This is a genomic window from Microcoleus sp. N3A4 (assembly GCF_036701805.1).
Lineage (GTDB): Bacteria > Cyanobacteriota > Cyanobacteriia > Cyanobacteriales > Microcoleaceae > Microcoleus.
In genome coordinates, this window is sequence record NZ_JAUBRJ010000006.1 from 46,352 (window position 1) to 148,580 (window position 102,229).

The 102,229-nt window shown below is 46.9% G+C and carries 94 protein-coding genes and 1 pseudogene; 46 read left to right on the forward strand and 49 right to left on the reverse strand.

Going from position 1 to position 102,229, the window contains the following annotated elements; translation table 11 throughout:
• Positions 1 to 34 precede the first annotated feature (34 nt).
• The 3 genes from rimO to QUA56_RS05295 all read right to left on the reverse strand — a co-directional run bounded on the left by rimO (position 35) and on the right by QUA56_RS05295 (position 2,989).
• Complete coding sequence (rimO, locus tag QUA56_RS05285; RefSeq protein WP_333354191.1) at positions 35 to 1,357, reverse strand: 30S ribosomal protein S12 methylthiotransferase RimO; 1,323 nt, start codon at positions 1,355 to 1,357, stop codon at positions 35 to 37.
• 141 nt (positions 1,358 to 1,498) lie between these two features.
• Positions 1,499 to 2,134 carry a Uma2 family endonuclease gene (locus tag QUA56_RS05290; RefSeq protein WP_333354194.1) on the reverse strand — a complete coding sequence of 212 codons (636 nt, stop codon included), beginning with the start codon at positions 2,132 to 2,134 and terminating at the stop codon, positions 1,499 to 1,501.
• Positions 2,135 to 2,353: 219 nt separating this feature from the next.
• Positions 2,354 to 2,989, reverse strand: a complete 636-nt coding sequence (locus QUA56_RS05295) for a Uma2 family endonuclease (RefSeq protein ID WP_333354197.1) — start codon at positions 2,987 to 2,989, stop codon at positions 2,354 to 2,356.
• Between the two features lie 95 nt (positions 2,990 to 3,084).
• Here QUA56_RS05295 and QUA56_RS05300 point away from each other — a divergent pair, with 95 nt between their 5' ends.
• Complete coding sequence (locus QUA56_RS05300) at positions 3,085 to 3,216, forward strand: hypothetical protein (protein ID WP_333354200.1); 132 nt, start codon at positions 3,085 to 3,087, stop codon at positions 3,214 to 3,216.
• 239 nt (positions 3,217 to 3,455) lie between these two features.
• On the opposite strand, the gene ribH is transcribed toward QUA56_RS05300, so the two are convergent.
• Together ribH and psbZ are read right to left on the reverse strand one after the other, a co-directional pair.
• Positions 3,456 to 4,004 (reverse strand): 6,7-dimethyl-8-ribityllumazine synthase, encoded by a 549-nt coding sequence (gene ribH / locus QUA56_RS05305; RefSeq protein WP_333354202.1) that lies wholly within the window; start codon positions 4,002 to 4,004, stop codon positions 3,456 to 3,458.
• A gap of 220 nt (positions 4,005 to 4,224) precedes the next feature.
• The gene (psbZ, locus tag QUA56_RS05310; RefSeq protein WP_015177377.1) at positions 4,225 to 4,416 is read right to left on the reverse strand and encodes a photosystem II reaction center protein PsbZ; all 192 of its coding nucleotides are present in this window, start codon (positions 4,414 to 4,416) and stop codon (positions 4,225 to 4,227) included.
• 316 nt (positions 4,417 to 4,732) lie between these two features.
• Here psbZ and QUA56_RS05315 point away from each other — a divergent pair, with 316 nt between their 5' ends.
• The 4 genes from QUA56_RS05315 (at position 4,733) to QUA56_RS05330 (ending at position 10,758) form a co-directional block, all read left to right on the forward strand.
• On the forward strand, positions 4,733 to 7,648 hold the full coding sequence (locus QUA56_RS05315; RefSeq protein ID WP_333354205.1) for a CBS domain-containing protein: 2,916 nt from the start codon (positions 4,733 to 4,735) through the stop codon (positions 7,646 to 7,648).
• Positions 7,649 to 7,783: 135 nt separating this feature from the next.
• A complete protein-coding gene (locus tag QUA56_RS05320) occupies positions 7,784 to 8,239 on the forward strand; it encodes a DUF2127 domain-containing protein (RefSeq protein ID WP_333354208.1) in 456 nt (151 codons plus the stop codon).
• 734 nt (positions 8,240 to 8,973) lie between these two features.
• On the forward strand, positions 8,974 to 10,554 hold the full coding sequence (locus tag QUA56_RS05325) for a protein kinase domain-containing protein (RefSeq protein ID WP_333354210.1): 1,581 nt from the start codon (positions 8,974 to 8,976) through the stop codon (positions 10,552 to 10,554).
• Positions 10,555 to 10,635: 81 nt separating this feature from the next.
• Complete coding sequence (locus QUA56_RS05330) at positions 10,636 to 10,758, forward strand: hypothetical protein (RefSeq protein WP_333354213.1); 123 nt, start codon at positions 10,636 to 10,638, stop codon at positions 10,756 to 10,758.
• A 33-nt stretch (positions 10,759 to 10,791) separates the two neighbouring features.
• Here QUA56_RS05330 and QUA56_RS05335 read toward each other — a convergent pair whose 3' ends face one another.
• A complete protein-coding gene (locus QUA56_RS05335) occupies positions 10,792 to 11,157 on the reverse strand; it encodes a hypothetical protein (protein WP_333354215.1) in 366 nt (121 codons plus the stop codon).
• A gap of 50 nt (positions 11,158 to 11,207) precedes the next feature.
• Here QUA56_RS05335 and QUA56_RS05340 point away from each other — a divergent pair, with 50 nt between their 5' ends.
• The 5 genes from QUA56_RS05340 (at position 11,208) to QUA56_RS05360 (ending at position 16,393) form a co-directional block, all read left to right on the forward strand.
• Complete coding sequence (locus tag QUA56_RS05340) at positions 11,208 to 11,537, forward strand: DUF6825 family protein (protein WP_333354218.1); 330 nt, start codon at positions 11,208 to 11,210, stop codon at positions 11,535 to 11,537.
• Between the two features lie 114 nt (positions 11,538 to 11,651).
• Positions 11,652 to 13,418 (forward strand): AarF/ABC1/UbiB kinase family protein, encoded by a 1,767-nt coding sequence (locus QUA56_RS05345; RefSeq protein ID WP_333354220.1) that lies wholly within the window; start codon positions 11,652 to 11,654, stop codon positions 13,416 to 13,418.
• 416 nt (positions 13,419 to 13,834) lie between these two features.
• Positions 13,835 to 14,566 carry a protein phosphatase 2C domain-containing protein gene (locus QUA56_RS05350; protein WP_333354222.1) on the forward strand — a complete coding sequence of 244 codons (732 nt, stop codon included), beginning with the start codon at positions 13,835 to 13,837 and terminating at the stop codon, positions 14,564 to 14,566.
• Between the two features lie 91 nt (positions 14,567 to 14,657).
• On the forward strand, positions 14,658 to 15,863 hold the full coding sequence (locus QUA56_RS05355) for an anhydro-N-acetylmuramic acid kinase (protein ID WP_333354225.1): 1,206 nt from the start codon (positions 14,658 to 14,660) through the stop codon (positions 15,861 to 15,863).
• 80 nt (positions 15,864 to 15,943) lie between these two features.
• Positions 15,944 to 16,393, forward strand: coding sequence for a hypothetical protein (locus QUA56_RS05360; protein WP_015176194.1), 450 nt, complete (start codon positions 15,944 to 15,946; stop codon positions 16,391 to 16,393).
• A gap of 446 nt (positions 16,394 to 16,839) precedes the next feature.
• Here QUA56_RS05360 and QUA56_RS05365 read toward each other — a convergent pair whose 3' ends face one another.
• The 9 genes from QUA56_RS05365 to QUA56_RS05405 all read right to left on the reverse strand — a co-directional run bounded on the left by QUA56_RS05365 (position 16,840) and on the right by QUA56_RS05405 (position 26,751).
• Positions 16,840 to 17,037, reverse strand: a complete 198-nt coding sequence (locus QUA56_RS05365; RefSeq protein ID WP_006635253.1) for an NblA/ycf18 family protein — start codon at positions 17,035 to 17,037, stop codon at positions 16,840 to 16,842.
• Between the two features lie 589 nt (positions 17,038 to 17,626).
• Positions 17,627 to 18,355 carry a biopolymer transporter ExbD gene (locus QUA56_RS05370; RefSeq protein WP_333354228.1) on the reverse strand — a complete coding sequence of 243 codons (729 nt, stop codon included), beginning with the start codon at positions 18,353 to 18,355 and terminating at the stop codon, positions 17,627 to 17,629.
• Between the two features lie 15 nt (positions 18,356 to 18,370).
• Positions 18,371 to 19,156, reverse strand: a complete 786-nt coding sequence (locus tag QUA56_RS05375; protein ID WP_333354231.1) for a MotA/TolQ/ExbB proton channel family protein — start codon at positions 19,154 to 19,156, stop codon at positions 18,371 to 18,373.
• Positions 19,157 to 19,397: 241 nt separating this feature from the next.
• Positions 19,398 to 20,639 carry a ribosome small subunit-dependent GTPase A gene (gene rsgA, locus QUA56_RS05380; protein ID WP_333354234.1) on the reverse strand — a complete coding sequence of 414 codons (1,242 nt, stop codon included), beginning with the start codon at positions 20,637 to 20,639 and terminating at the stop codon, positions 19,398 to 19,400.
• On the reverse strand, positions 20,636 to 20,926 hold the full coding sequence (locus tag QUA56_RS05385) for a sulfurtransferase TusA family protein (RefSeq protein WP_332981528.1): 291 nt from the start codon (positions 20,924 to 20,926) through the stop codon (positions 20,636 to 20,638). The genes rsgA and QUA56_RS05385 overlap by 4 nt, the downstream gene beginning before the upstream one ends.
• A 291-nt stretch (positions 20,927 to 21,217) precedes the next feature.
• Positions 21,218 to 22,345 (reverse strand): molecular chaperone DnaJ, encoded by a 1,128-nt coding sequence (gene dnaJ / locus QUA56_RS05390; protein ID WP_333354237.1) that lies wholly within the window; start codon positions 22,343 to 22,345, stop codon positions 21,218 to 21,220.
• A gap of 131 nt (positions 22,346 to 22,476) precedes the next feature.
• Positions 22,477 to 24,603 carry a molecular chaperone DnaK gene (gene dnaK, locus QUA56_RS05395; RefSeq protein WP_333354240.1) on the reverse strand — a complete coding sequence of 709 codons (2,127 nt, stop codon included), beginning with the start codon at positions 24,601 to 24,603 and terminating at the stop codon, positions 22,477 to 22,479.
• A 290-nt stretch (positions 24,604 to 24,893) separates the two neighbouring features.
• Positions 24,894 to 25,679 carry a nucleotide exchange factor GrpE gene (gene grpE / locus QUA56_RS05400; RefSeq protein WP_333354243.1) on the reverse strand — a complete coding sequence of 262 codons (786 nt, stop codon included), beginning with the start codon at positions 25,677 to 25,679 and terminating at the stop codon, positions 24,894 to 24,896.
• 874 nt (positions 25,680 to 26,553) lie between these two features.
• Positions 26,554 to 26,751, reverse strand: a complete 198-nt coding sequence (locus tag QUA56_RS05405) for a hypothetical protein (protein ID WP_333354246.1) — start codon at positions 26,749 to 26,751, stop codon at positions 26,554 to 26,556.
• A 224-nt stretch (positions 26,752 to 26,975) separates the two neighbouring features.
• Between QUA56_RS05405 and QUA56_RS05410 the strand changes: the two genes are divergently transcribed.
• The 4 genes from QUA56_RS05410 to QUA56_RS05425 all read left to right on the forward strand — a co-directional run bounded on the left by QUA56_RS05410 (position 26,976) and on the right by QUA56_RS05425 (position 32,214).
• Complete coding sequence (locus QUA56_RS05410) at positions 26,976 to 28,985, forward strand: GspE/PulE family protein (protein WP_333354250.1); 2,010 nt, start codon at positions 26,976 to 26,978, stop codon at positions 28,983 to 28,985.
• 89 nt (positions 28,986 to 29,074) lie between these two features.
• Positions 29,075 to 30,172 carry a type IV pilus twitching motility protein PilT gene (locus QUA56_RS05415; protein WP_333354253.1) on the forward strand — a complete coding sequence of 366 codons (1,098 nt, stop codon included), beginning with the start codon at positions 29,075 to 29,077 and terminating at the stop codon, positions 30,170 to 30,172.
• Positions 30,173 to 30,382: 210 nt separating this feature from the next.
• The gene (locus QUA56_RS05420; protein ID WP_333354256.1) at positions 30,383 to 31,510 is read left to right on the forward strand and encodes a type II secretion system F family protein; all 1,128 of its coding nucleotides are present in this window, start codon (positions 30,383 to 30,385) and stop codon (positions 31,508 to 31,510) included.
• Positions 31,511 to 31,599: 89 nt separating this feature from the next.
• Complete coding sequence (locus tag QUA56_RS05425; protein WP_333354259.1) at positions 31,600 to 32,214, forward strand: hypothetical protein; 615 nt, start codon at positions 31,600 to 31,602, stop codon at positions 32,212 to 32,214.
• A gap of 80 nt (positions 32,215 to 32,294) precedes the next feature.
• On the opposite strand, the gene QUA56_RS05430 is transcribed toward QUA56_RS05425, so the two are convergent.
• The 3 genes from QUA56_RS05430 to QUA56_RS05440 form a co-directional block, all read right to left on the reverse strand.
• Entirely contained in the window at positions 32,295 to 32,825 is a 531-nt protein-coding gene (locus QUA56_RS05430) for a S1 RNA-binding domain-containing protein (protein ID WP_333354262.1), read from the reverse strand.
• An 86-nt stretch (positions 32,826 to 32,911) separates the two neighbouring features.
• Entirely contained in the window at positions 32,912 to 34,510 is a 1,599-nt protein-coding gene (locus QUA56_RS05435) for an IS1182 family transposase (protein ID WP_333354265.1), read from the reverse strand.
• Between the two features lie 75 nt (positions 34,511 to 34,585).
• Entirely contained in the window at positions 34,586 to 35,173 is a 588-nt protein-coding gene (locus QUA56_RS05440) for a hypothetical protein (RefSeq protein ID WP_333354268.1), read from the reverse strand.
• 70 nt (positions 35,174 to 35,243) lie between these two features.
• Here QUA56_RS05440 and QUA56_RS05445 point away from each other — a divergent pair, with 70 nt between their 5' ends.
• The 4 genes from QUA56_RS05445 (at position 35,244) to QUA56_RS05460 (ending at position 39,892) form a co-directional block, all read left to right on the forward strand.
• On the forward strand, positions 35,244 to 36,074 hold the full coding sequence (locus QUA56_RS05445) for a Uma2 family endonuclease (RefSeq protein ID WP_333354495.1): 831 nt from the start codon (positions 35,244 to 35,246) through the stop codon (positions 36,072 to 36,074).
• 292 nt (positions 36,075 to 36,366) lie between these two features.
• Positions 36,367 to 38,022 carry an ABC transporter substrate-binding protein gene (locus QUA56_RS05450; RefSeq protein ID WP_333354271.1) on the forward strand — a complete coding sequence of 552 codons (1,656 nt, stop codon included), beginning with the start codon at positions 36,367 to 36,369 and terminating at the stop codon, positions 38,020 to 38,022.
• Between the two features lie 121 nt (positions 38,023 to 38,143).
• Positions 38,144 to 38,755 (forward strand): Uma2 family endonuclease, encoded by a 612-nt coding sequence (locus QUA56_RS05455; protein WP_333354274.1) that lies wholly within the window; start codon positions 38,144 to 38,146, stop codon positions 38,753 to 38,755.
• Positions 38,756 to 38,881: 126 nt separating this feature from the next.
• Positions 38,882 to 39,892 (forward strand): ABC transporter permease, encoded by a 1,011-nt coding sequence (locus QUA56_RS05460; RefSeq protein ID WP_333354278.1) that lies wholly within the window; start codon positions 38,882 to 38,884, stop codon positions 39,890 to 39,892.
• On the opposite strand, the gene QUA56_RS05465 is transcribed toward QUA56_RS05460, so the two are convergent.
• Entirely contained in the window at positions 39,893 to 40,315 is a 423-nt protein-coding gene (locus QUA56_RS05465) for a hypothetical protein (protein ID WP_333354280.1), read from the reverse strand. It lies immediately after the preceding gene.
• A 249-nt stretch (positions 40,316 to 40,564) separates the two neighbouring features.
• A complete protein-coding gene (locus tag QUA56_RS05470) occupies positions 40,565 to 40,699 on the reverse strand; it encodes a hypothetical protein (RefSeq protein ID WP_333354283.1) in 135 nt (44 codons plus the stop codon).
• Between the two features lie 252 nt (positions 40,700 to 40,951).
• Here QUA56_RS05470 and QUA56_RS05475 point away from each other — a divergent pair, with 252 nt between their 5' ends.
• The 4 genes from QUA56_RS05475 to QUA56_RS05490 all read left to right on the forward strand — a co-directional run bounded on the left by QUA56_RS05475 (position 40,952) and on the right by QUA56_RS05490 (position 47,834).
• Entirely contained in the window at positions 40,952 to 42,820 is a 1,869-nt protein-coding gene (locus QUA56_RS05475; RefSeq protein WP_333354286.1) for an efflux RND transporter periplasmic adaptor subunit, read from the forward strand.
• Positions 42,821 to 43,156: 336 nt separating this feature from the next.
• A complete protein-coding gene (locus QUA56_RS05480) occupies positions 43,157 to 44,374 on the forward strand; it encodes an ABC transporter permease (RefSeq protein WP_333354289.1) in 1,218 nt (405 codons plus the stop codon).
• A gap of 188 nt (positions 44,375 to 44,562) precedes the next feature.
• Positions 44,563 to 45,783, forward strand: a complete 1,221-nt coding sequence (locus QUA56_RS05485) for an ABC transporter permease (RefSeq protein ID WP_333354292.1) — start codon at positions 44,563 to 44,565, stop codon at positions 45,781 to 45,783.
• 320 nt (positions 45,784 to 46,103) lie between these two features.
• Positions 46,104 to 47,834, forward strand: a complete 1,731-nt coding sequence (locus tag QUA56_RS05490) for a chemotaxis protein CheB (protein WP_333354294.1) — start codon at positions 46,104 to 46,106, stop codon at positions 47,832 to 47,834.
• A 229-nt stretch (positions 47,835 to 48,063) separates the two neighbouring features.
• Here the strand turns inward: QUA56_RS05490 and QUA56_RS05495 are convergent, their stop codons facing one another.
• Positions 48,064 to 51,099, reverse strand: coding sequence for a glycerol-3-phosphate acyltransferase (locus QUA56_RS05495; RefSeq protein ID WP_333354298.1), 3,036 nt, complete (start codon positions 51,097 to 51,099; stop codon positions 48,064 to 48,066).
• A 211-nt stretch (positions 51,100 to 51,310) separates the two neighbouring features.
• Here QUA56_RS05495 and psb35 point away from each other — a divergent pair, with 211 nt between their 5' ends.
• On the forward strand, positions 51,311 to 51,523 hold the full coding sequence (gene psb35, locus QUA56_RS05500) for a photosystem II assembly protein Psb35 (protein WP_333238084.1): 213 nt from the start codon (positions 51,311 to 51,313) through the stop codon (positions 51,521 to 51,523).
• Positions 51,524 to 51,669: 146 nt separating this feature from the next.
• Here psb35 and QUA56_RS05505 read toward each other — a convergent pair whose 3' ends face one another.
• The 3 genes from QUA56_RS05505 to QUA56_RS05515 form a co-directional block, all read right to left on the reverse strand.
• Entirely contained in the window at positions 51,670 to 51,849 is a 180-nt protein-coding gene (locus QUA56_RS05505; RefSeq protein WP_333354301.1) for a hypothetical protein, read from the reverse strand.
• A 71-nt stretch (positions 51,850 to 51,920) separates the two neighbouring features.
• Positions 51,921 to 52,055, reverse strand: a complete 135-nt coding sequence (locus QUA56_RS05510) for a hypothetical protein (RefSeq protein WP_333354302.1) — start codon at positions 52,053 to 52,055, stop codon at positions 51,921 to 51,923.
• Positions 52,056 to 52,139: 84 nt separating this feature from the next.
• Positions 52,140 to 53,435: a pentapeptide repeat-containing protein gene (locus tag QUA56_RS05515; RefSeq protein WP_333354306.1), complete on the reverse strand. Its 1,296-nt coding sequence runs from the start codon at positions 53,433 to 53,435 to the stop codon at positions 52,140 to 52,142.
• A 120-nt stretch (positions 53,436 to 53,555) separates the two neighbouring features.
• Between QUA56_RS05515 and QUA56_RS05520 the strand changes: the two genes are divergently transcribed.
• Both QUA56_RS05520 and QUA56_RS05525 read left to right on the forward strand, forming a co-directional pair.
• Complete coding sequence (locus QUA56_RS05520) at positions 53,556 to 54,011, forward strand: retroviral-like aspartic protease family protein (RefSeq protein WP_333354309.1); 456 nt, start codon at positions 53,556 to 53,558, stop codon at positions 54,009 to 54,011.
• A gap of 64 nt (positions 54,012 to 54,075) precedes the next feature.
• Positions 54,076 to 54,531 carry an aspartyl protease gene (locus tag QUA56_RS05525; protein ID WP_333354312.1) on the forward strand — a complete coding sequence of 152 codons (456 nt, stop codon included), beginning with the start codon at positions 54,076 to 54,078 and terminating at the stop codon, positions 54,529 to 54,531.
• A 240-nt stretch (positions 54,532 to 54,771) separates the two neighbouring features.
• Here the strand turns inward: QUA56_RS05525 and QUA56_RS05530 are convergent, their stop codons facing one another.
• Complete coding sequence (locus QUA56_RS05530) at positions 54,772 to 55,284, reverse strand: DUF1648 domain-containing protein (RefSeq protein ID WP_333354315.1); 513 nt, start codon at positions 55,282 to 55,284, stop codon at positions 54,772 to 54,774.
• Between the two features lie 101 nt (positions 55,285 to 55,385).
• Here QUA56_RS05530 and def point away from each other — a divergent pair, with 101 nt between their 5' ends.
• From def to QUA56_RS05550, 4 genes are all read left to right on the forward strand, one after another.
• Positions 55,386 to 55,946: a peptide deformylase gene (gene def, locus QUA56_RS05535; RefSeq protein ID WP_333354318.1), complete on the forward strand. Its 561-nt coding sequence runs from the start codon at positions 55,386 to 55,388 to the stop codon at positions 55,944 to 55,946.
• Positions 55,946 to 56,146 carry a hypothetical protein gene (locus tag QUA56_RS05540; protein WP_281363548.1) on the forward strand — a complete coding sequence of 67 codons (201 nt, stop codon included), beginning with the start codon at positions 55,946 to 55,948 and terminating at the stop codon, positions 56,144 to 56,146. The genes def and QUA56_RS05540 overlap by 1 nt, the downstream gene beginning before the upstream one ends.
• A 177-nt stretch (positions 56,147 to 56,323) precedes the next feature.
• Positions 56,324 to 57,667, forward strand: coding sequence for a PrsW family glutamic-type intramembrane protease (locus QUA56_RS05545; protein ID WP_333354321.1), 1,344 nt, complete (start codon positions 56,324 to 56,326; stop codon positions 57,665 to 57,667).
• A 298-nt stretch (positions 57,668 to 57,965) separates the two neighbouring features.
• On the forward strand, positions 57,966 to 59,018 hold the full coding sequence (locus QUA56_RS05550; RefSeq protein WP_333354499.1) for a Gfo/Idh/MocA family oxidoreductase: 1,053 nt from the start codon (positions 57,966 to 57,968) through the stop codon (positions 59,016 to 59,018).
• Between the two features lie 266 nt (positions 59,019 to 59,284).
• Here QUA56_RS05550 and QUA56_RS05555 read toward each other — a convergent pair whose 3' ends face one another.
• Positions 59,285 to 60,268, reverse strand: a complete 984-nt coding sequence (locus QUA56_RS05555) for a GDSL-type esterase/lipase family protein (protein WP_333354323.1) — start codon at positions 60,266 to 60,268, stop codon at positions 59,285 to 59,287.
• A 165-nt stretch (positions 60,269 to 60,433) separates the two neighbouring features.
• Between QUA56_RS05555 and btpA the strand changes: the two genes are divergently transcribed.
• On the forward strand, positions 60,434 to 61,318 hold the full coding sequence (gene btpA / locus QUA56_RS05560) for a photosystem I biogenesis protein BtpA (protein ID WP_333354326.1): 885 nt from the start codon (positions 60,434 to 60,436) through the stop codon (positions 61,316 to 61,318).
• Positions 61,319 to 61,432: 114 nt separating this feature from the next.
• On the forward strand, positions 61,433 to 62,356 hold the full coding sequence (locus tag QUA56_RS05565; RefSeq protein WP_333354501.1) for a vitamin K epoxide reductase family protein: 924 nt from the start codon (positions 61,433 to 61,435) through the stop codon (positions 62,354 to 62,356).
• A gap of 444 nt (positions 62,357 to 62,800) precedes the next feature.
• On the opposite strand, the gene QUA56_RS05570 is transcribed toward QUA56_RS05565, so the two are convergent.
• The gene (locus QUA56_RS05570; protein WP_333354329.1) at positions 62,801 to 63,106 is read right to left on the reverse strand and encodes a hypothetical protein; all 306 of its coding nucleotides are present in this window, start codon (positions 63,104 to 63,106) and stop codon (positions 62,801 to 62,803) included.
• Positions 63,107 to 63,220: 114 nt separating this feature from the next.
• On the opposite strand from QUA56_RS05570, the gene QUA56_RS05575 reads away from it, so the two are divergent.
• Entirely contained in the window at positions 63,221 to 65,356 is a 2,136-nt protein-coding gene (locus QUA56_RS05575) for a CHASE2 domain-containing protein (RefSeq protein ID WP_333354332.1), read from the forward strand.
• A 589-nt stretch (positions 65,357 to 65,945) separates the two neighbouring features.
• Positions 65,946 to 66,206, forward strand: a complete 261-nt coding sequence (locus tag QUA56_RS05580; RefSeq protein WP_333354335.1) for a hypothetical protein — start codon at positions 65,946 to 65,948, stop codon at positions 66,204 to 66,206.
• A gap of 10 nt (positions 66,207 to 66,216) precedes the next feature.
• Here QUA56_RS05580 and nadB read toward each other — a convergent pair whose 3' ends face one another.
• From nadB to QUA56_RS36735, 5 genes and pseudogenes are all read right to left on the reverse strand, one after another.
• A complete protein-coding gene (nadB, locus tag QUA56_RS05585) occupies positions 66,217 to 67,869 on the reverse strand; it encodes an L-aspartate oxidase (protein ID WP_333354337.1) in 1,653 nt (550 codons plus the stop codon).
• 342 nt (positions 67,870 to 68,211) lie between these two features.
• Positions 68,212 to 68,646 (reverse strand): photosystem II complex extrinsic protein PsbU, encoded by a 435-nt coding sequence (gene psbU / locus QUA56_RS05590; RefSeq protein WP_333354340.1) that lies wholly within the window; start codon positions 68,644 to 68,646, stop codon positions 68,212 to 68,214.
• 251 nt (positions 68,647 to 68,897) lie between these two features.
• Positions 68,898 to 69,887, reverse strand: coding sequence for an adenylate/guanylate cyclase domain-containing protein (locus QUA56_RS05595; RefSeq protein WP_333354343.1), 990 nt, complete (start codon positions 69,885 to 69,887; stop codon positions 68,898 to 68,900).
• A gap of 634 nt (positions 69,888 to 70,521) precedes the next feature.
• The gene (locus QUA56_RS05600) at positions 70,522 to 70,752 is read right to left on the reverse strand and encodes a hypothetical protein (protein WP_333354347.1); all 231 of its coding nucleotides are present in this window, start codon (positions 70,750 to 70,752) and stop codon (positions 70,522 to 70,524) included.
• A 303-nt stretch (positions 70,753 to 71,055) separates the two neighbouring features.
• Positions 71,056 to 71,148 (reverse strand): annotated as a pseudogene (locus QUA56_RS36735) (transposase); the annotation flags it as partial.
• A gap of 370 nt (positions 71,149 to 71,518) precedes the next feature.
• Between QUA56_RS36735 and QUA56_RS05610 the strand changes: the two are divergent.
• Genes QUA56_RS05610 through QUA56_RS05620 form a run of 3 tightly spaced genes read left to right on the forward strand, consistent with a single transcriptional unit; the run spans position 71,519 to position 73,301 of the window.
• Positions 71,519 to 72,502, forward strand: coding sequence for a dynamin family protein (locus QUA56_RS05610; RefSeq protein ID WP_333354352.1), 984 nt, complete (start codon positions 71,519 to 71,521; stop codon positions 72,500 to 72,502).
• Positions 72,495 to 72,893 (forward strand): hypothetical protein, encoded by a 399-nt coding sequence (locus QUA56_RS05615; RefSeq protein ID WP_333354355.1) that lies wholly within the window; start codon positions 72,495 to 72,497, stop codon positions 72,891 to 72,893. Before QUA56_RS05610 ends, QUA56_RS05615 begins: the two co-directional genes overlap by 8 nt.
• Before the next feature lie 24 nt (positions 72,894 to 72,917).
• Positions 72,918 to 73,301 carry a hypothetical protein gene (locus tag QUA56_RS05620; RefSeq protein WP_333354358.1) on the forward strand — a complete coding sequence of 128 codons (384 nt, stop codon included), beginning with the start codon at positions 72,918 to 72,920 and terminating at the stop codon, positions 73,299 to 73,301.
• A 232-nt stretch (positions 73,302 to 73,533) separates the two neighbouring features.
• Here the strand turns inward: QUA56_RS05620 and aroF are convergent, their stop codons facing one another.
• The 7 genes from aroF to QUA56_RS05655 all read right to left on the reverse strand — a co-directional run bounded on the left by aroF (position 73,534) and on the right by QUA56_RS05655 (position 80,054).
• Positions 73,534 to 74,595, reverse strand: a complete 1,062-nt coding sequence (gene aroF / locus QUA56_RS05625) for a 3-deoxy-7-phosphoheptulonate synthase (protein ID WP_333354361.1) — start codon at positions 74,593 to 74,595, stop codon at positions 73,534 to 73,536.
• A gap of 213 nt (positions 74,596 to 74,808) precedes the next feature.
• Positions 74,809 to 75,282: a PAM68 family protein gene (locus QUA56_RS05630; RefSeq protein ID WP_333354364.1), complete on the reverse strand. Its 474-nt coding sequence runs from the start codon at positions 75,280 to 75,282 to the stop codon at positions 74,809 to 74,811.
• 95 nt (positions 75,283 to 75,377) lie between these two features.
• The gene (gene rpsO / locus QUA56_RS05635) at positions 75,378 to 75,647 is read right to left on the reverse strand and encodes a 30S ribosomal protein S15 (RefSeq protein ID WP_333354367.1); all 270 of its coding nucleotides are present in this window, start codon (positions 75,645 to 75,647) and stop codon (positions 75,378 to 75,380) included.
• Positions 75,648 to 75,878: 231 nt separating this feature from the next.
• Positions 75,879 to 76,502 carry a Holliday junction branch migration protein RuvA gene (gene ruvA / locus QUA56_RS05640; protein ID WP_333048677.1) on the reverse strand — a complete coding sequence of 208 codons (624 nt, stop codon included), beginning with the start codon at positions 76,500 to 76,502 and terminating at the stop codon, positions 75,879 to 75,881.
• 21 nt (positions 76,503 to 76,523) lie between these two features.
• A complete protein-coding gene (locus tag QUA56_RS05645; RefSeq protein ID WP_333354370.1) occupies positions 76,524 to 76,886 on the reverse strand; it encodes a type II toxin-antitoxin system RelE/ParE family toxin in 363 nt (120 codons plus the stop codon).
• A complete protein-coding gene (locus tag QUA56_RS36740) occupies positions 76,876 to 77,343 on the reverse strand; it encodes a type II toxin-antitoxin system RelN family antitoxin (RefSeq protein WP_445242873.1) in 468 nt (155 codons plus the stop codon). Before QUA56_RS36740 ends, QUA56_RS05645 begins: the two co-directional genes overlap by 11 nt.
• A 65-nt stretch (positions 77,344 to 77,408) precedes the next feature.
• Entirely contained in the window at positions 77,409 to 80,054 is a 2,646-nt protein-coding gene (locus tag QUA56_RS05655) for an AAA-like domain-containing protein (RefSeq protein WP_333354373.1), read from the reverse strand.
• Between the two features lie 957 nt (positions 80,055 to 81,011).
• Between QUA56_RS05655 and QUA56_RS05660 the strand changes: the two genes are divergently transcribed.
• Positions 81,012 to 81,221: a hypothetical protein gene (locus tag QUA56_RS05660; protein ID WP_333354376.1), complete on the forward strand. Its 210-nt coding sequence runs from the start codon at positions 81,012 to 81,014 to the stop codon at positions 81,219 to 81,221.
• 268 nt (positions 81,222 to 81,489) lie between these two features.
• Positions 81,490 to 82,062, forward strand: coding sequence for a hypothetical protein (locus tag QUA56_RS05665; RefSeq protein WP_333354379.1), 573 nt, complete (start codon positions 81,490 to 81,492; stop codon positions 82,060 to 82,062).
• 60 nt (positions 82,063 to 82,122) lie between these two features.
• Here the strand turns inward: QUA56_RS05665 and QUA56_RS05670 are convergent, their stop codons facing one another.
• Complete coding sequence (locus tag QUA56_RS05670) at positions 82,123 to 82,296, reverse strand: hypothetical protein (protein ID WP_333354381.1); 174 nt, start codon at positions 82,294 to 82,296, stop codon at positions 82,123 to 82,125.
• On the opposite strand from QUA56_RS05670, the gene QUA56_RS05675 reads away from it, so the two are divergent.
• From QUA56_RS05675 to QUA56_RS05685, 3 genes are all read left to right on the forward strand, one after another.
• Entirely contained in the window at positions 82,295 to 83,011 is a 717-nt protein-coding gene (locus QUA56_RS05675) for a GUN4 N-terminal ARM-like repeat domain-containing protein (RefSeq protein ID WP_333354384.1), read from the forward strand. The two genes, QUA56_RS05670 and QUA56_RS05675, sit on opposite strands and share 2 nt — an antisense overlap.
• Complete coding sequence (locus QUA56_RS05680; RefSeq protein WP_333354387.1) at positions 83,008 to 83,136, forward strand: hypothetical protein; 129 nt, start codon at positions 83,008 to 83,010, stop codon at positions 83,134 to 83,136. Before QUA56_RS05675 ends, QUA56_RS05680 begins: the two co-directional genes overlap by 4 nt.
• A gap of 87 nt (positions 83,137 to 83,223) precedes the next feature.
• Complete coding sequence (locus tag QUA56_RS05685; RefSeq protein WP_333354388.1) at positions 83,224 to 83,784, forward strand: Uma2 family endonuclease; 561 nt, start codon at positions 83,224 to 83,226, stop codon at positions 83,782 to 83,784.
• Positions 83,785 to 83,973: 189 nt separating this feature from the next.
• On the opposite strand, the gene QUA56_RS05690 is transcribed toward QUA56_RS05685, so the two are convergent.
• Entirely contained in the window at positions 83,974 to 86,586 is a 2,613-nt protein-coding gene (locus QUA56_RS05690; protein ID WP_333354391.1) for a dynamin family protein, read from the reverse strand.
• Positions 86,587 to 86,669: 83 nt separating this feature from the next.
• On the opposite strand from QUA56_RS05690, the gene QUA56_RS05695 reads away from it, so the two are divergent.
• Complete coding sequence (locus QUA56_RS05695) at positions 86,670 to 87,941, forward strand: hypothetical protein (RefSeq protein WP_333354394.1); 1,272 nt, start codon at positions 86,670 to 86,672, stop codon at positions 87,939 to 87,941.
• A gap of 69 nt (positions 87,942 to 88,010) precedes the next feature.
• Here QUA56_RS05695 and QUA56_RS05700 read toward each other — a convergent pair whose 3' ends face one another.
• The 3 genes from QUA56_RS05700 to QUA56_RS05710 all read right to left on the reverse strand — a co-directional run bounded on the left by QUA56_RS05700 (position 88,011) and on the right by QUA56_RS05710 (position 91,765).
• Positions 88,011 to 88,730 carry a DUF2786 domain-containing protein gene (locus QUA56_RS05700; RefSeq protein WP_333354396.1) on the reverse strand — a complete coding sequence of 240 codons (720 nt, stop codon included), beginning with the start codon at positions 88,728 to 88,730 and terminating at the stop codon, positions 88,011 to 88,013.
• A gap of 182 nt (positions 88,731 to 88,912) precedes the next feature.
• Positions 88,913 to 90,127 carry a DUF790 family protein gene (locus QUA56_RS05705; protein WP_333354398.1) on the reverse strand — a complete coding sequence of 405 codons (1,215 nt, stop codon included), beginning with the start codon at positions 90,125 to 90,127 and terminating at the stop codon, positions 88,913 to 88,915.
• A 99-nt stretch (positions 90,128 to 90,226) separates the two neighbouring features.
• Positions 90,227 to 91,765: a DEAD/DEAH box helicase family protein gene (locus QUA56_RS05710; protein ID WP_333354401.1), complete on the reverse strand. Its 1,539-nt coding sequence runs from the start codon at positions 91,763 to 91,765 to the stop codon at positions 90,227 to 90,229.
• A 564-nt stretch (positions 91,766 to 92,329) separates the two neighbouring features.
• On the opposite strand from QUA56_RS05710, the gene QUA56_RS05715 reads away from it, so the two are divergent.
• On the forward strand, positions 92,330 to 92,572 hold the full coding sequence (locus QUA56_RS05715; protein ID WP_333354403.1) for a hypothetical protein: 243 nt from the start codon (positions 92,330 to 92,332) through the stop codon (positions 92,570 to 92,572).
• Positions 92,573 to 92,743: 171 nt separating this feature from the next.
• Positions 92,744 to 93,832 (forward strand): alanine dehydrogenase, encoded by a 1,089-nt coding sequence (gene ald / locus QUA56_RS05720; protein ID WP_333354407.1) that lies wholly within the window; start codon positions 92,744 to 92,746, stop codon positions 93,830 to 93,832.
• Between the two features lie 558 nt (positions 93,833 to 94,390).
• Here the strand turns inward: ald and QUA56_RS05725 are convergent.
• From QUA56_RS05725 to QUA56_RS05740, 3 genes are all read right to left on the reverse strand, one after another.
• Complete coding sequence (locus QUA56_RS05725; RefSeq protein WP_333354410.1) at positions 94,391 to 94,627, reverse strand: hypothetical protein; 237 nt, start codon at positions 94,625 to 94,627, stop codon at positions 94,391 to 94,393.
• Positions 94,628 to 95,327: 700 nt separating this feature from the next.
• The gene (locus QUA56_RS05735; protein WP_333354413.1) at positions 95,328 to 95,522 is read right to left on the reverse strand and encodes a hypothetical protein; all 195 of its coding nucleotides are present in this window, start codon (positions 95,520 to 95,522) and stop codon (positions 95,328 to 95,330) included.
• Between the two features lie 1,213 nt (positions 95,523 to 96,735).
• Positions 96,736 to 99,945: a glycoside hydrolase family 15 protein gene (locus QUA56_RS05740; RefSeq protein WP_333354415.1), complete on the reverse strand. Its 3,210-nt coding sequence runs from the start codon at positions 99,943 to 99,945 to the stop codon at positions 96,736 to 96,738.
• Positions 99,946 to 100,056: 111 nt separating this feature from the next.
• Here QUA56_RS05740 and QUA56_RS05745 point away from each other — a divergent pair, with 111 nt between their 5' ends.
• Positions 100,057 to 100,194 carry a hypothetical protein gene (locus tag QUA56_RS05745; protein ID WP_333242846.1) on the forward strand — a complete coding sequence of 46 codons (138 nt, stop codon included), beginning with the start codon at positions 100,057 to 100,059 and terminating at the stop codon, positions 100,192 to 100,194.
• Positions 100,195 to 100,396: 202 nt separating this feature from the next.
• Positions 100,397 to 101,128, forward strand: a complete 732-nt coding sequence (locus QUA56_RS05750; protein WP_333354417.1) for a WecB/TagA/CpsF family glycosyltransferase — start codon at positions 100,397 to 100,399, stop codon at positions 101,126 to 101,128.
• A 113-nt stretch (positions 101,129 to 101,241) separates the two neighbouring features.
• Here the strand turns inward: QUA56_RS05750 and QUA56_RS05755 are convergent, their stop codons facing one another.
• Both QUA56_RS05755 and QUA56_RS05760 read right to left on the reverse strand, forming a co-directional pair.
• Positions 101,242 to 101,718, reverse strand: a complete 477-nt coding sequence (locus QUA56_RS05755; RefSeq protein ID WP_332982260.1) for a GxxExxY protein — start codon at positions 101,716 to 101,718, stop codon at positions 101,242 to 101,244.
• A gap of 270 nt (positions 101,719 to 101,988) precedes the next feature.
• Positions 101,989 to 102,229: hypothetical protein (locus QUA56_RS05760; protein ID WP_333354420.1), on the reverse strand; the 241-nt coding region annotated here is incomplete at its 5' end.

Genomic DNA, 102,229 nt, shown 5'->3' on the forward strand with positions numbered 1-102,229 from the left:
GATCAGTCTGTGCAGTCAATCTAAAATCTAAAATCTAAAATCTAAAATCGACTTGACCGTAGAGGTCGTAGACATCTGCACCAGTAATTTTCACAGATACGATCGAACCCAGCCGCGCTTCTCCTGTCACATAGACGAGTCCATCTACTTCTGGGGAAAACCGAGCGGATCTACCAATCAACTCGCCTGTCTCTGGTTGTTCTTGTTCTATCAGGACATCAACTACCTGACCGACAGACTCTTGATTCTTCTTCAATGATATAGGTTGTTGTGCCGCCATTACCGAATTGCGCCGCATTTCCATTATTTCTGCAGGTATTTGCTGGGGCAAGCTGAAGGCTGGGGTTCCTTCTTCTGGCGAAAATACGAAAACTCCTACGTGATCGAATTCGTGGCGCTTGACAAATTCCAGCAAGTGTGCTGCGTGTTCGTCGGTTTCGCCGGGGAAGCCGACAATAAAAGTTGTCCGCATCACGGCGCCGGGAATTGCTGCTTTGAGCCGATCGACTATAGCATCATTAATCCCGGCTTGAAAAGGCCGATTCATCGCCCGCAGAATTTCCGGGTGCGAGTGTTGCAGGGGTAAATCCAAATACGGCAAAACATTGGGTGTTTCCCGGATGGCTGCGACAACTTGCGGAGTCAAACCTGTAGGATAGGCGTAGTGCATCCGAATCCAAGGCACATCTACTTCACCCAAAGCGCGAAGCAGTTCGGCGAGTTTCGGTTCGCCGTAAATATCTTTGCCGTAGTTGGTGGTAATTTGAGAAATTAAGATAATTTCCTTTACCCCTTCGGAGGCTAATTGCTTAGCTTCGGCGACAATAGATTCGATCGTCCGCGATCGTTGATTTCCGCGCAAGTGCGGGATAATGCAAAATGCACAGCGGTAGTCGCAGCCTTCTGCTATTCGCAGATAAGCGACACCTTCGGATGTCGTGCGGTAGCGAGGAGTAGTTTCGTCAGCGATGTAAGTAGGTTCACTAGAGACGAGGGAAACTCGATCGCCCTTTTCGACCTGCTGCATAACATCGACGATTTTATGATAGTCGCCAGTGCCGACAATTGCGACTGCTTCGGGCAATTCGTCCAGCAATTCTTGTTTAAAATGCTGTGCCATGCAGCCGGTGATGACTACTTTTTTATTAGCTTCTGCCAATTCTACCAAGGTGCGGACTGACTCTTCTCGCGCAGCTTGGATAAAACTGCAAGTATTGACTACGACATAATCGGCTAATTCTTCATTAGAATCGACTTGATAGCCCGCTTGAGCCAGCAAGCCAATCATGTGTTCGGTATCGATGCGATTTTTTTCGCAGCCGAGGTGAGTAAATGCGATCGTTGGCTTCGTTGCCATGCAGTAATAGTTAGTGTTGCGCTATTTTTGAGAACGTTTTATGATATCACACAATTTGACAACTTGCAATGTGTAGGTGGAAGCGATGAACAGCTTGTACTCCATTTGATATCCTTTTGATACCCGATCGCCCCAGTCGTTCTAGCTCGGCTCGGTTGCAGGCAAACCAGCAAGAAAAATCTGCTCGGCAGTCAACTTCAACTCTGGGAACGCCAGCGACTCAACAGTGTCATTTCCCCGAAACTGGCTGATTTGGTATTCCCCGTCAACCAACTGGTAAACCGAGATACTAGGTTGTTTCGGATTGCCAATGAAGCGTCTGCCGCCCAAAGCAGCATAATCCACAACCCAATATTCCGAGATACCCAATATTTCATAATCAGCCACCTTGACAAGGTAATCATCTTGCCAGTTCGTACTGACGACCTCTACAGCCAGTCGCACTGAAGAGTCCATCGTGATGACGGATTCTTTTTTCCAGCGCGACTCGTTTGCAAGTGCGGTTCTGTCTAGAACAATTACGTCTGGTTGGTAGCCTGATCCGTTACGGGAAAGTTTGAGCAAGCAGTCACCAGGGATTGAGTAAGGCAATTGCAGTCGCCTGATTTCAAAATTGATTTCACCGGAAAGAAAACCCGTAACTTCCGAATGGTCGCCCGTTCCTAAAGGCATTTCAACAATTACTCCATTGTGTAGTTCGTACTTGTGGACAGAGTTCTCTGGATACCAAGCAACGAACTCATCAAACGTGATTGTTTTCGATATGGTTTGGATCATGTTGCGGTTTCCTCTGTCTGGTGATTAGTATGCGAAAAGCTAGAATATGACACAAGGACTACTCCTAACAATGTCTGTAGTTCTTGACAAGTTTGACTGTAGCTGATATAATTTAGTCCTGAAAAAACAGCACTTAGTACAAAACGCAGATTTGTTAAAAAATTGGGGTTGTTTTATACCCCATTTAATATTCTGTTGATACTCGATCGCCCAGTCTTTCTAGCTCGGCTCGGTTGGAGGCAGACCGGCTCGAAAAATCACCTCGGCCGTCAACCTCAACTCTGGGAAAGCCAGCGACTCAACTGTGTCATCGCCCTTAAACTGTTTTACCTGATACTCGCCGTCAACCAACTGGCAAACCGATAGTGTGGGTTGTTTGGGAGTACCGATGAACTTGCGGCCGCCCAAACCGAGGTAGTCCGCAATCCAGTATTCGGGGATGCCCATTTCTTCGTAGTCGGCGAATTTGAGATGGTAATCGTCCCGCCAGTTGGTACTGACGACCTCTACAGCCAGTCGCACTGAAGAACCCATCGTGATGACGGATTCCCTATCCCAGCGCGGTTCTCTTGTGAGAGCTGCTTCGTCTAGGACAACTGCGTCTGGCAGGTAGCCCGCCTCGTTGCGGACGGGTTTGAGCAGGCAGTCGCCGGGGATGAAATAAGGTAAGGAGCGGCGGTCAATTTCGATTGATAGTTTTGAACGAATAAAACCTGTAACGCGGGAATGGCGGCCGATTCCTAAAGGCATTTCAACAATTACTCCATTGTGTAGTTCGTACTTATGAACAGAGTTCTCTGGATACCAAGCAACGAACTCATCAAACGTGATTGTTTTCGATATGGTTTGGATCATGTTGTGGTTTCCTCTGTCTGGTGATTAGTATGCGAAAAGCTCAAATATTACACAAGGACTGGCGGTAACGTTGCCTGTAATTCTTGACATAGGAAGTGAAGTTTGGTATAATCTCGCGTCCACAATATCAAAATACCGATCGCGCCGATCGACTGAATCAGAAATCAGTATCCAGGCGATCGACCGTTGTGAGCGATCGCCCTCAAGATATCAAATGGGTTCTATAATCTTGATTGTATCGTACTTTTAAATTAGGCTGGAAATACCAAAGATAAATCTAGAGACAATTCGGGAAAACCCGGAATTATCACAATGTCATTTGGTATAAATACTCGTAGCGATCGATAATTGAAATCACCTTTTCTTTTTTGATAAAATTCGCTGTGTATTTAACGAGGCAGAGCAAGAGCGATCTCGGTTCCCAAGCAGAGCCTGGGAACCAGTTAGAATGACATAATGAGATACATTAAGGTCGATCGCCCGACAGCACCTCAACAGCAGCAGACACAGGCAATTGATCGTAAGAATTTACGCCCAAAGCATTAACTTGACGCATCAAAGTGCTCATTTCCAAAGCATTCATCGCATAATTCCAGCCCAAATTGCTTTTAATTCCGGCCCTTTCCAAAGCTTGCTGCATCGTGTCAGTCGTCACCACCCCAAAAATCACCGGCACCCCACTTTGAAAAGCAGCCGCAGCAATTCCCTTAGAAACCTCACCAGCTACAAAATCGAAATGAGGAGTTTGACCCCGAATTACCGCACCCAGACAGATTACCGCATCGTAGCGGCGAGAAAGAGCAGCTTGACGAGCAATCAAAGGAATCTCAAAACATCCCGGAACCCAATAAAAATCAACTTGATTACCGTGAGGATTGATATCAACCCCGTGGCGTTTCAAACAATCTTGACATCCTTCCAAAAGTTTGTTGACAACCAAATCGTTAAAACGACCGATGACAATAGCAAACCGCAAGGATTCAGTTTGAGTAAAAGTTCCCTCGAAAACAGTCATAGTGTTCTATTTTAGATTTTAGATTTTAGATTTTTGTTTGTGAGAAGGCAAAAGTCAGAAAGTAGCAGCATCTCATCTGAATCTCAAGTGCAAAAACATACAGTGTCGCGCGGCCTAGAAAATTCCTAGCTTTTGCCGAATGCCGAATGCCTTTTAATCGCTGGTGAATGCTTTCATCCTTCTATCTTTTACCTTCTTTATTAGATAGGGTTGGGTGAAATTAAACTACTAAAAAGTTCAATACACCCACTGCAATAACCAGCAAAAACCAGAGACCAGATCCAGCATAAATCAGGGATTTAGACTGATTCCAGTTTTGGGGAGAGGCATAAGCAACTGGCACGCCAACGACCATCACAAAAGACAGCAGTACCAGACCCAGTAAAACCACTTGAAACAGAATTGATAACATCTTTTCTCCTTTCGATATAACCGTGTGTTGATCGGAAATAGTTTCCCAGAACCGAAAAAAATCTTCCAAATTCTAGTTTTTGACAGTTTCCCGATACTCGATCGAGAAATTGTCGGTTGATTGATACGAAAGAACCCGGGCAAATTCGGGCGTTGCGCGAACAGGCGTCAGCGGCTCTTAAGATTTTTATCAATTTTATCATTGTTCGCTACAGCACAGAAAACTGGAAAGGTTAACTTAAAGTCCGATCGACATATCCGATGTCAGAACCCGAGAAATTGCTACTCTGTGAGTTAGAGATGCGGGATGTTCGACTATGGACTTAGTTTTGTGCCACACAACAGCAGATTTTGACGCCTTGGGAGCGGCGGTGGGACTTTGCGTGCTGCGCCCCGGTAGCAGGATCGTACTGACTGGCGGGTCTCACCCGACGGTGCGGGATTTTTTGGCCCTACACCGCGACGAGTACCCGCTGATTGAACGCCGATCGGTCAATCCGCAACAAATTCGATCGATTACTATAGTTGATGCCTCCGGGCGCGATCGTTTGGGAAAAGCCGCCGAGTGGCTGGATTTGCCGCACCTCAAGGAAATAGCGGTTTTCGACCATCACCTACAGGCAGATTCAGACATCCCTGCAACTGTTACCCAAATCGAAGCAGTCGGGGCCACCACTACATTAATTGTCGAAAAGCTCAAAAAGCAAGCAGAAAACAGCGATACAGCATCCCGCCTTCTGCCTTCGGAAGCAACAGTCATGGCCCTCGGCATCCACGTCGATACAGGTTCCCTCACCTTTGAGGGCGCAACTGCGCGAGATGCAATAGCTTTGGCCTGGTTGATGGAACAAGGAGCGAGTTTGGGGGTAATCGCTGAATATGTAGAACCCGGTTTGTCTCCTCAATTGCAAGATTTGCTGAAAGAAGCGCTGAATAATTTGCGATCGGAAACTTTGCACGGTTACAGCGTAGCTTGGGTGCTGCTATCTACTGAATCCTACGTTCCCGGACTTTCTTCGCTGGCTTCTCGCTTGCTCGACTTAACTGAAACCGATGCTCTGCTTTTAGGTAATGTTTATAAATTTAGCGAAAACGAAAACAACCGCAACATCGCTCCAGAATCGCCAGTTTCCAATCGATTAACTATTATCGGTCGATCGCGCATCGAAGGCACAAACCTCAGCGAATTGTTCAAACCCTTCGGCGGCGGAGGCCACGCCCGCGCCGCTTCCCTCGCCACCCGCGATGTTGACCCCTTGCTGACTTTAAATCAGTTAGCTGACGAACTCAAAGCTCAAATTCCCCACCCTCCGACAGCGCGCGAATTAATGTCGTCTCCCGTGCGGAGTATTCGCCCGGAAACATCGGTGGGGGAAGCTCACCGTATCCTCCTACGTTACGGACATTCGGGGCTTTCTGTGGTCGATACGGGCGATCGGCTGGCTGGCATTATCTCGCGGCGCGACATTGACATTGCCCTGCACCACGGTTTCAGTCACGCCCCGGTGAAGGGTTACATGACTCCGCAGCTAAAAACGATCGCCCCAGATACCTTGCTGCCGGAAATTGAATCTTTAATGGTGACATACGATATCGGGCGCTTGCCAGTATTGGAAAACGGTCAACTGGTAGGAATTGTTACCCGGACTGATGTGTTGCGGGAATTGCACCAGCAAAAAGCGCGAGACAGGGGAAGCAATGCAAAATTTTCTGATTGTCCCGTGCCCGAATCGGTTGAGCAATTGTTGCGATCGCGCATCAGTCCCGAATTATGGCAATTATTGTCGATCGCAGCCAATCTTGCCCAAAATAGCGGCTGGCAACTTTATCTGGTGGGTGGAGCAGTCCGGGATTTACTCTTAGCGACCGATGATACACTGGCGCTAACTGATATTGATTTGGTTGTGGATGGAAAGTGCGGTTCCGACGATTCCGGTGCTGGTGTCGAGTTAGCTGCATCGCTGCAAAAACTATACCCGGGATCGCGTTTGGACGTTCACGGTCAATTTCAAACCGCCGCGCTTTTGTGGCACAAAGACTCTCCTTTCGGCTCCCTGTGGGTCGATATCGCGACTGCTCGTACTGAATTTTATCCTTATCCGGCTGCAAATCCTGAAGTTGAAGCGAGTTCGATTCGCCAAGATTTGTACCGCAGGGATTTTACAATTAATGCGCTGGCTGTGCGGTTGGGTGTTCCTCGCAGCGGCCAATTGTTAGATTTTTTTTGCGGTTTGCTGGACTTGGAAGCGAAGCAAATTCGAGTTTTGCACGCCAACAGTTTTATCGAAGATCCGACGCGAATTTATCGCGCTGTGCGGTTTGCGGTGCGGTTGGGATTTGAAATTGAGCCGCAGACGGAAGGATACATCCGCCACGCTTTGGCCAGCGGGATTTATTACCGAATTCAGGGGGAAAACGGCCGAGCTCCGGCTTTGGAAACTCGGCTCAAAAGCGAATTAAAATACATTTTGCAAGCTCCTTACTGGAAAGTTGCTTTGCAAATGCTGGGAGATTTGCAGGCTTTGCGCTGCATTCATCCTAGTTTGGAGTTGGATCGGGAGTTGTGGCGGCAATTGCGTTTGCTCGATCGGTGTTTGAATGGAAGGAAGAAGGAAGGCACGACACGGATTTTGACACGGATACACGGATTAATGATTGAGGGTGAGTCACGAGTCAGAGGGAAGAAGGAAGAGGGAATAGGGAAGAAGGAAGAAAAAGAAAAAGCAACTATTCTCAAGGCTCAATCCCCAATTCCCAATTCCCCATTCCCCATTATCAATATTCCCGATTGGCAGATGCGGCTGGAAGTTTTGATAGCTTATTTAGCACCGGAATATCGCGGCAAGGTGGCTGCAAATCTTCAGTTACCCGCTGACAGCATTAAGCGGCTGGAAGTTTTGGAAGCCGGAAAGAAGCAGTTAGCAGAGAATTTGCCTAAGTGCGAGTTGCCGAGTCAATTGGTGTTGCTGTTGAGGAATTATGAATTGCCGGTGTTAATTGCGATCGCCCTACAAAGTCCGCGAAGTGCGCGCCGCCAAATTTGGGAATATCTCACCAGGTGGGCGAATGTCGATCCGCCTTTAAATGGCAACGATTTGAAGGCTTTGGGTTATCAGCCGGGGCCTGGGTTTAAACGAATGTTGGATGATTTGTTGGCTGCGAAGTTGGATGGCGATTTGGGCGATCGGGCTGCTGCTATCTCTTTCTTAGCACAACGTTATCCTCAAACTTAGTAAGGTGCGTCAGCAGCGCGTTATTTTTTCTATAATTGATTAGCTAATTGCTGACACACTCTACTAAATTTTGATTTTTCAATCCCAAACAGGCTAACAAGCCGATCGCACTTTATTGATATTCCGAGAATTAAGGTGAAAAAACAGCGCCCTCCTGGTTTAATCGCAATTGTCCTTTACAAAGCTTTTGTCGCTTCCCTCTTGACAGTAACTTCAATCGCTTTGCTTTTTGCACTAAAAAATCATCAAGTCTTGGAGGATTTTTCGGATTCTTTATTCTTAGAAACCAAACTGAAGATTGTTGAATTTTTATTAGACAAAGTTCTAATGATCAAGCCTAAAACCTTACTATTTAGCGGAATGGCTGCCGGAGTTTATGCAGTTTTAACTGTTTTTGAAGCGGTGGGTTTATGGTATGAAAAAGGTTGGGCAACAATTTTAGTTTTAGTGCTAGTAGGCATCAGTATTCCGCCTGAAATCTATGAGTTAGTTGAGGGTTTTACGGTACTTAAGTTAGCGGTATTTATCGCAAATATAGCCGTATTATGGTATTTGCTGCACCATTTGCCGAAGCACGGTAAGGGAGCTTAAAGTTCCGATGATGCAGAAGAAACTCACTTGATTTAATAAAAGTGAGTATAGCCTTTCTCAAAAAGATGAGGTATGACTGACAGCTTACATAACCAACCAGACTAAGAGGGCTGAAGCCCAACAACGTACCTCATCTTTCTGAGAACCGCTATATATTCCATAATTATGCGCTTTACCATTTTATTTGTGATGCGTTTACCTGATAATTTTAAGTTTCAATAGGAAATATTCAACTTTTCGGCGCATTCTTGAGTGTATTCATCATGTTGTTCATTTTTAGCGATCGCACCCGCGCCAAAAATTGATTGTTTGACTTCTAACCGTACCGCAGTCACAATTATCTTTCTTCATTTCCCCAAGCTCACGATCGCCATGCGGCAATCTTGTTATTCATAAAATTGCTCGTAAGTCAACATCAAATCTAAATCTTTACAAAAATCGGTTAATTGTAAAGAGTTGCTAAAGCTAAGAGGGGTTATACCCCCCATGAGTTAGAGTCAGATCGTATAGATGCACCCTGATGGTTTTCCCGTTCCACAAGAGCGGGATTTTTATTGGAAAGCCGGAGCCTTAAGTTTCACAGTACCTACTACAGATAAAATGACGTGGGGATGCAAAGATTAAAGATATAGCAGAGCTAAAGCTCAAACTAGGGCGCAGATCGAACTTCACCCATAACTCTGCGAAATAACCCAAAGGCGGTAGCATAGTTTGGGAAACGGCATCAACTGAAGATGAACTTAGCGCCAGCAACAGTCCTGCAACAGGGCAAATACAAAATTAACGCGACTTTAGGCATAGGAGGGTTCGGGATCACTTACCGAGCTATCCACACCCATTTAAACCAAACCGTCGTACTAAAAACCCTCAACGAAAGTCTGCGCCAACACCCAGAATCAGCCCAATTTCAGCAGCAGTTTATTGCCGAAGCCCAACGCCTGTCGCGGTGTCAGCATTCCAACATCGTCAGAGTAATCGACTTTTTTGAAGAAGCCGGACAGTCTTTTATCGCAATGGACTACATTCCGGGCCAAACTCTCGCCCAAATAGTCGAAACCGATCGACCGCTGCCAGAAGCCCAGGCCCTGCACTACATTCGGCAAATAGCCTCAGCGGTAAGTACAGTTCACCACAGCGGATTGCTGCACGGAGACATCAAGCCAGAAAATATTATCCGGCGAACCGATTCTCATCTGGTAATGTTAATAGATTTCGGCATTGCCCGCGGCTTTACCGCCGGCACCAAACAAACCCACACTAACTTGCTCTCGCCCGGGTACGCGCCGATCGAACAATACCTCTATGACGGTAAATGTACACCGGCCACAGACATCTACGCGATCGCAGCCACCCTCTACTACTTACTCTCCGGCGTGGCGCCCGTAGCAGCACCCTTGCGCGATCGCATTCCCCTGGCCGAGTTGCGGCAATTTCAGCCCAACCTCAGCCCGGGAATCGAGCGAGCCATCCTTCAGGGACTCGAAATCGACCCCCACAACCGCCCTCAGACAGTGGAAAATTGGCTCACCATGCTGCAAGAAACAGAGCGAGTACCAGCAAATAGAAAAGGCAAGCAAAGTTTGCAATTGCCCGCACCTCCCCCGCCGCAGTTGACTTTGCTGGCGTTTGTCGTAACGGCTGCAATTGCAGGCTGGATGGGTTTTGACCTGGCATGGCGCTACAACAGTACCAGTCTCAGCAGCAATCGGCCGAAAATTGAATCCTTCCCATCTCTCGAAGATTTGCTTAAATCCCGCGATTTGTCAGGGCCGATGTTCCGGCAGCCGTCTGTCGAAAGCAGCCCTCTCTACCCGATCGAACTCAACAAGCGCCCCAAACCCACCCCAGACAGCAGCAACATTCCCGAACCGAGCGATCCCTCAGAAACTAGCGCCGAACCTTCAGAGTCCCCAAGCCCGGAAACTCCCGCCCCAGAGCCCGAAGCGCAGCCTGAGCCATCCCCGACGCCCGAGCCCCAAGAGCAGCCTTCAGAGTCCCCCATCCCGGAGCCTCAAACCCAAATCGAGCCAGCACCCCAACCAGAACCCGCACCGGTACCGGAAGTTGCGCCCCTGCCACCAGAACCGCCCAGCTACTCCCCCCCCGCACCCGCCCCGCCTGCGCCTAAGAATGCTGAAACCTTGCCGCCGTCGGAATCCGCGCCACCAGCATTAGCGTCGCCGACCGACGAGCGATCGCCTGAACCTGCGATACCGAGCCAAAGCGGCAGCAATTCAGATAGTTCGATCGCACCTTACTCACCGCCCCCTGTGGCAGATACCGCTGTGCCTTTTCCTGAACCTGCGACAAATTAGTATTGTTTTTGTTGGTTAAAAGTGCGGACAAATACTTGGTTTTATGACTCAGCAAATATCCGCTCTGTAGCGGAGACAATAATGCCATTCCTCGCCAACAACGATCTCGCAAAACCTGCGATCGACTCGAAAAATCCCAACAGCCGCGACCGGAGTTTATCTACTATTTCCTATTCCCTCTGCAATCCAAATACCCGCCGATAAAATTGGCATAAATGTTTGATATTTGGATTTAATTTATGTTATAATATGTGCGCGACACTGAAACTGTGTGATGTCGCGCGCTACTTCTGCAAAACCTACGGAGGTGGAGAAAGTGCGTAGTGCGTAGGTTGGGCCCGTGGAACGAACCCTCCGTTTCACTCCGCCCAACATTTTCGCTACAATTTTCCTTAACTGAACCGTATTGATGCAAAACCTACTGAGGTGGAGAAAGAAGTTAGCAACACCGGATCTGAGAATCCGGTCGATGGTCGAGGTCTGGCCCGGGATGCGATCGGGATCGTTCGATCGCGCCCCCTGAAAAAAGTTGTTTGTTTTTGTGCAAGCTCCCGGCCGCGCATCATTTCCCCCAAACTTCCTTTCTTTGGGAGCAAGCACCATCGGGGACAAGCAAGTTATAATTTGTTGCGGAAGCGCACAGAGATTTTCATATGAGTAAACCCCCAGTTCATGCATTTTTTGTAGGCAGAGCACTTGCCGAAGCACTGTACGAGCAATTAGAAAGCGCAGCAACCAACGCTTTCTCTGAACTCGGTAAATTTGACGCAGAACAAAGAGAACGCCTGCGACAGTTCACCGATCGAGTTGTGGAACGGGCAAACAGAGCTGCGGATGAGGCGATGCAGACCAGAACTGGCACTGCAACAAGCACTATTCAAGACATCCATCCGGCAGAGTTGCAAGCAACTATTGACGAACTGCGCGCCGAAGTGGCCCTGGTGCGATCGGAATTGCAGCGCTACCGCAGCAGTTTGCCCTAGCGATCGATTCGACCAAAACTATTATTTACGACTACGCGAGCGCAAAGCAATGCGCTCCTGCGCTCCTACCTGCAATCAAAGCAACAACATAAAATAAGCAATTTGGGAACCCAAGTGTCTGCTCTCCTTGATGACTCTGTTAATCGCCAGCGCTCCAGAAAGCGCACTGGCGAAGCCGATGAGCCAAAAACTGCGGGTTTATCGTACAAAAGTAAAGCTTATCGCTGGAATCGCGAAAAATACTCCCGGCAGCGGCGCTTCTTCGACATTTGGGCCTTTGTCTTGCTTTGGCTGGCTTCGCTCTGGCTCGACAGCAAAAATTGGAGCTATTGGGGAGGCGTGAGTGAAGAAAAGAAAGTTGCCAGACGGCGCTTTCAAGCTATCTGGGTGCGAGAAACACTGTTGGATTTAGGCCCGACTTTCATTAAGGTAGGGCAGTTATTTTCCACCCGCGCCGATTTGTTCCCAGCAGAGTTTGTCGAGGAACTTTCTAAGCTGCAAGATAAAGTGCCTGCTTTCAGCTACCAGCAGTTAGAGGTAATTGTCGAGCAAGATTTGGGCAAGACAGTTGAGGAACTCTACCACAGCTTTGACCCGGTGCCCCTGGCTGCTGCCAGTCTGGGTCAGGTACACAAAGCTCAACTGCATTCGGGGCAGGAAGTGGTGGTCAAGGTGCAGCGGCCGGGACTGCGGAAGCTGTTCGAGATCGATTTGCAAATTCTTAAAGGAATTGCCCGCTACTTTCAAAACCATCCTAAGTGGGGCCGCGGCCGAGATTGGATGGGGATTTATGAGGAATGCTGTCGCATTCTGTGGCTGGAAATTGACTATATCCATGAGGGGCGCAATGCTGATACTTTTCGCCGCAATTTTAGCAACTGCGATTGGGTGCAGGTGCCGAGGGTTTATTGGCGGTACGCGGCTCCGCGAGTGCTGACTTTGGAATACCTGCCGGGGATTAAAATCAGCCACTACGAGGCTTTGGAAGCGGCCGGGATCGATCGCAAGTTAATCGCTCAGTTGGGGGCGAAAGCTTATTTGCAGCAGTTGCTCAACGACGGCTTTTTCCACGCTGACCCACACCCGGGCAATATCGCTGTTAGTGCTCAGGGCTCTCTGATTTTCTACGATTTCGGCATGATGGGTCAAATCCAGTCGAACGTGCGGGAAGGACTGATGGAGACGCTCTACGGCATTGCTTCCAAAGATGGACAGCGGATTATGGATTCTCTGATCGATTTGGGAGCTTTGGTGCCTACGGGCGATATGAGTCCGGTGCGCCGCAGCATCCAGTATATGCTGGATAACTTCATGGACAAGCCTTTTGAAAATCAATCGGTGAGTGCCATCACTGACGACCTTTACGATATTGCCTACAACCAACCTTTTCGCTTCCCAGCTACCTTTACTTTTGTGATGCGGGCTTTTTCGACAATTGAAGGAGTCGGCCGCGGTTTAGACCCGCAGTTCAACTTTATGGAGGTGGCACAACCTTTTGCCATGCAGCTTATGAGTAATGGAAATGGACCTGATGCAACTAGCAGTATTTTTAACGAACTCGGCCGTCAGGCAGCTCAGGTGAGTTCGACTGCTTTGAGTTTGCCCCGCCGGATTGAAGAGACTATTGACAAACTAGAGCAGGGAGATTTGCGGATTCGCGTCCGTTCTGCCGAAACAGAGCGCTTGCTCCGCCGCATGAGCAGCGCTCAAATGGGCACGAGTTATGCTTTGCTGATGAGTGCTTTTACTTTGTCGGCGACAATTTTGTTTGTCAGCAATCAAGTCTGGCCGGCTGTCGCTGTGGCAGTGCTGGCGGCGGGTGCAGGGTTGGCTCTGCTGCGTTTGTTCAAGCGGATCGATCGTTTAGACAGGATGTCATAATTGTGCAATTTGCGATTTGAAATTTCAGGTTTGAGATTTCTCGCCAGCCAAAATTTGACCTCGAATGTTAAGTTTTGGCTGGCTGACAACAGATTGCTAAAACTTACAGCACTTACGCGCTTTGACGCTACAAACCCAGTTGCTTCCTAAATTTCTAGACAGCGAAACCTCGGATTTTTTGTAGAAATCCAGTTTTTTTTTGAAGGTGCTGCTTAATTTACTGGATTTACCGAAATTTTAAGACGGGATTACCATCATACGATCTACAATATGAGGTCAAGGAAGTGCAATTTTTCCAAAACTCAAGATCGCGGGCGACATAAATTTCAAGTCCCCTTCGGGATTTAAGTTTTGGAAGAAAACATTGCATCACTTAAATCAAGCTTTTAAGTTCGATGAGTCCAATCACCCAATCTATGAAACGCTCTTTCGCAGGTAAGACAGACACAGGGCTAGTTCGTTCCGTAAATCAGGATTCGTACTATATAGACTCTGACGGGCGATTTTTCATAGTGGCCGACGGAATGGGAGGACACGCCGGAGGTCAAGAAGCCAGCCGGATTGCGACTCAGGCGATTCAATCTTATTTGCTCGAACATTGGGAAGAGCCTGAAGATTCTCCGGTGTTGTTGGAAAAGGCTTTGTTGATTGCCAATCAAGCAATTTTGACGGATCAGCTAGACCACCCCGAGCGTTCTGATATGGGGACTACGGCTGTGGTTCTGATGTTTAGGGATGAGGGCAGACCTTGGTGCGCTAATATCGGGGACTCTCGCTTGTACCGGCTGCACGGCTCTCGCTTGGAGCAGATTACTGAAGACCAGACTTGGGTGGCTCAGGCTGTAAAAAGAAAGGCCCTGACTCCAGACCAGGCTCGCAGTCATCCTTGGCGTCACGTTTTGTCCCAGTGTTTGGGTCGCGATGATGTGCGGGAAATAGATATTTTGCCGGTGGACGTGCAGCCTGGGGATCGCTTGCTGCTTTGCAGCGACGGTTTGACTGAGGAACTTTCCGATCCTTTGATTGCTTCGCCTCTGAAGTCGATTCGCGCCTGCGAGGGCGCTGCAACTGCTTTGATTGAAGCAGCTAAGGATAAAGGGGGACGTGATAATATTACTGTGGTGATCGTGACGATCGACCTCAAATAATATCCGATCGCCCGATCGCACCCGACCATCTAAAATCGAAAAATCGAAAAATTGAACAATCTAAAATCTAAAATCTAAAATCTAAAATAGAATGACCCGCGTTATCGGTTTGATCAGCGGCACGTCGGTGGATGGCATTGATGCTGCTTTGGTGGATGTGGTCGGTTCCCAAACAGACTTGAAAGTGCAATTGGTGGCCGGCAAGACTTTTCCTTATCCTGCTAATTTGCGATCGCAAATTCTCTCGGTTTGCAGCGGCTCAGCTTTGTCAATGGCTGAACTAGCCGAATTAGATGATGCCATCGCCCAAGAATTTGCCACGGCGGCCTTGACAATTCAAGCAGAATACGATAATAGAGCAGAATTAATCGGCTCTCACGGTCAAACCGTCTACCACCGACCTGCTGGGAAAGCCCAGAAAGACAGCGCCGGTGGGTTAATGGGGTACAGCTTGCAACTCGGGCGGGGCGCGCTAATTGCCCAATTGACAGGCATTACTACTGTGAGTAACTTTCGATCGGCAGACATTGCAGCAGGGGGTCAAGGAGCACCCTTAGTGTCAATAGTTGATGCCTGCCTGCTGGCGGAACCCAACCGCAGCCTCTGCATCCAAAATCTGGGCGGAATTGGCAATGTTACCTATCTTCCAGCGCCGGGAAAAGGGGAAAACAAGGACGAGTCGGAGATTTTCAGTCTTGGAGATGGCATATCGGGCTGGGATACAGGCCCGGCGAATTCCTTGTTAGATTTGGCAGTGCAGCACTTCTCAGGCGGCACTAAGACGATCGACGAAGGTGGAGCTTGGGCGGCACAGGGAACTCCATGTCAACCTTTAGTTGAGGATTGGCTCGCCGAGGAGTTCTTCCGCCAAGCACCGCCGAAATCTACGGGGCGAGAGTTATTTGGTGTAGACTATTTTGACCGGTGTTTGGTGGAGGCCCAAGGTTACAACCTCAGTCCTGCTGACGTGCTGGCTACTCTGACAGAACTGACGGTTGCCTCGATCGTTCACAGTTACCAAACTTTCTTACCGGCTATGCCCGATCTAGTTTTACTATGCGGGGGCGGCAGCCACAATCTCTACTTAAAACGCCGATTGCAATCTCAATTGCATCCAGTGCAAGTGTTGACTACTTCAGAGGCAGGCTTGAATGTAGATTTTAAAGAGGCGATCGCTTTCGCGGTTTTAGCGGCATGGCGGGTTCGGGGCATTACCGGCAATCTGCCTCAAGTTACTGGTGCCCGAGCACCGGTACTTTTAGGGGAAATTAACTCTTGTTGGCACAGTTGGGCGTGATAGCATAGAGTCTGAGGGACAACGGCTGTGCGTTGTTGCACCAGCATTGTAGCCAGCAGGAAAAGCATAGGAACAGCACTGTGGCTCACACGTTTTTAATGGAATCTGGCCAATGGACGCTCGAAGGAAGTTGGATTGAGCGCAATGGCGTGCCAATTACGGTTAAAGGCAAAACTTTAGTGAGCTGGAACCGAACAGATTGGTTCAGTATGGTGACGAAGCTCGTGTTTCCTGGAGGCGATCGCGAAGAGATTATTTTGCAGTACCGAGGACACCTCAACAGCGATGAACGGCAGTATACTTTTGTGCTCCAACACAGCGAACTCGGTCGGGTCGAGGGCGAAGGTTGGATTGCTCCCCAGTCGATCGTCCAGCGTTACTGGGTATTGGGAGACGAACGCCAGCGGCGGACGGGTTTTGATACCCTTCACCGCGTTGATGACAATCGCTACTATCAATCTAGCGGCATCATGTCTGGTCATTACTTGACGAGTACGATGGAGGCGACTCTGGAACGTCAGCCGGAATAACTCTTTCTAGAGTCCACAGTTGCGAGTTAGAGGGTTTGAGGTGAAAATTGAAGGTTTTGCTAGTCGTTTGCTAGTCGGAGGTCGCGCTCAGATGTCCGACTAGCGCCGTTGTCAAACCTCATCCGCTGCAACTAAAAACAAATATTTTTAATTGGTTAAAATTTTTAATTGGTTAAAATTTTAACACTTATTATAATTAATAATTATCAAATTTTCGAGTCGAGGTCGGATAAATTATTTTGGCGATCTTATGTTGTGTCGATCGACAGATTGCTCGTATCGACTCCCCAAATTGAGTGGAATCAAGAAAGAAATTGTCAAATTTTCCTTAAGTTCTGTACAGATGCCTTTTACCTTCTGCCTTCGAGTGACGCCCCATCACCCCCAACTCCTTTCCGCATGAGGGAAGAGAGTAAGAGACGGAGGTCGCCGACTGCGACTCTCAGCTACTCAACGCCTGGGTTAGGTTCTAAACCCCAGTGGTGTTTGAGAAAATGACGGTACATGGTTTCCCGCAACATCATTTGCTCGTAGAGCTTTACCAAAAACTCTTGAGCTTGTTCGCGGCTCATGTCACTTACCTGTGTTTTGAAGGAACACAGGCTAAATTGCTGCTCCAAAGACAATTCTGCTGGTTGGCTCATGACTTTGACTCCTCTGTAAGTAAAGGTGACTTGAAAGTAAAAACCTGGATTAACCCGATTTGTAACTTGTTTCAGCGATCGACCCTTGGTTTCGGGATGCCCGATGGCCCATCTCGCTTTAGTCTATATTACAAAAGGTAACAATAATTTGACAAAATAGCCATATGTCCCAGGAAATAACTTACGGATCAAGATGGCGAGATGTCTGCAAAAGTTCCTTCCCCAGACATATACAACTGTATCTACTTGTCAAGAGACAAAAGGCTCAGTACGAACCAAAATAATTGAAGCGCTTTATACCAAATCGGGCGGAGCTTCTCTCCGCGAGGGGGAGATGAGGAGAGGGGGAGAGGGGGAGAGGGGGAGATGAGGAGATTGGGAAAATCTCTAAGTAACTACACAAAATTAATTACATAAAGACTCCTTGCTAGGTAAGGCTTTCACGCGAAATATTGTGTAATTAATTTTGCACGACTACTTATATTCTCTGTTCTCCCTTCTTCCTTCTCCCTTCTTCCGACGGACATCCGTTACACAATCCGTTACACAATCCGTTACACAATCCGTTGCCGAACCTTCTTCCTTCTAACTAATTCGAGGGCCTGACATCCTGCGGTGGAGTGGCAGATCCGGGTCTGACATTGGGAGCAGCGGGTGCAGGCGAAACAGGAGGAATGCCCTGATTGGCACCAGAGTTACTAGGCTGCTGTGGAGCTGGGAGAGGAGATTGAAACTGATTGGGATTGAACTGCTGCTGCCCCGGAGCCGGGAGAGGAGATTGAAACTGATTGGGATTGAGCTGCTGCTGCCCCGGAGCAACAGGAGACGGCAGGAGTTGACCGGAATTGCCGATCGCAGGTGCCGCAGGAATGCCAGAATTGGGCAGCGAGGTATTGGGCAATGGGGAAGGAGCCGAACTAGGAAGAGTTGCCAGGGCAACTCGATCGCCCCCTACCTCTCTCAATTTGTCTAAAACCTCGACAACTTTGGCATATCTAGCATTTTGAGGAGCGTACAGCACCATCAACCCCGCAGGATTTGTGCTTTGGAAACTCTTTAAAACTCGATCGAGCTGTTGGTAATTAACAGGCAATTGATCGATATAAGTTTGCCCAAAATCGTCAATGCTGACAATCAGCATCTCTCGCATCTGCGTTTGTCCAGTCTTCGCTTTAGGCAAATCGACATTAATTGCTTGCTGGCGAGTCAGTTGCAAAGCGGCCAGCAGAAAAAACGTCAGAATGCAAAATATCACGTCAATTAAAGGCACCAGTTCAATCCGAGCCTCTTCACCAGGAGTATCTAGATTAATCTTCATCAGCGCTCCTTTGTTTTAATTATTAGAAGGTGAATCTTCAGCCGGATCGGAACCTTTCAATTTCGGCTCCCGGTTCCGTTCTCCCGCTTCTTGAGAATTGAGAGAACGCCTGTTCAAACCATCTGCACCAAAAGAAGAATTGCTGTATTCTGCACCGGGCGATCGACCCTTAGCATTAGCCGTCGGCCAGTATTGCCTGTAAAGCAATTCCAGTTCATTTCCAGCTTTGCGAAATATTTTTGCCTGATTGAACAAAAAAGCTTGAAATATCCGATAAAATGCCAAGCTAAAAATTGCTACTACCATCCCTGAAGCAGTAGTAGTCAGCGCTTCGCTAATCCCCAAAGTTACGCCAGTTGTTGCCGCCGTGCCAATGTCGCCCAGACGGATAGAACTGAGCGAGTTAATCAAGCCCAAAACTGTTCCCAGCAAGCCCAGCAAAGGCGCGAGAGCGATCGTAGCTTCTAAGATTTTGTCACCGCGGCGCATCGAAGCCAACTCTTCATCGGCTGCAGCTTCGAGCGCGAGTCGAAATAAATCTGGTTCGGGATTGTAGAGCCGCAGGGGTGCAGAAAGAAATCGCCCGATCGGCTGTCGGTTAGCTTGTCTGGCAATCTCGCTAGCCACCCCCCAATCGCTGCGAGCAGCATCAAGAATGCGGTTAACTATCTGCTTTTCTTTGCTCAGGAGGCTCGCCCAGAACCACAAGCGCTCGATAATTGTACTCAAAGATAAAATCGATAACACCAACAGGGGCCACATGGCGGGGCCGCCTTTTTGAAACACTTCTTGAATATTCACAGTATTTTTGCTCCTGCAGTACCCGCTAACTTTTGCTTGAGTTCTACTTTTTTTAACAAATCTAAGGCCATTTAATTTTAGCGATTAATGTACTCAGGACTTACGCACTCGCGACTAAAGAAACCGGGTTTTATGAACGGGCCCTCGGGGTGCAACACGTATTTTCGTCGTTCAAACCCGGTTTCTGGGTAAGCCTTGGTACTCTTTTCTAGTGCCTCGCGGGCGATGGGTGGCGACTTCCTCACAATTCCTCTAAGTCTTGACACATATCTTGGAGCGACTGGTGTTGAAGGCGGCGGGAAGAGCGGCGATATTTTTTAGTTTGCAGCTTCGGTTCGTACTGCTGCGTACCATCCGACTTGGTTTGCTGCTTCAAACTCGATTCGGCGCTGCTAGAGTTTTGCAGAGCTTGTTGGCGGACGATCGCCTCTTCCAGAAAATTCAAGTAATACTCGTAGCGCTCCCAACCGCCCCGCACGACACAATTAGGCTCGTCTCGGTGCGAACAGTCGCTAAACTGACAGCTACCCAAAGCCATCCTCTGGCGGGCTTCTGGGAAATATTCCGCTAACTCTGAGGGATCGCATTCGAGAGCCGGCTGATTAAAGCCCGGAGTATCGGCCAAAAGTCCGCCGCCGGGGAGTTCAAATAATTCTACATGGCGAGTCGTGTGGCGCCCGCGGCCGAGTTTGCCGGAAACAGCGCTGACTCGCAGATTCAGGGCCGGGATCAGTTGGTTGATCAAGCTGGACTTGCCAACCCCAGAAGGGCCACAAATTACCGTTATTTTTCCTTGCAAGTGGTCGAGAAGCAAGTTCGGCAACGGGCCATGTACGGGATTTAACGGATAGAGCGAATTTGCAACCCGGGGGTTATCTTCAGAAGTCTGAATAGAGCGAGGCATTTTATCCGATAAATGCTGGCAAGCCTGTTCCGGGGCAAAAACTTCATTTTGATCGTTATCAGTGGCTTCCTGGACGCCTGCGCCGCTGCGGACGCTAATAAACATTGGTTCGTAGCCCCAGCCTGAAAGCCGATCGCGCCACTGTTCCAACTCCTGGGGCGCGACCAAATCGCATTTGTTCAAGCACAAACTCACCTCTAAACCTGTAGATTCGGCCTTCACTAAAAACCGAGTTAATGATGCGGGGTCTAAGTCTGGTTCAGCGAGGGCAAAAACGAGGAGAATACGATCGGCATTAGCTACAGGCGGGCGGTTGAGTTCTGTTTGGCGCGGGAAGACTTCAGAAATTGCACCCCGGCGGTCAGTCCAGTCCGGTTCGTCTACCACCACGCGATCGCCCACCATCACCTGTTGGCCAATTTTTTTCAGTCGAGTGCGGCGAGTACACAGCAGACTCGGAGAATCAGCAAGGGGAGCATTTTTCCCGTCAATGGAGGCATCGGGATCTAACCTCACTTGGTAGAAGTTAGCCTGAACAGCAATTACAGTACCCACGATCGGGGACGAATTCAGGCTCATCCTGCTTCCTGGTGTTCTGGGCGCTGCACTTTCATCGCAAAAAATCCAGAATCCGGCTCATCCGCGACAAATTGCGTTTCGAGAATCTGGTAGCCTTCCATTTTCAGACTGTCGGGCACTTGTTCGATCGGCTCCCCAGCATCCAGCCACACCTCCAAAACTGCTCCCGGTGCCATTTGCTCCAAGCGCAGTTTAGTGCGGACAAAATTCAGAGGACACGGAGTACCCCGCAGATCGATTTTGGCATCTGGGGATTTGGGATTTTCAATTTTCGATGTTGAATTCATAATGCTTTTTGCAATCTCAAATCCTGAAAGCCTTAGTTTTTTAAACAAGTTGCCTGGAAACTGGAGAATCTAAAATTTTCTTTCCAATTAGACACAGACTATTATTATTTCTGAAAAAAGTGAGCGCAATTGCGCTCACTTTTTTGAGCGCTGCTGAAACCGAATGCCCAGGAAGCGTCCCACCTGAGATTTTTGTGAGCAATTGCACACAATTTTTTGACAGATACTAAAACAAATTGCCGGGGAATCCTCAAACAGGAAAATTTGACACCAATTGGTGTCAAAAATTGCTTATTTCTGAAACAAATTGCCCAGAAATCCTTCCAAGCCGCCTTTACCGGTACGATCGCCCTTCAGTTTAGCAAGCTGCATCAGCAACTCCCGCTCCTCAGCCGTCACCTTAGTCGGAATGTCAATAGACACCGTAATCAAATGATCCCCGCGACTGACTGGATTTCCCAACCGAGGCACCCCTTTTTTCTCCAGAGTCAGAACAGTATTCGCCTGAGTTCCCGTAGGAATCAACAATTCCGTCGGCCCGTCTACCGTTTCAACTTCCAACCGGCATCCCAAAATTGCTTGCAGGTAACTAATCTTAACTTCCGAGTTAACGTTAATGCCGTCCCGCTTAAATAGCGAGTCTTCATTCACAGCCAAGAAGACGTAAAGATCCCCGGGCGGCCCGCCCAGTTTCCCCGCATCCCCTTCATTGGAAACGCGCAAGCGAGTACCGTTGTCAACCCCAGCCGGAATTGTGATTTTCAGCTTTTTCATCACTTCTTTCTGGCCCCGGCCGCCGCAAGTTTCGCACTTATCCTCAATCACTTGCCCGGTGCCGTTGCAAGTGGGGCAAACTGAAACTTGAGTAAAGCTGCCGAAAGGGGTGCGGGTAGCCCGGCGGACTTGACCGCTGCCGGTGCAAGTCGAGCAGGTTTGGGGTCTGGTTCCCGGTTTGGCGCCGCTCCCGCTGCAAGTTTCGCAGGTTTCTAGGTGCTTGATGCGGAGTTCTTTTTCTCCACCAAACACTGCTTCGCGAAACTCCAGCCGCAAATCTAGCCGCAAGTCGTCTCCGCGCACCGGCCCGCTGCGTCTGCGACCTTGTTGTTGACCGCCCGCCCCGCCCTGAAAACCCTGAAAGAAGCTTTCAAAGATGTCGGCAAAGCTGTCGCCGAAGTCTTGGAACCCCGGAGCCCCTGCACCGGTCACGCCTGCTTCGCCGAAACGGTCGAAACGGGCGCGGGTTTCCGGTTCTGAGAGTACCTCGTAGGCGCGGTTGATTTCTTTAAACCGCTCCTCGGCACCGGGTTCTTTGTTGACATCTGGATGGTACTTGCGAGCTAGGCGGCGGTAAGCACGCTTAATTTCTTCTTTGTCTGCGCTGCGAGAAACGCCTAATATTTCATAGTAATCACCGGCCATAGAGCTGCTTGCCTGGAGGTAAATAACAAAAAGTGTACGAAAAAGAAACTGGCGACCTTTCCTGAAATTACAATTAAAAATTAAAAATTCTCATTGTTAATTTTTAACTTTTAATTTTGAGTTTTTCAGTTCTAAATGAAAGGATTCATATCATCAACTTCAGGTTCGGGAACCTTCTGTTTTTGTTTTGACTGTGGATTTGACTGTGGATTTGACTGTGGATTTGGCTGTGGATTTGGCTGTCGTTTTGACTGTCGTTCCGGCTTTGGTTCCGGCTTTGGTTCCGGCTTTGGTGCCGGCTTTGGTGCCGGCTTTGGTTCCGGCTGCGCTTGGGGCGCCACCAGCAGCTCTTCTTTCAGCGAAATCCTGTCGTCGGTAGCTGCCACCTCTTCTACTTGTGACATCATCTCGCTTTCAACCGCTGCTCCTGACGGGGCTGCCCCGCTGCGGGCTTGCTCGTAGACTGCTGTCCCGAGGGAGTATAGCAGTTGTTTGAAAGATTCGATTTGGTCGGTGAGTTCCTCGCCTGTGATGTCGGGGTTAGCCATCGCCCCTCGCAAGGCTGCTGCTGCTGTTTCGGCTTCGGCTTTGAGGTCGTCGCCCAGCAATTTGGCGTTGGTTTTTAAAGTGACACCACAATTATAGACCAGGGTGTCGGCTTGATTTTTGAGTTCGACGAGTTGAGCGCGCTTGATGTCCTCATCAGCGTAAAGTTCTGCCTCTTGCCGCATCCGCTCGACTTCGGTTTCGCTCAATCCCCCTGTATTAGAAATTTGGATGCTTTGTTCTTTTCCGGTTCCCTTGTCTTCAGCGGCAACTTTAAGAATGCCGTTGGCATCGATTTCAAAGGTAACTTCGATTTGAGGTACGCCGCGGGGGGCTGCGGGAATGCCTTTGAGCAGAAACTTACCGAGACTTTTATTGTCTCTAACCAATGCCCGCTCGCCTTGGAGTACGTGAATTTCTACCGAGGTTTGCCCGTCTGCCGCCGTGCTGTACATTTGCGATCGGCTGGTGGGAATAGTTGTATTGCGATCGATTACTTTGGTAAACACCCCGCCCAAGGTTTCGAGTCCCAGCGAGAGCGGCGTCACGTCGAGCAGCAGCAAGTCTTTGACTTCACCGCCCAACACCCCGGCTTGAATTGCCGCGCCTACCGCTACAGCTTCGTCGGGATTGACCGATTTATCGGGAGCAACGCCGCCAAAATACTTGCTAATTGCCTGTTGAACTGCCGGAATCCGGGTTGAGCCTCCCACTAAAATAATTCTGTCTATCTCTTTGGGGGTCAAACTTGCGTCTTTGAGGGCTTGAGTCACCGGATCGATCGTCGCTTGCACCAAATGAGCCACCAGTTTTTCAAACTGAGCTTTAGAAAGGTCCATTTCCAAATGCTTCGGCCCTTTGTCGTCAGAGGAGATGAAGGGCAAATTGATTGAGGTGGATTCGCGATTGGATAGTTCAATTTTCGCCTTTTCCGCAGCTTCTCGGAGGCGCTGCAATGCCATTTTGTCTTGTGAGAGGTCACTGCCTTCTTGAGTCCGAAAAGCTTCTACCAGCCACTGGACTATGCAGTCGTCAAAGTCGTCTCCTCCGAGATGGTTGTTACCGGATGTAGCGTTGACTTCAAAAATTCCGTCTCCCAGTTGCAGGATCGAAACGTCGAAAGTACCGCCGCCCAGGTCAAAAACTAAGATTTTCTGTTCTATATTTTGTTTGTCCAACCCATAGGAAAGGGCGGCCGCCGTCGGTTCGTTGACTATCCGCAGGACTTCTAGGCCCGCGATCGTACCGGCGTCTTTAGTAGCTTGCCGCTGGGCATCTGTGAAGTAGGCTGGCACTGTAATGACGGCTTGCGTAACAGGTTGTCCCAAATAAGCTTCAGCATCTTGCTTGAGCTTTTGGAGTACCATTGCCGAGATTTCTTGGGGAGTGTGAACCTTGTTCCGAATTTGGACGTTAACTGTGTCGTCTTTGCCTTTTATGCAGGTATAGGGAGTCCGAACTCGTTCTTCTTCCGTGTCGTCCCACCTGCGCCCGATAAATCGTTTGATGCTGTAGACAGTATTTACAGCATTAGTTACAGCTTGGCGCTTGGCCAGTTGACCTACTAAGCGATCGCCCGCCTTGCCAAATCCTACTATGCTCGGAGTTGTGCGCCCGCCCTCGGAATTGGCGATCACTACGGGTTTACCGCCCTCTAACACAGCTACGCAACTGTTAGTCGTGCCTAAGTCAATTCCAATAATTTTTCCCATAGCGCCTCATAAAACTTTGTGGGATGTTTGGAAATCTCCAACTACAAGTTGGGGGATGAAAAACGAATCAGCTTGTTTTAACAAGCATCACCAGACCGGATTTGTAGGAAATAAACTTGATGTCCTAAAGCAATATCAAAGACCGGTAAAAACATTTTTCAGAATTTTTTGAGAAAGCGCCGACCTGCTTTTAGTCCTGAATTAAGAAGTTGGTGAGTCTGCCGCCTTCGGGCCCCCGAATTCTATTCGGGGGTCAGTGACTTTGAGGAATGCAGTAGCTTGTATCCCGATTAACTTTCCGAACTATCGGGATTTTCATCTGACGCTACCACAGATAGCCCAGCCGCTGCAACTTTCACTTTGGCGTGCCGCAAGACGCGATCGCCCAGAATGTAGCCGCGTTCTAGTTCTTGGATGATTGTTCCTTCCTCGTGTTCGTCAGTTGGCTCGCTCAGCAGAGCTTCGTGGAGGTTGGGGTCAAACTGTTCGCCTTCGGGGCGCATCGGAGAAACCCCGATTTGCTTGAGGCTGTCTACCATTTGCTTGTAAACGCTTTGGTAGCTTTTGTGAATGTTCATTTCGCCGTCGGTTTGCGGCTTAATGTGCGATCGAGCGCGCTCGAAATTGTCGATTACCGGCAGCAGGGGTTTGATCGTGAGACACCTTGCCTGTAAATCTAACTCTTCTTTTTCCTTTTGGGTGCGCCTGCGAAAGTTGTCAAAATCTGCTGCTAGGCGAAGATTTTGATTTTTCAGGTCTTCTAATTGAGCGGATGCGGCTTGTAACTGAGTTTTTAAAGCCTCTTTTTCATCGGTTGTCTGGGCCAGTTCCTTCTTCAATGACTCCGCCGCGTCTGCAGTCGGGCTGTTGGTGGAACTGCCGGTGACGGTATCCCCGGATGCGTTTATTGGCGTGCGATCGGCCTGAGCACTTTGATAAGCTCGAGCAAGTTCGATCTCCCAATCGGCTGCTTCGTTTGCTGGTGCCGGCGGATTTTCGCTTGCCATTGGCGAACCCTCTGGGCTTTCCCCAGTTGAGTTAGGATCTCGATCTTGCTGTTTTTCCTCGTCAATCATAAAAGCTGCGCGACAGAACCCTATCAATTCTAGCAGATACATTTAACGCGGTAAATCTAGATAACTATAATTTACTTTCTATGGCACCATCTGATTCATAGAAAATCTCGCCCGATCGGGAGGCATCTCTCAAAGCTTTCAATAAAATCTTGAAAGGGTCGTTTATCTCTCTACCGATACTGTGACCGCAGTGGCAAACAAAACGTTTGTTGCCTTCTAGTTTGCTCTAAATGCGATCGCATTTAGAGCAAATCTTAGAAATCTCTTCTGCTCTTAGTTATACTAAAAAACTTCCTAATTTCGAGGCTTGATGCTTCAAAATTTGCTTAAAACGAACCATCGCGACTTAAACTTATCATCAGTCTGGCTGTTGTAGTCGCACGCCGATGCTTGCCTTTTTTACCAGGGGCTGCGTTTCAAAAGTCTCCCGTAAAATGAATTTGTATGTAGTGAGGAAGTAGTTAGCTTTCTGCTCGTGTAACTCAAATACTAGGTTATTAATCTCGATCAGAATTGGGACTGTTGTTTTTCTAATTCGATACCGAAGTCGCTTGAAATATCAACTTTTTACCGCCAGTTAAATGAGATACACGAGCTGGTCTTGCGAACCTGCTAATCGCTAGATACAATTGATATCTAATTTGCTGATTTCCCAGATTTTTGAATTGTCAAGCTTAGGTCACAAAGGTTCGGACACCAGGGTTGAATCACAGTAATATTTGCTGACCAAAAACTAGAGCCGATCAAAATTTGCGCTGGGGGCTCATGCAGCCGATCGGGCAGTGCACATCGCAGATAATTATTCAAAATATATCTCAAAAGACCGATCGAGACTTTCGTAAAAGCTATCATCATCACAGAACATAGCTCATATTTAACCTAGTACAGCTAACCGCGCCGCCATCGGCGCTGTAATTTGACCAAACAATTTGGGAATATAGAATGAGCGTGGGAAGGTGACACACCCCGCCCCGCTTTTCTCTCCCGGTACGGGCAATCCCCAAGTGATGTGTCCTGACGCTATAACGAGAGTATCCCGGAAGTTAATCAGGTAAGCAAGCAACTTAAGCACTTAACGAACCAGATCAGAGCAAGCACCGGCAAATCCCTCCAACGTCTCGTCAATTTGTGGATGAAAGTTACAGGGGACTACGAGCTTACACTTGACAGATAGGGATTGAGCCATAGCATTATGTTAGCTCATCCATAAGCAAAGAATACAGGGGTTAAAACCCCGCGTTGGTTTTCCTCTCAGCACTCTTTGTGACTGAGTTTCCCACCTATTGAGTGTTTTTTATGACTAACACATCCCAGGGGCTTCGCTCCACATCGCTAGTTGCTGTGAGTACTTTTACTCCGGCTCTCAACAAGATGATTCAGTCGGGTTACGTTAACATCGACCAACTGAAGCAAGCTCAAATTGATAGCCGGAACTCGGGCAAGCGGTTGACGGAGGTATTAGAAGCACTTACCGGGCAGCCGTTGCCCCCAGAATTGCTGCGGCTTTACAAGAAGCAGCAGATGTTTGAACGGAAGATAATCTACGGCGTTGAAGCATTTGACCCGGAGATGAGCGAAATGTCTAACGAGCAACTCGGAGTTATGCTCGACGGGTTGAAGATTTCGATCGACATTTGTCACCAAGGTCGGTTTTTACCTGTAGCGAGGACTGAAACTCAGCCTCCGGCAGTTGTAGTCGCAATGGTAGATCCCGACAACCTCAACGCCATAGAAGATTTGCGGCGGATTTTACAGCCTCACGGCTTGGCTTTGCAGCGACGGGTGATTACGCCAGACGACTATCAGGACATAACTTCGGCCTATCAAGACGACGAAGTTAAGAGGGAAGCTAAAAAAGCTGAAGTCGAAAAGCAGAGAAAGATGGATTTAGGGGAGGGAGATTTTGGCGAGCTCTCGCTAGAAGAGGAGAGTGCCGACCAAGAAGACCTAGCTAACACCTTGGACGATGCTGAGGCGGCTCCGGTAATTAAGGCTGTCAATGTCATTTTGGCTAAAGCTTTGTCGGAAAAGGTGTCTGACATCCACGTAGAACCTCAAGAAGAGTTCATGCGGATTCGGATGCGGAAGGACGGGGTGCTGCAAGAGTATTTCCGGTTTCCCAAGCAGGTAGTGGCATCAATTACGGCTCGTTTCAAGATTATTGCCAACCTGGATATTGCCGAACGCCGACAAGCTCAAGACGGGCGCATCCGGCGGGTGTTTGAGGGACGCACGGTGGATTTCCGGGTGAACAGCTTGCCTTCCCGGTACGGAGAAAAAATCGTACTGCGGATTTTGGACAGTTCCAGCACTCAGTTGGGTTTGGGTTTGTTAATCTCCGACGAGGAAACTCTGGCTTTAGTGCGAGAGAGTGCTAGCCGTCCGTTCGGACTGATTTTGGTGACGGGGCCGACGGGTTCGGGCAAGTCAACTACTCTGTACTCGATTCTGGCGGAACGGAACGATCCGGGGGTTAATATCAGTACGGCGGAAGACCCGATCGAATATGCTTTGCCAGGAATTACCCAATGTCAAGTAATTCGGGAAAAAGACTTGACTTTTTCCAACATTCTGCGGGCGTTTTTGCGGCAAGACCCTGACGTGATGCTGGTGGGAGAAACGCGGGACAAGGAAACGGCAAAAACGGCTCTGGAAGCTGCTTTGACGGGACACTTGGTGCTGACGACGCTGCACACGAACGACGCGGCTGGGGCGGTCGCGCGTTTGGCAGAAATGGGCGTAGAACCGTTCATGGTTTCGGCCGCTCTGTTGGGCGTGTTGGCTCAGCGCCTGATGCGGCGCGTTTGCGACAAATGCTGCATTCCTTACCAGCCTACTGCAGCAGAACTCGGCAAGTACGGTCTGTCGGCTTCTCAAGAAATCGATCTAACTGTTTACAAAGCCAACACTGTACCGGTGGAGGAAAGGAAGGAACTGGCAGAACGCGAGCAACTTTGTCGGAAGTGCGGCGGCCTAGGCTACAAAGGACGGGTAGGGGTTTACGAGTTCCTGAAAAATACTGAGCGGCTTCAAACTCTGATCACTCAAGGCGCTCCCACAGAGCAAATTAAGGAAGCAGCAGTAGAAGAAGGGATGAAAACGTTGTTGGCTTACAGCTTGCAGTTGGTGCGGGAAGGCGCGACTACTTTTGAAGAAGTCGAGCGGGTGACGTTTACTGACTCGGGCCTGGAGGCGGAAATGAAAGCCAAACGCAAGCAGGGACTTACCTGCAAAACTTGTCGGGCGGAATTGAAGCCGGAGATGCTGGATTGCCCGTACTGCTTGACGCCACGCTTTTTGGATTGATTCAGCAGTTAACTGTTGACTATTAACTGTTGACTGTTAACTGGGTTAAATTGGTCAATAGCTATCAACTTGATTAGGGAGACATATCTATGGGTCTGATGATTGAAGACGTACTGGAGTCCCTGGTAGAACAAGGGGGTTCGGACATACACATCCAAGCAGGCGCGCCGATTTTCTTCCGCGTTAGCGGGAAACTCACTCCTCAGACGCAATACGGGGAAATCATGTCTGCTGAGGAAGTGCAGATCCTGATCTTCCAGATGCTGAACAATATGCAGCGCAAGCATTTGGAGATGGAATGGGAACTTGACTGCGCTTACGGGGTTAAGGGATTGGCTCGGTTCCGGGTCAATGTGTACCGGGAACGGGGTGCTTGGGCTGCTTGTTTGCGGGCTCTGGCTTCTAAGATTCCGAACGCAGATGCTTTAGGTGTGCCGCAGATTTTGCGGGATCTGACGGAAAGACCCAGGGGTATGCTGTTGGTGACGGGACAAACGGGTTCCGGGAAAACTACTACGATGGCGGCTTTGTTGGATCTGGTCAACCGGACGCGGGCGGAACACATTCTAACAGTTGAAGACCCGATCGAATATGTGTTTCCCAATGTCAAGAGTTTGTTTCACCAGCGTCAAAAAGGGGAAGATACTAAGAGCTTTTCTAATGCGCTGAAAGCTGCTCTGCGCGAAGATCCTGATGTAATTCTGGTGGGGGAAATGCGCGACTTGGAAACGATCGGTCTGGCAATTTCGGCGGCAGAAACCGGTCACATGGTGATGGGAACGCTGCACACTAATTCGGCGGCTGCAACGATCGATCGGATTTTGGACGTGTTCCCGCCCATTCAACAACCCCAGGTTCGCGCCCAAGTGTCTAACTCTTTGGTGGGAATTTGCAGCCAAAATTTGGTAATAAAAGTTGGGGGCGGCCGCTGCTGCGCTATGGAAATCATGGTGAATACTCCTGCTATGGCTAACTTGATCCGGGAGGGCAAAACTCCAATGATTTACTCCCAAATCCAAATGGGGGCGAAGTTGGGCATGAGGACGATGGAAATGGCTTTAGCTGAACTTTACAAGACTGGTAAAGTCACTTGGGAATCGGCAATGGCTAAGGCTTCTAAGGCTGATGAACTCGAACGCTTGATCGGCCCGGCACCTGCTGGCACCGGCAAGGGAGGAGCTCATTAATTCAGTCATTAGTCATGAGTCATCAGTCATTAGTCATTAGTCATTAGTCATTAGTCATGAGTCATCAGTTATTAGTCATTAGTCAGTTGTTATTAATTATGGGTAACAACTAACAACTAACAACTAACAACTAACAACTAACAACTAACAACTAACAACTAACAACTGACAACTGACAACTAATTTTTAATAAATTTTCAGAGGTGAGCTGTGGCTACCAACGTTATCCGCGAAAAACCGAAAGGTGGCTTTGATTTCAGTAAGATTCAGGAGCAAATCGAGTATAACCTTACCAGTCTTACTGTTAAGGATATGGCTATTTTTGCTCGTCAGTTTGCGGCTATGTTTAATGCAGGGGTGGCGATCGTTAGATGCCTTTCCGTGCTGCACGAGCAGTGTTCTAATGCTAAGCTGAAGCGAGCGCTCAGAAGCATGAATGCTGACGTGCAGGAGGGGATAAACTTGGCAGAAGCGATGGCTAAGTTTCCTGATGTTTTTGACCAACTGTTTATCAGTATGGTGGCGGCGGGAGAAGTCGGGGGGGTGCTAGATGAAACCCTAGACCGTCTGGCGGTGATGATGGAAAAAAATCACAAGACGGAAGCCGAAATTAATTCGGCTATGTCTTATCCGAAGACGGTGTTTTCTATCGCGATCGTGATTTTTTTCGCAATGACTATATTCTTGCTACCAACTTTCGCTAAAATCTTTAAGGATATTGGTGCAGATTTGCCTGCTTTTACGGTGATGATGTTGGGAATTAGTGCATTTTGTACGGCTTGGCCTCCCATCCAACAGGTGACAGTTATTGGGGTGATTATAGCCCTAAAAATGGCCTTAGATATGTACTACAAAACTCCAATAGGGCACCTACAAATTGATAGGATTGTGATGAAGTTGCCGATTTTTGGAGATTTGATCGAAAAATCTGCTGTGGCTCGGTTTTGCGTGATATTTGGGTCGCTGACGCGATCGGGCGTGCCGATTCTCAACTCTTTGGAAATTGTGCGAGATGTGGCGGGGAATCAGGCGATATCAAATGCGATCGAATATGCCAGACAGGAAATTCAAAGCGGTGGCATGATCAGTATTGCTTTGCAAGAACAAGCTGTTTTTCCCTCTTTGGCCATTCAAATGATGGCAATTGGCGAGGAGACAGGGGAACTTGACAAGATGCTGATGAAAGTTGGCGCTTTCTACGAAACAGAAGTGGAAGAAGCAGTAAAAGGACTTACCAGTATGCTAGAACCTCTGATGATTGTTGTCGTCGGTGGTATCGTAGGTTCGATTTTGCTGTCGATGTATCTGCCGATGTTCGCAGTGTTCCAGAAGCTGTAAAAAATAGTCAGCAGTCAGTTGGCAGTTAACAGTTAACAGTTAACAGTTAACTGTTGACTGTTGACTAATTACCTATTACTTAATTTAAAATGTCTGTTAAACAATCACATTACGAGGCCTTACTAGCAGAGTACAGCGAATCTTCTGCCGCGATCGCCCTGCTGAAAAAATATCGGCTTTACATGGAAATGATTCCGAGTATCCGCCGCGCCCATGATAGTTTAATCACAATTCCTTTGCCAATTGCGCGCTTGCGGGACGGGGTTTCTTATGCGGGAAGGGGTGGGACTAGCATATCGCCCGGACAGGCAGTTTGTTTGCCCTGCGATTTGGTGATTTTGATGTGCGATCCCGAATGGAAAGTTAAAATTGGAGTAGAAATTTTAATTTTCATTCATCGTCCGGGCGAAGAGTTTTCTGAGTTGCTCGGCCGCTGGCGGCAGTCTCAGGTTTGGCTGGATAAAGGTTACGAATGGCTGATGCCGTACCGCTACAGACATATTTACAGCGATGAAGCTGAGGCTGTTCATCCGCTATTTGTTTTGTTTGACGAAACGCCCGATCGAATTCAACGCGGTTTGATGGGTGCTGGTTTGCCGTTTGTAGTAGAACGTTTTGAGTCTGCGGTTGAGGAAGCACAAGAGCAAGAGTTTAGAGGAAACGGGGAACAGGGGAGTCTGGGTGAAGAGAGTTATGAGTTGTAGGCGTGGGTGCGATTAAGTTAACCGAACTATCACAATATTTGTAACTTTGTTTTGGTTTAGCGCTATGTTGGGCTGCGGACTTAATCAAGCCCCTGCTTTGACAAAACGTTCTGATAATATCTGCCTGCCATTTCTTCCGCTGTCTCATAGACTTTCCAAGGTTCCTTTAACATATCACCTGGTTCAACTTCTAACTCGCTGGTTGAAAGCGAAACTCGACCTTTTTCAATATCCATCCACACAATCATCGCCCTGATCCAATCGCCATGCTTAAATACCCGATCCAGTTGCTCAACGGGCATTTGAGAAATTGCGGAAATATGCAGTAGGGCAGCATGGCCTCCGATATCTACAAAAAGCCCATATGGTTTGATACGTCTGACAGTCCCATCGATAATTTGCCCAACTCTCAGCATTTTGAGCCTAGTCGTTTTGAGAATATGGTGATGTTCTCTTTCTTCTTGAGTAGGCGATCGATAACGATTTAATCCATACTCTTTATTTAAAGCCACCCTGCGTTCTTGATACCAATCTGGATCGATCTCACCCAAAGCAATGTCTTCAGGTAGGGTACGATAAAGATTTGCAAGTGCTTGTATGTCGTCAAACACTTTATTTTTTTTAGCAGCTATGAATGCTATTTCGTCTAGGGCGTCGGTACAGTATTAGAAGTTGACAACAAAAGAGATGTATGCAATTACTCGGCCAATGAATTCGACTTTATGCCCGGTTGAATTGGCAAAAGCTGAGATATTCGAGCAATAACATGGAGGTTATGGACAACAGCGACTCGACGTAAATCGAAGAGATTTTTCCTTTGTCCAAGATACCGGGCGCGGTTTCCCTGCCAATGACCAATATGGGCTAAAGAATGTTCAACCGTAGTACGCTTTCTCAAGTCGAGACGACCAGTGGTCGTGGATTGACGCGCTCGCAACTCTTGCATTAAAGCCTCATCAGGATGAATTGATACACTACGTCCTCTTTTACTATTTGTGCAGTCGGCTCTCAGAGGACAAATTGCACATTCACTCGGAGGAAAATGAACAACTTTTCCCGGCTCAAATGGGATACTTACCTGATTGGGACAACTGATTAAATGCCGATCCCAATCCAGGAAAAAGGAATTTTTATCAAACAGGCCAGAATTTCTGACTGGCCACGACTTGCAAAATATCTTTAATTTCTCATCCCGCTGTATGACCCAATGACTCGATAAATAAGCCCGGTCAATATGTAACTCAGTTAGGTGAATATTTTGGAGTCTTAAGTCACGTTCTAGGTCAAGTGTAGCAGCAGATTCGGGAGTATTTGCCCGAGTCAATGCTACTGCACGAACCACACCGCTATCTAAATCTTTAAGGATGTGGCGTTTATACCCGTCTATTTTTTGAGATCGGCTTTTCCGTCCATGCCGCATATCTGGGTCTTCAATAGAAATGCGACGGTATGCGGCCACCCCTTTGCTTAAACTCGGAACTCCTTGAGAGTCGAAAGTTACATTTTGAGATTCAATCACTCGGGCCACATCCAGAGTCTCTTTGGCGACTTCAAACTCATCACAATCAGACTGGCTTTGCATCCATTCTTCTACAGAACATAAGCTGTTTAGAATGATTAATAGTGCGTTTTGACGCTCTCCTGGGTCATCCCAGTTTAAGTCTAAGGCTGTTTTTAAGCTGGAACTATTGAGAATTGGCGCACCAGCTAACTCCGCAATTTCTGCTGGCTCCCGCCCCTGTCCAGCACGGGCGATCGCACTCACTGCTTTACGCAAAGCATGACCCAATAGATTATATGTATCTTCGACTTTACCAGCTCCCCATAAGGGGGAAGAATCTAAAGCCGCTTTGAGTTGAGATGAGCCAAACCCACCTTTTTGCTTGGCAATTTCTACGGTGCGGTCAATTAAACGTTGGTCTAATTCTTTTTTAATTAAGCGATTTCTGAATCTAATTAAAGTCGGTTTGCTGAAAGGGGGAGTTTCACAATTAAGGCAATCGAGAACTAACTGCCAACGTTGATCCATCAGCATTTCTTCAATCACTTCATCATCAGAAATCCCTAGATAGGCTTGCAGAATAATTGCTAAGGCAATTTGTGCCGGAGGAACTGGGCTATTACCCACGGTGCTGTCTTTAAAGATGGTAGCGAGTTCTTCTTGGAACTCATCATTAAAGATGAATAAACGGTTAAGTCGCAGAAAGGTGAATAGCTTGGCTCGTTTAATGCGTTTGATAATCAACGCTTCATGGTCTGATAGTTCAATTGGAGGATGCCATAAGGGAGGACGCATAGGGTTTTTTTCTTCTTCCTGATTGTTAGGATTTAACAAGCTCCTCAATTGACTTATCATGCTCGCCCACTTTTGTCAAACCCCTATACTGTACCGACGCCCTAGTACGCTTCGCAAGACGATCGACCATTGCTGTTCGAGTGTTAGTTGCTCCCATAACTCACTCTTCCCTATTTTTCCGTCGTGTGATCCCAAGCTACTCATCAACAAACGTTTCTGCCAATTCTGACCGGGAATAGTTGACGACTTGAGTAATACGCCCCAATTGATGTTGCTGAGATTATTAACTAATGACCAGTCTGATGGACGATACTCATCCTTAACAAATTCAGTAATACCGTCATGAAAAGCTTTGAGTAATTCATCAGGTTTAACTGTAGTAGCGAGACGTGTTGCGGTGTCATTTCGACACATCCACGGGTCGATTCTGAAGAGTATCATCTCATTGCTTGCTTTCTCGGCTATCAATTCTACGCCGTAACCTTCCTCATCAATTATGATTGATGCTGGCAATTGGGAGTCCCGAATTTGACCCAACCAAATGTAAAGTCTTTCGTAAGGATCGAATACAGTCGATGTATAGATTTTGGTACAAACATCACTAGATTCGATGTATATCCAAATGCTCGATCGGTAAGTGGGTTGTGTCAGAGTAATTTTCATTGAACTAAATTTCTTGATTATTATAAATTATGATAAAATGACTAACAATAGCTCCGATCGCCCTAAAATTATGTCGGAAACATTAATTGACATAGGTCTGCCCCCCGCATTTCCCGATCATACACAACTTCCTGAGTCTGACGGTACTTTCGTGAAAAATTTTCAGGAGCATCCTCAAAGTATAATTCTGACCGATTCTATCGGGCCTGTTTTGGAGCGCAGGCATCCCGACGGACGCTACTGCATAGGACAAGATTCTGGTATTTACTGGCGAGAAACTGAGCCACCGGAACAAGGGGCAGAAGCTCCTGACTGGTTCTACGTGCCGAATGTTTCACCGCGCCCGGAACAGGGAAAATATCGCCGTTCTTACGTGCTGTGGCGAGAACATATGGCACCTTTAATTGCTTTGAAATTTGCCAGGGGAAATGGCAATGAAGAACGGGATGCAACTCCTCTGTTGATGACTGATGAAGGAGAGGTGCAAAAACCGGGTAAGTTTTGGGTTTACGAGAAAATTATTCGGATTCCTTACTACGGCATTTATGAGATGAGCACTGATAGATTAGAAGTCTATCATTTGAGAGATTTTGCTTATCAAAAACTCGAACCTAATCAACGCGGTCACTATCCTATTGAACCATTAGAAATTGAGTTGGGACTGTGGCAGGGAAGTTATCAAAATCAAACACAACTTTGGTTGCGGTGGTGGGATATTCACGGGAATTTGTTATTAATTGGTGACGAAAGAGCGGAACTTGAAAAATTGAGAACTGAACAGGAACATCAACGTGCTGAACAGGAGCGTCAACGTGCTGAACGGGCGGAACAAAAAGCGGCGCGACTTGCAGAGCGACTGCTGGCAATGGGTATCGATCCTGATGCAGATGATCTTGGTTGAATCGGAAGATAATAGCACTTATAAAAATCAGTGCTACATATAAATTAGAGACGATTTTTTGTAGGGAAACGGCATTGCCGTCTCCGGCAGGGCTCGGGAGCGAATGAACGATAATTTATATAAGATTGATAATTGTAGGAATACTTTTTGTAATTGGTATTAGTCCTGTTTGGTTTTAATATATAATTTATTAAATCAACCGCAGAGAGCGCAAAGTTGGCAGAAGGGAAAGCCGGCAGAATTACCAATTTATTACATAAGTGCCACTTGCTAGTGAACGGGAGATATTGAGGTGAAATTGTTAAAATACTGGCGTTTAGTTTTATTAGGTTTAGTTTTTGGGATGGCTGTAATTCTCTCAAATTGCAGCACTACCTCAAACACGGTTAGCAATAATTCTCCAACTCCGACAACTCCCGCCGCAGTACCACCGGGAGCTTTAGTCTACGGTGCGGGCGGGCCGCCGGTCAATCTGGAACCGGGAAATATTACTGATGGTAATTCGGTGATTGCGATCGACCAAATCTACAATCGCTTGACTGATTTTAAACCGGGAACTGTGGAACTTGAGCCGAGTCTCGCTACTAAATGGTCAAGTTCCACAGATAGCAAAACGTGGACTTTTAAGTTGCGATCCGGGGTCAAATTTCACGACGGGACGGATTTTGACGCGGAAGCTGTTAAGTTTAATGTGGATCGCTGGTGGGATGCGAAAAATCCTAACGGTTATCGAGAATCTGGCAAGACTTATCAAATTTGGAAAGATTTTTTTGGTGGCTTTAAGGGTGATAAAACTTCCCTGGTAAAAGATGTGGCAGTTGTTGATAAGTCTACTATTAAGTTTGTTTTAAATCAACCTTTTGCTGCTTTTCCCTCGGCGATAGGTTCCGGTTATTTCGGGATGGCGAGTCCGGCGGCGGTGAAAAAAGCGGGTGCTAAATACGGCACTCCTGGGTCGCTGGCGGTGGGTACGGGACCTTTTGTGTTTCAGGAATGGCGATCGGGCGATCGCATTATCTTAGCAAAAAATCCGAATTATTGGAAAACTGGCACGCCAAAAGTCAATCAATTGGTAATTCGTTTTGTTGACGATCCGGCGGCGAGATTGGCTCAGTTGCGAGCGGGTCAACTTGATTTTACTGTGGATTTAACGCCGGATCAATTGAAAGAAGTTCAAGGAGATCCTAATTTAGAAGTTGTTGTGCGACCTTCTTTTAATGTCGGTTATTTAGCCTTAAATCCGAGTTACGCACCTTTATCAAAACCGGAAGTCAGGCGGGCGATCGCCCAAACAATTAACAAGCCAGCAATAGTCCAAGCTTTCTGGGGAGAACTCGGAAAACACGACTCGGAATTTATCCCGCCTGCGCTGAATTTGGCGAAGTCCGATCGAGTTAAAGATTATGAATTTAACCCGCAGCAAGCTAAAGCAATGCTCGCGAAAGCCGGTTATCCGAACGGTTTTGATTTGGATTTGTGGTATATGCCCGTCAGCCGTCCCTATTTTCCCACGCCGAAGCCGATTGCTGAGGCTTTTGCGGCGGATTTGAGCGCGATCGGGATTCGGGTAAAGTTGCTAACAAAAGATTGGTCTGCTTATTTGGCCGATCGGCTAAAACCTCCCGGATTTCAAGCTTTTATGATGGGCTGGACAGGAGATTACGGCGATCCAGACAATTTCTATTATCCTCACTTCGGGCCTGGTTCGACGGCGGATTTGGGAAATTGGAAAAATCCGAAAGTTCTGGAACTTTTGGATCGGGGGAGGGCGAGTGGCGATAAAGCAGCTAGGGCGAAAATTTATGCGGAAGTTAGCGAGATTTTGCATGGGGAAGCTGTCCGTTTGCCGATCGTACATTCGCAGCCGCTTTTAGGGAAACGCAAGAATATTAAAGGTTGGATTCCGAGCCCTTTGGGTTCTGAGTCTTTTGAGGAAGTTAGTCATTAGTCAGCAGTCATTAGTCAGCAGTCATTAGTCATTAGTCATTGTATTAAATATTATTGGTAAAATCCGCCCCAAAAATGTTACACTAGACAAAAGTCTCAGTTAAATGCTCTCTAATAGAACTATGCAACTTACTGGACAGCGATACTACTCGATCGACGAATATCTGGCACTAGAGGAGGCTGCTGACTACAAAAGCGAATACATTGATGGTGAAATATTTCCTATGGCCGGTGGCTCTACTAATCACAATCAAATAGCGCTCAACTTCAGTACCGAACTAAATTTCGCATTCAAAAAACTTGACTGTCGAGTGTTTATGAGTGATGTCCGCTTGTGGATACCCAAGAAGCGCATCTATACCTATCCCGATGTGATGGTAGTGATTGGAAAGCCGGAGTATTATAATAACCGCCCGGATACGATTACCAATCCCAGAGTAATTATTGAGGTTTTGTCAGCTTCAACTAAAGGATACGATCGCAGCAAAAAGTTTGAAGCATACCGCACGATTCCCACTGTTGAGGAATACTTATTGCTCGACCAAACTCGGAGATATATCGAACATTTTTCTAAGACGGATAATAAACGATGGTCGTTTGCTGAGTACAATGAATTGGATGAGGCGATCGCGCTTTCTTCGGTATCCTTTGAAATTTCTGTGGCAGATATCTATAATAAGGTAAATTTTGAAGAGGTAGATGCAGAAATTGCACCCGAAGTTGGAGAAGTTTAAGGTAGTGCAGATTCCCAATTTTTTAAGGTGTTGGTGAGCTAGAGAGCCGAACTACCGCCAGATAAGCTGTTTCATACGCCATCCACCACCAATTAGCTGGTTGTTGACGAATATTTATTAAAAAAAATGATTAATTATATTGCTAAACGTTTGCTAGGATTGCTCCCAGTTATTTTGGGAATCACTCTACTAGTATTTATATTTTTGCATTTGATACCGGGAGACCCAGCTACAGTGCTTTTGGGAGAACGGGGAACTCCCGAACAGGTGGAAATCTTGAGAGCGAGGTTGGGTCTGAATCAGCCTTTACCGCTGCAATATTTGGCTTTTTTATGGAGTTTTATCCGCTTTGATTTGGGAAATAGCATTATTAGCGGTATTCCCATAATTGATGAAATTAGAAGTCGCTGGCCTGCTACTTTTGAACTGTCTGTGGTGGCGATGTTGGTGGCACTTCTTATCGGAATTCCGGCCGGGATTTTGGCTGCTGTTCGGAAAAATAGCTGGCTGGACAATCTCGCGATGAGCGGTTCGTTAATTGGCGTATCTTTGCCCGTGTATTGGTTGGGATTGATGTTGATTTATTTGTTTGCAGTTTATCTGAAATGGCTGCCTCCTAGCGGGCGGATTAGTGTAGATTTGGGGTTTGGTTTTAAGTCGATTACGGGTGTTTATGTTTTGGATTCTTTGCTGAGGTGGAATTTGGCGGCTTTGCGAGATGCGATCGCCCATTTAATCCTGCCAGCCTTGACTTTAGGAACTATTCCTCTGGCGATTATAGCTCGCATCACTCGTTCTGCGATGCTGGAAGTGCTTTCTCAAGATTACATCCGCACTGCGAGGGCAAAAGGATTGCCGGAATATTGGGTGATTTTGAAACACGCTTTGAAAAATGCGTTTTTGCCGATCGTCACAACTATCGGTTTGCAGTTCGGCACTCTTTTAAGCGGCGCTATTTTGACTGAAACGATTTTCTCGTGGCCGGGAATTGGTTCTTGGATTTATAGCGGTATTTTGACGCGAGATTACCCAATTGTCCAAGGAGGAGTAATTTTTGTGTCTGTGACTTTTGTACTGATTAATCTGGCGGTTGATATTTCCTATGCTTTTTTCGATCCGAGAATTCAGTACCGTTAATTAAAAGGGGAGTTCAACAGAAAATGCTTGTTTAACATCCGGACGCAGCAGGTAGTAAATGCTAGCCACTGCAAAACCCAGGGTTAAAAAATTAACCGCTGCACCTGCGCTGCCAAACATTTTAGCAATTTGCGCGAGGGTGGCGATGACATGGATAATTAATGTTCCCGTCCAAGCCCATTTTTTGAGTTGAAACAAACCCCATGTTAAGATTAAGGAAATAATTCCGATAAGTAGAGCGATCGTCGCAAAAATTGCAATGAAGCCGCCGATTACAGTGCCAACTTTCGCCCCGCCGACAGCCGCACCGAGACCGCCAAAAATGCCAGCAAAAAGTAAGATGAACAAGCCGTCAAGGATGCTGAAGACGCCGCTAATTAGCTGCAAGATTGCCAGAACTGTAACGCTTTGAGGACGATTCATTATTTTGATTTTCCATTTTTAACGGATTTGAAAAATATTTTAACCTGTTGTGGACACAGGGCGGATATGTATTAGATATCTCCAGAAAAGTCTTTTTTGAACAGGCAAGATGCCTGTTCCACAAGAATTATTAGGAAATGTCTATTCAGGACTTACACAATGCTAACCGTGAAACCGGGTTTCTGCGCGGATTTTTCGCGGACAAACCTGTTATTTCTCGCAGAAGCCGGGTTTATGAGAATAAGCGTCTTAATACTGTGTCGTTGCGAGATTCGCACTGCTAGATGCGATCGCTAACAGGAGTTCGCACTGACCTAGTTTAGTCGATCGCCCGCTGCCCGATCCGACTTTGTCGCTGGTGAGGAGCGCGCTCCTAGATCCCAAAAATGATATTATTTACTAAAATATATTTTTATTTGCCAGCAGCCGGGAGCGATTCTGTTTAGACCCACCTCTTTTAGCTGAAAAAACTTAACATTATTTAACAAGTTGAAAAGATTAGCTATAATTGTTTACAGGTGCGGGTTGGGGAACTTTTTTAAGTTCACCCGATCGGATGAGTCTGAAAGACGATGCCAAGCATCAGCAAAAATTTTACCTTTAAGGTAATCCTGAGATTAAATTAGGTGAGTCGGTATGATCGTTAGCCCTAAAAAGGAAACTGCTCAGGTCAAGGTGGAAGATTCTCAGACTGCAGACACCAAGGCCGCAGAGACCAAAATTGCAGATAACAAAACCGCCCAAAAGCAGTCTCCAAAGAAACCCGCGCGCAAACCGCTGCGGTGGGCGATTGGGTTGGTTGCAGCCGGGTTGCTAGCTGTACCGACCACTATATATGTAGCAAAAAGTCGATCGCAGCCGAAAGTAGATGCGATCGCCACTATGACAGTGCCGGTGGAAGCGCAAAACCTCACGGTGCGGATCACGTCCAGCGGCACGGTGCAGCCCGTACAGCGCGTGAATCTCAGCCCCAAAGGCTCGGGGCGGATCGCAGAATTATTTGTCGAACAGGGCGATAAAGTCGAAGCAGGACAAATCGTTGCTCGCATGGAAAGCCGCGATGTAGAAGCTCAACTAGCTCAAGCTAAAGCCCGCGAAGCCAGCGCGCGAGCAAAACTCGCCAAAATCGAAGCCGGGAATCGATCGGAAGACATCGCCAGCGCCCGAGCGCGCTTAGATCAAGCCGAGGCCAGTCTGGCGCAAGTTCAAGCCGGCAGCCGCGTGGAAGAAGTTGCAGGAGCCAGAGCCCGCTTGCAGCAAACTCAAGCAGGCTTGCAGCGACTGCGAGCCGGCAGCCGCGTGGAAGAAGTCAGCCAAGGGCGAGCTCGTTTAGCCCAAGCTCAAGCTCGTTTAGCAGACGCTCAAACCGGCAGTGTCAAACAAGAAATTGCCCAAGCACAAACGCAAATTGACTCGAGTAAAGCGCAAGCCGAACTAACAGCTCAGCGGGTGGAACGCAACCGACCGCTAGTGGAAGAAGGTGCTCTGGCTAAAGATAAACTGGATGAATTAATTAAAGAAAATCGTACAGCCCAAGCTAAATTAACAGAATCTCAAAAACGCCTGCAACAACTGCAAGAAAATCGGCTGTCGCAAATTCAGCAACTGCAAGCTGCTTTGGAAGTAGAGCAGCAAGCATTGAAGCAATTGCAAAACGGCACGCGATCGGAAGAAATTGCCAAAGCCGAAGCAGAAGTTGCCGAAGCCAAAAGCAAATTAGTGCAGCTAGAAAACGGCAACCGTCCAGAAGAAATCGCCAAAGCCGAAGCAGCAGTTGCTGAAGCAAAAAGCCAATTTGCCGCACAAGAAAACGGTTCTCGCCCCGAAGAAATAGCTTCCGCTAAAGCTGATTTAGCCGAAGCTCAGGCTCAAGTCCGTTTTCAAGAAGTGCAGTTAGAAGATACGAAAGTTCGCGCTCCTTTTGCTGGAATTATTACCCAAAGATACGCCATCCAAGGAGCTTTTGTAACTCCCGCAACTTCGGCCTCGGAAGCTACTTCGGCAACTTCGACATCGATTGTCGCTTTAGCTAGAGATGTGGAAGTTTTAGCGAAAGTCCCGGAGGCTGATATCAGTCAAATTAAACCGGGTCAAGAAGTTGAAATAGTCGCCGATGCTTATCCAGATAAAGTGTTTAAAGGCCGCGTTAAGTTAATTGCGCCGGAAGCTGTTAAGGAACGGGATGTGACGCTATTTCAAGTGCGAGTTGCGATCGATACGGGCAAAGAGTCGCTGCAATCGGGGATGAATGTAGATTTGAGATTTGTCGGTCAAAAGCTGAGCAATGCTTTAGTTGTGCCGACGGTGGCAATTGTCACTAATAAAGGTCAAACGGGTGTGCTAGTTCCCGATGAGAAACAACAGCCGAAGTTTAAGCCTGTTACGGTTGGATCGACTATTGGCAACAAGATTCAGATTTTGGAGGGTGCAAAAGCTGGCGATCGGGTTTTTACCGAACTTCCTCAAGGTAAAAAGCTGGAGGATATTATCAAGAATCAGAAATAGGACATAGGGCATGGGGAATAGGGCATGGGGCATTATTTATCTCGATCGCTCTAGGGTGTTTTAAAACCCGGAGATCCCCCCTAACCCCCCTTAATAAGGGGGGGACAAGAGCAGTCAAAGTCCCTCTTAATAAGGGGGGGACAAGAGCAGTCAAAGTCCCTCTTAATAAGGGGGGGACAAGAGTATTCAAAGTCCCCCTTATTAAGGGGGATTTAGGGGGATCGAGACTCGGCTACAAGCGAGATTTATTATGGGTTTAAATATTAAGTTTACACGAATAATCCAAATCCCAAATCCCAAATCTAAAATCTAAAATCCAAAATCTAAAATCGAATTATGGATATTGTTGAAAGCGTTAAAATGGCCGTCACAACTTTGATGGCAAACAAGCTTCGCAGCACCTTGACGATGTTAGGAATTATCATCGGCAATGCTTCGGTCATTTCAATGATCGGTATCGGGGAAGGAGCTCAAACATTTATCGAGGGACAGGTTAACTCTCTGGGTTCAAACTTGCTATTTATTATTCCCGGAAGTCCTGAAGCGCAAAGCCGCCCGGTGATTCCGCCCCAGACTTTAGTAGTGGAAGATGCAGAGGCGATCGCCTCTCAAGTTGCTTCTGTCCAAGAAGTCGCACCTACTCTCAACGACAGCCAACTCGTTACATTCCGCAACAAAAATGTCTCATCTTCCATTGTCGGAACTACCCCAGAATTTCTGACAGTCAGAAGCTTTGATGTTGGTCAAGGTCGTTTTTTAAGCAAATTAGATTTAGAAAGACAAGAAAATGTGGTTGCTTTAGGATCGGAAGCAGCCGAACAATTGTTTGGCACTACACAACCAGTTGGTCAATACATTCGCATCAAAAACTCGACTTTTCAAGTGATTGGGGTCATGCAGGCAAAAGGTTCTAGTTTTGGCGACAATCAAGATATGAACGTTTATTTGCCGCTGACAACAATGGCAAATCGGATCGTAGGTCGATCGTCTCCCTACGGTACAAAAGTAACATTTATTTCGGTTGCCATCAAGGATGAAACTATGATGCAAGCGGCCCAATTTCAAATAGAAAATTTGCTGAGATTGCGTCATAAAATTACTAAGGAAGATGATTTTACTGTCCGAAATCAGAAAGATTTGATGAAGACGTTGGGCAGCATTACTGGTGCTTTGACGTTGATGTTGGCTTTCGTGGCGGCAATTTCGCTGTTTGTCGGCGGCATCGGGATTATGAATATCATGCTGGTTTCTGTTACCGAACGCACGAAGGAAATTGGATTGAGAAAGGCGATCGGAGCTTCTCAGCAGGATATCCTAATTCAGTTTATGATCGAGTCTGTGATTTTGTCAGCGGCAGGCGGGGCGATCGGCACTGGATTCGGTATCGGCGGCGTGCTTTTAGTAGCGGCTTTTACTCCCCTGCAAGCTAGCGTTTCCCCAGTGGCGATCGCACTTGCAGTCGGTGTTTCCGGCAGTATCGGCTTATTTTTTGGCATAGTACCTGCAAAACAAGCTGCTAAATTAGACCCGATTGTGGCATTGAGAAGTGCTTAAGTAGTCATTAGTCATTAGTCATTAGTCATTAGTCATTGGTTATTGGTTATTTGTGGGTTTCAATTACAATGCCTAATTCCCGATGCCCCATGCCCAATAACAAATAACAATAACAATAACAAATAACAAATAACCAATAACAAATAACCAATAACAAATAACCAATAACAAATAACCAATAACCAATTATGAATTTTATTGAAAGCGTCAAAATGGCCGGTCAAACGCTACTAGCCAACAAAACTCGCAGCAGTTTAACAATGATTGGCATGATTGTCGGCAACGCCTCAGTAATTGCCATGATTGGAATTGGAGAAGGAGCTCAAAAATTTGTAGCAGGACAAGTCCAATCCCTGGGTACAAACGTATTAATCGTGAGGCCGGGAGTTCCCAACGCTAGGCGAAGTGCCATCTCAAGTGCGCCTCAAACTCTCGTACTGCCAGACGCTAAAGCGATCGCAACTCAAGTCCCCTCCGTTCAAGGCGTGTCAGCAGAACTTAACAGTTCCGAAATAGTTCGCTACAGCAACAAAAATGTTTCGGCTCTAATTTTTGGCACGATTCCAGAATTTCTACAAGTCAGAAGCTTTGAAATGGCAAAAGGGCAGTTTTTGACCGAACTAGATGTTAAGCAAAGTAACCAAGTTGTGGTTCTCGGTTCAGAATTAGCGGAGAAACTTTTTGGCAATACAAATCCCTTGGGCGAACAGATACGTATCCAAAATGTCAGCCTCAAAGTAATTGGAGTATTGGCACCTAAAGGCACATCTTTTGGTACGAATTACGATAACTCGGCTGCTGTGCCGATCGCCACAATGGCCAACCGCATTGTCGGGCGGAAATCTCCCTACGGTTTAGCTGTTACCTCGATGTATATTTCTATTAAAGATGAGTTGCAAATGGACGCGGCGCAATTTCAGGTAGAAAACTTGCTGAGATTGCGGCACAAAGTTACTACGGAAGATGACTTTACTGTGAGAAATCAAAAAGATTTAATGGCAACAATGGGTGCGATTTCTGGGGCTCTGACACTTATGTTAACTGCTGTTGCCAGCATTTCCCTATTAGTAGGCGGCATTGGGATTATGAACATTATGCTGGTTTCTGTCAGCGAACGCACTCAGGAAATTGGGCTCAGAAAGGCGATCGGCGCATCCCAACAAGATATCTTATTTCAATTTATTGTCGAAGCTGTAATTTTATCCGCCGCCGGAGGGATAGTCGGTACTTGCGTAGGTATCGGCGGTATCTTGCTTGTAGGTAATTTCACGCCCTTGCAAGCTGGAATATCACCCGTGGCGATCGCCCTTGCTGTCAGCGTGTCCGGCACAGTGGGCCTCTTCTTCGGCGTCGTCCCCGCCCGCCAAGCCGCCAAACTCGACCCGATCGCAGCTTTGAGAAGTTCTTAATCAATATATACTTACTCAGTTACACAATCTGGCCTTTTATGCTGGTAAAAATTATCTTGCTCTAAATATTAAAAAAAACAGTTTTTTTATAAAAAATCACCAACATTGCAGTATCTAATGCAGTTTTTATATCTGTATTTTTACGCAGATTCAAAGCGCAAAACTTCATAAAAAGCCCGTTAAATATTAAATAAAGCTTGGTTGTGGCGTTTACTTATCAACCAGAAAGTTTAATACTATTAAATCAGGGGTAAACACACCTAAGCATCTACAGACGGTACGAACCTTTGCGCTTTAATCAAAATATCCAATAAATAAACATGGCATCCCTGACCCCTAGTCCTAAATTTGACTATCTCGAAGGAACCACCCAACCAGACAGATTTAACGGATTGGATGGCAACGACATAATTTATGCCAACAGCGGAGATGACTATCTCGAAGGCGGTCAAGGTAAAGACAAAATCTGCGGCGACCAAGGCAACGATACTATCACCGGCGGTGCAGACGACGACATCCTCTGGGGAGGCAAAGGCAGCGACCTAATTAATGGCGATTCCGGGAACGATCTCATCTACGCGGGCGCAGGTAACGATACCATCACCGGCGGCACAGGCGATGATATATTTGCCATTGCTAAAGGCAGCGGCGGCCAAACTATAGCTGCCGCCGACTACATCGCCGACTTCGGCAGTGGCAATGACAAAATTCGATTGCTAGACGGTCTCAGCTTTGAAGACTTAAACATCCAGCAAGGCACCGGAGTCAACAGCAACAGCACCGTAATTCAAGACAAACTCACGGGCGAATATTTAGCAGTATTGCCAGGAGTCAACAGCAGCACGATCGATCGCAACAACTTCACAAATCACCTATCGGGAAACCCCGTTCTCGATTGGAACGGAGTCATGCTGAATGCAGTGCGGACAGGCAATACCGCGCCTCCCCTCGCCTCCCGCAACATGGCAATGGTTCACGCAGCCGTTTACGATGCTGTTAACTCCATCAGCAAAAAATACACCCCTTACCTCGTGGAAATAGACCCACCCGCAGGTACATCAGCAGAAGCTGCCACCGCCGCAGCCGCCCACCGCGTCTTAGTCAACGTCTACCCAGCGCAAGCAGCCACATTCAACGAAGCATACGCATCGTCTTTAGCTAAAATTACCGACGGCAAAGCCAAACAAGACGGGATCGTCCTCGGACAGCAAGTTGCCGACCAAATTATCAGTTCCCGGAGTACAGACGGCAGCGCGAAAGAAGTGCCGTACACCCCCTCAACCGACCCCGGCCTTTGGACGCCGACTCCCCCCGCTTTTGCTGTAGGGCTGGCGCCGCAGTGGCCCGGCGTTACTCCCTTTGCTATGACTAGCGGTTCTCAGTTTCGCACGTCGGGCCCGCCCGCCCTTGAGGGCGCCAAGTACGCCGAGGAATTGAACTACGTCAAAGAAATCGGCAAAATCGACAGTCTGACGCGCACGCCAGACCAAACTGCGATCGCCAAATTCTGGGGAGATGGCGCAGGCACGTTCACCCCGCCCGGCCACTGGAACCAAATCGCCGAAGATGCAGCCAGCCTAGCGGGTACATCCTTAGAAGATAACGCCCGCTTGTTCGCCCTGTTAAATATTGCCCTGGCCGATGCAGCTATTGTTTCCTGGGATGGTAAGTACCAGTACAACTCGTGGCGGCCGGTGACAGCTATCCGCCAAGCTGACAAAGACAACAACCCGAACACCACCGCCGACCCCCTGTGGACTCCGCTGCTAATTACTCCGCCATTTCCTGAGTACACGTCGGGGCACAGTACCTTTAGCGGTGCTGCAGATGCAGTTATAAGCTCTGTATTTGGTTCGGATTTTGGCTTTGGGGACAAGGGAGATAAGTCTGTCAATAGTTTGCGAACTTTTGAAAATTTTAGCGAAGCAGCCGACAATGCGGGCATGAGTCGCCTTTACGGAGGCATTCATTTCATGAGTGCTAACGTAGATGGTTTGAGTTCTGGTAGAAATGTGGGGAATTATGTTGTCCAGAATTTCTTAAAGGCTTAGGAAAGCTGTTTTGTGGGGTGGGGGCGGGTTTACGAGATTGTTGAGATGTTGCACCATTTTCAATAATCGTTTTAGGAACAGGCAAGATGCCTGTTCCACAAGAAATCAACTCTTTGTGGAACAGGCATCTTGCCTGTTACTAATTTCAATAATCGTTTTAGGAACAGGCAAGATGCCTGTTCCACAAGAAATCAACTCTTTGTGGAACAGGCATCTTGCCTGTTCCTAATTATTCCAGCAATTCCACAGTGCCGAGATACCCGTCTACTCGCACTTTTTGACCGTCTCGCAAGCGAGTGGTAGCTTCAGAAATATTCATAACTGCGGGAATTTTGTACTCGCGAGCGATTATTGCTCCGTGAGATAGTTGGCCGCCAACTTCAGCGATAATTGCTGTTGCTCCTAATAGCAGCGGTGCCCAACCTGCATCGGTGTAAGGAACTACTGCGATCGCATTTTCTCCTAAATCTGTACTCGCGGTGCGGCAAATCTTGACAAAGCCTTCGACACGGCCAATACTTGCGGGAATTCCCTGGATGATATTAGTTGCGAATGTGCCAAGTTCGATCGACCTTTTCTGAGAATTTGGCAGCAAATTGCCGTAGACTACAGCGGGAATCGGGCGATCGCGATCGGCTACCAGGCGATCGCGCCTTTCCCTAATTGTATCCTTAAACGAAACACTTGCACCGCTGCGAATCCACTGCTGAATTTCCCCAAATTCCAGATAAAAAATATCCCCGCTTTCCTGAAACACCTGCATGGCCAATCCGCAAGCTTCTATCTCCAAAAAAGTCCAGCGCAGGTGAGCCAACAACCGCGCGTAAATTTCGCTAATCTCGTTTTTGACGATCGCTCTTGCCTGACATTTATCTAGCCGCCACTTCTGCCCAAAAGTCAAGCCTAATTTCCGCTTTTCAACTAAGTTATTTTCGGCTTTTTGAGCCATAGTTATTAGCAGTTTTTGGTAAATTTCCGGCTGTTCTCGCCAAGTAGGAACAGCGATATCGGTTCCCACTTCGCTCAAATATCCGTAAATATCAAGCCACTTTTCAAAATCAGCTTGTAAAGCCGGAGTTTCCGCAAATGTCTGTGCTAAATGTGCGACTGAAACAGTTTCGTCAGGCTGCGAAACAGCAGCTTGCCACAATTTATGAGCCAACTGCTGCAAAGCTCGCACAGAAGCAATTTCAGGAGCGCTGTCATTGTCCAGCCATTCATCGGAAACGCGAAAAATTGCTTTGCGAATAGCCAGCCCGATCGGCCCTAATATATTGTAGTAAGTAATCGGTTTTAGCCACTCCTGAATTTGCTCCGCTCTCTCCAACAATTCCGTTAAATATTGATAATTGGGCATTGGGCATTGGGCATTGGGAATTAGGGATTGGGAATTGGGCATTGGGAATTGGGCATTGGGCATTAATATTCCTTTTGACTCATCCTCAATAATTAATCCGTGTATCCGTGTCAAAATCCGTGTCGTGCCTTCCTTCTCCAGACTTTGCAGTGCGGGGAGGAAAATAGAAGTACGATCGCCCTTAAATTCTGCATTCAGCGCCCTCTCCCGCTGCACCAGACGCCACAAACCGGGCAAAGAAGGCAAAATCTTCCCCAAAGGCGGCTTGCCCATCTTTTGCCCTCTGAGTAAAAATTCCAAACCCTGCTCCGGCAATCCCATCATCCGAAAAATTTCACCCAACAAAGTCGCATTAAAATAGGCGTGAGAACCCAGCAAAGTAGCAGTTTCGTTAAAGTTTAAATGGCTGGCGCGATCGCCCAAAACCACCTTGAAAATTTCTCCCCAAACCCCGCAAGTCAGCGGCCGGTTAATCGACCAAGTTAGGGGGCGGATTGCACCGGGAATCACTTCGGCTGCAATAGTGCGCGTCCAAAACGGCTGTAAATTTGTAATCGGGCGGCTTTGCAAAATCCAAACTTTTTCACCGTCCCAACTCCACTCAATATCCTGCGGAATTCCGTGGAAAAATGCTTCGATTGCTTGCGCTTGTTTTACTAATTCTGCTATAATTACCTTGTCAAATATTGAATTTATTTCTAGTTCGATTAATCTTTTTTCTAAAATTTCAGTTGCAGTAAAATCTATTTCTAAATGAACCGGAGTAACTTGTCCGCCGACAACAGATTCAGCACCTCCAGGCAAAGCTTCTATAATAATCTGGGAACCGCCATCTAAAGGATTGCGGCTGAACATGACTCCCGCAATTTTGCTGTTAATGTAAGGTTGAATCAATACAGCCATTTGGGTATCTGGAAGTTGTCGCTGGCGGCGGTAAGCAACTGCTTCGGAAGTCCAATAAGACTCGCGACAGCGATTAATGGCATCGATTAATTCTGTTTCAGTGGAAACAGGCCCTATTGTTTGATATTGTCCAGCCGCGGAACTAATATCGCCGTCTTCTCCCGCAGCAGAAGAGCGAACTATTATGCGATCGCGAATTTTAGATTTTATCTTTGGGATTAAAGCATCAAGACTTGACAATTCATCACTATTTCCTCGATGCCCGATGCCCGATGCCCGATGCCCGATGCCCGCTTCTTGTGATAATATCCAACCGGAAGGTACGTTAAAATTTGCTCGTTTCAGTTGAGACAATTTAGCAGCTTTATCCCCACAGATTGCAGCATCTAGCGAGTCATCAAGAGAAAACAATTGCTCTGATTTAGATAAAGCCATATCATCACCCTGACGAAGACTAATTGTGAAGAGTAAAAAGGCTAATCCTGCTGCTGCTAAAAATTCGGGCAAAGATTGTCGCCACACCCAAACCCAGATTGGCGTGCACAGACACCCGCAACGGGAAGCAAAGAGTCTCGCCCGATCGCCCTCACCACACCAGCGCTGTGCCAAACCCCACACCAGCAGCCCCCAAATGCCCGATGAAACAGCCACCGGCGGCGAAAATACCAAAAGACCCCAAACAGCGTTGGTCACGCCTCCACCTCGGGCGATCGCATATCTGCCCGCAACTAGCGGAATTAACAGCGCGATCGCGATCGCAGGTGCATCCGGGAAGCAAAATCGCCCCGCCAAAACCGGAGTAATTCCCCTGACAATTTCCGCCAACACCGCAGCAATTCCCGCTAATTTCCCCCCGTGAATGAAAGCTGCCGACACCCCAACATTCCCCGTACCCAGCGCCCTCAAATCTCGGCGGGTAAAGACTCGCACCGCCCATCCCGTTAGCGGTAAAGCACCCAGGCTGAAACTAGCAGCCAACAGCAATGCTATTGTCCCCAACGGCATAAAATCAGCTCTCCTATTTTCAACCTCTAACCATTATGGCGGCAATTCTGTCACTTTTTCTGTCTTCAGATATATCAACAAAACGGCATTAGCACTTAAGATAATGTAAAAGTAGAGTAGATAAGGATTTAGCCTAATGATAGATATCAGCTTGACCGCTCTCATGGCAGTTCTTGTTGCACCCATCAAGCGAGTAACGATCGATCTGCTGATGCAGCAGCCAGTGCCGGAATCAAGTGTCAGCTTGACCGCTCCAATAGCAGTTCTTGGTGTTGGCTTTGTTGCCGCAGTTACGATCGGCTCGATCGCCTGGTACAACTCCAAGCGTCCCCCCGGTTGGGAATCCAAAGAACGCCCTGATTTTGTTCCGAAAGTTGATAAAGACGATTTGATTGCTGATGTTTCTGACTCGAAACGTAAATAAAACAAAGTTTCTTTAGACGCAGAAAAGCAGGACTTGTGCATTAATGAGAAAACTCGGCCATTGCCAGCCGGATCTCCGTAATTTCAAGGGTTCACTTTTCCAGTTTTTGCACAAGTCCTATAAATTTCAAATCCCTCATCTAAAATCTACAATATCGGTAAGGTGCGCCATAACCACCTAGCTCGCTCAGGAGTGCGATCGACCTTGTGCCCAGCTAGCTCAAAGAAGGCGACCGTTGGCGCGATTCGACCGGGCTGGCGTACCATCGGCCGCCGAAAAGCGTGGCTGGCGTGTCGGACAATAAATACCGAAACTATGGTTTTCAAAATATGGCTCAAGCTCAACGGCTAGCTGGGTTTAGTTCGATCGTACTCAAGGGTTATGGCAGACTAAAGGATCAATTATCTGCATCCCGATCGCAATTATCGACCGGCTCAAAAACCACATAGCAGCGACAAAAATTCATCCATCCCTGCTTTTGGTTCCACGCCCTGGGCGGACTTGATTCTAGCTGTAAATCAGTATTTGTCATGGCTAAAACAGCGCAAGACTATTGATTTAAAACTCAAGTACAGCCCTCCAAAATATATACGTAAGTACAGCAATCCTACTAATTTTAACGTCCGATTTTATTGGGAATGCCTTCGCACCCGCCGGGAATAGTATCTCTCGACTTCGAGCCGCACCAAGCGCAACAGTAATAGCGTTGCTCCTCCGACAGCCGCTTGACAGCGGTGAAATCAGCGCGTTCAATCACGGCGCCGGTATATTCGCCAGTTTGATAGTTGGGAAATTCGGTACGGCTGCGGGGAGAGGCAGTTTCTGCCGAGCCGTAAAATAATATGGCGGCTTTCATGTCGGCGCGAGCGAGATTAGCGTCGTACAAGACAGCGCGCGAGAGGTTGGCTTTCACTAAATCGGACTTGCTGAGATTTGCCCGGACAAGGTTGGCTTCGCTCAATTCCGTCCACCGCAAGTCGGTGCTGGCGAGGTCAGCACCAGCTAACATGACGTTTAAATCGATGACGCGGATGCCGTGCTCTCTGTCTTCAGCGTAGCCGCCGTCGCCGTCAAGGATGGGGCGGCCTAAAAGCCGATCGCGCTTCAGAGGAGTCACCAATCTCGACTGCGACAAAAACCGGAGAATTTTAGCTTTACCTTCAGCATCTACACTGCTCATAATCGCAGCGGTGCGGCCTTCGGCGATCGCCCTTTCCTGCGGCCAGTCTTCCAAAAACCCTTGTTCGTCAAGGGCTAAATCGGAAACCCCTTGAAAATAAGCATCGATCGTTTGCTGCTGCGTAATTCGATTTTGTTGAATCGTCAAATCTTTCGAGATCACGTACTGCCGCCAAGCCACGTAAACGCCCAAAATTGCGATCAAAATTTGGCCCAAAGCGCCGATCAACTCGCCGAGAGCGCCGATGGCGTCCCAGTTGATTTGAATGTTGCGGCTTCCCGGTTCAGTATTAGTACCGCTGAGCATCAGCAAGCCAACAATCCCAGCTAAAAGCCCGAAGCAGGAGACGATCAGGGTGCGCCAAGTCGGCGGGATTACCTGCGCCCAGATTTTGCCCCAACTCGGCCACATCAGCCGCAGCGATATCCCGATCGCACCGATGGCACCAATTAAGCCCAGCCAAATATTGTCATTGGCCAGTCCAAAAATCATCACTACGATCGACCCCAGAGTCAGCACCGACCCCGACTTCTCAGGAGTCGTTTGTGCAGGCGGAGGCGACAATAAAACCTTGCGAGTTGGAGGCGTTGGCGGCAGCGGTTTTTCCGGTTTAGCAGTAGCGACGATTGTCGCTGGTTCAGGTGGCACAGTAGGGTTCGCACCGTTAAGACTTTGTACAGTCACGTTCGACTCAGGAGGATTGGGTTGAGAAGAGTTTGGTTCTGGTGTCATGCGTTGAGGCAAATTCTAACTGTGGCTGGTCACTAAACACAATTTTAACCAACCCCGGACAATTCTAGATAGCATTAAAATAGAAAAATCCACCAATTGCACTCAAAAAGGTAACATAATATGACACTCGTGCTGCCCAATCTGCAAGGCAAACAAATGGGTCAAGTTCTTACAAAAATCACCGTAACGAATCGCATCGATCAAGTCCTAGCTGAGCGTGGGTTCATTCCTGCGGGTGAAATTCGTTCATTAACTCTCGATAAAGTTTTAGTAGATACCGGAGCCACTCTGCTTGCCTTACCAGCTTCCATTATCAGCCAGTTAGGTTTGAGCCAACTTGGAGAAACCAATGTAGAAACTGCTGCGGGGGTGAGGAAAGGGCGGATTTTTCAAGATATTATGCTTGAAGTTGAAGGGCGACAAGCAGTGTTTGACTGCCTGGAAATGCCCGAAGGAGTTGATGCGGTTTTGCTGGGCGTGATTCCGATGGAAAGGCTAGGCTTAGAACCAGATTTTAAAAATCAACGGCTGCGAGTATTGCCGATGAATGAAGAACAAACATATCTGATGGTTTAATATTCGACCGGACGAAATAGATCGAAAATGTACCATAAAATGCACTCAAATAGGTAACATAATTATGACACTCGTACTCCCCAATCTTCAAAGCAAACAAATGGGTCAAGTTCTCACAACAATCGCCGTCACGAATCGCATCGATCGAGTTATGGCTGAACGGGGATTTATTTCTGCTGAGGAAGTCCGCTCTGTTTCCCTCGATAACGTTGTTGTCGATACGGGAGCAACTCTGCTGTCCTTGCCAGCTCGCATTATTAGGCAGTTAGGCTTAATACAAGTAGGAGAAAGAGATGTAGAAACATCAGCGGGCATAAAAAAGGGTCGAATTTTTGCCGACGCTCAAATTATTGTAGAGGGGAGAGAAGGCAGATTTGATTGTTTAGAATTGCCCGAAGGCGTTTCCGCTGTTTTGCTGGGCGTGATTCCAATGGAAGAACTAGGCTTAGAACCAGATTTAAAAAATCGACGGTTGCGAGTATTGCCGATGAACAATCAGCAAACATATCTGATGGGTTAGTCGATCGGCGTTTACCGTAGTACAAACCTCTCGCCTGTGATTCCTATCATATGCAATCAATTACCCGCCATCAAAAATGTTTGTACTGAGGACTTGAGTCCTCATAAACTTTGAGGACTAATCCTCACTACAAACGAATTTTCTTTGATTTGTTCGAGGGGACATAATATCATCGGCGGTGAAAAATTTTCATACCACAAAACTTTGTTTTTGGGTCGATGTAAGTTTTTTACCATACATCTAGCGAGCCAAATAAGCCTTGAGCAAATACACGCCAACCGTCACAAATATCAAAACAATTATCCCCAAAACCAACTCCACACTCAACCTTGGAGCATTGCCCAAAGCCACAAGAATTTGCTGCCGCACCACAAAGGCAAACAGCCAACAAATCTCCGCCTTCAGCCAAGCCAAAAGGCCTCGCGCCAACAGATATTGTCGGCGCGCATTTTCCTCAGTAATCCGTACCGGATAGTTAAAAGTATGCGGATAGCGCGATACCGCAGTTAAAACCACAAAAATAATTGTAGCAACCGCCGGCATCATCCATATTGTCACCTTGTCGCCCCAAACATCAGCCAGCCCCCCCAAGCCGAAATGAATCGGAATTCGATCGGGCAAAACCGTCCAAAACTGTACGATCGGCACAACAGCGAGCAAAATCGCGATCGCCGCCGCGATATCTACCGCCACTAAAACAGGCGAAAGTCCCAGAGAAATAACCGGCCGTTGGTTTGGTGCGTTTCCAGTCATGGCTACTTAAAACTATATTAAGATTGGAAATAATAGTATTGGTTCCAATTTCATCCCCCAACAGCTTTCGTTGGGGGTTTCCAAACATCCCGCGAGGTTTTATGACGGCTCAGGTTTTGGTTGAAAAGAAAAAGTTAGAAAAACCGCCCCTAACAATACACACATTAGGCGATCGCGTCCTGCGGCAGCCAGCGAAGCGCGTCAAAAGCGTCGATGCAGAAATTCGGCAGCTAGTCCGAGAAATGCTGCAAACCATGTACAGTGCCGACGGCATTGGTTTGGCTGCCCCCCAAGTCGGAGTCCACAAACAAGTAATCGTGCTCGACTGCGACCCGGAAAACCCCGCAACACCCCCAATGGTTTTGATCAACCCTACCATCAAAAGTAGCAGCAGCGATATCTGCATCCTGCAAGAAGGGTGTTTGAGCATTCCGGGAGTCTATTTAGAGGTCAAACGTCCAGAAGTCATTGAAGTGTCCTATCGCGACGAATACGGCCGCCCGCAAACCCTGACAGCGACAGAGTTACTGTCAAGGGCAATTCAGCACGAAATGGATCACCTCAACGGAGTGCTGTTTGTAGACAGAGTAGAAAACAAACTGGCACTAACTGAAGAATTAGTCAAACACAAATTTTCGCCAAAGGCAGTAAAATCAGTATGATGGCAGGAACTCCTAAAAGTAGTTTACTCTTGGCTCTTTCGTGCATCGCTGCGATCGCGGCAGTCGGCTCCATCTTTGAGCTATCCTCGGGAGAAGCTCAACTCGGCAATTTAGTCACCGGCATCATCCTCGCCCTGAGCGTACCGCTAACAGGCATATTTTTCTATGCAGCCGTTCAGGATGCCAGAGCAAATCTATAAGCAGAGTCATTAGTCATTAGTCATTAGTCAGCAGTTATTAGTCAGCAGTTATTAGTCATTAGTCAGCAGCTAACAACCAATAACTGTGGCCTCAAAATTGCGGATAAATAACATCAGCTAATAGCTCGCGAGCTATTGACCAATGACTCATGACTGATGACCAATGACTAATAACTCATGACTAATGAAATAGGATTTTTGCAACAAGTGCCAGCCCAAGGCGCTGCGGGAGCGCCAGCGTCCAAGTACCAACTTTCTGAAGATGGGGAAGTGGCGATCGGACGCGATCGAAATTGTCAAATAACTTTAGAGTCGATCGCCCACGGCATGGTTTCCCGCCGCCATGCCGCAGTCCGTCCCCTGACTCAGGGTACTTTGACGAGATGGGAAATTTGCGACCTCAACAGCGCTAACGGAACTTATATCAACGGGAAAAAGCTGCTAGGCTGCCAAATTTTAGAAACAGGCGATCGCATCAGTCTCGGCCTTGACGGCCCTGAATTCATCTTTGAATCTCCCGTAACCCCTCCCCAAAATAAACCCGAATTCCCCGCAGCAAAAATCGGCAATTTTGCAGCTAGTGAAAAAGACACTCTCACTTTAACTCAATTATTCCCGATCGCTTCGACGGGCAAACAATTAAGCCAAAAAGCTTACTTATATCCAGGTATTGCCACAGTCATTTTTGTGGTGTCCATGTTTGTCGCCGTGGGAAATTCTGCAGCATTCAACTTGCTGCTGTCAGCTTACATCGCCGGTGCGGCTTACTACTTTATATATCAACTGTGTGGCAAACACAAACCTTGGTGGGTATTGCTTGGTTCGGCTTTAGCTACAGTCCTGATCTTGCGAAGCCCCTTATTAATTGGATTTATATTAGTATTTAGAGAAATTTTGCCCGGCCGCCTGCCATCAGAAGGCGAGGAAATTAGTTTTTTGCCTTTTTTAATCCGAATGTTTTTCGGGGCGGGTCTGATGGAAGAATTGCTGAAAGCCCTGCCCGTTTTGGGAGCGATGCTGCTGGGAAATTGGCTGCGAAATCCGTGGCGCGATCGCATCGGCGTTTGGGAACCTTTAGACGGAATTCTGTTAGGAAGTGCCTCCGCAGTGGGCTTTACACTGTTAGAAACTCTGGGGCAGTACGTTCCCAATGTTATCCAAAATGTCACCCTGCAAGCAGGGGCAGAAGTCGGAGAATTAGTAGGGTTGCAGTTGCTAATTCCCCGAATTTTGGGTGTCGCTGCAGGACACATGGCTTACAGCGGCTATTTGGGATATTTTATCGGTTTGAGCGCCCTCAAACCCAGGAAGCGATGGCAAATTTTGGGCGTAGGCTATTTCAGCGCTTCCGCCCTTCACGCTTTGTGGAATGCGTCGGGAGCCGCTAGCGTACTTTTACTGGCTGTGGTGGGAGTTTTGTCCTATGCGTTTTTGGTGGCAGCGATTTTGAAAGCCCGGGCTCTCTCTCCCAATCGATCGCAAAATTTTGCAACTCGAATATCTTCCGAAGGTAGAAGGTAGGAGACAAGTTTTGAATTTTAAGATTGCTTCCTTCATCTGGCAATTTTGAGGCGATCGACATTAATCACCTAATTCTGGTATCATAAATGGAATTTCTTGTCAATACGTAATTCCTAGAAATTTTACCGTCTGCCGTCTGTTTTCTGCCGTCTGCCGTCTGCCGTCTGCCGTCTGCCTTCTCTTAGAAATTCTTCACAAATAGTTTGACTGTGGTACTATCTGGATGGCTGTGAGTAGCTTAGGGAAGCCAACGGGCTTGATTCCTGTGGTGGAGGAGAATCCAGGAGTGCTAGATAGGATGTCATTGGGATACGCAAACGTTTTCGCCCAGCGAAGTCAACCCGAACCCCTCCGCATTGGGGTGATTGGGGTTGGCAATATGGGCCAGCACCACACGCGAGTTCTGAGCTTGCTGAAAGATATCGAGCTCGTGGGTGTTGCAGACATAAATGTAGAGCGGGGAATTGATGTAGCAAGCAAATACCGGGTTCGCTTCTTTGAAGACTACCGGGATTTGCTCGCCCACGTAGATGCAGTTTGCGTCGCCGTTCCAACTCGCCTGCACCACGCTGTGGGGATGTCTTGTCTCCAAGCGGGAGTTCACGTTTTAATTGAAAAGCCGATCGCGGCTAGCATTGCCGAAGCCGAATCTTTGGTGAATGCGGCTGCTGAGGCCCACCGGATTTTGCAAGTGGGTCACATCGAGCGCTTCAATCCAGCTTTTCAGGAACTCGGCAAAGTGCTGAAGACTGAAGAGTTGCTGGCATTGGAAGCTCACCGGATGAGTCCCTATTCCCAGCGGGCCAACGACGTATCGGTAGTTTTGGATTTAATGATCCACGACATCGACTTGCTCCTGGAATTGGCAGATTCGCAAGTGGTGAAGCTGACGGCCAGCGGCAGCAGGGCCTCAGATTCAGGTTATTTAGACTACGTGACAGCGACGCTGAACTTTGCTAACGGCATTGTCGCCACCCTGACTGCCAGTAAGGTGACGCACCGCAAACTCCGTTCAATCGCGGCTCACTGCAAGAATTCTCTGACAGAGGCAGATTTTCTCAACAACGAAATCTTGATTCACCGGCAAACAACCGCCAATTACGTGACGGATTACGGTCAGGTGCTTTACCGTCAAGATGGGTTGATCGAGAAAGTTTACACCAGCAATATTGAACCGCTCCACGCAGAATTGGAGCATTTTATTAATTGCGTGCGGGGTGGAAATCAGCCTTCTGTGGGAGGAGAACAAGCTCTCAAAGCTCTGCGGCTTGCGAGTTCGATCGAGCAAATGGCTCTCGACGGTCAAGCTTGGTATCCGAAAGAGCTAGAGTCTACTTTGCAAGTTAGCTAAATCGAGACAAATCATGTCGTTTCCGGGTGCTCCTACAGTTTGGGTTTGTTGTTCGTTGAAAAGGGTAACTGTTCCCGCGCAACCGGATTCGATATCAGTCGATTTGAGATTTGAGACTTCGGCGTGAGATGTCCGGTGAGCCCTCAGTCAAAGGATTTTAGATTTTAGATTGACTCCACAGATTCATCTGGGGGCTTGAACTAAGGTTTAAATTTTTTTGCTCTCCACAACCTAAGTCGGGGGCAACTATCTGTCTTTGGGTGAAATCACGATTTATGCCAAAAAAGAGCGACTATTTGACGGCTGATGATTTTGGTAACTAGCTGATTTCCTTGAGGGCTCAGGTGAATGCTGTCTCGATACAAACTTGGAATTTGCGCCGCACAATTGAAAATGGGAAGAAAATCTATGTAAGTAATTTTCTCTGTTTCCACGAGTTCGGCGAGACGCTCTCTAGCCTTGACTTCCCAGTCGCGAGGGCCCAGGTCGCCGAATTCGCCCAGCTTGGGCGTCACCGCAAGCAAAAACGGGATGTTGGCGGATCTAGCTATTTTCTGGATTTGGCGAATAGCTTCTAAGTTGCAGCCGACTACATCTGGGCTTTCGGCTCCGGGTGCTGCTAATTGGCGAGTCGGCGCAGGTAACAGGTAGCGGCTCAATAACTCTAGTGTGGCCGATCGGGGTTTGCGATCCGGGTAAGATCGATCGCGCCCCACAACCTCCCCACAGGGAGCGGATGCAAAAAAATCGTCCGTATTGAGCAGCAACACCAAAGCCTTTGCCCCAAAAACACCGAACCGCTTGGCGTAAGCAAGTTGATTCCTCGGCCCCCAAGAATTGGCTGAGGCGTTGAGAACTTCAAAATCTGAATAGTTGACTTTTGAAGCTAATTGTGCATCGCTCGCCAGATTCTGTACTTGCAGCCTCAACTGCCGAGCCAGAATTTCGGAGATGGTATCTGTCTGATGTGTCCACCAACCGCCGTTGGCGACAGAATCTCCCAACAGCAAGACGCGCAGAGTTGAGGGATTAGGGAGGGGGTCGATCGCTCCGGTACGCATCGAATACTCGTTAATCTCAATCCGGTTGCTCAAGCGGCGCACCCTCTGGTTTGGCGCCAACAAATAGCCGCACTCGGGATCGGCAATGTAAATCAAGGGATTGCCAAAACCCAGCAGCACCCGCAGCAGCACTTCGATTGCTGCCCACAATCCTGCGGTGACAGCCAAAATTATGAGAACAACTTTCAACAATTAACCTCGATCGAAAACGAAAAACTGCTGCTGAATTCGGGGTTTTAGCAACTTTGCCGCGCGATTGACTCATCCGAATCGCCCCCGTGGATATAGAATTCTAGAATATACCGTCAAAATCCGCCGTCAGCCGTCAGTGAACTTGGTGGTTTCAGGAAACCCGTGGACTTAAAACAAATATTCAAAACGCCGAATCCCATAATCGGTGTCGTACATTTACAGCCTTTGCCAACTTCTCCCCGCTGGGGTGGGAACCTCAAAGCTATTATCGGAAGAGCCGAGCAAGAGGCTACAGCGCTGGCTTCTGGCGGCGCAAACGGTATCATAGTCGAGAACTTTTTCGACGCTCCCTTTGCCAAAGACAGCGTAGATCCGGCTGTGGTAAGTGCGATGACTCTGATAGTCGAGAGGCTAACAAATCTGGTGACGCTGCCGATCGGCGTTAACGTGCTGCGAAACGACGCCCACAGCGCGATCGCCATCGCCTCCTGCACGGGAGCTCAATTCATCCGCGTCAACGTCCTCAACGGGATCATGGCTACAGATCAAGGCTTAATTGAAGGCCAAGCTCACCAGCTACTGCGCTACCGCCGGGAATTGGGCAGCGATGTCAAAATATTAGCAGACGTGTTAGTCAAGCACGGGCGACCCCTAGGCAGCCCCAACTTGACCACAGCCGTCCAAGAGACGATCGGGCGCGCTTTAGCCGATGCCGTGATCCTTTCTGGCTGGACAACCGGCAGCCCTCCCAATCTCGAAGACTTAGAACTCGCGAGTGCAGCAGCGCTGGGAATTCCAGTTTTCATCGGCAGCGGCGCCTCGTGGGAAAACATTTCCACCCTTATGCAGGCCGCTGACGGTGTTATTGTATCGAGCTCCCTGAAGCGAAACGGCCGCATCGAGCAGCCGATCGATCCGATCCGTGTCAGTCAGTTTGTAGAAGCCACCCGTCGCAGCTTGTCACAGAAACGCGAACAGGAAAACAGAGACGCTAATGGCTTAAGAGGGCCAACACCGGAACCGGGCAAAGTCACAAGTAAAACGTAAAATGGGAATTGTTGACTGTTGGCAGTAGTCAGTTGGCAGCAGTCAACAGTCATCAGTCAACAGTCAACAGTCATCAGTCAACAATTCCCAATTCCCAAATTACCAAATCAAAAAATGATTCGCCGACGTTCAACCCCTTGGATTCATCGCTGGTCTAGGACTGTGATGGCAGCGATCGCAGCCATCGGCGTCGTAGAAACGGCCTATCTGACGATCGCTAAATTCACGACAGGCTCAGTCATTTGTCCCACCAGCGGCTGCGACAAAGTTCTCAACAGTCCCTACGCGACAGTAAGCGGCACAGTGCCTTTAAGTTTGTTAGGCTGTCTGGCTTATCTGAGCATAGCAATCCTGGCATTCGCTCCCAAAGCTGTAAATCCCGACACCAAGAAAGGACTGCACTCTCAACTAGAAAACAAAACTTGGCAAGCGCTATTTATCATCACCGCTGCGATGGTAATTTTCAGCAGCTATTTGATGTATTTGATGGCTTTTGAAATTCAGGAACTGTGCATTTACTGCATCACTTCTGCCTTATTTTCGCTGTCGCTGTTTGTGCTGGTGCTAGTCGGGCGCGAGTGGGAAGATATCGGACAGTTGGTGTTTACAGGCATTTTGGTGGCAATGGTGAGTTCGATCGGCGCTTTGGGACTCTACAACAGCGTGCGATCGCCTGCTGCTTCTGTCTCTACCCCCGGAATTGTACCCCCTGCGGTCACTACAACCTCCGGGCCGGCACAACTTGCTTTGGCCCGCCACCTCCGACAAATCGGCGCTAAAGAGTACGGTGCTTACTGGTGTCCCCACTGCCACGACCAAAAAATGCTGTTCGGCCAAGAAGCCGCCAAAATAATTGATTATTTTGAATGCGATCCCAGGGGGCAAAATTCCCGCGCTGAAATTTGCCAAGCTGCTGCTGCGAATGTTAAAGGTTTCCCGACTTGGGAGATTAAAGGTCAGTTTTATTCGGGAACGCAATCTTTGGAGAAACTCGCTGAGTTCTCGGGTTACACCGGCCCGCGAAACTTTCAAAACTGATAGAAAATTTAGAAATTATAGATCGCAGATTTTAGGTTGATTGCCAGAAAAAAACCCGATTATTAGCTTAGTTGATAGTGGTTTCGTGCTGCGAAATTAATCTAAAATCTTGCACCTATAATCAATAAAAAATTAGTCATATCGTTTCCGGTTGCATCGGAATCATAAAATCGAGTCAACAGTCAACCGATTTGAGATTTGAGATTTGAGATTTGAGATTTTTAACAGTCAACAGTCAACAGTCAACCGATTTGAGATTTGAGATTTTTAACAGTTAACAGTCAACAGTTAACAGTCAACAGTTAACAGTTAACAGTCAACAGTCAACAGTCAACAGTCAACAGTCAACAATCACGGACGGTGTAACCGGAATTGATATCATAACTAGGTATATAGTGGCGATCGCAAAAATCTAATACGCCGAAACCAGTGTTGCGAAGCTTTTTAAGTTTGATTATGTACCTCATCTACCCAAGAACCTCTATCGCAACCGCACCAGATGTTGAGAAGGTTCTTAATTGCTGAAACCATTTCGGTCGATCGCAACAACTTCTTTCTTTTTACCCGCTCGCGACTTGCCCGATCGCGGAGCCGAAGGGAGTTGAAGGGCCTTCTTCCTTCTGCTATACACAAAAACTCAAGAAACCGGATTTCTGCTTCCAGACTCATTGTTGAAATGACATAATTTGGTTGAGAAACCCGGTTTCTGCTGTTGCAGCCCGATCGCACCGAAAAATCTAAAAATCTCAAATCTCAAATCGACTCGCCCGCACCGATAAACCAAAAAAGTGGATATTCTAAAATCTCAAATCGACTGAGCAGATCGCCCCGGAGATGTAAAAGCTATATGTAGTAGTAGCTTAGATGCTCAAAGGGCGAGGCAAAAATCCCCAAAATATGCTAAAAACTCTCAAAAAATGGCTCGATCGAGAACGCCGAGTATTGATTACTGCGAGTGCAGTTGCCGGTACGGTGATTGTAATGCGCTGGTTTGGATTTTTGCAGGTGTGGGAATGGGCTGCTTTCGACCACTTTGTGCGCTGGCGGCCGGCCGAACCAATTGACTCGCGCATCGTCATTGTAGAAATTAAGGAAGCTGACTTGCAAAAATACGGCTACCCAATTTCGGATGCTGTATTGGCCCAGTTGCTGCAAAAATTGCACGCTGGCAAGCCGCGGGCGATCGGCCTCGACGTTTACCGAGATTTGCCAACTCAACCGGGTAACGCCGAATTGCTCAAAACTTTTCAAACTATTCCCAACTTAATCGGCATTGAGTTGATGCCAGACGAAACCAGGTTCGGAGTTCGGCCACCTCCGGTACTTGACAAGCTCGATCGAATCGGTTTCAACAACGTTGTCATCGACGCTGACTCAAAAGTGCGCCGAACTGTGCTCTACGGTTGGCCAGGAGACGGCAAAACTCATCAAAGCTTCGCTCTCAGACTGGCTTTGCTTTACCTCGAAAGCGAAAAAATTTCCCCTGAACCAGCAAAAGCCAATCCTAAATACTTGCAGTTAGGCAAGGGGGTTTTTCGGCCTTTTCAACCGAATGACGGTGCTTACGTTCGATCGGACAGCCGCGGCTATCAAATTTTGACCAACCTGCGCGGCCCGCGAGGCAGTTTTCGCACTGCATCGATGAGCGACGTGCTTTCTGGCAAAGTACCTGCTGATTTTGTGCGATCGCGCGCTGTCTTGATCGGCTCAAATGCCCCCAGCCTCAAAGACTTTTACCAAAATGCTTACAGTTCCGGTTTGTTTGGTCCTCCCGAGCAAGTACCGGGAGTCGAACTTCAGGCTCATTTCTTGAACCAAATTTTAAGTGCTGCCCTTGACGGGCGGGGGGGTATCAATGTCTGGCCAGAGGCTGCGGAGTTGCTGTGGATTTTATTGTGGTCTTGGGCGGGAGCAAGTGTGAGCTGGAAGTTGCGATCGCTCGGTCGATCGGCTTGCTGTTTGTCAAGTATCTGTCTCGGTCTGAGTGCCAGTTTATACTTAGCATTTTTAGCCGGTTGGTGGCTGCCGTTAATTCCTCCAATCCTCAGTCTTTTGGGTTCTGGCGCCGCAGTTGTGGGTTATCTAGCTCACTTGCAAGAAGAATTAAAACGCTCTAAAGAATTTTTACAATCGCTAATCGATACAATTCCCGACCCGATTTTTGTCAAAGATCGAAATCACCGCTGCGTTGTTTTGAATCAGGCATATTGTCGGTTTATCGGCTATCCTTTAGAAATTTTAACCTGCCGCACAGATTACGATTTATTTCCCCAAGCCGAAGCCGATATATTTTGGCAGGAAGACGAATTAGTATTGCAAACTCACCAGCCGCGAGAAAATGAAGAATATTTTACTGACGCTCACGGAATTACGCATCTGATTGCGACTAAAAGATCCCTGCATAAAGATGCTGCAGGCAACCTATTTTTAGTCGGAGCGATCAGAGATATTACCGAGCGTCAACTCCGGGAAAATGCCCTAGAACAAAAAAATGCTGAACTCAGCCACCAAGCCGATCACGATGCTCTCACTGGTTTGGCCAACCGCAAAATGTTTTACGAATGCTTGGATCAGTCTCTCGAAAAAGCATCCAGCAATCAGGAATTGGTAGCTTTACTGTTTTTAGATTTAGATGGATTTAAGTCAATCAACGACACTCTCGGACACAATGTGGGCGATTTGCTCTTAAAAACAGTTGCCAGTCGGCTCAAAAAATCCTTGCGCGGCAGCGATACTATCTCGCGGTTGGGAGGTGACGAATTCACAGTCATTCTGCCCGCAATTCCCGGTCGCGAGGAAGCTGCGAAAGTGGCTGAAAAAATTTGCGATGCCATCATGCAGCCTTTTTTTTTAGAAGAACATACAGTTTCTGTTACTACAAGTATTGGCATTAGTTTGTATCCCATTGACGGTCAAGATCCAGAGATTTTAGTCAAGAATGCTGATGCTGCCATGTATCGTGCTAAGGAAGGCGGAAAAAATCAATATCAATTTTTTTAATTAATACCAGTTTAAAAATAATGCAACTGTAGGTAAGCTCCAAACCGCGAGCTTTATAAGTTATTCCCAATTCTTCAATTCTTTAATCTAAAATCTCAATACTTCGGACAAAATTTGAGCAATTTTTATACCTCAAACCTTAATTCAGCCGTCCGGGCGATATTCTTTTCAGGCGTCCCGCGTACACCAAACTTTGAAAAAATAGCTCGCTCCAGAAACCGTAAGCCCTGTAAGCTTTTTGAAACCGTTCAAAAAAATGTCCGAAGTATTAAAATCTAAAATTTAAAACTCTATATTATAAAATTAGATCGTCTGTCATCTGTCATTAGATAGACTTACAAAAATCTAAAATTTATGAGAGCAAATTGCCGTCTCATCTAAATGTTACAAAATATTAATAAATCAAAACCTGAGACCGGAGACTAAATTAAAATCGCCGAAAAGCCTTGACTTAAAAGAGTTTACGTAAACTGAGGAAAGTTAATTAAAGGAAATATAAAGATATCAGTGGAAGTACGGAAATTGATCGATATAATAGCTGGTAAGGATGTGCATCTACTACGGTGATTTGAATAAGGCTGTGAATACTATGCGTACTTTGATTCAGCTTACAACAACGGCAACCCTGGCTGCCTGCCTGCAACTGAATACAGTCGGCACCGCAAACGCGGCTCGACTTGCAACCAACTCAACCACCAACTTAACAAAAGACCGTAGCTTGCGGGGCGGAACGCCATCGACCTCCACAGTTTTGACGGTTGCACCAACATCTAGAGTTCCAAATAATCCCAAAAAATACGAACCAGACCCGAACGGGAACCCCAAAAGTGACGGTACGGGGACGCGCTGACCCCAATTTTTCAATTTTCTATTTGCCCAGATTTGTACCAATTGCATTGGTTAATTAAAGTATGCCTGCACCAATCTGGCTCGGTGAGGGGATAGTCCACTCGGTAGTGACCGCCGCGGCTTTCCGTGCGAAACGCAGCGCTTTTGAGAATTAAGTAGCCGATGTCCAATAAATTGCCCACTTCTCCCCAATTTCGCAAAATCGAGCTATTCTGGGCATCCGCAGGCGAAAAATCAATCATTTGTCCGGGCCGTAAATTATCAAGCGTTTGACTCAAAGCCAACGAAGCAAATTCTTGCCGCCAAATGTCAACTTGGACGATCGCACTCTCCAAATCCCGCTGTCCCCGGCAAATTCCCGCACTCTGCCACACCAAATTCGGCAATTCGACCCGCAACTTTTCGATCGCCTCAATGTCGTTGGCACAAATGGATTTTTCCAAGATTTCCCCTGCATCGAACTCATCTGCGAATGCCTCGGGCTTTCCACCTTCTACCTGCAAAAGTCCCATCTGCGCCCCAAAAACCAGACATTCCAGCAGCGAATTGCTCGCCAACCGGTTCGCGCCGTGTACCCCCGTGCTCGCAGTTTCTCCCACCGCGTACAAACCCGGAATCGAAGTTTGGTTAAACTTGTCAGCCACAATCCCTCCCATCCAGTAATGGGCGGCGGGCGTCACCGGCACCGGTTCGGAAAAAATATCAATTCCCCAATCAGCGCACACTTGAATAATATTCGGAAACCTGTAGCGCAGTCGATCGACAGCAATCGGGCGCATATCCAGCCAAACATGAGGTTCTCCCGTCTTCTGCAAGTGGCGGAAAATAGCGCGGCTGACAACATCCCGAGGGGCGAGTTCCCCGCTGGGGTGAGAGTCAAAAGCAAAGCGATATCCCTTACTGTCAACTAAATGAGCTCCTTCTCCCCGCACCGCTTCGCTAAGGAGAAACCGAGGCGCGCCCGCAGTGCTCAGCGCCGTCGGGTGAAACTGCACAAATTCTAAATCTCGCAGCAGCGCCCCGGCGCGCCACGCAATTGCCACCCCGTCCCCGGTACTTACCGACGGATTGGTCGTTTGAGCAAAAACCTGTCCGCCGCCGCCTGTCGCCAGCACCACAACCTGGGCCCGCAGCCACTTGACTTGCGAGCCGCAAATCGAGCTAATGCCCTGACAGCGCCCGGTTTCGTCTAGCCACAGACTCAAAGCAAAAGCAGGGGATACGAGTTGAATGTTTTTGCGACTCAATACTTTTGCTGTCAGCGTACCGATCACGGCTTTGCCCGTAGTGTCGGCGGCGTGGAGAACTCGGCGGCGGGAGTGGGCGGCTTCTAGGGTGAGGGCTAAATCTGGGCCGGTGCGATCGAATGCAACGCCCATTTTGACCAGGGAGTCAATGCAAGCTGCGGCTTCCTCTACTAAAAATTTCACCGCATCCAAATCGCAAAGACCGGCTCCGGCAGCCAGTGTATCTTGAATGTGCAGCGCTGCGGAATCTTCAGGGGCGATCGCCGCAGCAATCCCTCCTTGAGCCCAATCACTAGCAGAAACAGGCAGGGTATTTTTATTGATCAAGCCCACCTGCAAATGCTCTGGGAGGCAAAGTGCCGTGTACAAACCGGCCGCGCCAGCACCTATCACCAATACGTCAAATTTGTCAGTCATAAGTCTGCCGCCAGTCAATTTTAGATTTTAGATTTTAGATTTTAGATTTTAGATTTTAGAATTGACTCCACAGATGAATCTGGGGACTTAAACTAATGGCAGTCGATCGATGTTAGATTTTATATTTTAGATTGTAGATTAAAGAATTGAGTCTACAGATGAATCTGGGGAACCCGCTTATTTCAATCTCGGGAATTTTGGTCGGTTTTTGCCGAATGGTGGTTGAAAGTAAGTCTCCAGAAATTAAAGGCAGAAGTCATCAGCCTGTAGAAAAAAATCTTTTCTTTCTGCCGAATGCCTTCTGCCAAATGCCGAATGCCTTCAAATGAGGCCTGCTGCTACCTAGTCGTAGAGACCATTATTCAACCTGTTGTCTCCTTCAATAAAGACTGATTCGACATTAGTTACGGTGAATTTGTCCATGTTAGCTTGCAGCACCTTTTTCTGAGCTTCCGTCAAGTCTGAAATGTTGAGTACGTCCTCAACTTTTTCGTAAGGAGCATTCTTAATAATTAATCCAGCTAAAGTCGGATACAACCCTCGAAATTCCCGAAAGTTCCGGACCGCGCTGTTGTTCAAATCAAGTTTTTTGCCGTATTCTGTGGCAAGCTTGTCATCGGCGCGATTGGTTCTAGCGGGAGCTTCAACGGCTATGAGCGAGGATGATGGCAAGACGATACGGCTCAAGGTGGCCGCGATCGCGCTTTGGTCTCCAGCCCATGCAAAGCAGCCCAGCACTAAGCCCAATACTGCCAATAGACGACCCAATCGTTTCATGAAGTTTTGTCTCCCAAATTTCATACACAGCATTTATGTAGAGACTACCATTTTGCTTATGCAGTTTTTCAGATAAATCCGCAACAGCTAGACGGCTGTTATAAACTTTACATTTAGCTCTTGACACCACGAACGATATATGATAAGCGAAGTCTAGGCATCGCAGGCAAGTCGATCGAAGGCGCTGCAAATTTAAAACTGGGACTTCCATTTTTCAGGGTTAATTTTTTGCCCCGCACCGAATTGTCTAGCTATCGAGAACTCTCTCCTCTGGTTTTGAGAAAAGCGTTCAAGTCAGCATAAGTACCGCCGTAAGTCACGCTGGGAGTGTCGTAACCCTTCAAAGCAACGGTGTGCTGCTCGAAAGCGTCCTGGGCCCCCAATTCCGTCAGGTATTTATAGGTTGTTTCTCCCACAGCGATATCCTTGCCGATTTGCTTAGTGCAAGACTCCAAGCGAAATGCTGCGTTTACAGTATCTCCCAAGGCGGTGTAGTCCGATCGGTCGCTACTGCCAGAATTTCCCACCATTGCATAACCAGTATTGATTCCGGCCCCGACTCGCAAAGGAAAAGGCAGGGGGTAACGGCTGCTGAGTTCGTCTGTTGCCTTGTGCAGTTCGCTCAAAGCTTGGCAAATCCGCATCATTTCCTCGCTGCTGACACCGCTGGTTTTGTGGAACCAGACGGCCATGATCGCATCGCCGATGTATTTGTCCACCCAACTGCCGTGTTCGCGAATTATCTGTCCTGCTTTGCGGAACCAATTGCCGATGACTTCTGAAAGCAGGGTTTCGTCTAGCTGCCTAGTCAAAACTGTAAAGTCTCGGATGTCCATTACCATGACGCTAATCAGGCTCCGCACCGTCAAAGTCGCCGTAAAATCTTCAGAGTCTGTCTCGTGTATGGGATCGTGCCGGTAGCCTGCGGTTGGGTTGTAGAAGTCCAATTCGGTTTGACCGAAAATAATCCGATCGCCATTTCTGAGAGTGACAGGAATACTGACGCGCCGCCCGTTGACAAAGGAACCGTTGCGGCTGCCCAAGTCGATCAGATAGAACTCTCCTGTCTCCATTTGCTGTAACATCGCGTGATTACGGGAAATCCAGCGATCGGTCAGTACAAAATTATTGTCATCGCTCCGCCCTACTGTCCAGCAATTGCTGCCGGAGAGCGGCAAGTAGCGATTGCCGCTTTTCTCTGTACGAAGTACCAAATGTGGATTGGCTTGCAAAGTCACCACAGCCCTAAAAACGACATCAAGTCAACCGATTTGAGGTTTTAAACTTTAAATTTTAACTTTACCGCGCGGCTTATAACTGAGATTGCTGCTAAAAAACCTCAAATCGGCTGTTCTCAAATCTAAAAATTGTTTAGTCGATCGTCGATGCACCAAACCATACAGGATTGCCGAACCACAATTCGATCGCCAGCGAAGGTAGTTATGGTTCGATCATAAGCGAAATTGTCATATTTTTCACGCCAAAGATGTATTTGGGGAGTTAAATTTGCTGCTTGTTGCGAAAAATATAACTATCTACCCAATATTCTACCTAATGTCGCCTAGCGCACCCAGAGCCAAGTTTTATTTATGCTGAGGGGGCAGAAAAAAACTGAAAAAAGGCTCTTCGGCTCAAACCGAGAGTTGGACTAAATCGGCAAATACTTTCCTACACTTATCCATAGTTAATCTTTCAGAGGAAGTTCTATAGAACCCATTTGAGATATTTTTAGGGGGTAACTGGAGCAGCAAGCAAGTCGTTTGAGCATCAATCCGATCGAACAAAGCTTGAGCTTGGCATTGGCAGCTTCGAGTGTGCGGTCAAAATTTTTGACTAAACTCTTGCATCGCTCTACCCAAGCATTCGATCTTTCAATCACCCCGGAAGGCTGCAACCGGAACAAATCCCGATTGTCATGAAAGCCTCCTTTTGAGCTTTTGATGGCTTGGCCGAGAGTTCAAACTGGATCTTGGTCATAATTTGAGGATAAATCTGCTCCAATGAGCTCGTCAGTTTTTCAGGATGATAACCACGATCTACCAAGATGGTAATCTTCGGCAGTTCCAGCGGTTGAGATTTGAAGTAATCGATATTTTGGGTCAGCATTTCAATCAACCCCGAGGGTCATCAGATACGCTGGCAGGAGTGCAGTGGGTAAAGAAGGGGAAGCCCAATATATCAACTGTGAGATATCTTTTAATCCCATTTGTCGTCTTGTAAAAACAAAACTCTTTCGACTCAATCCCTGCATTACAGGTGTTTTTCACCCATGAGTGAGTCAATCATGATTAGAGTTGTCCACTGAGGCTTTTTTTTTACTTGTTCCCGCACTCGTCCATGTAATTCTGTCATGATTTTGTCTAATATCTCATCTTCACACCACTGTTTGTAATGCCAGAAGACCGTTGAATAGGGTAGAAAATCTTTGGGTAAGTCTTCCCAGTTGCAACCATTCTTGAGTTGATACAATATCCCGTTGAGAACTTGCCGCTTTGTCCGCACTGGGGGTCTTGTTTTCTTCTTGTTCGGTAATAATGGCTCGATTATTTCCCACTATGAGTCTGTTACGTCGCTTGAATACCCCATTCACTCCCCCCTCTGCTTTTAATCCACCACTTTTAGCTATCCTACCCGATTGGCAAAAAGATATCAAATGGGTTCTATAGAATTCTTTGGGATCTTTTTGGGATAGTTTTCGATTTTTTTCTGAGCTATGTTCTATTTTAATATCCGTTAAATTATGATAATTCAGTTGTTTCGATAGAGTCTGAGCGGCGACTAAGGCATCAGGCCCACACGCAAATTTTTGAGCCGATAATTCCCGAAGTTTTTTCTGGCCTTCTTGTTCGGCTTTTTCCACTTTTTTTTCTCATTGCCGTCGATCGGACTGGCGACGAATGTCACTTCTACTTTACTCAATGCTTTGCTGGACGAGGAAATTCAACCTGTGCGGGATATTCCCTGTAGCGGTACGGTAACGGTTTTAAAATACGGGCCACAGCAGCGGGTTATCTGCAAATACAAAGACGGACGCGAAGAGGAGATTTCACGTGAGCAATATAAAGATAAAGCATCGATTTCTGAGGAAGCGGCTTTAGGTTCTGTTGGGGATGCAATTGTCAATTCAGAAATCAAAGAAATCGTTTTCGAGCATCCGAATCTCGAATTGTGTACCAATGGTGTAGAAATTATTGATTCTCCCGGATTGAACGAACAAGCGGAACGCACGTTAGTTACCGAACAGGTTCTCAAAACAACTGATGCGGTGATTTTTTTGACTCACGCTCAAAATGCTTTGACAGAAAAAGAGCGGGAACTGCTGTTGTATTTGAAAAAAGAGTTGAATCCTGGAAAAGATAATGAAGGTGCGAAAAGTATTTTTGTGTTAGTTAATTTTGCTGATTTGCTGCGTCGGGAAGAAAGTCGCAAACAGGTAAGACAAAGGGTAGAAACAATTGTTAAGAGTCAAAATACGATCGCTGCTGAAAACCGGATTCATTTTATTTCGGCTCAATCTGCACTTGAGGCAATTTTGGACGGGACGGAAAATGAGTATCTGAACTCTTTTCAGGATTTTACCAAATCTCTGGAACAGTTTTTGACAGTTGAACGGGGGGCGATCGCACTTCAGCAGTCGGCATCTGGAATGAAGCAAATCATTGACACTGGCTGCGATGAATTGACTCAATATAGGGAAATGCTAGAAGGAAAGTTGACAGTTTCTGAAGGAGATAAGGCGAAGATTTTTGAACAAATGGCGGAAGCAAGCGGTCGCGATGTGAAAATCAAACTTTTTTTAGCGGATGAATTGATGGAGCAATCTGTACAAGAAGCTATTGAATCTTGGAATGAATGAATGGGTGGAAGGATTGGGAGAACGCCTGATGGCAAAAAGTCATCGCTGGACTTCCGAACACGGACACATCATGAGTCAAGACAAGCTGACTAAAGATTATGCAGATCAATTTGTACGAGACATCACCGAAGAAATTGATGACTGGGGAAATCAAAAAGTACAGTGTATTTTAAAACAAAATATGGGATTGCTAGACAGCAAAATCGGTGAAGATATTTATGCAATACGGCAACAATTTCAACAGTTTGACAAGCAACTCAGCACTAGCCTTGTCGCTGAATTCAATAACTTAGGAACAGCAGGTAGCTTAGGCGGAATTGGCAGCAGTGGAAGCGGAATAGCTTCATCAATTGGCGAGATTGAGGATGGTGGATTTTTTGGGGGTTTATGAATTGGTGCCGCCGTCGGTGCTGCGTTGCTATTTTTTACAGAACTTGGTTTTATTGGAGTTGTTTTGGGTGGCTTAGCTGCGGGTGCTGGTGGAGGTTTGGGCTGGAGTTTCTTAGATGGCGACGCCGTTAAAGCTCAAATCAAGGAAAAAGTTTGTGAGTTAGGGTTTGAGAATTTCGATGAATCTTCACAGTCTATTTTTGATAAGATACACGAAAGAATTATTGCATTATTCGAGAAGCGAATTGAGGCGAGTAATGGTGTGATGTCAACAGCGATCGCGCTGTGGGAGAATTTGTTAGAACAGGAAGAAATGCGCGATCGCCAAAATCAAGCAGAATGCGAGACCCAAAAAGTTTGGCTGGCTGACAAACGCCGAGAAATCGAACAAATACAGAATCAAATTTAGGCTATTTTGAATCAGAGCGATCGCTAATTCAATGAGACATGATACGGAGGACACGGCAGTGCCCTTGGAATACCCCGATTAATTGTAGGGACACGGCATTGCCGTGTCCTGACTGCGGGTAATATTAATTGCGATGCTACCGGATTTGATATAAAAGGTAAGCGCAAAAAAACCATAGTACCTTGTAAATACTATGGTTTTTTGGGCAATGACCTACTTATGACTGCGATTTTTATGCCAAAACTGGCACGGGTTGCGGCCAACGTCCCATGACTTTACCAATCACCGCCAATTCTTCCATCAACTTGTCGAACTGATCCGGTGTTAAAGATTGCGGCCCGTCAGACAAAGCTTTTTTCGGATTCGGGTGCACTTCAATCATCAGCGAATCTGTACCCGAGGCGATCGAAGCAAACGCCATTGACGGTACAAACTGCGCCCAACCGGTGCCGTGACTCGGGTCAACCATCACGGGTAAGTGAGTCAGGGTTCGCAATACTGGTACTGCGGACAAATCTAGCGTATTGCGCGTATACTGCCTGTCATACCCGCGAATTCCGCGCTCGCACAAAATCACGTTCGGATTGCCAGAAGCCATGATATACTCGGCAGCCATCAACCATTCTTCAATGGTGGCGGAGATGCCGCGCTTCAGCAAAACTGGTTTGTCTTGAGCTCCGACTTTCTTCAACAGCGAGAAATTCTGCATATTTCTCGCCCCGACTTGAATCACGTCGGCTACTTCTACGATCGCACTTAAGTCGGCCGCATCCATAACTTCGGTGATAATTCCCAAACCGCTGGCTTCTCGGGCTGCAGCTAGCAATCCCAAAGCACTCTCGCCGTGGCCTTGGAAAGCGTAGGGGGAAGTTCTCGGTTTGTACGCGCCACCGCGCAGAAAATGAGCTCCAGCAGCTTTGACGCGCATTGCCGTTTCGACAATCATTTCTTCGTTTTCGACGGAGCAAGGGCCTGCTACGATCGCGATCGGGTGATTTAGGCCGATCGTCACAGTTCCTAAAGGAGTAGAAACTTTTACTGCGCTGGGTTCTCCTTGGCGGTACTCCAGAGAAGCGCGTTTGTAGGGTTTTTCCACGCGCAGCACTTCTTCTATCCAGGTGTTCATTTCGCGCAGTTGCATCGGTTCGAGATCCACGGTATCGCCTACCAAACCCATGACGGTTTTGTAACGGCCGACTATTTTTTCTGGGATCAAACCCCAGGTAGTGCGGAGGTCTTCGTCTAGTCGATCGATCTCGGCTTCTGGAGTGCCGGCTTTCATTACAATAATCATATTTTTTTTGCCTTTTCAGTTGGGCTAGACACGGATTATGACACGGATGCACTGAGAAAAATAGATGCAATGGGCGATCGAGAATCTATTTATATCAGTATTTTTAGCATTGTTGTGGGGCTGGTTCTTGTTCCCTCCCCAAAAACAAATTCTAGATGGTTAACACCTTAGTTGTTAGCTAATGACTAATAACTAATAACTAATGACTCATGACTAATTTTTTGGCTTGGCGGCGCGCCACGCTTCTCGCATCCGTCCAAAATTGGTATTAAATTCTTCCCACCCCAGAGTGCTTCCTGAAACTTCTTCATCCCAGGAAGCCGAGAGGACTCCGTAACTCAATCCCAGAACCCCTAGACCAAAACAGCCCATGCTTACCAGCAACACTGCTGTATTGGGCAGGTCAAACAAGTCGTTGCTGACTACCAAATAACTCACAAAAAATGTGGAAATTCCCAGGATGGTCGGTATGCCGCAGAATACCGCTATGCGGGATATCATGCGTTTGCTAACTGCTTCTGGGATGGATTGCGCCTGTTTTCCGGTTTTGTTAGCTTTGGGCTGCTTGTCGGCAGAATCTGACTCTAAGGCTGCGTTTGCTTCAGATTCTGGGGGCTTTTTAGGCGTTTTTTTACGATTTGTTGCCGGTTCAAAGGGCAAGCGCTGGCGGGGTGGTTCGGAGGACATATTTTATCTCTGACCTGAAATCTCGAACATTTTTCAATAAGTCTTGGTGTTTGTCCAAGATTAAAGAATATTGTCGCAAATTTTGGCTTTGGTGTTTAGCCGCGAATGCCTAGACGGGCAATCAATGCTTTGTAGCGATCGACATTTTCGTTTTGGATGTAGGCCAGCAGGCGCTTGCGGCGGCTGATCATCATCATCAAACCGCGCCGGGAGGCGAAGTCTTTTTGGTTGATTTTCAGGTGGGCGCTGAGTTTGGTGATGCGATCGGTCAGCATGGCGACTTGGACATCTGCTGAGCCGGTATCGGTTTCATGGGTTTGGTAATCGCCCATGATTTCTAGTTTGCGCTGTTGTGTAAGTGGCATGAATTGATTTTATGTTTTTTTGTACGATGTCACAATCTGCAATTGTACCACAGCCGCACCGTGAAGGATAAAATTTTTCGCAGGGATGGGTTGGTTTTTTGAGCACAATAGACTTGAATTGCAAGCCCTACTTAGGACGGGCCCGACGCCCATCCCACAATTTTTGTCCTGTGGGATGGGCGTCGGGCCCGTCCTGGGTGTTTATTCCCGGTGGCTGGATGTTGTAGGCGATTATCGGCTTAAATAGGCGATCGCCTCGCGTATCCAATCATCGGCATTACCTTTGGCGGACAAAGTGCTGTCTTGACTGAGGGTTTGCAGCGCTTGCAAGACTTCAGCCCCAGTGTATCCCATCGCCAGCAGGATCATCTCAACTTCTTCTTGAATAGCTGGGGGGACTCCGGCGGCGACTGAAGTTGTCAAACCTGCTTGCTGTCGCCATTCCGAGAGTTTGCTTTTGAGTTCGAGGGCGAGACGTTCTGCGGTTTTTGTACCCACGCCCGGAGTTTTGGCGAGGATGCGGGTGTTACCGCCGACGATCGCCTGGACTAAATCTTGCAATCCTAAAGTATCGAGAAGTGCGATCGCCAGTTGAGCACCCACACCGCTAACACTCGTCAACTGCCGAAACAAATCGCGTTCGGCCGCGCTGCCAAAACCGTACAATACGATTTGGTCTTCCTTAACTTGCTGGTGGGTAAATATTTGGGCGACTTCGCCGGAGGCTGGCAATTGACCGGTCACGCGGGGCAAAATTTGGATTTCATAGCCGATTTGATTGACTTCGAGAGTCAATATGACGCGGTTGCTGCCTTTGGCGATATCGGCGACTGTGCCTTTGAGATAGCTAATCATAAAATTAATAATAATACACCGCTATTGGCTTTCATCAAACTCGGCGATGATGCTGCGGATTTCGTTGAGACTCATATCTGTTCGATCCGATTTTGAGTAAATGGTTAACAAAAGTACGCTGACGGGCGATTCAATCTGATAAATCATGCGATACCCTGCACTTTTCCCTTTTTGGATGTTGCTGTTTTTCACTCGGACTTTTAAGATGATATAATCTTCGCCCATTCCGGGAATGCGATCGCCAATAAAATTGCCAGCCTGTAGTTGCTCAATTACTAGCCCAGTATCTAGCCGGATTTGGCGAAATCGTTTGGATAATTCACGCAAATTTCGCTTATACTCAGGCGTTAAATCGATCTGAACGAGCTCGGATTCATTCGACATCGATGCCCTCCCACATTTGAGAAAGAGGTATTCGCTGCCCAGTTTTAGCTTCCTGCAACGCTCTTTTGAGACTGGCTTTTATTTCTGCAACTGGAGTATCATCTGGATCTTCTTCAGATTCATCTATAGGTTCGGAAAGGAGAATAATTCGTAGAAGAGCGGAAATACCGAGTGTTAAAGGTCGATCGAGCAATAATTGACCTTTTTCGGCATCGATTCTCTCCCACAGTTCAGAGATTGGTCGGGTTTGTCCGGCTTTGGCTTGCTGTAATGCTTTTCTGAGAATGGCTTTTACTTCTTCAACTGGAGTATCGTCGTGGTCTTCTTCAGCTTCATCTGTAGGTTCCTGAAAGAGGAGGATGATTCGCACGGGGCCCGGATTGTCTAGTGTTAAAGGTCGATCGAGCAATAATTGACCTTTTTCGTCGATCGTTCCTGTGACTTCAAAGGCTTTCATGTGTTTTACCTTGATTTTTTGAAATTAATACTATTATATAACCCTGCACCAGGGAGTTTGTTTTTTTAAGTCAAAATAAGATGATGTTTAACCAAAGACAAATCCGTCTTACCAAAATTCACAACCAAAGCCACATTGAAATTTTCCAATGATTTGACAAACCACATAATTTCATTAGAAGCTTTGCTTTCATAGTGATTGAACAAAATAGAAAATCGGTTTTCCAGCTCTGGTTTGACTTTGCCCGAAAGCAGTACAAGTTTCATCAGTAAACCCATTGTCCTGCTGGCGCCTAGGTTGTACACCAAATCGTAAAAAACGTAGTGGCTGGGATGTTGAGAATTTTCCACTACTAAGAAGTTGAACAACTGGTGGCAAGTACGAACTAACAATGGATTATTGAATTTCACCGAGTCATTTTCTCGCAATGTATTTTTGATTTGTTTGTACAAACGGTCATTAAATTGACGACCGCCGTATTCTGGTTCGATCGACGATATTAAATATTCATATAAATCCACTTTAAATGAGGCGTAAGATGGAGTTTTTCTGGAATCTCTCAGGAAAAATTGAGCCGCTTCTTTGTAGCTGCGATCGCCCGTTACTTTTCCGGCAAATTCCCTGACAGCTAAGTGCAGTTCCGCATCGTTCAAAAGTGTGGGATTAGCCGCACGCTGCACAATTCCTATTTCTGTATTTCTCGGCTCAACCATATAATTCAAATATTGAGACAAATGTGTTTCAAATTGTCGGTGTCTTTGAAAAGCCAGTTGTTTGATGGTTTGTTGGTCTTCCTCAATGCTGTCCTTGCTCAGCAGAGAATGCCCGTACAAATAAGGATACCGACAGATCAATTCGCCCAAAGGAGAATCAGTATCTTGTTTCTGCGGTTCCGCCTGTCTATCTAAGGCTTTTACTAAACGCTCTAGGGTCTGGAATTCTTCACTTTTAGTAAAGAAGGCTATTTGTTCTTGCAAGCGCTTGACTATGTAAAATTCCATCCCGAATCGGGGAGAAGTCTGCTTAAATAAAGCTACCAACTTTGCGATCGCGAATTGGTTTTGTGAATGCAATTGCCAGCGGTTGATCGGGATGTAGCAGCAGCGGTGGAGGATATATTTAAAGTGCTGATCCGATCGCTTGACGGAGACTAGACTGTACAAAGTTGCTTCAATCTCTCGATCGGGATAGCCCATGCCGTCTATAAATAGCTTTCGGAACCGCTCGATCGCCTGTGCGGGGGATTCTGTTTCCACGCAGGAGACGATGTGATCGTACAATTTCTGTTCGTTGCTGCCAGTTGGAATACTCTCTGAGGGCGGGGTGAGAATGCTGCTATCTGCACCGGTCTCTGCGCTGCTGTCTGCAACTTGTGCGACAACGACTGTCGGTTGTTCCTGAAAAGTTCGATCGGGATTCAAGAACCAATAGTGTTCTTGGCTTAATTTTTTGTTTGCCGCCCAATCCAAAGCTGACTGCAAACTTTCCCCGGTCAATAACTGCGATTCATCTTCGCGGTCGGAAGCCAGCCATGCTGCTAGCGCCAAACGGTACGGAGCCAATTTTCCCAGTTCTTTTTCCACCCAAAACCGATTAAAAACTGACTGATAAATTAGGTTGGCAACTATTAATTTACCCTGAAATTTAACAACCAGTCCTGACATTTGCAATTCGATTTGTTCGGGAGAGTAATCGGCAGGTACTCCTTGCGATTCCCCCGGTGTTGTAGGGTCGGGCGGTTGCAAAACTTGCTGGTACAGCGTTAACAGCCGGGTGAGGTCGCAACGGCTGTGGAAAATGCGATCGCGAATTGCTGTCAAATGTTGGGTTGCGTCCCGTTGTTCCCAATTTTTAATAATTCTGTGTTTGATCAGTTTTTCCACCTGCTGGGCTTCGGAATTTCTGCCAATGAAAGGCCCGTATTCAAGTACCAAGTGGCAAACCTTTTGAGTCAGAAACGGTTGACCGCCCGTCCAAGCTAAGATTTCTTGGAGCACTTTTTGGGGGCGAAAAGCTTTGAGTGCTAATCCTTTTGCTAGCGGCAAACTTTCGTGCAGTTGGAATCGACTTAAGTTAATCGGCCGTCCAATATTAAAAGGATTGCAGCTTCGATCTCGGATCGATTCTGACGGGGCTGCTACTCCCGTAACAGCAAAAGTCAGGCGATCGTATTCCGGTTGCTCTGCCCGCTTGGAGTAACAAGCCCGGATCAAAGCAAAAAAATCGCTGGTACTGAAATTTAGGCGGCTGGTGCTGTCAATGTCATCTATGAAAATTACCAGATTTTGCCGAATTGACTTGAGCAAAACTTTTTCGATAAATATCTCCAATCGCTGCACTGGCGACAGCAGTTCGCGATCGTTCCACCACTTGATGGCATCAAACCTGTTTGTGATGTGCAAACTGCTTGCCATGCGGTACATGATTCCGGCGTACCACTTTTGGGGGGAGATATCTGGGCTGCTGATGCTTCTCAAGTTGACGGCGGCAAAAACTGTACCTTCTGCTTGCAACATTTTGGCCGTTTGCACTAGCAGGCTGGACTTTCCCATTTGCTGCGAACTCAACACGTAGCAGAAGTCTCCGGCTTTGAGTCCTTCGTAGAGTTCGCTGTCGGCCGATCGCCTGACATAGGTGGGCGCACCGGCAGGCAAATATCCTCCGACTTGATATTGGTAGCTTGAGTTGATTTCTGCTATTTGGGAATTCATCAAGATGCTTCGCCCCTATGCTGTGCGATCGAAAGGTTACAAATTGCAATTATTGCCAGCTTACTATGGTGGAAAATTTTTGTTCCTGTTTCTCTATTGTCCACTAATTCACTTTTCTCCTGCTCAATCTTTACCGTATCTTTGCAAGCGTTCGCCGCAAATCCTACCATCGGCTGAATTGTACCCCGGCAATTGATTCTTTACGCTCGTTCACATAATTAGATGAATTTTCACTCGATCGGATTGAAAACGCCAAAACGCCATTTAATTCACATTTATTTACAATTTTATTTTAAAATTCACCCGGTGGTATGATGTTGCCAGGGAAACTCATAACCGCAGCGCTGTCAACCTTCTGCCTTCCGATCCGGCTGCCTTCTGCCGGAGGCAAAGGATCGGCAAAGACTACCAATAAAAAACCCCAGCGTTTTGCTGAGGACTGCTTGAGTGGGAGATATCGTTAATCTGCGTTTTTTTAGTTGACTTAGATTGCATGGAATTCCACGCTGCTGACACTCCCCGGACTTCCGCAAGCGCGGGGATTTTTAAGGACAAACTTGTTGGAATAAATCCACAAAAAGTTTAATTCTTAAAGGCGTTGTCAGTGCCCGGCCAACCACTCGCTCAACTATAAAAGTAAAGTCTGTGGCTAATTGTAGAAGATGCGCCCTGATGGCTTAACTACCCGATGGATTAGCACCCTGATGGCTTAACTCCCTGATGGATCGACGCCCTGATGGCTTTCGCTCCACTACCCAAAAAATTCTGGTTGGTGGATGATCGTGGACATTAGTAACACGTCACTTCCGGCGTTTCCGATCGCAAGCGGGTGTGCCTGTCTGAATTGATTATGGCAGGGAGATTTATCAGAAGACAAGTGGGCTATTGCATCAACCCACTTCTGACAAATCGGGTTAGCAAAAAAGTGTCAATCTACGCAAATCAGGGTCATCGAAAATGAAAAACAGCATCTTAGTATTAGGGGTAATTAGCTCGGCTGGCCTCGGCTTATTCCATGCAGGCAGCGCCAGCGCTTTGGCGATCGCCCCACAACCAAAAGTAGCCAGCAGTGTGACGGCTTCTGGAAGCTATCCCGACTTCAACTACACTGGAACGAATGAAGATGGGGAGCAAGAAGAGGTAAAGACAGGTAAAGGCAGGAAATAATTGGCGCTCTTGTGTGGTTCGTTCTCAGCGGTTGTGGTTGTGGTTGTGTTTGTTGTCGAAACCGCCTTGCATCGAGGCGGTTAAAACTCGATCCCAATATCAGTGTACCTAATCCCGGGGGTGGGACTCAGTTTCAGAGAACGGTGAATGGGAAAATAAATAGGTAAGGCGAGTCTGTCGGTGGAGTTTCCCCGCCTATCAACTTCCTTACCTTCTGATGTTCGGGATTCGGATCTGGCACAATCGTATTTCATCTCGTAAAAACCCAATGGAAAATACTATCGAAACTACCCGCAGACAGCGCGTATTGACAAGAACCCAGGAACGGCGTCAGGCGACACCCAAAGAAAAACAGTTAATTCACCTGCTAGCCAATATGGCTTGCAGTTTGATTAAATACGACTACAAACACGCAGCGGGGAAGGGAACCCTCCCGCCTTCGGAAAGCAAGCGTTTAGCGGAATGGCACTACCTGCGAGTTCAGCAAATTCGCCGGATCGAACGCTCGTTGGAACCCGTAGCGACCCTCAAGCGCGTGTACTACAAGAGCATCCTCAGTCCGAGGGATCTGAAGTCTTTGAAACTTCTGTGGCTTGAAGAGGACAAAAACCGCGTCAAACGGGTCGATCCAGACTTGGACGACATCCTCAGCGAAGCTTTGGATCGGGGAGATACTTTAAAACAGCTATTTCACTCGATCGAAGTCAAAGAACGCACCTTTGCTGCAACTCCTCGCCCCGGCGCCGTGCCGCTTTGGGTCAAAGAGTGGGAAGACTCGGAATATGACATAAACTTTTTTCCGCCTTCTTTCTCTGCATGGGTTTCGATCGTGGACGACTAGGTTCAAGAAAAACTCTTTTACATGGCATCGATCGTAAAAATCAGATGGTAAACATATTTGCTATTGCTGCCATTGGCGAAGAGGGTGGGGGCGATCGGCTAAACTAGGCTGCGTGCAAGGCAGGCATCCGAGTACAGAGAAGTGAATCGGAGTCAGTACCATTGTACAATGGGGGAAAACCAGGGCTTCAGCTAATAGCTGAGAGCTGATAGCTGATAGCTGATAGTTTCTCATGACTGACTCGATTTCTACTTCTCCATTAGACTCGGCGGCCGATACAGCCGAACTCCGCTCTCAGTTGAGGTCGGGTTCGGAAAAAACTCAACTGCAACTGCTGCAACAACAAATAGCAGATTCCGGTTGGGATGTATTGATGGAATTTTTATTAGAGCGCCAGTCAGAGGCACCGACTGCGGTAATGGGTAAGGCTTACCAAATTCTTTACAGTGCTGGTTCTCCGAGAGTGGCGGAGTTTTTGCAAGCGAATTTTCCGACTGGGGTTGTGCCGCTGCGATCGGACTCTAACATTGACTACACTCCACTGCAACAGTTGCTGGCATTGCAAGAATTTCAAGAAGCCGATCGCTTGACTTTAGACAAGCTTTGTGCATTGGCGGGCGAGACGGCTGCCGCGAGAAAATGGCTGTATTTTACGGAAGTAGAAAGTTTGCCGGCTGCAGATTTGCAAACAATTAATACGCTGTGGAAAGTTCATTCTGAAGGCAAATTCGGCTTTTCGGTACAGCGGGAAATTTGGCAGAGTTCGGGCAAGAATTGGGATAAGTTGTGGCCGCTAATTGGCTGGAAGAAGGGAAATAATTGGACGCGGTATCCGCAAGAGTTTATTTGGGATTTGAGCGCGCCTAGGGGTCATTTGCCACTGTCGAATCAGTTGCGGGGCGTGCAGCCGTTTTCGGCTTTGATGGCTCATCCGGCTTGGTTAAAATGAAGGGTTTGCGATTTTTCGGGGAAGGTGGGGCGGGGCCGATGGCAGGCCCCATAGTTTTGAGCGGGGAAATCGGGTTTGAAGATTTAACCGCAGAGGGCGCTCTTGGCACAGAGGTAGAGGAATGAAGAGAATAGGGGCGATCGTACTTCTAGGAAAGTTGGGAAATTTTGTATAATTGATATTTGAGTTAATTAGCGAGAGGGCTGGGAGTCATGGTAGGCATCGGAACCAAACTCACTTTAGCAGAATTTCTAGCTTTGCCCGACGGAGATATATATTGTGAGTTTGTAGATGGTGAAGCGGTTCCTAAAGTGTCTCCAAAATTTTTTCATTCCAGTTTACAGGGAGCTTTGTGTCGCCTGATTCGTGTATGGTGTAAAGGACGCGGGCGAGTGCTTCCAGAATGGGCAATTTTGTTAAAACGTCAGGATAAAGATTGGGTACCTGTTCCCGATTTAACCTACATTTCTTATGCGCGTCTGCCGAAAAGTTGGCGGCGAAATGAAGCTTGTCCCGCAATTCCTGAACTGGCGATCGAGATTATATCGCCCGATCAAAGTATGAAGGAATTTGAAGAGAAGGCGAAAGATTATTTGGCGGCGGGTGTTCCGCGAGTTTGGGTAATTGATCCAGAAGCTATTTTAATAAGAAGCTTTTTCCCCGATGGTTCGAGTCAAGTTTATACGGATAATACACCGATTGTGGATGAGTTGCTGCCTGGTTTGGAGTTAACGACTCGGCAGATTTTTGAAGAAGCCGAATTGATTGATTGATTGAGGGCGATCGGACTATGGTTTTTTGGGGCTTACCCGTTATATCAAATCCGGCTGCGCCGGAATGATATAGAGGACACGGCAGTGCCGTTTACCAACCCCGATCGATTGTAGGGTAAAGGCACGTCCGTGTCCTGAATTCTGGTTATATTAATTCCGATGCAACCGGAATTGATATTACTCATTGAATTAGCGATCGCTCTGATTCAAAATAGCCTCAATTTGATTTTGTACTTGTTCGAGTTCTCGACGTTTGTCAGCCAGCCAAACTTTTTGGACCTCGCATTCTGCTTGATTTTGGCGATCGCGCTTTTCCTGCTGTTCTAATAAATTTTCCCACAGCGACATTGCTTGTGCGATCGCACCGCTAGCTGTTTCATATCGCTCGTCAAATACTGCTTTAATTCTTTCTTGTATCTTTTTATAAATCGACTTCTTAGATTCCTTAAATTTCTGAAACCCTAACTCGCAAACTTTTTGCTTAATCTGGTTATGAATTCCATCAACATCTAGCATTCCCAATCCAAATGCGCCACCCCCACCAGCAGCTAAGCCACCCAAAATAACTGGAATAATACCAAGTCCTGCGAAAAACAGCAATCCCGCTGCTACTAATCCACCAAGGCCTAAACCGCCAAGATAACCTCCAGGACCTCCAATATCGGGATTGATTGATGAAGCGATACTGCTTCCACCGATGCCAATTCCACCCAGATTTTTTGCTATTCCTAAGTTATTGAATTGAGTAACAAGGCTAGTGCTAAGTCGCCGATCGAACTCTTGAAACTCTTGTCGAATGGCATAAAACTCTTCCTTAAATTTGAAGTCTAAAGTTTCTATTTTTTGTTTCAATATAAATTGCATTTTTTGGTCGCTCCAGACATCAATTTCTTGTGTTAATTCCCACACAAATTGATTGGCATAATCTCGGATTAACTTGTCTTGGCTCAAAATATGATGATGCTCTGAAGTCCATTCCTTACTTTTTGTAGCGAGGCGATCGGGCAATATTTTCACCCATTCATTCCAAGATTCAATAGCTTCTACTACGGATTCCTCTCTCAGTTTATTAGCTAAATTTCTAATCTTAACATCGCGGCCGCTTGCTTCCGCTATTTGTTCAAAAATCTTCGCCTTATCTCCCTCATCAACTGTCAAATTTCCTTCTAGCATTTCCCTATACTGAGTCATTTCATCGCAGCCAGTATTAATAATTTGCTTCATTACAGATGCCGACTGCTGAAGTGCGATCGCGCCTCTTTCAACTGTCAAAAACTGTTCCAGAGATTTAGTAAAATCCTGAAAAGATTTCACATACTCATTTTCCGTCCCGTCCAAAATTGCCTCAAGTGCAGATTGAGCCGAAATAAAATGAATCCGGTTTTCACCAGCGATCAAATTATGCTTTTTATCAAAGGCAAAGGTTTCTACCCTTTGTCTTACCTGCTTGCGGCTTCCTTCCCGGCGCAGCAAATCGGCAAAATTAACTAAAACAAAAATATTCCTCGCAGCTTCATGATCTTTACCGGGATTCAAGTCTTTTTTCAAATACAACAGGAGTTCTCGCTCTTTTTCTGTCAAAGCATTTTGAGCGTGAGTCAAAAAAATCACCGCATCAGTTGTTTTGAGAACCTGTTCCGTAACTAACGTGCGTTCCGCTTGTTCGTTCAATCCGGGAGTATCAATAATTTCTACACCATTGGTACACAATTCGAGATTCGGATGCTCGAAAATGATTTCTTTGATTTCTGAATTGACAATTTCATCCCCAAAAGAACCTAAAGCTGCTTCCTCAGAAATTGAAGCTTTCTCCTTATATTTTTGGGGTGAAATCTCTTCCTCCCGTCCGTCTTTGTATTTGCAGATAACCCGCTGCTGCGGTCCGTATTTCAAAACTGTCACCGTACCGCTACAGGGAATATCCCGCACGGGTTGAATTTCCTCGCCCAACAAAGCATTGAGCAAAGTAGATTTGCCTTTGCTAAACTCGCCGACAACAGCAACGCGAAACCGCTGAGATTCTAATTTACGAGATATTTTTGTTACTTCTTCTGTTAAATTAGGAGATAGCACGTTGCGATCGCTTCCATCTAGAAGAGTTAAATAAAGTTTGCCGCAAACCGCATCCAATTGTTGTCTATACTCCTGAAACTTTTTCAACTCCTGATAGGACGAGACTGAATGCTTTTGATTGCTTTGTTGTTTGGGTTTTTCTGGTAAATATTCGATAATGTGACTGGCAGCACGGACAAAAAAAGAATCGAGAGCTTGAAATCGTGCGGGATCTAGTAACGAGTGGACTTCTGCTAAAGCTGCTGTATCGCTTATTCCTTGACTGCTAAAACTCGCTTCTAAAACAGTCAAAAATCGCCCGTCGATTCCGAGTCTGTTGGCGATGATTGTCAAATACTGTTTTTCGCGATCGTCCATTGTCCCATCTGCCGCCGACATCTGATATCCAAAACTAATTAGCAGCAGTTTTTCCTCCTCAGAAAAACACGCTGTCAGGGCCAGCAACTCCGTCAATTTCTTGTAAACTTGCCGATCTCGCACGCCCTTAACCATCGGCATTACCAATTGGCGCAAACTGTTGTTCGCGGGGATGAGTTCCGTCAAAGTTGCCCGCAGCCGCTGGGTTTCCTCAGCGCCAACCGTACCGTCGGCATAGATAACTCCCACCAACACCGTCACCAGCCCCGCCAGGAAAAGCACAGGCGGAGAAATATCTTCTTTTCGGAGTTCTTGCCGTGTCAGCAGCGAAATAAGCTCAACGGTTTGGGAACTAATTAACGAAGTATTCATTTGTAGCGCCTAATAATATTTCTTTTATTAAATAGATCATAATAGATCAGTTGTTCTGTGAGATGCTAGCAGGGTAAAAATTTATGATGAACTTTGTATTTTCCCCAGCGGTACAGGCTGCGATCGAGGCTGGCAAGTACGCACAAGTGTTTACATCCGCTGGAGTGCCGATCGGCATGGCGAGGGATGCAGCGACGGGACAGTTTATGGCCCATGCCGTTGGCGCGGCTGTCAACAACAGCCCCTTATCACCCTTAGTGTCTCCTATGCAGTTCGTCATGGGCGGCTTGCAGATGCAGCAAATGCACATGGGCTTTCAAGGCGTCCAAGCCACTTTGGGGGTGCTACAAGCGACAACAGCCGTCATTGGTGTGGGAACTTTCGCTGGGGTAGCCTTATCAGCGGTCAATTTGCACCAGACTTTGAAACTAAAAAAAGCAGTAGAAAGGCTGGATGTTAAAGTAGAAAATGGTTTCATCAATTTAGAACAACTTGTGAAAAGCCAAGGCGCGGAAATTAAGCAATTAATTTCCGAAGTCGTTGCAGATATAAAATTTGAGAACCATCGTTTAGTCTTAATGCGGGCTTACGGGTTATTTAATCAAGCAATTCAACGAATGCAATCGGCTTTGCAACTGCAAGATATTAACCGCCGCAATGCTGAAATTGATGCGGCGCGGGGGATGTTGTTTGAAGCTTTAGCAGATTACAGAAATCCGCATTTATTAGAAGAAACTTGTGCGGCGGGAAAGTTGCGTCGGTTAGAGTGCAGTTGGGCGATCGAGCAAAGTATTATCGGCACGTATCAGGTGCAAAATGAATTTGGTGCTGCGGGCGATCGGCTTTCTCAACTTCAACAACAAATCCGTCAAGATGGCTTAACAGTAATTGCTGGCTGCGACTCTGACGAGGAACTAGATTTTCTATTCCCAGAAATCACGCGAATTCACAATCACGATTTAGCTGCCTTAGACATTTGGCTTAATCAGGTTGAATGGACTAAAGCTTTGCCCGAAAGTGAGCTAAAACAGTTACAGAGTAAAGATTTTACTAATGCAAAGTTTTCATCAAGCGGTGATGAAAAATCAGCAACAACAGTTTTAGCAATACCGGATGAACAGTTATTTTATGCAAATTTGCGGCCTAAGTCTCATTTTTATTCTCTTCGGACTCAACTGGAATTAATGCTCGCTCCGCAGCAGCGTCAAGAGTACGAAGATTATATTATTGAGCAAGGGAAAATAGCGGGTCATAAAAGTTTAGTATCGTCGAACTTGGAAAAAGCCTCGGATTTGGCTGTTGCTAATCTTTTTTACTATTTCAGATCCCGAGATGAATCGGAAGAATCGGAATAATCAGACCTAATTCGTAATTGGCTTTAAGTTTATCCCTGTTTTGATTATCCATCAATTACTATCGATAACTCAAAGACATTCATTAAGTTGCTTCATATCCCCTTGCGGCTGCACTTGCTTGTGCAAACTAATTTTGTCGCCCACTTCATACCCCGAATTAAAACCCGCCTCGCTGCTGACTTGAGAATCTGTTCTAGTTCTAATTTTAACCCCTCGGCCCTCTAGATAATCCGCGATCGCCCGTTGATTTTTCTCAAACATCGATCGCACTACAATCCCTGGAGTCGCCGCCGCATCCCCCGAACCCGGAATCCCCGACTCTTCCATCTCCTGTTTTTGTTCCAACAATCTTTGTCTCAACCTCGTCGCGCATCCAACCCGAAAAGCATTCAAATACGCCAATCCCCTCCCATTTCCTTTGCGGTACTTCGCTCTTTTTTCAATCGCAGAACTCAAATACTCGTAAAGATGTTTGCAAACAATCAGGTTGGTAGAAGTTCCGACCAAAAACATACTGCCCGTATAAGTATTTCGCATGGCATTGCAACCGTTAGCGTCGGCAATTCCCGACAGCAGCATCATTTTCCAAGTAACAAATTTCGATGTTGTTTCAACTGAGTTTTCGTCAATTTCTTCTTGGTGATTTGGCCCTAAATCGGCGAGGCTGAGATTGTACTGTGCCAGTAACAGGGAAGCTTTTTCTGCCGCAGCAGTCGATTCGTTTTCATTTGATGAGGTGGCGAGGGCTAAAAGCTTTTTGATTTTTTCGACAATACTTGTGTCTGCCATTTTTCAATCGATTTTAGGGTGAGAGTACGAGGTGGCAAGGATTTGGGTAAATTCCCATTTTAGTATAGCGTGCAATGTGCGATGTTTTTTGAGGAGGATTTTTTTGAACCGCAGAGGGCGCAGAGGGCGCAGAGAGAGAGAAAGAAAGAAAGAAGTTTGCAACTGATGGGCGGATTGGTATACTATTCGAGGACTTCCAGGACTGATTTGGGCAGCAATTTATCTTTAAACCAGACTACTTTTGCTGGCACGTCTTTTATATTCACTCCGGCTTTTTCTAAATTCAGCCGTTCGGAAATAGCTAAAATTAAGTTATCGCATTCAGACTTCTGTACTTGTGCAAATTTCTTTTGCAAATACTCCGGCCGCCAATAGCCAACTATTTCTAATAAAAATACTCGCCCGTCGGGATGCACTAACCGAAAGTCGGGAATCATCACACTACCTGGAATCGGAATTAAATCAACTTCTCGCTCTAGTTGCCACTCGGTTTTTGTGGAATTCCATCTCTCAGCAAATGCGGCTTCTAACATACTATCATAAGGCTTGCCAGGGGGATAGTGGCTGACTAAACCGCAGTCGGAATTTAGGGTGAATTTACCTGTTTTCAAAACGCCGCTAAAAGGGTCTTTTGTGTGCAGTGTCGAGTGCATACTCCATTTTGTGACGTGCAGCAGTGCGGGCAGCATTTTCGCCAGGGCTAAGCCGTAGCGGGTGCTGGGTTTGAATAAGCTTGTAGGCCCGTCTATTGTGAGTGTAAAACCGTGATCTGCATCGCCTTCGATGTAAGTCATTAATTGAAATAGTTTCAGATAGCGAAATAAGAGTTTGTATTCTCCTGGATCGTTGCGGTGGGCGGTTAATTGGACTTGACTTGCTCGGTAAAATATGCCTTGAACTTGAGAAAGGTTGTATTTGTGAAGCAAGTTTTCGGGAGTTGGTGCATTAAACTGAGTGAGGATTTTATTTTCGTTTAAATCGGCGTATAAACCTGTAGTGATTTCGTGAGGCAAAACTTCTCTGTTTAAGTCTTGGCTGAGCTCAGTTGCTACTTTTTCCAGGGTTAATTGGGTGGATTGAGGGCTGGGAGTCGATCGCGCAGACAAGGCAAAAACCCGCTGTCTCAACTCTGAGGGTTCTAGGGGACTGATGACTTCCAAGGTGCAGAAACCGCCTTTCAGCAGGTGCGCTAATCCCCGTTTCAGCCGGTAATCGGGGCTGTCGCCTTCTAATTCTAGCAAGCGTCCGTCGAGCTCGCCTTGGGTTTTGCCGATCGACTCTTGAAAGCAGTTTATTGTTTCGGTAGCTGCTTCTAAGTTTTTAGCATCTATCTTGAGGCGGAGAGGAATGATTGACTCCCCGTTTTGGCGGTGACTTAATAAATCAGTGGGTAGCATTTGTTAATAGTTTTTTATTTTTAACGAACCGCGAAGGCGCGAAGAACGCGAAGGGAAGAGAGAGAAAGAAAGAGAGTGTTCAGAAATAGTTTAGGCTTGCTACCAGGGAATTTCATCATTGTCTTCTCCCCATTTTGCAGGTGATTCTGCTGCTTTTTTGGTTGTCTCTCGGTTGACTCCGTAAATGGGTGTCGGTTTGACAGTTTCTAATTTCTGATATTCTGGCTTTGGCGGTTCTATTTGTGTTTGTGGTTGGGGTTTGTGAGGCTGCATTCCACCCCGGCGGCGCTGGGATGTTCTTTCTTCGCTGGTGTCTTCGGTGACGACTTCATACAGAATTGCTAACTTATTTACATCGCTGCTTTTGCGGAGAACTCGACCCAATCGCTGAATGTATTCGCGTTCGCTGCCCGTACCTGACAATATGATAGCAATTCTGGCGTCGGGAACGTCCACTCCTTCGTTGAGGACGTGGGAGGCGACGAGGGTTTTGTATTCGCCGCTGCGAAAGCGATCGAGGATTTCGTGGCGTTCTTTGACTGGGGTTTGGTGGGTAATTGTGGGGATGAGAAATTCTTGGGAAATTCGGTAAACTGTGGCGTTGTCTCCGGTGAAAATTAGGGTGCGCTGGGGAGAGTGTTCTGCTAGTATTTGGGCTAAAATTCGCAGTTTGCCTTCGGTACAAAGGGCAATTTCTTTGGCTTGGCGGTGGGCTAGCATGGCGCGCCTTCCTAGGGGCGATCGCGCGCTTGCCATGATAAACTGTTTCCAACCTTCGAGGCTGGATATTTTGATGTTAGACTGTTTTAAGAAGTCGTTGCGAATGTTGATTAATTCGGCGTAGCGATCGCCCTCTTCTTTTGACAGTTTTACCATGATTTGAACTATTTTATGGTCGGCTAAAGCATCGCCTGCCAAATCTTCGGGTCTTTTGCTAAATACTGTCGGGCCGATGAGAAAATGCAAATCGCTGTGGCGGCCGTCGGTGCGATCGGGTGTGGCTGTCAGTCCGAGTCGAAAAGGTGCGATCGCATATTCGGAAATTACTCGATAAAAGTCCGTTGGCAAATGGTGGCATTCGTCAAAAACCAGCAAGCCGTATTTATTGCCCAAGGTTTCTGCATGAATACTTGCACTGTCGTAGGTTGCGACTAAAATCGGCGTTTTGTCCCGCGAACCTCCGCCCAACAACCCAACTTCGATGTCGGGAAAAGCTGCTTTTAAATTAGCGTACCACTGGTGCATTAAATCGAGAGTTGGCACTACAATTAATGTACTGCGACCAGTCACTTGCATGGCTAATTGTGCCAGATAAGTTTTACCCGAAGCGGTGGGGAGGACGACTACTCCTTGGCTTCCTGCTTCCTGCCAAGCTGCGAGGGCTTGTTCTTGATGTGGGTAAGGCTGCATTTCCACGCTGGGTACGAGTTCGAGTAGTTCGTATCCCCTAGCTTCGTCGGTGAAGTGAATGCAGTCGGCTTGGAGGCATTCTACCAGCGGGCGGTAGTGAATGGCTCGAATGCGGAATTTTTCCACGCGATCGTCCCAAGTGGCAAAGTCCGCCCAGTCTCTGCCTTTGGGCGGCGGGTGCAGCAATAGAGTTCCGCGATCGAATGTTAAGGTAGGTGTGCGTGGCATTTTTTTTAGAGACCTGAGTCGCTGCTGTTAAATTATAAATGACCGATCGAATATATTGACAGCAGACTTTCTTTAGGCTAGTTTTTTAACTGAGATATTGCACCATTGTCAATAATCCTTTTTTGAACAGACTTTCCGGCCTGTGAAGCGAGAAAATCTACCTTTGTGGAACAGGCCGGAAAGCCTGTGAAGCGAGAATAGTGCAAGATGTGAGTTAATAAAGTCTCTTAGACTTCTCCAAAAGAGAAATAGACGTGCGATCGCTTGAAGGTTAGAATATAATTTTACATTCAAAAATATAAGCCAACTCCTGAAATATATATAGCAATCCTCGCATCAGCCGCCTCTCTCGAGCGAGACCAGAATCCTTGCAGTGCGAGCCAGAAAGCTCGCGTATAATGCCAGCAAATCATTTAGGATTGCTATAGAAAAACATCCGCAGTGCAAGCGGCCGGGGTGTTGATTTTTAATGACTGCATGAATTGGTCAGTATGCGAAATCTTACCTTACGGTGTGGCGAACTCGGTCAATTAATTTTGAGCAAATAACAGGGAAATAGTATTTTTGGCACTTCAGTCTCTCGGCGATCGCGATATTGCGATCGTGAAAAACACCGGCGACAAGGAAGTGCGGGTTCATTTGCAAGAAGCTCAGTCAGAATTAGAGATATCGCCGCTTCCGATCCAACAACTAATGTTAGAATTAGATCGAGCTAAAAATACGATCGACCTTATGGGAAATGACCTATTGGGGAAAGTGCGATCGCCGTGGCTGAAAATTAAAAAAATGTTCGCCCGCACAGCATGATTTCCAAATCTAGTATCTCCAAATCCCTCTAAAACCCCGACTTATTGGAAAAGTCGGGGGCTGTAAACGGGGGGTTCAAAATCTAACATCTAAAATGGTATTGTAAAACATGATGCCGATCGGATTATTTCTAAGCTAGAGTCGAGGTACGGCTGAGATTAGAGGTTATAGATGGAAATAGGCGTCCCCAAGGAAATCAAGGATTTAGAGTTTCGAGTCGGGCTCAGTCCCACAAGTGTGCGGGCTTGTTCGGACAAAGGCCACGTAGTTTTCGTGGAAACGAATGCAGGCGCTGGGGCCGGTTTCGCGGACGAGGACTACGTTGAAGCAGGGGCTAAGATTGTTTTAAAGGCTTCAGATGTCTGGAAGCGCGAACTAATTGTTAAAGTTAAGGAACCGCTGCCTGCTGAGTATCCCCTGATTGAAAAAGAGCAGTTGCTGTTTACATATTTGCACTTGGCAGCCGATCGCGCATTAACCGAGCATTTAATCAGCAGCGGAGTCCAGGCCATCGCCTACGAAACCGTCGAACTCCCGGACCGAAAATTGCCGCTGCTGACGCCGATGAGCATTATTGCAGGGCGTTTGGCCGTGCAGTTCGGATCTCGGTTTCTGGAACGACAGCAAGGTGGCAGAGGAGTGCTTTTGGGTGGTGTACCGGGGGTAAGACCGGGTAAAGTTGTGATTTTGGGCGGCGGGATTGTCGGCACGGAAGCGGCCCGAATTGCTGTAGGAATGGGCGCGAGAGTGCAGATTTTAGACGTAAATGTCGATCGCCTAGCCTACTTGGAAACTCTGTTCGGTTCCAGAGTAGAATACCTCTACAGCAGTCCTTTGCAAATTGAAGCAGTTGTTCCCGATGCTGATTTGTTAATCGGTGCGGTTTTGGTCTTAGGTAAAAAAGCTCCAATACTGGTTTCTCGCGAATTTGTTGCGAAGATGCACCCCGGTTCTGTAATTGTTGACGTAGCCGTTGACCAAGGTGGCTGTGTCGAAACTTTGCGGGTAACTTCTCACACAAATCCTACTTATGTTGAGGAAGGAGTCGTGCATTACGGCGTGCCAAATATGCCCGGTGCCGTGCCTTGGACTGCGACTCAAGCTTTGAATAACAGCACTTTGCCTTATGTTTTGCAGTTGGCAAATAGCGGGATAAAAGCTTTGGAAATTAATCCGAGTTTGGCGAAGGGATTGAACGTGCAGAAGCACCGATTGGTGCATCCGGCCGTGCGCGAGGTTTTCCCCGATTTGGCTGATTAGATTCCCATTTTTTTTTAAGTAAGCTATCCCGCATCTAAATTGTATTTTGGTGCGGGTAGGAGCAACAGTCTCGATCCCCCTAAATCCCCCTTAAGAAGCAGGGTGGTTTTATTGTGAGGAGAAGAAAACTGAAACGACAGAAAGCACCGCTCAAAGCTCGCGTCTGGGACGCAACTGTTATATTAATTAATAAAGGTACGTAGTTGGGCTTTAGCCCTCTTTAGACGTATATATAAAGAGGGCTAAAGCCCAACTACGTACCTATTTCTAGGATGACAATTAATCCACCCTGCTAAATCCCCCTTAAGAAGGGGGACTTTGAGAAGACTCTTGTCCCCCCCTTCTTAAGACTTGTGTGTACGCGGTAGCCTTAAAAAGGGGGAATAGGGAGAGTTGAATGGCTTTTAGTCTATAAAACTATGCAGCGATGGGACAAAGGCTCAGAGTAGAACAATCAACTTTAATTCTCGGCCGCAGTTCAACTTGAACCAAAGTCTTGTACTCTTCATTTTGTGGAGCTACCAAAAATTCTAATTTGCCATTAATATAGTCAGTAATTTATATAAATTTCACAAGTTCAAAACACATAATCCCTACGGTGGAATCGGCTATTTTTAGTTCAATTTGAACTGATTCTTGAATAATATTCATCCCAAATTTGAGGGTGACACCTAATGAATCTGTCACTTCATAACACCAATAACCATCGGAGGGTTGAGAGTTTTTGGGTTCTTCACAAAAAAATTCTAGGAAAGCTAGTTCATCAAATCCACCTTGCAGATTAATTTTTGCCATTTTTTTACCTAACATATCAGGTCATTTTCCATTTACATTGAATAAGTAATCAAGTTTGCGAGCGTTAATGATGCAGGGTATTGTTGCATCAGTGGATTGATTTGATTGTGTCAAAGGCTTATTTTTAATATATAGGTTTTGGGAATTGTAGGATTATATCATTACAGCAAGGAAACCTAACCGAATTAACGATTGAGACCGTAAACTACTGGCAGCAAAGTCTGGGTCTGAAGGGGAAATAATATCGTCAAAATCTGGAACCTGTTGATGTAGTTGGGTGCTAACACCACAAACTAAAAAATCTCCATAAGGTTGAATAAGCTGTTTTTATTGCTGTGAATGGGTTGGGGGATTATATTTTTTAAATTGCGCTCGGATCGGGGAGCCAATATACCTTGTTAATTAAGTAAAACTATCAGCTTTTCTAGTTTGTAGTTTAGCCATCTTTGACATAGGGTTAATGATGAAAAACCTAAAAATCGGTAAAGATTAAGAGCGATGGTTGTCAGGAGAGATAAATTAGTGACTGCTATAGCAATCCTCGCATCAGTCGCAAAATCGAGCGAGACCAGAATCCTTGCAGTGCGAGCCAGAAAGCTCGCGTATAATGCAAGCAAATCATTTAGGATTGCTATATGTAGTTATGTCTCGGCCATAGATATTCCTTAAAAACTACATCCTTTACCCAATGCAACTGATTTTAAATCAGCCAATGACCTCGGATTTTTGAGGCAAATATTTCGGCACTTAGCGATAAGCTGCTAATGTAAGAGGCAAGATGTTCGCAATCTTTTTTGCCACGAGTGCCGCTGATTTCAACTTTAATCAAACTGGTAATTTTACCCCATTTTAATTTGTCAAAATCCTTGACTTTCAGGTCGGGAATATCAAACACAGATACCTTTCTGATGATGTGACGGCCATGACTAATATCTACCGCTCGGATTTGACTTCTAGGTGGTTGACTTTATGTAATTTGTACGACCTGTTTAAACAAGTTTTTTTGATTGCCTTTAAGAGCGATAATATAATCATTTTTAGATTGAGAAATTCAAGTATTTGTCTCTTTTTAAGAATGCAAAGCATCCAAGGTAAAGACGTTACCTTGATGGGGATAACCCTTTACTATTTCTTGTGCCTGACCGATTTATGAACTTTTTTTGTTTTCAATTTTTTGGAGTCTGAGAACCAAACCAGTGTTCTGACTAAATAAGGAGACAATTGACACAAAATCTTGAGATCTATTCTGCGAGTTTTGGCAGGTACTTCTGAAACATTTGCCATCAATAGAGCCCCAATCAGTTAAGTCGATTGAGGTAGTTAGCTGACTAGCCCATTGATTAAATGCGTCGATTAAATCCGAGGTTGTAACCAACATCATTGCTCGTCGAATAGTCGAATAAGATGGTACTCGATCGGTGGTGAGATGAAATGTTTTGACGAGCAGTTTTTGGTGATATTTAGCGAAGCTTCCGATATCTCTATCCCAAATAACCAAACATTTTACCCCATAATAACCAATAGTATGATCGGCCATAAGGGGTGTCTTTTTCCTAAATTTTTGCGTGGGAATTGACTTTTTTCAGAAATAAGATTAGAGTCGGCATATATGTTTTTGTTGAGCGATCGCTAAAAATCTTATCAGATAGCGCGCTCGCTTTTACTTTTGGCGATCGTACCCGAGAATGAAACAGCCCTGCTCCATGAGGGCTACTTTAACGGAAAACAAATCATCCCCCAAGCCTGGGTTAAAAAGTCTGTTGCCCCTGATAAGGATCGCGAATTAAATAACTTACAATTTTAATTGTTATGGTGGGATGGGCTCTTATAGCCCGTCCAAAAAAGGGCGGGCTATAAGAGCCCAACCCCTACTCCCCACTTTCAAGAGTGTAAGTTATTTAATTCTCATTCCTTAGCTTGTCACCAAATATCTCAAATGGGTTCTATAAAACTTCATCTGACGCACCCTACAATTCTAGACTTGTGACAAAAGCGTAATAATTTTGTAGTAAGGACTTTAGTCTTTAGTGATGAGTTGGCAATGAAAGGACTGAAGTCCTTACTACAAAAAGGTCGATCGACACTTGTATTAACCAGCGGCACTCAATCTATCCAAACTTCGTCAAGAATCGGAAAGCATCCAGTACGTGACTCGCGCAAACGTAAGGCGAAGTGTTGTAAAAAGCTTGCCAAGCCGCCGCTTTGTCTTCGTCGTATTTATCTGCTCTTTCCAAGTTTTTACCCAGCCAATTCAGCCGCACCGCGTGACCGACTAATACATCTAAAACGATGTATTCTTCTACTCGCAACTCTGGGTTGCGGTGGCCAATTGCCGCCAACTCCATCAGCGCCTCAATATTGACTTGTCGGTATTCTGGCGCGACAATTTTATTCAGCAAATGCTCGATTTGTAGCGCAAAATTCTTTTCGCCTGGGGTCATTTCCGATAAAATAATGTCGCTGTCCAAGCGATTTTTGCGTTCTAACTTGTCGCCAATAATCAAGCCTTTGCAGTGCCGCAGCAGTCCCCAAACACTCGGATAAAAATCCTTCGGTACGCGATTGACTGCACCTTCCATTTGCCGCTTCCGCCGCCATCCTCCCGCAGGCATTTGCGGTTCTTCGGAAACTGGCGCTACTACCCATTCAATATCTTTTTCCGGCTGTTTGACGCGCAGGGATTCTTGCTGTTTGAGGATTTGATTCATTTCCTCGTATTCTGTCAACACTTGGCGCAGGCGATTTTTGATTTCAAAAGGGCTTAGCTGCATTAAATGTTCGTAAGCTTCATTTTGCGTAACTCCCAATTCGCGCGCTAATTCGCTTGTTAACAGCAGAATAAAGTAGCTAACTCTCAGTGTCAGCAGACCTTTAAATAATTGCGGTTCTGCTTTAATTAGGACGCTGAGGTAAATTAGAATTTCTTGGGTGAGAACTCGATCGCGAATGTCTTCTCCGCAGAATCCGCGAATTTTTTCCATTACTTCCGTATAAGAACCCGGCCGCGAAATTATTGAATCTTCGCTGTAGGCTTTCCCCACAGCAATCTGTTTTTGCCGCACCAAAATGTCTGTCACCGCATCGGACAAGCTGATATCAACCTTGTCCAGCAAACCTGCGGCATGGCGGATGACTGCCCATTGGATTTTTGATTGGGAACTTTCTCCAGCTTTTGTATAAACTTCGTTAAGTAAATCCACAACTTCTACTGTTTCTTCCGCACCTCCAAATTCGGTATCAAAATTTAATCCTTTGAGGCGGGTTAGCGTGTGCAGCAACTCAATTTGTTCGTATAAATTTTCTGAATCGCGCAGGCTATTTAGCAAGAAGTGAGTATTAGTTTCACACTCTAATTTAAATTCTTGCGTGTGACCCAAAGGCCAAGTTTTTTCAGGATTGTAAGTTAGATAGCTGCGTGTTTCTACTGCACCTGTCACCGGAGATTCGGTAAATTCAAAATCGTGCATGAAATCAATTCTCTCGGTACCTGCCGTCAGCATTAACTGATTGAGATTCCCCAGTTTGACAGGCGTATTTTCCGAGTGTCCGTCGCGGAGTTCCTTCATTAATTCCAGCAGCGCTTCCCGGCCGGTTTCCAGCATCGTGTGAGTCAGCATCAGCGTTACCGTAGGCCGTCCCAACTGATACCAGTGGCGGTGAATGTGAGCTATTTCGCTTTTGATTTTAGATACTAGGAAATGGTAGTCTAGAGTTAGGTAAAATTCTTGTCTGTCCAAAAATGAGGGGAGAAAAACGATCGCCTCTTCGCGAATTTTAAACACCCGAGAAGTTGTTAAACTCCGCAGACGGCGCACGGGGCGCCCGGTTAAACCTAATGGGTCGTTGCGTCCAATTTGCGTGTAAATAGCTGATAATTCTTTAGTCTGGCGGACTTGAATAGGTTCTACCTGTTTTGGGGTTTGCGCGGCAATGCCGTTAGCGGCTAATTCTGCTTGCAAATCTTCGTCTTCAGCTAACAGTGCAATTTGCACTAAAGGTTCTCTGTGTTGGCCGACTGACAGGTGCCTTCCCAGCGGGTCGATGTCGCCAACTGCGATTAATCCTTCGTTCAGCAATTGACCGAGAAAATACAAACTTTGCGCCCAAACTAGGGGAATATTTTCATTGGGCAAGCGCTGCTGGCTGCTGGGATTTAGCTTTTCTGCTTCTATATTTTCGGCGGGGACGTAGTACAATTCTGGTAGCAGCGGCAAACCAGAGCGATCGACTGCTAGAGATTCCAAACGCTGTTGGTACTCCTGGACTTGGGCTTGATTTCCCTGAAATATGCCGTCCAAAAATAAATAAGTGAAAAATAGCGGCCACTCGCATTCAATGTGCTCGAACTGCCTTAATTCTGTGGGTTCGTAGTGCAGGCGATCCGCATCTTCCAAAACTGTTTGGTGTCCGTCCCGCAGAAACCGCTTGCAGCCGTATTTTCCTTGCAATTTGTCAGTAATCTTATTTCGAGTCCGTTCTATTAATTCTCGGTCTTCAACAGCAAAAGCCGGAAAACTAATCACGCTCAATAAAGCGGCATCTACTTCTTTTGAACTAGATTCGCGAGGCAAAAGCGATTCCAAAGTAATGCGGCTTCTGGCAATTTCGTCTGGCAAAACGTGAATAACCGATGCTTGAGAACCTTTAATTCCGAACAAATCTAACCCATTTATTGCTTCCAGCGCGGCTTTTGCCATGCCAACTGAACTGGCGTTCAATTCTGCATTGCCTCGATTGATTTTATGACCTCTTTCCCAAATTCCGTAATCGGGCGTGCGGTAGGCTCTACCGATGTAGTAAACTAAATTTTGCACGAAATTGACTTCATCGATTGTAAAAACTACGTGCAACCCGGAAGCCGTCATTTGAGCAAGAATTAACAAATATATAGATGTAGCGTCTAACTGTAAATGTCCCCATTGGTCATCGCCGACAACAATACTTCCAGTTTGAGTATTGTACTTAGCGTGCAACGCATCTAAGGGCGATTGAGTATTTTTAAAACTTTCTACTTTGTTTGCTTGTTGCATCATCGCAAACAGCAAGCCCCGCATCAATTTGACTGTGCTATGTTCGAGTTCAAATGTTCTGCCGCGATCGCCATCAATTTTGCGGTAAGCTAAACCCAAACCCCAAACCGCGAGAATGCTGTACACGTTGTCGCGCACCCAGGCATCAGTGTAGTCGCCGTGAGCGTTAACGGCGGTACTTGCCGGCAGCAAACCGGTAATTGGGTTCTGGCGCTTGAGGATGACGGTTTTGATTTGCTGGTAGTAATAATCTAACCTGGTTTGCCGCTGGGTTTTTGCGATCGCCATTTCGTTTTCCTTGTTTTTCCTGATGCGAGCCGAATTGCGGTGAATAGACTTTTAAATATATCAGAGTTCAGATTATTTCTCAAGTTTTGCAAACACAACAAGGTGATTGCCATGTCTAGCCGCAACAACAATAACAACAGCGTTCCTTTCGTAAAAATTGTCTACTCTACAGTCAAAATTAATGGTAAAATTGAGCTAGTACCGATGGAATGGTACGCTGACGGCTCTGTCAAAAAAATTGAACACTAATGCTCGATCGCACTTGGCAGCCTAACTCTAATGGACTTGCGCGCCGCGTACAAAAAACCCGGTTTATTGGCCACGGAATGATGACTTAACAGAATCTTTGTGGCACAAACCGGGTTTTTTGCGTCCAAAAGTAGTCTAGCATCGATCGCCAATCTAAGCTAATTTAAATAACTAGGTGTGTAGGAATCTCAAAGAAAAAAATATGGATCGATCGCAGCCGCAATTTTCAGTGCTGGGACTACCAGTTCACATATTAGATGATTATGCAGGTTGGCTGATGCAGCGCCTGCATCAAGGGTTAGGAAGTCACGTCGTGACTTTGAATGCTGAAATGGCGATGCAAGCCGAGCAAAATCCGGCTTTAGCAGATGTAATCCGCAAAGCGGAACTGGTGATTCCCGACGGTTCGGGAGTGGTACTGTACTTGCGGATGCGCGGCAAACCGGCGCAGCGCTATCCGGGGATTGAATTAGCAGAATCGCTGCTGCAACAAGCCGGAAAATTGCCGGATTCGGAACCACTCTTTTTCTTTGGAGGTTCCCCCGGAGTGGCGGCTGCGGCGGCAGAAACTTGGCAGCAAAAAATTAACGGATTGTCAATTGCTTCTCAACACGGTTATCTTTCCGCAGATGAAGAAAAAAACTTCCGTGAAAGCCTCAAAAAAATGCAACCAAAACTGATTTTTGTAGGCTTGGGAGTGCCGCGCCAAGAATTTTGGATTGCCGAACACCGACACCTTTGTCCTGATGCGATTTGGGTGGGAGTTGGCGGCAGTTTCGATATTTGGGCGGGAACAAAAACTCGCGCGCCGGCTTGGTTTTGCGACAATCATTTAGAATGGTTGTACCGACTTTATCAAGAACCTTGGCGGTGGCGCAGGATGTTAGCTTTGCCACAATTTGCCTTGAAAGCTTTGGGGGATTTGCGAGGGTAAGTTAGTGTAAGCAGGACAGTGATTTTGACACGGAGCACGACAGTGATTTTGACACGGATACACGGATGAATTGAATCATCTTACTATTTGCCACTGATTAGCGCAATCTGGCTCTAAAACGGAGTCTCTTCTTGACTTCGTTTTTGAGCTTGCAGCCAGTCAGGGACAAATATCCACTGATGGTTGTCGCGAAACTCAGTAGCTTGAGGTGAGGGAAATACACGTCGCGATAGCAGTCTTCTGTCACCAAAATTCATTAATAAACCAATTGGTAAAGCCGTGTGATTCAGGTAAGTAATGACTTGTCCCAAATACTTTTTATGAAGTGTAGCGAAGGCTTTGATTTCCAGAATAACTTTGTTTTCAATAATAAAATCTGGAATGTACAAACCAAGTAACTGCTCGTTGTAGTAAACGGGAAGGTTTTTTTGTGGCTCAAAACCGATTCCCTCTTTTGTCAGTTGTTGTTCGAGTTTTTCCTGATAAATTGCTTCTTTGTAACCCGGCCCAAGCTGTCTGTGAACGGCCATACCTGCACCTATGATCCGATAAGTTAGGTCTTCATGTGGAGCCTGAATCTTTTCGCTCATTTTTTTCGATCCAATTGTTGAGATGCTTTTTTCCTTATTTTGGCATAGCACCCAAAAAATTCACCCAGACAGAAAAATTTTTTCTCTGGAAAGCACAGCACGAAACGGATTTTGACACGGATACACGGATGGTTTGACTCGTCTGAGGTTTAGCTAATTGGCTAATTTGGCCATCCTCCGTGTATCCGTGTTTATCCGTGTCGTGCTGCTTGCTGCTTGTCCCCTCGCGGGGAAGAGGTGGAGCACAATTAGTGATTTTGACACACAGCACTACACGGATTTTGACACGGATACACGGATGGTTTGACTCGTCTGAGGTTTAGCTAATTGGCTAACTTGGCTATCCTCCGTGTTGATCCGTGTCGTGCTGGTTGCTGCTTGTCCCCTCGCGGGGAAGAGGTGGAGCACAATTAGTGATTTTGACACACAGCACGACACGGATTTTGACACGGATACACGGATGGTTTGACTCGTCTGAGGTTTAGCTAATTGGCTAACTTGGCTATCCTCC

Bases quoted from the DNA above. Each gene is read 5' to 3' on its own strand.
- rimO (WP_333354191.1), bottom strand. From the start codon at position 1,357: ATGGCAACGAAGCCAACGATCGCATTTACTCACCTCGGCTGCGAAAAA.
- QUA56_RS05290 (WP_333354194.1), bottom strand. From the start codon at position 2,134: ATGATCCAAACCATATCGAAAACAATCACGTTTGATGAGTTCGTTGCT.
- QUA56_RS05295 (WP_333354197.1), bottom strand. From the start codon at position 2,989: ATGATCCAAACCATATCGAAAACAATCACGTTTGATGAGTTCGTTGCT.
- ribH (WP_333354202.1), bottom strand. From the start codon at position 4,004: ATGACTGTTTTCGAGGGAACTTTTACTCAAACTGAATCCTTGCGGTTT.
- psbZ (WP_015177377.1), bottom strand. From the start codon at position 4,416: ATGTTATCAATTCTGTTTCAAGTGGTTTTACTGGGTCTGGTACTGCTG.
- QUA56_RS05315 (WP_333354205.1), top strand. From the start codon at position 4,733: ATGGACTTAGTTTTGTGCCACACAACAGCAGATTTTGACGCCTTGGGA.
- QUA56_RS05325 (WP_333354210.1), top strand. From the start codon at position 8,974: ATGAACTTAGCGCCAGCAACAGTCCTGCAACAGGGCAAATACAAAATT.
- QUA56_RS05330 (WP_333354213.1), top strand. From the start codon at position 10,636: ATGCCATTCCTCGCCAACAACGATCTCGCAAAACCTGCGATCGACTCG.
- QUA56_RS05335 (WP_333354215.1), bottom strand. From the start codon at position 11,157: ATGGTGCTTGCTCCCAAAGAAAGGAAGTTTGGGGGAAATGATGCGCGG.
- QUA56_RS05340 (WP_333354218.1), top strand. From the start codon at position 11,208: ATGAGTAAACCCCCAGTTCATGCATTTTTTGTAGGCAGAGCACTTGCC.
- QUA56_RS05350 (WP_333354222.1), top strand. From the start codon at position 13,835: ATGAAACGCTCTTTCGCAGGTAAGACAGACACAGGGCTAGTTCGTTCC.
- QUA56_RS05355 (WP_333354225.1), top strand. From the start codon at position 14,658: ATGACCCGCGTTATCGGTTTGATCAGCGGCACGTCGGTGGATGGCATT.
- QUA56_RS05365 (WP_006635253.1), bottom strand. From the start codon at position 17,037: ATGAGCCAACCAGCAGAATTGTCTTTGGAGCAGCAATTTAGCCTGTGT.
- QUA56_RS05370 (WP_333354228.1), bottom strand. From the start codon at position 18,355: ATGAAGATTAATCTAGATACTCCTGGTGAAGAGGCTCGGATTGAACTG.
- rsgA (WP_333354234.1), bottom strand. From the start codon at position 20,639: ATGAGCCTGAATTCGTCCCCGATCGTGGGTACTGTAATTGCTGTTCAG.
- QUA56_RS05385 (WP_332981528.1), bottom strand. From the start codon at position 20,926: ATGAATTCAACATCGAAAATTGAAAATCCCAAATCCCCAGATGCCAAA.
- dnaJ (WP_333354237.1), bottom strand. From the start codon at position 22,345: ATGGCCGGTGATTACTATGAAATATTAGGCGTTTCTCGCAGCGCAGAC.
- dnaK (WP_333354240.1), bottom strand. From the start codon at position 24,603: ATGGGAAAAATTATTGGAATTGACTTAGGCACGACTAACAGTTGCGTA.
- grpE (WP_333354243.1), bottom strand. From the start codon at position 25,679: ATGATTGACGAGGAAAAACAGCAAGATCGAGATCCTAACTCAACTGGG.
- QUA56_RS05410 (WP_333354250.1), top strand. From the start codon at position 26,976: ATGACTAACACATCCCAGGGGCTTCGCTCCACATCGCTAGTTGCTGTG.
- QUA56_RS05415 (WP_333354253.1), top strand. From the start codon at position 29,075: ATGGGTCTGATGATTGAAGACGTACTGGAGTCCCTGGTAGAACAAGGG.
- QUA56_RS05425 (WP_333354259.1), top strand. From the start codon at position 31,600: ATGTCTGTTAAACAATCACATTACGAGGCCTTACTAGCAGAGTACAGC.
- QUA56_RS05435 (WP_333354265.1), bottom strand. From the start codon at position 34,510: ATGCGTCCTCCCTTATGGCATCCTCCAATTGAACTATCAGACCATGAA.
- QUA56_RS05440 (WP_333354268.1), bottom strand. From the start codon at position 35,173: ATGAAAATTACTCTGACACAACCCACTTACCGATCGAGCATTTGGATA.
- QUA56_RS05445 (WP_333354495.1), top strand. From the start codon at position 35,244: ATGTCGGAAACATTAATTGACATAGGTCTGCCCCCCGCATTTCCCGAT.
- QUA56_RS05455 (WP_333354274.1), top strand. From the start codon at position 38,144: ATGCAACTTACTGGACAGCGATACTACTCGATCGACGAATATCTGGCA.
- QUA56_RS05460 (WP_333354278.1), top strand. From the start codon at position 38,882: ATGATTAATTATATTGCTAAACGTTTGCTAGGATTGCTCCCAGTTATT.
- QUA56_RS05465 (WP_333354280.1), bottom strand. From the start codon at position 40,315: ATGAATCGTCCTCAAAGCGTTACAGTTCTGGCAATCTTGCAGCTAATT.
- QUA56_RS05475 (WP_333354286.1), top strand. From the start codon at position 40,952: ATGATCGTTAGCCCTAAAAAGGAAACTGCTCAGGTCAAGGTGGAAGAT.
- QUA56_RS05480 (WP_333354289.1), top strand. From the start codon at position 43,157: ATGGATATTGTTGAAAGCGTTAAAATGGCCGTCACAACTTTGATGGCA.
- QUA56_RS05485 (WP_333354292.1), top strand. From the start codon at position 44,563: ATGAATTTTATTGAAAGCGTCAAAATGGCCGGTCAAACGCTACTAGCC.
- QUA56_RS05490 (WP_333354294.1), top strand. From the start codon at position 46,104: ATGGCATCCCTGACCCCTAGTCCTAAATTTGACTATCTCGAAGGAACC.
- QUA56_RS05495 (WP_333354298.1), bottom strand. From the start codon at position 51,099: ATGCCGTTGGGGACAATAGCATTGCTGTTGGCTGCTAGTTTCAGCCTG.
- psb35 (WP_333238084.1), top strand. From the start codon at position 51,311: ATGCAGCAGCCAGTGCCGGAATCAAGTGTCAGCTTGACCGCTCCAATA.
- QUA56_RS05510 (WP_333354302.1), bottom strand. From the start codon at position 52,055: ATGACAAATACTGATTTACAGCTAGAATCAAGTCCGCCCAGGGCGTGG.
- QUA56_RS05515 (WP_333354306.1), bottom strand. From the start codon at position 53,435: ATGACACCAGAACCAAACTCTTCTCAACCCAATCCTCCTGAGTCGAAC.
- QUA56_RS05520 (WP_333354309.1), top strand. From the start codon at position 53,556: ATGACACTCGTGCTGCCCAATCTGCAAGGCAAACAAATGGGTCAAGTT.
- QUA56_RS05525 (WP_333354312.1), top strand. From the start codon at position 54,076: ATGACACTCGTACTCCCCAATCTTCAAAGCAAACAAATGGGTCAAGTT.
- QUA56_RS05530 (WP_333354315.1), bottom strand. From the start codon at position 55,284: ATGACTGGAAACGCACCAAACCAACGGCCGGTTATTTCTCTGGGACTT.
- def (WP_333354318.1), top strand. From the start codon at position 55,386: ATGACGGCTCAGGTTTTGGTTGAAAAGAAAAAGTTAGAAAAACCGCCC.
- QUA56_RS05540 (WP_281363548.1), top strand. From the start codon at position 55,946: ATGGCAGGAACTCCTAAAAGTAGTTTACTCTTGGCTCTTTCGTGCATC.
- QUA56_RS05545 (WP_333354321.1), top strand. From the start codon at position 56,324: ATGACTAATGAAATAGGATTTTTGCAACAAGTGCCAGCCCAAGGCGCT.
- QUA56_RS05550 (WP_333354499.1), top strand. From the start codon at position 57,966: ATGTCATTGGGATACGCAAACGTTTTCGCCCAGCGAAGTCAACCCGAA.
- QUA56_RS05565 (WP_333354501.1), top strand. From the start codon at position 61,433: ATGATTCGCCGACGTTCAACCCCTTGGATTCATCGCTGGTCTAGGACT.
- QUA56_RS05575 (WP_333354332.1), top strand. From the start codon at position 63,221: ATGCTCAAAGGGCGAGGCAAAAATCCCCAAAATATGCTAAAAACTCTC.
- QUA56_RS05580 (WP_333354335.1), top strand. From the start codon at position 65,946: ATGCGTACTTTGATTCAGCTTACAACAACGGCAACCCTGGCTGCCTGC.
- nadB (WP_333354337.1), bottom strand. From the start codon at position 67,869: ATGACTGACAAATTTGACGTATTGGTGATAGGTGCTGGCGCGGCCGGT.
- psbU (WP_333354340.1), bottom strand. From the start codon at position 68,646: ATGAAACGATTGGGTCGTCTATTGGCAGTATTGGGCTTAGTGCTGGGC.
- QUA56_RS05600 (WP_333354347.1), bottom strand. From the start codon at position 70,752: ATGCTGACCCAAAATATCGATTACTTCAAATCTCAACCGCTGGAACTG.
- QUA56_RS05615 (WP_333354355.1), top strand. From the start codon at position 72,495: ATGAATGAATGGGTGGAAGGATTGGGAGAACGCCTGATGGCAAAAAGT.
- aroF (WP_333354361.1), bottom strand. From the start codon at position 74,595: ATGATTATTGTAATGAAAGCCGGCACTCCAGAAGCCGAGATCGATCGA.
- QUA56_RS05630 (WP_333354364.1), bottom strand. From the start codon at position 75,282: ATGTCCTCCGAACCACCCCGCCAGCGCTTGCCCTTTGAACCGGCAACA.
- rpsO (WP_333354367.1), bottom strand. From the start codon at position 75,647: ATGCCACTTACACAACAGCGCAAACTAGAAATCATGGGCGATTACCAA.
- ruvA (WP_333048677.1), bottom strand. From the start codon at position 76,502: ATGATTAGCTATCTCAAAGGCACAGTCGCCGATATCGCCAAAGGCAGC.
- QUA56_RS05645 (WP_333354370.1), bottom strand. From the start codon at position 76,886: ATGTCGAATGAATCCGAGCTCGTTCAGATCGATTTAACGCCTGAGTAT.
- QUA56_RS36740 (WP_445242873.1), bottom strand. From the start codon at position 77,343: ATGAAAGCCTTTGAAGTCACAGGAACGATCGACGAAAAAGGTCAATTA.
- QUA56_RS05655 (WP_333354373.1), bottom strand. From the start codon at position 80,054: ATGAATTCCCAAATAGCAGAAATCAACTCAAGCTACCAATATCAAGTC.
- QUA56_RS05660 (WP_333354376.1), top strand. From the start codon at position 81,012: ATGAAAAACAGCATCTTAGTATTAGGGGTAATTAGCTCGGCTGGCCTC.
- QUA56_RS05665 (WP_333354379.1), top strand. From the start codon at position 81,490: ATGGAAAATACTATCGAAACTACCCGCAGACAGCGCGTATTGACAAGA.
- QUA56_RS05675 (WP_333354384.1), top strand. From the start codon at position 82,295: ATGACTGACTCGATTTCTACTTCTCCATTAGACTCGGCGGCCGATACA.
- QUA56_RS05670 (WP_333354381.1), bottom strand. From the start codon at position 82,296: ATGAGAAACTATCAGCTATCAGCTATCAGCTCTCAGCTATTAGCTGAA.
- QUA56_RS05680 (WP_333354387.1), top strand. From the start codon at position 83,008: ATGAAGGGTTTGCGATTTTTCGGGGAAGGTGGGGCGGGGCCGATGGCA.
- QUA56_RS05685 (WP_333354388.1), top strand. From the start codon at position 83,224: ATGGTAGGCATCGGAACCAAACTCACTTTAGCAGAATTTCTAGCTTTG.
- QUA56_RS05690 (WP_333354391.1), bottom strand. From the start codon at position 86,586: ATGAATACTTCGTTAATTAGTTCCCAAACCGTTGAGCTTATTTCGCTG.
- QUA56_RS05695 (WP_333354394.1), top strand. From the start codon at position 86,670: ATGATGAACTTTGTATTTTCCCCAGCGGTACAGGCTGCGATCGAGGCT.
- QUA56_RS05700 (WP_333354396.1), bottom strand. From the start codon at position 88,730: ATGGCAGACACAAGTATTGTCGAAAAAATCAAAAAGCTTTTAGCCCTC.
- QUA56_RS05705 (WP_333354398.1), bottom strand. From the start codon at position 90,127: ATGCTACCCACTGATTTATTAAGTCACCGCCAAAACGGGGAGTCAATC.
- QUA56_RS05710 (WP_333354401.1), bottom strand. From the start codon at position 91,765: ATGCCACGCACACCTACCTTAACATTCGATCGCGGAACTCTATTGCTG.
- ald (WP_333354407.1), top strand. From the start codon at position 92,744: ATGGAAATAGGCGTCCCCAAGGAAATCAAGGATTTAGAGTTTCGAGTC.
- QUA56_RS05725 (WP_333354410.1), bottom strand. From the start codon at position 94,627: ATGGCAAAAATTAATCTGCAAGGTGGATTTGATGAACTAGCTTTCCTA.
- QUA56_RS05740 (WP_333354415.1), bottom strand. From the start codon at position 99,945: ATGGCGATCGCAAAAACCCAGCGGCAAACCAGGTTAGATTATTACTAC.
- QUA56_RS05745 (WP_333242846.1), top strand. From the start codon at position 100,057: ATGTCTAGCCGCAACAACAATAACAACAGCGTTCCTTTCGTAAAAATT.
- QUA56_RS05750 (WP_333354417.1), top strand. From the start codon at position 100,397: ATGGATCGATCGCAGCCGCAATTTTCAGTGCTGGGACTACCAGTTCAC.
- QUA56_RS05755 (WP_332982260.1), bottom strand. From the start codon at position 101,718: ATGAGCGAAAAGATTCAGGCTCCACATGAAGACCTAACTTATCGGATC.